Origin of the sequence: Yinghuangia aomiensis (assembly GCF_039542225.1) — a bacterium.
GTDB classification, from domain to species: domain Bacteria; phylum Actinomycetota; class Actinomycetes; order Streptomycetales; family Streptomycetaceae; genus Yinghuangia; species Yinghuangia aomiensis.
The window spans coordinates 1-114,915 of the sequence record NZ_BAABHS010000013.1 but is presented as its reverse complement, the minus strand read 5'-3'; the positions used below and the strand labels follow the sequence as shown (position 1 = coordinate 114,915).

Below are 114,915 nucleotides of genomic sequence, written 5' to 3'. Positions count from 1 at the left end.
TTCGTGCACATAGCCGTCGGGCGCGCAGCCGGGCGAGCGGAACTCGCGGACCAGGACGAGTTGTGTATCGCGCACCGTCGCGCCGCGCCGGTACAGCACGACGGCGCTGATGTCCGGTCGTCCGACGACGACTTCGTTGTCCTTGATCCGCCCGCCTTCGGCGGCGATCGCCACCGAGACCCGGGCCGCCCAGTACACGAGCGCGCCGGAGACCCGCAGCGTCCACACGACGCCCGCGTCGCGCAGGGTGTTGCCGGCCGCGCGCTGGGCGGCGTACCAGTGCCGGAACTCCGGTGCCGACCAGACGAGCAGCGGCACATGCCGTTCGCCGTCGGCGCGCGGCGCGCCCGTGCCGATGCGGCCGAGGGCGGCGCGGACCGCGGCGTCGAGGGTGTCGGCGAGCGGGATGCCGTGGTTGCGGGCGTACTCGCGCTGGTAGCGGACCTTGGCGGCGTCGGGCGGCGAACCGAACACCGCGCGGCCGCTGTCCTTGAGCCAGCCCCACTCGTCGTTCGTGGTCAGGCCCGGCAGCGTGGCGAGGTCGCGCGGCACCCAGAAGAGGACCTGGTCGGCGGCGGACAGCCAGCGCAGCTCCCAGCCGATCTGGTCGTCGTAGTCGGCGGTGAACGCGCCGGTCGACGACTCGGGCACAAACACCACCAGGTCGCCCGGCCCCGCCCAGTGCCTGCGGATCAGGTCGACCGCGGCCGGCCGCCACGACGGCACATCCGCGCTGCGCGGGGTCGGTCCGGCGAGGAACAGGCTCGCATCCCAGCGCGGCGGCGGTGCGTCGGTGGCGTGGACGACGGTGACGGTTCCCGGCACTCCCGCCACCCCCGCCATTCCAGGCAGTCCCGGCATGCAGCTCCCCCGGTGTGCGGCGTCGCGTGTGGTCGATCGGCGCAAGCGAGCCTACGCGGCGCGGCGTTCGCGGGACGGCGCCGGGCCGCGGATGGCAGTCTGACCGCGTGAGCGTTCCCCGCCGCCGGCACCGCCGGACACGCCGCCTGGCCGCGGCCGTGCTGGCCGCGGTGCTGGCCGGCGGGTCCGCGGCGGGCTGTACGCACAGCCGTCCCGAGCGCGACGACCCGCCGCCGCGCGGGCTGGACATCGCGGATGTCGTGTTCAGCCCGAAGTCCGCATTGTCGCACCGGCAGTTGGCGAAGGCCGCGCAGACCATCCGGGACCGGGCCGAGGCGTACGGGATCCGGGTCCAGCGCACCCGCATCCGCAACGGCGCGGTCGTCGTCCGCCTGTCCGTGCGCGGACTCGGCGCCGCGGCGGAGGAACGCGTCGCCCGCCTCGGCGCACCCGACTCGGTCGTCATCCGCCCGGTGCTCGCGACCGCCGGGCTGCCCGCGGGCTCCGTCCCCGCGGGTGCGGTTCCTCCGGGCGCCGCCGCGCGGTTCGCCGCGATGGACTGCGGCAGCGACGACGCCCCACCCCCGGACGTCGTCCCGCCGCCCGGTCCGCTCCTGGCCTGCGACCCGGACGGCAACGAGAAGTTCGCGCTCGGCCCGCCCGCGCTCGACGGCCGCCAGGTGTCCGGTGCCGCCGCGCATTACCGCGAACACGGCACCGGCGGTTGGCAGATCCTCGTCGCGCTGACCCCGGACGGCGCCGAGCGGTTCGCGGACCTCACCGGGCGGCTCGCGGACGGCGGCCTTCCGACCGCGCGACTCGCCGTGGTGTGGCGGGGCGCCGTGGTCAGCGCGCCGGTGATCCGGACCCGCATCGCCTCCGGCGAGGCCGTGGTCAGCGGCAACTTCACCGAACGCACCGCGCAGGAGCTGGCCGGGCTCATCACCGCGGGCGCGCTGCCGTGCCGGTTCGCGGTGACGTCGTACGTGCACACCTACTGAGCCCGCGCCGGGACCCGGCTCACCGCGCCCGCTCGACCTCCAGCGCGTCGCGGTGCAGCGCGCACGCCGTCGAGACCTCCAGCATGACGCCGTTGAGCACCGGGGCTTCGGTGTCCGACGGTGTTCCGCCGTCCGGCGCGGCCGCGGGTTCGCCGCGGCGGATCGCGGTGCCCAGGGCGTCCATCCGGTCGGCGCACGCGGTGACGATCCGCGCGGTCGGGGCGTGGTCGATGCCGCTGTCGACGTAGACGGACGCCGCCGCGATGGCGTCGGTGAGGTGCTCGATCGACACCAGCACCGGCCAGAACGCCGCGGCACGGCGGGAGACCGGCGGCGGTTCGGCGAGCGCCTGCTGGAAGGCGGTGCGTGCCGTGGTGAGCGTGTTGTACGACCGCCGCCGGGCCCGTGAGCGGGCCGCTTTCCCGCCGGAGCCTTCCGCGTTGAGCAGCCGGATGTAGGCGGCGTCGGCGTCGACCGCGTTCGCGACGAGTTGCCGGAGCCGGGTGTGCCGGCCTTCCGGCCACAGCAAGTAGCCGAACACCAGCACGATCGCGCAGCCCAGCACGGTGTCGAGCAGTCGCGCGGGCACCAGCCCGGACACCCCGGCGTGTCCCAACTGGTCGGTGAACAGCAGCAGGAGCGGTGTCATGGCGGCGGTCATCATCGCGTAGCTGCGGACCATCACGATCGGCACGAGGAAGCCGAGTGCCGCGACGACGGCGACGTCGCCCCAGCCGCGCGGCACGTAGGTGAGCAGCACTGCGGCCACCAGCACGCCGACCAGCGTGCCGAGCGCGCGGAGAAGGCCGCGGACGAAGACCGAGCCGAAGTCGGGCTTGAGCACGAAGGTGATGGTGAGCACCACCCAGTAAGAGCGCGGCAGATCGGTGACCTGCACGATCGCCGCGCCGATGCCGATGCAGAGGGCGAGTCGGAGTGCGTACAGCCACGGTGCCGGACCGGCCAGCACGGTGCCGATGTGGGTGAGTCCGGCGCGCGGTCCCCAGGAGCGCTGCCCGACGCCGAGCGCGTCGGGGTCGCGGGCGAAGACGCCGGTGGCGTCGGCCGGCGGCGGGGCCAGGCGGCCGGCGGCATAGCGCAGCGCGGCGCGCAGGGCCTGTTCGGCGGGGGTGTGCGGGACGAACCCGGTTTCGTCGACGACGTCGTGGCCGGAGGCGATGGCGTCGCCGAGCCGGGTGACCGCGTCGGGCAGCGCGGGGTCGACGGGGGTGGCGTCCCGGCCGATCGCGGAGATCGCTTCGAGGATCGGGTTGACCGCGTTGAGCTGGATCATGAGCCGCCGCACGGCGGGGTCGCGGCCGGGCGAGGTGGCGCGGTGCCGGACCAGGACGTCGTACGCGGCGTCGATGGCGGCGCCGATGCCGCGGGCCGCCTCCACCCCGCCGACGCCGGTGCCGGCCCGCAGGCGGGCCGCGGCGGCGTAGTAGACCTCGGCGACCGCGGCGCGTTCCTCGATGCCGCGGCGCAGCGGCCAGGCCAGCAGGGTGAGCACGATCACCAGGGCGGCGCCGGACAGCATGAGCACGGGTGGCAGCCACCACGGGTCGGGCAACGGGACGCCGGTGCCGACGCCGGCCAGCAGGAGCAGCATGAGCCCGCACGACGAAGCGATGCCGCCGACCGGGCTGATCACGCCGGAGACCAAGGCGACCGCGACCAGGGTGAGCACGGTCGTCCAGCCCCGTCCGGCGGCCGCGTGGCCGACGACGATGCCGACGGCACCCGCGAGTTGCGGCGGGATCATGCGGATGAGCCGGGTGCGGTAGGCGGTGTGCCGGTCTTCCATGACGCCGTTGAGGGCGCCGAGCGAGACGAGGACGCCGTACGGCACCTTGCCGACCGCGACGCCGACCGCGAGCGGCCCGGCGATCGCGAGCGCGGCGCGGGCCGCGGCGGCCCACGGGACGGGTGCGGGCCGGGGGCGCAGCGCGCGGAGGAACCAGTGCTCCTCCGCGGTCGGCGGTGGAGACAAGCAGATCCTCCGCGGGGGAACGACGGTGGGGAATCCTCCTCAAGAGGACGGACAACACCCTATCCTCGGGCAAAGACGGCAGATGCCGCGGGAGGCCGGGTCTCCTCCGCCTGCGCCTCCCGGCAGACCGCGGGCTGGGGAAGAATCGGGTTTCCGGTACGACGGGTGCCGGGCGGCGGACCCGGGCGGCACGCCGGGGGGACACGACGGGGAGGCGCGCGGCGCGTGGGCGATTGGTGGCTCGCCGGCCGGTACCGGCTGATCGAGCGGCTCGGGTCGGGCGGCATGGCCGTGGTCTGGCGGGCCCGCGACACGCACATGCACCGGCACGTGGCGGTCAAGCTGCTGCGCGACGAGTACACCGTGCCGGGCGCCGCCGAGCGCTTGGCCCGCGAGGCGCGCGTCGCGGGCGAGTTGGCCAGTCCGCACATCGTCACGGTGTACGACTTCGGCACCGGCCCGCTCCAGCAGGCCGCGCCCGGCGACCCGCACACGCCGCCGGTGCCGGACGCGGCGGGGCACGAGTCCGTGTACGTGACCATGGAGCTGGTGCCCGGCCGCTCGCTCGCGAAGGTGGTGTCCGACGAGGCGCCGCTGCCGCTGGGGCGGGTCCTCGACTGGGCGGCGCAGTTGTGCGACGCGTTGGAGGTCGCGCACGAGGCGGGTGTGCTGCACCGCGACATCAAGCCGGCGAACGTGATGACGACCGACCGCGGCGTGCTGAAGGTCCTGGACTTCGGGATCGCGCGGTCGATGAAGACGCTGGCCGCCGGGTCGACGCTGACCCGGCCGGGCGGGGTGCTCGGCACCGCCGCGTACATGTCCCCCGAGCAGGCCAACGGCAGCGAGCTGGACGCCCGGTCGGACCTGTACTCGGCGGGCTGTCTGCTCTACGAACTGCTGGTGGGAGAGCCACCGTTCGGGTTCGGCGAGGTCCCGAGCCTGCTGTTCCGGCATGTGCACGTCGAGGCCGAGATCCCCGAACGCGTCCGCGCCGGGCTGCCCGACGCGATGGCGGAGCTGATCCTGGCGCTGCTCGCCAAGCATCCGTCGGACCGGCCGCAGGACGCCGCCGCCGTGCGGCGTCGGTTGGCCGTGGTGCCGCTGCCGCCGTCCACGCCGCAGCCGTCCCGGTCCGAGCAGGCCGAGGAACTGGCCCGGCGTATGGACGAGCTGTCCGGCCTGCCGCCCGACGAGGCCGTCGACCGGCTGCGCGACCTGCTGCGCGCGCACCTCGCGGTGTTCGGGCCGGACCACGAGCGCACCTTGAACGTGCGCGACGACCTGGCGTACTACCTGGGCCTGCGCGGCGAACGCCCGCTCGCGGTGCGGGTCTTGCGGCAGCTCGTGGTGGACTGCGGGCGGGTGCTGGGCGCCGAGCACCAGGTGACGTTGGCGGCGCGCCGGAACCTGGCGTACTGGACGGCGAAGGCCGGCGAACCGGGCGAGGCCGCGCGGCTGCTCGGCGACCTCCTGCCGGACTACGCGCACGTGCACGGGCCGAGCGACGTGGAGACGCTCAAGGTGCGGCGCGAACTCGCGCTGTGCACGGGCCGATCCGGCGATGTCGACGAGGCCGTCCGGCTGCTGCGAGTGCTGATCGCGGACATGGCCCGCGTCCTCGGCGGCGAGCACCGGCAGGTGATCACCGCACGCGAGGAACTCGCCTACTGGGACCACCGGTCGGCCAAGACCGGGACCGTGCTGCCGGAGCCGACGGCGTCACCGGATTCGTCGCCGTCGGCCCGGCGCACGGGCTGAGCCGGACCTTTTCGAACCGGCGCCGCCGGTCAGAGCGCCAGCATGTCGCGCAGTTCCCGCTTGAGCACCTTGCCGACCGCGTTGCGCGGCAGCGGCCGGTCGATGAAGCGCACCGTGGTCGGCACCTTGAACGCGGCCAGCCGCCGCGCCACATGGCCGCGCAGCTCGGCCGCGGACACCGCCGTGCCGGGCCGGACTTCGACCACCGCGGCGACCTCCTCGCCGAGTTCGCGGTGCGGCACGCCGACCACCGCGACGTCGGCGACCGCGGGATGCTCGAACAGCACGGCCTCGACTTCCGCGGAGTAGACGTTCTCGCCGCCGCGGATGATGACGTCCTTGAGCCGGTCGACGACGTACACGAAGCCGTCGGCGTCGACGTGCCCGAGGTCGCCGGTGCGGAACCAGCCGTCCGGGAAGCACTCCGCGGTCGCCTCGGGCAGGTTCCAGTAGCCGCGCACGACGTGCGGGCCGCGGAACCGGATCTCCCCGGTCTCCCCCGGCGCCGCGTCCTTGCCGGTGACCGGATCGACCACGGCGACGTCCACAACCGGGACCGGTCGGCCCACGCTGTCCGGGCGGTCGTAGTACTCCTCGCCGGAGTTCGAGACGACCACGCACGTCGTCTCGGTCATGCCGTAGCCGTTGAGCGGGGACACCGCACGGCCGGACATCCGGCCGACTTCGTCCACCAGGTCGGGCGGCACGGGGGCGCCGCCCGCGCCGAGCGTGAGCAGCGAGGACAGGTCGTACTTGCCGCGCAGCGGGGACTCCAGGAGGCGGCGCAGCAGGGTCGGCACCATCGTCGCGCTGGTGATCTTCTCGGTTTCGATGAGCCGCAGGGCGCGTTCGGTGTCCCAGCGGCGCATCAGCGACACCTTGGCGCCTTGCCCGGCGGCGATGTAGAGGCCGACCAGGCCGGCGATGTGGAAGAACGGATAGGTCTGCAGCGCGCTCGGCACGGGGATGTCCGGCACGAGCTGCTGGAAGCGCACCGGCCCGGCGGTGAGCAGGTCGGCGGGGACACCCGCGCGTGCGAGCTGGACGGCTTGCGCGAGCTGCATGGTGTGCAGGTTGGTGGTGTGGTTGCGGTGCGTGCCGACGGCGCCTTTGGGGCGGCCGGTGGTGCCGGAGGTGTAGAGGATCGTCGCGTCGTCGTCCGGCGCGGGTCCGCCGTCCGGCAGGTCGCACGGGCCGGTCCAGCCGCGCAGCCGCGCGGACAGGTCGTCGGCGCCGGGCGGCAGCGGGCCTTGGGCGCGCACCACGAGCATCGCGGCGACGCCGGGCGGGACTTCGCCGAGGACGGCGGCGCGTTCGCCGTCGGCGGCCAGCACCGTGGTGCCGGAGTCGGCCAGGGCGTACCGGAGTTCGTCGGCCGTCCACCAGGCGTTGAGCGGGACGGCGATGGCGCCGATCACTTGGGTGGCCCAGAAGAGCAGCGGCCATTCGGGGTGGTTGCGCATCGCGATGGCGACGCGGTCGCCGCGCCGGACGCCGAGCGGTCCGGCGAGATGACGCGCGAGGTGGGCGACGAGGCGGAGTTGGTCGCCGTACGTGATGCGGCCGTCTTCGTGCACGAACGCGTCGCGGCCGGCGAAGGCCGCGGTCGCCGTGAAGACGTCCCGGAGCGTGCCGGGCGCGCCGGGGAACTCCCGGGTCGGGGGCCCGCCGTCGCGGACGGCCGGCTGGATGGCGTAGACGGATTCGGGCGCGGTGAGCGCCGCCAGAGCCCGTGCGCGATCGGTCATGCGAAGCCTGCACCTCCTGGCCGTTCCGCGAAACGGGGATGAACCGGGGGTGGAACGCGGGTCACTCGAGAGTCTGGTCCCGGACGGGCGGACAGGGCAAGGTTGAACGAGCGTTCGCCAGGGCCGCAGCCGAAGGAGCCGCGTAATGGAGTACGAGCAGATCGCCGTCGAGGCCAAGGACGGGATCATGACGGTCCGGCTGGACCGGCCCGACCGGATGAACGCCTACACGTTCCGGATGCGCGAGGAGATCTCCGACGCGCTGGACCGGGCGGACGCCGACGACGACGTGCGCGTGGTGGTGTTCACCGGGAGCGGCCGCGCTTTCTGCGCGGGGGCGGACCTGGAGCAGGGCGCGGCGACGTTCGACCCCGCCGGGCATTCCGTGGTGACCGGTGAGCCGGAGCCTGCCGCGGAGGACTTCCGGGACGACGGCGGGAAGCTGGTGATGCGGCTCTTCCGCTCGACGAAGCCGCTGATCGCGGCGGTCAACGGGCCCGCGGTCGGGGTGGGCGCCACGATGACGCTGCCGATGGACATCCGGATCGCCTCCGAGGACGCCCGGTTCGGCTTCGTGTTCGCCCGCCGCGGCATCACCCCGGACGGCTGTTCGACCTGGTTCCTGCCGAAGGTCGTCGGGATCGACCGGGCGCTCGAATGGTGCTTCACCGGGCGCGTGTTCGGCGCGGCGGAGGCGCACGAGGCGCGGCTGGTGCGCGAGGTCGTACCGGCCGACGAGCTGCTCGACCGGGCATACGCGGTCGCGCGGAGTATCGCCGAGCGCACTCCGGCCGTGGCGGTCGCGGTCACCCGGGCGCTGCTGTGGGGCATGCAGGCGGAGCCGGACCCGTGGACGGCGCACCGGCTGGAATCGCGCGCTCTGCATTGGGCGGGCGGGTCGGCGGATGCGCGCGAGGGCGTGGTGGCGTTCCTGGAGAAGCGTTCGCCGAATTTCGGGCTGCGGGTCAGTAGCGATTTGCCGGAGTATCTGCGGAGCTGGCCGACCGAATAGCGGGCGCGTTCGCCGGGCGTTCGCATGGCCGACGGCAAACGGTCGGCGTTTGTCACAAGCAGAGCAGTTGTGTTCAGCAACTGTTGTGCGGCACCCTGTCTACGTCAGGGTTTCCCGGTCAGAGGGTGTCGGCGTGGGCGAGCAACTACAGGCCGTTGATGAGTTTGCGGGGCGGCGCGTCGTCCGCGAGCTGGGGGCCGCGTCGCGGCTGTTGCGCGGCCTGATGACGCCGCCGCTCCAGGCCGCGGGCGTCACGCAGGCCGAGTACCACTTGCTGGTGTATTTGGAGGAGCGCGGCACCTCCACCGGCAAGGAGCTTTCCTGCCGGCTCAGCCTGGACAAGACCACGGTGAGCCGGCAGCTGGCCGCGCTGGAGGAGTCCGGGTCGATCGCCCGGACGACCGATCCGTCGAACCGGCGCTCGCACCTGATCAACCTCACCGATGCGGGCCGGGAGCGGCTCGCGGACGCCCGGCGGCGCACCCTCGCCGCACTGGAGGACCGTTTCTCCAGCTGGCCCGCCCAAGGCCTGGAGGAACTCGCCGACCGGCTCGCCGCCTTCAACGACCAGCTGCGCGGCGAACAGTCGGAGCCGGCCGAGGGCGACCCGGACGCGCCGGGGCTGCGCCCCGCGCAGCCCGCCTGACCTGCTGGTTTCCGGTCGGTCGGGCCGGACACACGGGCTAGCCCTCGGGGGTCTCCGCGACGCGCGGGTGGATCCGCGGCCGGGCCCGGTACACGTCGTACACGCCCTGCACCCGGCGCAGCGCACGCAGCAGCCGGGGCAGGCTGGCCAGGTCGGCGAGCCGGATGGTGTAGGTCTGCCGCACCCGCATCTGCTGCGGCGGCGCGATCGACGCGGACGTGATGTCCGCCCCGGCCGCGTCGATGGCCGCGGTGACGTCGGCGAGCAGCCGCGGCCTGTCGAGGGCCTCCAGTTGCACGGTCACCCGGTAGCCGCGCTCGGCCTGGTGCGGCAGCCATGCCGCGGTCACGATGTCGCGCCCGGCCCGGATCATCTGCTGCACGTTGGCGCACTCGCGCTGATGCACCGCGACCGTGCCGCCGCGGATCACGAATCCGGCCAGCTCGTCCGGCGGCACCGGGGTGCAGCAGCGCGCCAGGCGCACCGGGGCGCCCGGCGAGCCGGGTACGGACACCATGCTCTCGGCCGCGTCCGGGTCGCCCTGGGCCGCCGCCACGGCGCCCGCGGCCTCGCCGGCCGCGGCGAGGTTGCCGAGCGACGCCTCCGCGGACGCGGCGTGCACGTCCGCCGTGGCGAGCCGGGCGTTCTCGATGCCTTCGCTGCCCTCGGGGTGGGCCACGAACCACGCCTCGATGGCGACCCGGGCGAGCGGGCTGCGGACGAAGGACAGCCATTCACGAGAAGGGCCCGCGCCGGAAGGCGGGGCCGTGATGATGGAGACCGTCTCGCCGTCCGCGAGCACCGAGGAGAGTGCCACGAGGCGGCCGTTGACCTGGGCGCCGATACAGCGGTGCCCGGTCTGCTCGCCGATCGCGTAGGCCGCGTCGACGCACGTCGACCCGGCCGGGAGCGTCAGCGGCCGCCCGCCGGGGGTGAAGACCAGGAGCTCGCGGTCCTGCGACAGGTCGGCGGTGAGCTGCGACCAGAACGCGGTGGCGTCCGGGATGCCGCCCTGCCACGCCAACAGCCGGTGCAGCCATTCGAGTTGGCCGCGCTCGCCGTCGTCGTCGACGGTGGCGACCACACCGAATTCGGCGAGCCGGTGCATGCGCCGGGTGCGGATGAGCACCTCGACGACCTCGCCGCCGGGCAGCGTGATCGCGGTGTGCAGCGATTGGTACAGGTTGAACTTCGGCGTCGCGATGAAGTCCTTGAACTCGCCCGCGAGCGGCGTCCAGCAGGTGTGCAGCACACCGAGCGCGCCATAGCAGTCGGTGTCCGCGGCGACGACCACCATCAGCCGGGACAGGTCGAACGGGCCGAGTTGCGCGTCGCCGCGCCGGACCTGCACGCGCCGCGCCGAGACGTGGTGCCGGGGCCGCGGATTGACCTGCGCGTCGATGCCCGCCTCGCGCAGCGCGCGGCGCACCGCGCCGGCCAGCTCGGCGGCGGCCTCGTCGCGGGCGGCGGCCTTGGTGTCGAGCACGCCGACGATCGCGGCGTGCTCGTCGGGTTTGAGCGTCGCGAAGACGATGTCTTCCAGCTCGGTCTTGAGGACGTGGATGCCGAGGCGTTCGGCCAGCGGGATGAAGACGTCCCGGGTGACCTCGGCGATGCGGATCTGGCTGGCCCGGCGCATGTGCCGGATGGTCCGCATGTTGTGCAGCCGGTCGGCCAGTTTGATGACCGTCACGCGCAGGTCGCGGCCGGTGGCCACGAGGATCTTGCGCATGGTCTCGGCTTCGGCTTCCTGCCGGTTGTTGAAGTCGACCTTCTCCAGCTTGGTGACGCCGTCGACGAGGTGGGCGACGTCTTCGCCGAAGGACTCGCGGACGGTGTCGAGCGTGAGGTCGGTGTCTTCGACGGTGTCGTGCAGGAGGGCGGCGACCAGCGTGGTGGTGTCGGCGCCCAGCTCGGCAAGGATGGTGGCGACGGCGAGCGGGTGGGTGATGTACGCCTCGCCGCTCTTGCGCATCTGACCGCGGTGGGACATCTCCGCCACCACGAACGCCCGCTGCAGCAGGGCGATATCGGCCTTGGGGTGGTGCGTGCGGTGCACCTGGACGAGCGGGATCAGGGTTTCCAGCGCTTCCGGGCTCCGGCGCCGGTTGCCGCCGATCAGGAAGGTCGCGGCGGCGAGGCTCAGGCGTTGCACCGGGCGGCGGGCGGCGCGGCTCGCGCGCTCCGCGCCCGCGGCATCCGCTCGGGGGTCCGAGCGCGCATCGGCCGGGCGTCCCGCCACATCTCGCGCGCCCGCACCTACGGGCGGGTCGATCCCCCCGATCGTCATGAGGCACCTCCGGCAGCAGAACACCGGCGCTTCGCCCCGGTGGTTCATGCTACCGACATCTGACGGGGGCGTGTCCGGCGGATGTCACCGACGGCACACCTCCACTCGTGCGGGTGAACTGGTCGCGGGCATACGCGCGAAGGCGGCCCGGCGCGCCCGAACCGGTGCCGGTCCGGGGCGCGGGGCCGCCTCGCGGGAGTTGCTGCCACCGGGTAACGCGCACGTGAACGGCGGTTCCCGGGTGCCGCGGGGGCTACATGAAGGACGATTCCGCGGTCAAGCCGAGCGCCTCGTCGGCGCCCGTGACGATCGGCTGACAGTTGCCCCAGCCGACCCCGCCGCCGACCGGGTCGGTGACGCGGATCACGGTGTCGCGGATCTGGTGCAGGCGGCGCGCCTGCTCCGCCGTCGAGCAGTCCGCGATGCGTTCGCCTTCGACGTGCAGCTCGCCGCGCCACTCGCCGTGGTGGTGTCCGTCGAGCCCGAAGTACAGCCCGGCCCCCAGGTGGAAGCCGGTGTCGGACAGCACCTCGATCTGCAGCGGCCGGGCCGAGCCGTCCGCCATGGTGGCGTGCAGCTTGCCGCCGCGCAGGCGGCGGTTGACCGGGTCGAACGACAGGTCGGGCACCAAATCGGCCCACCGGTCCATGCGGCCGTCGGGGTGCTCGACGCCGCCCATGACGTGCTTCTGGCTGAAGCCGGGGGCGGTGATGATCTGGTAGTGCAGGAACAGCGCGTAGCGGCTGCCGTCCGGACGCTCCATGAGCACCGGGCTCCAGATCATCCGGAAGGACGCACCCGGCGGCATGCCGGACGGCTCCAGGTCGGACGCCGGCGTCCCCACGTCGTAGCGGGTGCCCCACGAGTGGTCCCGGGTGGAGACCCAGGTGTCCGGGGTGATCTCGGTGCGGACGCCGTCGACCTCGACCCAGCCGTGCGCGACGCCGGTCTGGTGGTAGCGGACCAGGTCGGCGGTCGTCCGGTAGCCGCGCCGGTTGTGCGTGCGGTCTTCGCAGACCGGCTGCACGGCGGCCTCGAAGGTCCAGTCGAACGCGATCGGCTGCGCGTCGTTGGGCTCCAGGACGAAGCGCACGGTCTTGAAGGGTTCGAGGACCTCGTACCGGACCGGCCCGATCCCGGTGCGGTTCGGTTCCGGGGCCAGGCGGCGGGAGGCCCGCACGGTGAGCTGCTCGACACCGCGCGAGACGCCCGCGTAGCCGTCCATGACGTTGCGGTTCGTGTACTTGCCGAGGCCGAAGCCGAGCTGGAGGCTGCCGTCGCGGGCCGCGGCCATCGCGCAGACCTTCTCGGTCCACGACGGGTCGGTGGTCGCGACCGACGCGAAGGTCTCGGTGACCTGGTGGCAGAAGCCCTCGTCGGCGGGGACGAGGTCGCCTATCGGGTTCATGCGCCGGCGTCCTCGGAACCTTCGGGGGCCTCGGACGCCTCAGGAGCCGCGGAGGCCGAGCCGACCGGGAGGCTGTCCCAGAAGGTGCCGTCGAGCATCGCCTCGATGAGGGCGCGGTGCAGCACGGTCTCGTCGAGGTTCTCCGGCATCTCGCGCTCGCCGAAGTGCTCCTGGCGGTGGGCGATGCGGGCCATGACGACGCCGTGCCGGACGGCGGAGTAGACCTCGAAGTAGTTCGTGTTGCGCGGGGTGTGGCCGGTGAGTTCGGCGTAGCGCGCGTACACGTCCTCGCGGCGCAGCAGGTCCGGGATGCCCGGGAGGCCGCCGTAGCGGGAGGCGATGTCCTGGAAGAAGTCGTGTATGAACACGAGCCAGGCGAGGTCGAGTTCGCGCGGACCGACGGCGGCCATCTCCCAGTCGAGGACGGCGGTCGGGGCGAAGTCGACGTAGAGGATGTTGCCGATGCGGGCGTCGCCCCAGCTGATCACGTCCGGGCCGGCGTCGGCCGGGAAGTTGTCCTCGAGCCAGGTGAAGGCGCGGTCGAGCAGCGGGACGGGGTGCCCTTCCATGCCCCAGTCGTAGTACGCCTTGAGGTCGTTGAGGTGGCGGCGCAGGGCGGTGTCGCCGGGCTGGTCGAGCTGGAGGAAGGCGATGTCCTCGGCGGTGTGCTCGATCTGGTGGATGGCGGCGATGATCGCGACGGAGGCCTCTTGGAGGCGGGCGCGGTCGGCGGGGTCGGCCTTCTGGAGCCAGCTGTCGATCGTGTACGGCATGACGTCCGGCGGGGCGGAGCCGTCCGCCCGGCGCATCACGAAGAACGGGGCGCCGAGGGCTTCTTCGCCGGGCTCGTTCCACAGCAGCTTGGGGACGGGGATGCCGCAGCGCTCCGCGACGAGGCTCATGACGCGGTACTGCTTGTCGAGGTCGTAGGTCGGGAAGACCGGCTTGGCGTCGAGCGCCGGGCGCATGCGCACGACGCAGCGCTCGGTGCGGGTCTCGCCCTCTTCGGTCCACGCGGCGTCGAACAGCAGGGTTTCGCTGGACATGCCGTTGGTGGAGGGGATGCTCAGCTCCGAGACCTGCGGGTCGGCGCCGTCCGGGAGGCGGGTGGCAAGCCAGTCGACCAGCCGGTCGTGCACCTCGGCCAGATCGCGCGTGCTGACTTGCGGGCGGGCGGGTGCATCGGAGTCGGCCACGACAACCTCCGGTATCCGTGCCGCGATTGCGACAAGTTCCCAAGGGCTCGCCCCGCTGCCGGGTCCGCGGGGGCCCGGGAACGAGCCCCAAAAAGTGAAACCGGTTCTATCACGCGCGACACGTGTCAGCAATGGTTGCGGGGCGTGCGTGCGGGTTGACGCGGGGGCGGGGGGCGGACGGGCTCGGGCCGCGAGGGGGCGGAAGCGGGTCGAGGGGCGCAAGGCGGGCGCGAAAGGCGCGCAAGGTCGGCACGGTCCGCCGCGCCGTCGCGTCCGCCCTCGTCGGCCGGAGCCCTCGCTCCGCCGGTTCGGGGTGCAACGGTGCCGGGCGGTTCCGGCGTCCTGTCGGTGGTGAGGCATGGCGCGGGGTGGCGTGGTGTGGCGGTCCCGTCGAAAGGGTTGCCTGCGAGGCACGGTTTCGCGGATCGTCGAGGGAGCAGGCGGGCTTGGGGTGGCGTGGCAGTCGTCCCGTGGCGCGCTCGCGGTCGCGTGCGCGGGGTTCGCTCGGGCGGGCTCCGCGGCTTCCGCGTGCCCGGGTGCGGGAATGTTCCTTCATCCGAGGCCCGGGCGCACCGTCCCGCGCCGGGCGTGCGCCCGGGCGGCCGGTCGCGCCCCGGCGTGCGGCTCCGGGGGCCCGGGCGCCGCGCGGGCGCGCGGCGCCGGCGGTCCGCCCCGGCACCACCCTCGCGGGTCGTGGTTTGCCCGCTGGGCAAGGCTGTACCGCGATACGGTTCGGGTGGTCCCGGCCGGCCGGGCGGCCCGCGTGCCGCGCAGCACATCTTCTTCCGTGGACCGAATCTTGGGAGCAGGAGCAGTGGCATGAACATCAACGCGGTCGTGTTCGACGTGGGCGAGACCCTGGTCGACGAGAGCCGGGAGTACGGCACCTGGGCCGACTGGCTCGGCGTCCCCCGCCACACGTTCTCCGCCGCGTTCGGCATGGTGCTCGCACAGGGCCTGGACTACCGCGAGACCTTCCAGCGCTTTCGGCCCGGCTTCGACCTGGACGCCGAACGCGCGGCGCGCACCGCCGCCGGCGCCCCCGAGTGGTTCGGGGAGGACGACCTGTACGAGGACGTCCGCCCCTGCCTGAAGACGCTCGCCGGCATGGGCCTGTGGATCGGCGTGGCCGGCAACCAGACGGTCAACGCCGGATCGATTTTGCGTGGCCTGGAGCTGGGCGTCGACCTCGTCGCGACCTCCGACGACTGGGGCGTGTCCAAGCCCGAGCCGGACTTCTTCGCCCGGCTTGTCGACGCGTGCCCCTGCCCCGCCGACGAGATCCTCTACGTCGGCGACCGGCTCGACAACGACGTCCGCCCCGCCCACCACGCGGGCCTGCGCACCGCGCACATCAAGCGCGGCCCGTGGGGCACCATGGTCGCCGCCGACACCGAACTACGGGAAGTGGCGGACGTGTTGCTCGCCTCGCTGGACGAGCTGCCGGGCGAGGTCGCCCGCCTGGACCCGCGCCGCGCGCTGCGGAGCGAGCAGGCCTGACCCGGTCAGGACGGCACCGCCTGGCTCGCCGCCAGCCGGTCGTCCAGTTCGGCCACGAAACGCTCTCCGGACCACGGGGCCAGTGCCGCACGCACCGTGCGGACCCGGTCCACCGCGGTCGCGTAGCCCTGTCTCTCCACCAGGTCGAGCACTTGGTGCAGCAATGCGCACGCGTCCTCCGGATCCCGCGCCGCCACCGCCGCGGCCGCCAAGTCGGCCAGGGTGACCGCACGTTGCTTGTCCGAGTCGGGGTCGAGTCCGGCCAGGGTGCGGCGCAGCGTCGCCTTCGCGTGGTCGGGACGGCCCGCGGCCAGTTCCGCGGCACCGCGGAAGCCGTCCAGCCGCGGTCCGGAGAACCAGTCGAGCCATACGGGCGGCCCGGCCGCGGACCACGATCCGACCCCGGCGTCCGCGGGGTGCAGCGCACCCGCGGCCCGGTCCAGATACGGGAACGCGGCGCGCGGATTGCCCAGCCGCACTTCGGCTTCGGACGCCACCGCGTCCAGCCAGGCCCGCATCACGGGCCCGCCTTCGCCGCGGGACGCACGGGCCCGGGCCGCCGCCAAGCGGCCGCGGGCCTCCCCCGCCCGTCCTGACCAGGCCGGGGCGAACGCCATGTGCCCGAGCACCGCGGCGCCGAGCGCGCCGTCCTTCGCGGTGTCCGCGGCGGCGAGCGCGAGGTCTTGCCAGGCTCCGACCCGCTGCTCGCCGAGCTGCAGGTCGAAGAAGGCTATGCGGGAGACGAGCAGCGCCGATTCGGCGACGGAAGCGGCCACCCGGGCGTCCGCCCGGCGGGCCAGCAAAGCGGTGCCGGTGCGCACATGGCGCACGGCGTCGGGAAGCAGATGGGCGGGTTCGTTCGTCCAATACCGGGCGCGCAGCCGGGCAGTCGTGCCGGCGTACGCCACGGGATCGGCGTCCTCCTCCGCGCGGGCGTCGGCACGGCCGGGTGCGGCCGCGGACATCCCCGCGGCCACGCCGGCGGCACCGGCCAGGAAGCTACGTCGTTGCACCGCGTCCTCCACGCGCGTCGTGATGGTGGGCATGGTCCGGCCGCCCGGACGGCGCTGCCGTCCGTGAGGGATGCGGAGGGATGGATGCCGGTTCACGATGGTGGACGCCTACTTGCCGCTGCCGCTACGGATTCGGGGGCGGAAGGACCCAAGAGTCCTCCACGCGTCCTCCAGGAGTCCCCGCCCGCGACCTCGTCACCCTGGGTGCCTACCTGATTGCATCGTTGTCGGGACGGAAGACCGGACCGGAGCAGGACGGCCGAGGGACACCGAGGCGCCCGCCAGGTCCGCCACCGGACGTCGCCAGGACGACAGCACCACCGCACGGCAGAACGGAAACGCACCGCCGACGCCCGGACCGGATCCAGAGAGGACGCCTCCGTTGAACGCCGACGTGAATCGCACCCGGACGGCCGTGGTGCCGCAGGACATGATCCGCAACCCGCACGCACCGCGGCTGGTCGCGGCCGGCGAGACGTTCGACGTGATCGAGGTCGAGGACCGGCTCGGTTTCGAGGCGCTCGGCGCCCTCTACGCCCACCGGGTCGCGGTGGGCCCCGTGATCTCCGACCGCCGCTACCGGCGCATCGGGTTCCTGGTGCCTCCGGCATCGGCCGCCCCGGTGAGTCGGCAGCGGGCGGTCGGCCCGCGGCATCACGGGCGCGGCGCGTGGATCACCGTGCCGCCGTCGGACAGCGAGGACGGGCCGCTGGTGTGGCTGGTCCCGCCGAGTCCGGAAGGCCGGTTGACCGCGCTGCACCACGTGCGCGCCGCCATAGCCGAAGCCGCCCGCACGCTGGCGGATTCGCGGCCGCGGGCGTCCTGAACCGCTTTCCGCATCACCATTCCGGGCCGGCCTGATGGGCCGAAGCCCCCCATATACGTACCGGCCGGGGTTCCTGACTGAGCGGCTCCCCCTTGTCCGACTCGCCTCGGCCGGTACTGCTCTTATGTGCACCACCGTGCGAAATCCGGTGCCCCGATTGCGGGTGCCGGATTTCGCATGTCCGGCATCCGCAGCACCGGTCCGTTGTTGCTTTGTCCGGCACGCGTACGTGACCATGCCATTGGGCATGCCCACATCGTCACCACGGGGGTGAGACCGCGTCGGGAGGAATCCGTCATGCCGCCAGAACCGTCCAAGCCGCGCGTCCGGCCGGCCCGCCTGCTGTTCGAACCGGCCGTACTGGAACGCGAGAACGAGCGGTTCTTCGACCTCGACGACCTCACCGACCCGCAGGACATGCTGGACCGTGCGACGCAGCTCGCCGAGGCGTTCCGCGCGGCCGCCGACAAGGCCGTGGACTACCAGGCGATAGCGGTCGCCCGGCTCGCCGACCGGCGCCGGTTCGACCGGCTCGAAGCCGCGGAGATCGCGGAACGCACCGGCTGGAGCGAGGCGTACACGGTCAAGATGATCGAGTACGGCGACCGGCTGATCGCCAAGCGCGGCGAATAGCCCGCGGGCCCGTCCGGTTCACACCCGCACCCGGTTGCCTTCGAGCGTCGCGAGCACCGCGTGGTTCGCCTCCCAGCCGTCCGGGAACGACACCGGCAGCCCGAGGTGCACGGGTTCGGCGGACGGGTGGGCGTCCAGCAGTTCGGGGATTCCGGCACGCGCGACCACCAGGCACGCGTGCCGGTGCCGGGACGCGAGCACGCACAGCCGTCCGGTCTCCAGGTGGAACGCGGTGGCGTCGCGCCGCCCGGACAGCGGGTGCAGGAACACCGTGACGTCGAACTCCCGGCCCTGGAGCCGGTTCGCGGTGTCCACGACGATGTCCCCCGCACCGGGCACGTCCGCGGCGATGCGGCGCAGTGCCGCCTCCACCCGGGACCGCTGTTCGCGGTGGCTGACGCCGACCGCGATGCGGCCCGCGTCCAGCGGGTTCGTGCCACGTTCGGAGCGTGCGGTGCCGCGGCGGACCAGGACCCGGGCGGCGAGTTCGGCGACCGTGCGGACGGTTTCGTCGTCGGACGGCAGCGTGTAGCCGGACGGGAGTTCGAGCAGGCCCCAGCCCGAGCCGGCCGCGACGTCCACCACGTCGTCGTACGGGTCCCCGTGCCGGGCCGCGGCGAACTCCAGGGACCGCTCGTGCTTTTCCGTCCCGGACCGGAACGGCGTGAACGGGTAGAACGCCTCGGACACCAGCGGCGCCGCGGTCGCGGGCAGCCGCCACGACACGGGCAGGCGGTGCACCGGCAAGTCCGGGTTGTGCCGCCGGAGTACCGCGACCGCGCTCTGCGACGGGTCGTAGGTGAGGCCGTGCCACTGGGCGGCGTCGACCGTCGCGAACGGGTCGAGCTGGCCCGGGTCGCCCACGAACAGCGCCCGGTCGAACAGGCGCGCGACGAGCAGCAGCGCGTCCGAACGCATCTGGTACGCCTCGTCGACGATCGCCCACGCCCACCGCCGGTCGTCGACCAGCGCCCACTTCGCGGCGGTCGAGACGACGACCTCGCAGCCGTCGAGGTCGGCCGCCTTGCCCGCGATCCGCACGGGCAGCGCGGCGAGTTCCTCCCCCGGCCGGTAGTCCGCGGCGGACAGCCGGCCGAGCTGCAGTTCGGGATGGTCGGCGGCGAGGCGCAGCAGCAGGTCGTCGACCTGGTTGTTGGTCTGCGCGACGATCATCAGCGCGTCGCCGCGTCCGGCGATCTCCGCGGCGGCCTTGACGACCAGCGTGGATTTCCCGGCGCCGGGCGGCGAGTCGACGACGACGCCGCGGTGCCGGCCCGAGCCGAGGTCGGCGAGGACGGCGTCGGTGACGGCGGCGGCGGCCTTGGCGGGGGTCATGCCGGGCCTGATCCCGTCGGCCGGGCCGGGAGTCGGGGCGGGTGTGGTCAGCTCCACGGTTCCTCCGCGCCCGGGTCGTCGTCGTCCTCGGCGGCACCCTCGGGACGGCCGCCGTCCGGGTCGGGCGGGCCGCCGTGCGTCCACGGGGTCTCTTCGGGTTCCGGCCATTTCGGGCCGCCGCGGAAGCCGGGTGCGGCGGTCGTCCAGGTCAGAAGTTCACCCGTTTCGGGGACACTGCCTTCTTCCGGCGTCTTGCCGCGGCCCATGCCGCCGGTGAGTTCGAGGCGGACGTCGAGCGTGCCGCCCTGCGCGCTCTCCGCGACGGCGACGAGTTTGGCCTTGGCCTTCGGGCGCTCCACACACTCCAGTTCGGTGTCGAGCGTCATGAGCGGCTCGTCACTCGTACGGAGGACCAGCAGCGGCCGCGGTCGGGCCTGCTTCTTGCCGGGTTCGGTGACCATGCGGTCCGCTTCGACGGCGACGATGTCGCCGCGGAACGCCTGGCCGGCGAGCCGGGCTTCGGCCATCAGCAGCGGGTCGTCGCGCAGTTGTTCGGCTTCCAGGCGGGCCTGCGCGGTTTCCCGGCGGACCAGCTGCTGCGCGGCGGCGACCGCGCCCGGGGTGCGCGGCTGGGGGCGCGAGTCGGGCTTGGCGAGATCGGCGGAGAACAGGCTGTAGGACATGCGGTCGATCTCCCAGCGGCCGGCCACCGAGGCGCCGACCGGGAGTTCGCGCAGCAGTTCGAGGCCGCGCCACATGCGGTGCCAGGTCGGCATGAGTTCGCCGCCGAGCGCGTCGCGGATGCGTTCCTCGGCGCGGGCCCCGGCCCGCGGGTCGTCGGCGCGCTGCGCGTGGTCGTAGGCGGCGATCATCGGGGCGAGCCGCTCGTCGAACTTCGGGTCGGTCGCGGGCCCGGCAGGCGCGGCGCCTTCCGCCTCGCGGGCGGTCTCCGCGCCGGTGCGGCCCGGGTCCGGGTCGATCCAGCCCAGGAGCGCGGCGAGTTCGCCGTTCTCCAGGTCGCTCTGGCCGGTCGCCCAGGTGCGGGCGAGCAGGTCGGTCATGGCGAGGAGCAGCGACGAGCCGGGTGTGCGGGCGCGTTCGGCGAGGTAGGTGCACCAGCGGCCGAGGAGCGGGACGTCGGGGTCGACGGCGTATTCGCCGTCGGTGCGGCGGAACCGGGTGGAGCGGCCGAGGAGGCGCACGTACTCGATGCCGGCCGGGGACGGGACGACGATCTGCGGGGCGTCGACGGCGCGTTCGTACGGGTCGTCGTTCTTGCGTTCGATCGTCTCGGTCTTGGCGAGCCACTCGGTGAGGTACGGCAGCAGCACCGCGGCGAGGTCGGCCACGTGCCCGAACCGGCGGTCGCGGTCCCGCGGTTGGGGCACGATCAGCAGGTGCGGCGCGGCCGGATCGTCGCCGACCAGCGCGGCGAGCGGGGCGAACGCTTCGCCGGACATCGCGTACGGCACGAACACCACGGGCCGGTCGGACAGATGCCGGTGGCGGACGGTCGCGGCGGGCTGGGCGTATCCGGTGGCCGCGGCGCGCAGCCGGCCGAGGGCGGCGACGGCGCTCACCGGGCGGCCTCGAGGACTTCGCGCCGGAGTGCGGCCGCGCGCCGGAGCACGCGGGCGATTTCCTCTTCGCCGTGCGCCGGGGCGCACGCGCCGTCGGCCAGGTCGAGGGCGCGGCCGATGTCGTCGATGCCGCCGAGGACGCCGCGGATGCCCGTGCCGAGGGTGCCGACCAGGCCGCCGGAGCCGTGGCCGCCTTCGCAGGCGCGGGCTTCGGACCGGCAGAAGTAGGCGAGTTCGCAGGCGGAGAGGCAGTCGGGGACGTACGCGGCGGGCACCGAGCCGACGGCCTGCCGCACGGCCGCGGGTCCGGCGTCGCCCTGGTCCTCGGCGTCGACCGGGTCGAACGTCAGTCCGGCCGGCAGGTCGGCGAGCAGGTCGTCGATGCGGGCGAGGCGGGTGAGGCGCCGCCGGGTGACCGCGAGTTCCTTGCGGATGTCGAGGAGCGCGGCGGTCGGCTGGTTCGAGAAGTCCCGGGCGCAGACCAGGACGACGTCGGTGGACACCACGTCCCGGCCGAAGCCCAGGTCGGCGGCGAGGTCCTGCAGCGCCAGGACGTAGACCGCGGCCTGGCGGGCGGCGGAGGCCAGCTTGCCGGGGTCCGCGCCGCCGTCGAGCACCGAGAACGACTTGATCTCCACGACGTGCAGGCGGCCCGCGACGAGGCAGGCCATGGCGTCCGGCTCCAGGTAGGCGCGGGTGCCGGCGACGTCGAGCGGGAGGAGGGGGTGGTCGAGGATCGCACAGGTGTCCGAGCGCGCCTCGTCGAGGACGCGATGGAGGGCGCGGCGGGTGAGGGTGACGCGTTGTTCGCGGCCGAGGCGTTTGGGTTCGCGGGCGGCGGCGGTCGGCTCGGTCTCCGGGTCGGCTCCGGGCTCGGCTTCGGCTCCGGGTTCCGTTTCGGCTCCGGGTTCCGTTTCCGGTTCGGGGATTTCGCCGCCGAGTTCCTCGTACGCCCCCTCGGCGACCGCGGATTCCGGGACGCCGAGCGCCTCGTGCAGCAGGGCCCGGAGCTGGGCGCCGCCATCTGCTTTGACCTGGGCTTCGAACGCGTGTCCGCGGACGATCGCGAACGGCGACTGGCCGTACTGCACGGGATGGCCGAGCCGGGTCGCCAGCGCGGTCTTGTCTATTCCGGCCGCGTCCATGACGCCGCGCCGCGCACAGCCCGGGTTCGCGGCGAGCGCCGCGACCGTCCGCGCATTGTGGTTGCGCGCGGGCAGCGACCCGCGCAGCTGTCCCAGTCGAGAGTCGGTGGTGCCCATGGCGTGGTGTGCGGCTCCGTACCGTCGTCGTGGTTGCGCCGGCGTATCGGCTTAAATGCGATCGCCACAGTGTGGCCCATGCGTACGACAGGACGGGCCATCCGGGGTACGGCGCGTCCCGTGTGCCGCGCCGTATCCCGTTCGTCCGTCATTTTTCGCGCCGGGATTCCCGGAGTCGGACGTCGTGGACGTCGTGGACGTCGTGGATGGCATGGGTGCCGTGGATGCCGTGGCGTGCGGGTCCGGCGGTCATTCGAGGGCGCCCGGCTCGTCGCCGCCGAGGGCCGCGCTGCCGTTCTCACCCCGCCAGGCCTCCAGCTCCTGGTCCAGGCGCCGGATGCAGTGCGCGTTCTTGAACGGTTCCAACTGGGTGCGCACGTCCCACACCCGCGTCATGGCGGTGCGGTACCACTGGCGGGTGAGCGCGTCGAGCGCCCGGGACAGCATGCCGCTGGCTTCGTCGATGTCGCCGCTCATCGCGGCCACCCGGGCGAGGTCGGCGCAGGTCACCGCCTGCTGCTTGGCGGCGCTCGGCGGCAGGTCGCCGAGCGCGTCGGTCAGCGCGTCCCGGGCCGCGTCGAACCGGCCCGCCTCCAGCTCGGCGGCGCCGCGGAAGCCCCACAGCCGTGCCGAGTCGAAGAAGTCGAGCCAGGCCGGGACTTCGAGATCGTCTGGGTGGCACAGGATGTCTTCCGCGCGGTCGATGTAGTGCAGCGCGAGGTCCTTGTCGCCGATCAGCGACTCGATCTCCGCGTTGACCGCGCACAGCCAGGCACGCATCAGCGCGGGCGCCCCGGCGGCGTGCAGCGCGGCCGGGTTGTTGGCGCGCGCGATCATGGCGCGGGCGTCGCCGGCCCGGCCCGCCCACGCGGGCACGAAGGCCACATGGCCGAGCACCGCGTGCCGCAGCAGCGGCTCGCCGGCTTCCGTGGCCGCCTGCTCGGCGAGGCTGTAGTACTGCAGGGCGCGCTTCTTGTCACCGAGGTCGAAGAACGCTATCCGGCCCGCCAGCATCGCCGTCTCGGCGACCGACGCCGCCAGCACGCGGCGCGGCCGGGACGGACCGGGCGCGTCGAGCAGCGTGGTGCCCAGGTGCACGTGGCTTTCCACGGGCTGGAGGGTCATCTGCGCGGGGGCTACCCAGTACATCTGGCGGTAGGAGGCGGTGAGGCGCGCGTACTGGTCGGCCATCGGCGACCCGAGCCGGCCGCTGTGCGCGGGGCCCGGCACGACGGCCTCGATGTCGCGCGGATCGGCTACTTCGATGCGGCTGACGACACTGAGGAGGTCCGGAATACCGGACAGGCGTTCGACGGAGTGGGCGCCCGGGGCACTGGCGGCGGGGCGGCCGGGGAGGATCAGGCCGGAGGGGGTGGCGGGGATGGCAGGGGTGGCGGGGGTCGCGCCTGGCACACCTGCCGCGCCGGTCGTCCCGGCGAGGGGGGCGAGGGGGCCGCCGAGGCGCTGCGGCCTCTCCACGGGCTGCCGGGCGGCGCGCCGGGAACCGGGCACGAATCTTCCGCCGGACAACCGCGGCGTGGGCATCCCGGGCGTGGACTCGTCGAACCGGGGCTGCACTTGCCGCACCGGCTCGGGCATCAGCCCGGCGGCCAGGGACGCGGCGGTATCCGCGGGCCCGGGGGGAGGGACGGCGCGGGGTAAGACGAGGCCGTCGGGGGCGCGTGCGTCGGGCGTCCGCCCGTCGGGCATGCGGCCCTCGGGGATCCGCCGCTCGGTGCCGTCCCGGTGCCTGCCGACCCGGAAACCGCCGGGCCGAGGCGGCCCGAGCCGCGGCGTGTCGACGGCCCCGCCCAAGGGGGCGGAGCCGGAGGCGGAGGCAGGGGCCGGGCCCGGGGGCTGGGCGTAGCGGGGGTCGGGGGATCTGGGGTCGGCGTAGGGGTGGGGGTGGGGATAAGGATGCTGGTCGTGGCCGAGGGCGGGAGGCGCCTGGTCGTACCCGGCAGGACCGTAGGCGTCGTAACCACCGGGCAGGGTTTGGCCGTTGCCGCCGTTCGCGCCGCCATGCACGCCGCCGCCGGGGCCGCCGAAGCCGTGCAAGTCGTCCGTCGCGGCGTCCAGATCGGCCTGCCACGGCGGGATGAATCCCAGGTCGGTCAGCGGGCAGCCGAACAGCTCCTGGAGAACCTTCTGGTAATCGGGCGTGGGCCAGGGCGGATCGGCGCTTTCCCAGCGCCTTACCTGCCGTACCGAAACGGCCAGTCGCAGGCCGCACTCCAACGCCTTCTTCTCGAACGCGTCGGCCAGTTGCTGCTGCGACACCCAGCCATTGGCATGCCGCAACGCTTTCAGCCGCACGTTCCCCGACGACGAGGAGCCGCCACTCTGCCGTATGGCCATCGGCGTCCTCCCCAGAGATGCGCGGCCCCACGGTGTCGGACCGTCAAACTACCGTGATGTGAGAATGGCGGGCCGTGATCCTGACGGTACCCGTCGTGAGCTGCACGCGGGGACCACTTGACAGATGTCTTGAATCCGGCGTCCTCCCCGCGTCCTCGGAAACGTCCTCCCCCCGACCGCCCCTGGCCCCACCCCTCTCTCCGCCCCCACCGGACCACCTTTCTCCCGTTTACCCCGGAAGTGGGGCCAACCACCTTGATCGGGGTGAGGTGGGGGTGACTGATTGATGGGGATGAGGCGGGCGGCGCCGGCTACCGGATCGGGGCTCGGTGGGGTGGCAGCCCGATCGGAGGCGGGACAGGGCTCGGTGCCGGGGTCGGGCGGGCACGGAGACCGACGGCTTGCACGTCACGAAGCGCCCGATGTCGCAGGTCAGGAACCACGGCAAGCCCCGCTTCCCACCCTCCCCGGACGCCAAACCGTCGATTTCTTGATCGCCGCGAAGTCCTGCTACTGTCTACCCATCGCAGCAAGCGCCGCTAGCTCAGTTGGTTAGAGCAGCTGACTCTTAATCAGCGGGTCCGGGGTTCGAGTCCCTGGCGGCGCACTTCGCAGAGCGGTATCTGACCTGGGCGTTCTCGGTTCACCCGAGAGCGCCCTTGTCGTTTTGGATCTTGTGGTGGGAGCGCGTGTCCGATCATGACCGTCGGGCTTCATCGAATGTCCCGGGTCGTGGACGTCGGCACGGTCAGGGCGTATCCGGGTTGGCGCGGCAGCCGCTCTACGGCTCCCGCGACCTCGCCGCAGCCGCGATCATCCACCTGGAGACCGCGCCGCCGGACAACGTACGCACCGTGTATCCCGCGTGACCAGGAACAACGCTGCGAGCCCAGGTTCAGCAGCGCTCGTCGCCGTGGCGCCTGGTCGGGCGGGTAGTTGTGGCGTGCGAGGAGGCGCTTGATCGCGCCGCGGAGGCGGGCGCGTACGGGTTCACGAGCGATCCAGTCAGGCTTGAGCTTGCTGAGGACCTCGGCGCCCGGCTCCCGGGCGATCTCGGCCAAGACCTCGTCGCCCATCAGGGATCGCGCGGTGCCGTGGTCGGCGACGGCTTCGTGGAAGGCCGGCTCGCGCCAGTCGAGCGGTGGTTCGAACTTGCCTCCCGGCGGGCGTCGTCCATGACTTCCTTCGCCATCTCCACGAGATTGGCGATGAGTTCGGCGCTGGTGCAATGCTGGCCCATGTAGCGCACCATCCGGACCCTGGAGCCGCTCGCAGGCCCTGGAGCCGCTCGGAGAACGTCGTATGGCGGACGATGTTGTGACGCGTGACCTCGCGCACGTGTCAGCCGTCGCGTTGTCCATCACGCCGTGCACAGTCACAAAGTCCGCGTGCAGCTCGTCCACACCGTCGACGCGGACCTCGACTGTCCCGGGTGGTTGAAGGCCGGCGGCCGGACCCCACTGAAGAACCACGGCGTGACGGGCCCACGGGATTAGCGGCGACATATTGTACCGAATTCCGCACCTATAGCGTACACTTTTACGTACATGCACGCAGGGGTGGCTGGAACTCAGGGAGGCGCCGACGATGACGATCACCGGAAGCGAAGCGCGGCGAGACTTGTTCCCGCTGCTGAAGAAGGTGAATGACGATCACGCGCCGGTGCGGATCGCATCCAAGCAGGGGAACGCCGTCCTCATGGCCGAGTCCGACTACGAGGCGTGGATCGAGACCATGTACCTGCTCAGTAATCCGCGTACCGCTGCCGAGCTGATGGAGTCCGTCGGCGAACTGGAAGGCGGACGAGGCGCCGTTCATGACCTGATCGACCCCGATCCGGCGGAATGATGAAGGTCATGTTCGCCACCCGCGCGTGGGAGCAGTACGCGCAGTGGGCCTTGACCGACCGGCGGACCCTCAGGCGCATCAACAGCCTGATCGCGGACATCCAGCGCAACCCCGACGACGCCAACGGCATCGGAAAACCCGAGATGCTGAAAGGCGCACTCAAAGGCTGGTGCTCGCGGCGGATCACGGAAGAGCACCGCCTCGTGTACCGAGTGAACGGTGACGTGCTGGAGATCGCACGCGTCTATGGCCATTACACCGACCGCTGACCGATGCACCTCCCGTCAGCGGCCTTCTCAGCGGGTTGAAGTCCCCACGTCAGAGCATTGGGTGGATACGGCCCGGTCAGTGCCGGGTCTGCTGTTGTAGGTCGGTCGCGCACGGGCCAGTGGCCCGTCGGTCTCGGCAGAGTTGGGTACAGCAACGGGTGGCCTACGCTCGTTGGGTGGAATCGCGTACTTCGTTGAAGCAATGGCTGGCGCGGCTGTCCTCGGAGCGGTTGACGGCTCTGCTGGAGGAGCGGGCGCTGCCGCAGGCTGCCGGATACACGCGGCTCGCAACCTACGCCGAGTTGGCCGGCTTTCTGCTGACGGACCAGTCCGTGATGCTGGGTTTGTCTCGGGTGACGGCGGGCGACGTGGGGCTGCTGGCGGCGGTGGCGCTGCGGGCGTTGGAGGAGCACGGTCCGGTGCCGGGCGTGCGTCAGGCTGTACCCGCGTGGTCGACGGTGGCGCCCCGGTCGGTCGAGCCGTCCGAGCGATTGTTGTCCGAGCCGGAGTTGCTGGACCGCCTGGCTGGTGCCGGGCTGCCGCGGGGGCGGGTTGCCGAAGCCCTGAACGGGTTGCGCGAGCGGGCGCTGCTGCTGCCCGCGCCGAGTGGGCGGCTGGCGGTGCCGGGGCTGTTGCACGCGCACGCGGCGGAACTGGCGGGCTACGGCGCGCCCGTCGATGAGCTGCTGACTTCGGCGTTCAACGCGCCGGAGGTAAAGCGTGTCGCTGCGGGGCTCGGGTTGGGCGAGGTGCGGACCCGCGCGGATGCACAGCGCGGGATCGTGGCTGTGCTCTCCGACCAGCAGCATGTGCGCGGCATGGTGGCCGACGCGCCGCAGGACGCCTTGGACTTGTTGGAGCACTTGGTGCCGGGTCCACCGCTGTTGCGCACGCACTGCTTCGAGGTGATCGGCGGCCGGTACTACGGCCCGGGAGCGAAGTACACGTTCCGCGAGGGCGGTTCCGGCGACATGGGAACCGACTGGCTGGCCGCGCGGGGCATGGTCGTGCCCGTCGACCACGATCTGGTCGAGCTGCCGTACGAAGTGGCGCGCGCCTTGCGCGGCGACGACCCAGTCCTGCCGGTCGCCCTGGACCCTGAACCGCCGGGGCGCACGGCGACGTTGCCGCACGACGCCGACGAACACGGCGCCGCGGCGGCGGCTGCCGCTGCGTGGCGGGCGGAGTTGGTCCTGCGGGAGCTGGCCGCCCACCCGGTCGCGGTGCGCAAGGCGGGCGGCATCGCGGTGCGTGACACTCGTCGGTTGGCCAAGGCTGCCGGAGCTGGCGAGGAACACACCAGGTTGTGGCTGGACCTGGCGGTGAACGCCGGATTGGCCGCACTGCATGCGGACGCCCCGGAGTCGCCGTCGCGAACGCGGCGCGGCACCCGGGAGCCCGCGAAGCCCACGTCGGTGCGGCTCCTGCCCACCGAACGCTATGACGCCTGGGCAGCCGCGCCCCCTGCGGGCAAGTTGCTTGCACTGGTGGCCACGTGGGCGGTGGTCCCGGAGGTGTTCACGTATTGGCCGGACGACGCGGGCGAGACGCCGGTGGCGCTGATCAGCCCGCAGGACGGCTTCGCGGTTCCGCTCCGGCGCGGCATGCTGCGCGCCCTTGCGACCCTCCCCGAGGGGCGCGGTCTCGTGCCGGGGCCCGAGGCGCGGGCCGAACTTCTGGAGCATGCCGCGTGGTTCCAGCCGCTGCTGGGCACGTCGCTCCTGGGTGGCACGTCTGACGAATCCGGGGAGGAGTCGGAGTTCGTCGGGCGGCTTGCGGCGACGGTGGCGGAGGCGGAGCTCTTGGGGCTGGTGTCATACGGTGCCCTGACCGCGGCCGGCCGAGCGGTCTCCGCCTTGCTGGAGGCCGGAGCCGCCGACCACTTCCCCGCCGTCCCGGGCGCCGCCGCCGACCCGGAAGCGTCTGGCCTCGACGGGCTCGGTGTCGACGTTGCCCGCAGGCCCGCGCTAGCGCGCTCGGTCGCCGGGCTTCGTGACGCGTTGCGCATGTCGCTGCCCGCGCCGAGCACGACCGCTCGGTTCCAGTCCGACCTGACCGCCACCGTGACCGGCGCCCCCGCCCCAGAGCTTGCCGAACTGCTGTCTGCTGTCGGCGACATCGAGTCCGAAGGGCACGCCGTCGTCTGGCGGATCAGCCCGGCCTCGCTGCGTCGGGCCTACGATGCGGGCCACAGCGCGGACGAAGTCGGCGAACGCCTCGCCGCCGCGTCCGCGAACGGGCTCCCGCTGCCCCAACCGCTGACGTACACGATCAACGACACCGCCCGAACCCACGGGCAGCTGCGGGTGGTTCGCTCGGCCTGCTGCATCCGCTGCGACGACCCCACGCTGATCGCCGAGGTCACCGGCACCCGGGGACTGGCGAAGCTGGGCCTGCGGCGCATCGCCCCGACCGTGCTGATCTCGACCGCGCCGCCGGAGGAAACGCTCGCCGCGCTACGGGCGGTCGGCTACGCACCCACCCTGGAGGCCGAGACCGGCACGACCGTCCTGGAGCGCGTACCCGCGCAACGCGCCCCGCACCGCCTCCCGACGGTGGACCAGGCGCACCCACGGTACGGCGCGCCGACCAGGGGCGTTCCGTCCAGCGCCCGCGAACTCGCGGAGCAACTCACCGGAGGACGCTGAGACGAAAGGAGAACCGCTGACACGTCGTGCCCGCGATGGCGCGCCGGCGCGCGCAGGCGGCCGCGCCGTGGACGATCCGCTGCGCTTGGGCCCGGGCCGATTCCAGCGCGGCACCGTCCGGCCCTTACGAAGTGCGCGCCACCGGCAGATACCCCTGCTCGGCCAGCCACGCCCGGGCGCGGCCGCGGCAACGTTCCTCGGAGAACACGTGGAACCGCGCCGGCAGGTCGCCGCCCACATCGGCCGGCTCGTTGACGGTACCCGCAGGGGATCCAAATCGAGACCGTCGCCGACCGACGGAGGCCCATCCACGGCGGTGGTGGGAGCGTGGTGGGAGCCACCGTCCGGGACCGCCACGCGAGCGTACGGCGCTCCCCCACGCCGGCAGCGGACCATATCGGAACAAGACCCCCCGGACACACCCCAAACACGCGGCCAACTACACACCTGGAGCTGACTCTTAATCAGCGGGTCCGGGGTTCGAGTCCCTGGCGGCGCACTTCGCAAAGCGTTACCAGACAGGGCGTTCTCGGTCTTCCGAGGACGCCCTGGTCGTATTTGATCTTGCGGTCACGTTCCCTGGGCCGACCATCATAGGAACCGGCAACACGATCACCAGCGGACGCCGAGGCCGTTGAACTCCCGACGAGACGGGGAATCAACGCCACCAGTCCTCGCCCAGTGCGGGGCCCTTCTCTTGGCGGATCGAGCGGTCGGCCGTCGGCGGGCGCAGTGCAGGCAGGGAGCGGCCGGACTTCAGTGCCGCCGACCACCCGGCGTGCGGTGTGCGCAAGGCTTCGCCGGCGAGCCGCGGGTTGGCCAGCGCAATCATCTTCGCCTGCCGTGACGGTCCCGCGAGATGGGCCCGTGCGCGTTCCACCACGTCGCCGACAGCGAGTTCCCGCTTGCCGAGGACATGCACACGGACGTTGTTCACCGACTCGTGCAGCCGTCGGGCCAGGTCCCCGCTCCACGCCGGGGCCTCCGGCCGGGCTTGGCCGCTCCGCCTCAGCGTCTTGAGTTGGTTCAGGTGCCAAAGGTAGGCAGCGGCTTCGCGACCGAGGACGCGGCGCATACCTTCTCGTTCGTTCGCCGCCACAGCATGACGCTCGGCCCTTGGCACGGTGGCCAGGTGACCGTCCAGCAACAGCCGTACCTCGTCCGGGCGATAGACGAAATGGGCGTTCTGGATATGGGTCAGAACCGAGAATCCGAGGGGAGCGGGGATGACGCGATCCTCATCTATCGACCAGAGCCGGTCTCCGTCCCCCAGCACAAGATTGTGCGAGTGTCCGGACAACTGCGCGGGGGCCAGTCGGCCCTCGGCAAAGCCGGTCGCGCGCTCCCCCGGCGGTGGGACCAGCAACTCCAGTTCCCCCAAGCCGAACTGCCGGCACGCCTGTTGAAAGGATCCGTATTTCTCGGGCGTGTAGAGCCCGGTCCGATCCCGAACCGCCTTCGCATACTTGTCCCAGAATTCCGCAATGGACGAGGCGGCCGCCGGTCCGGGAGAGCCACCGGGATAAGCGCTGAGCGGGACAGCATCGAACTGCGCCGCAATGTGCGGGAACTGCTCGACCACCAGCGCCCGTAATCGAGGATCGGCGGCGCAGTCGAGCATGGCAAGCGTCGGAGCCAGGGCACCGTCGCGCATAACTGCCGTCTGGATGGTTGTCGGCGCGTGCGGGGTCCCCGCCCACAGGATTCCCGGCGTTCGTTCGACATTGTCCGCAATCAGGACCTGGTTGATGCGGGAGGTCCCGACGACGGGGTCCATCCTCAGGAGGCGATGAGGTGCCTGGAGCGCTTTCGCGTTGGCCAGTGGGGTCGGCTCTCGGACCACGGCAACCCCGTGGCGCCGGGTCTCGACCACCGTAACCCGGTTGTGGTTTCCGAGCCCGCCTGATCCGAGACGCCGGGCCTGCTCGAGTACTTCGGAGGCCTCGGCGGGTGTCATACGCTCGACCTGCACCCGGCTGTCCCCGTTTCCTTGGGCGGAAGTCCCTGGCGCGCGACTCGCGTGAGCGTACTACGTCCGCACCGACGGTCAGGGCATCCCGCTCGCAGTTTCGTCGACCGGCGGCAACCGGGACGACGTCACCCGACAGCTGCCGCCGCTCGACGAAGCACCCCGCGTCCGCAACGGCGGACCGGGCCGGCCACGCAGCCGACCCGGCGACCTGTCGGCCGACGCGCCTACTACCACGACAAGTACCGCCGCCTCCTCCGCAAACACGGCATCCCCCATGCGACGACATCCGCCGTTGCGTTCAGGTCAGGCGGTGGCGTACGTCCAGTCACCGCAGTTGTAGCGGGCTCCGCTCGGGCCGTTCTGGGCGCACACACTGAACCGGATCTTGCGGTCTTCGGCGAACTCGTAGTCGAAGGGCTGCGTCTTGCCGGCGCCGCCACCGAAATAGCGATTGTCGTACCGGTAGTAGCCGGTGCTGCTGTAGAAGTCGATGCGAAGCGCCACGCCATCGCCGTCGGCGACATCGTCGTGGAGCTCAAATCGTTCGCCGTAGCTGAAGAAGTACGCCATGCCCTGCGGCCAGATGTACCCGCCCGGGGCGGCATCCGCCGAGTACACATCGTGATCTGCGGCAGACGCAGACGAAGCACATATGGCAGTGCCGGCGACCAGTGCCATAGTCGTGGCGGCCGTGGCGGCAGCCCGCTTGAATGAGGTGCGCATAAGGGGACTCCCTGTCGTACATGAGGGACAGGCCGCGAATTATTGACCCGCATGCGAGGCGGAAATATCCAATCTGCGCGGAGGTGGATCAAGAAGAGTATCCGGCAGGATGTTGTATTTGTGGCCATTTGGCTGCCTTCAGCGGTATTTGGTCGACGATGCCTCCCGCTACGTGAGGGGAGGCGAGCCTCGGCCGAATACAATTCCGGACGGCAGCGTGAACGCGCCCCCGCAGGCAGCTCAGTGTTGCGGCAGCGACCTGGCTGACGGTCATGCGGAGCACACCACCACGGAGAGCGCTGTCGCGACAACAGGGGCAGACCGAAGACGCAGTGGAGATCGCATCCGGCGGCGCGGCCACTCGGGCTCGTGAATGTGCGCGAACCGCTGCCCAAAGCCTTTCGACTGCCCGGCGTCGGCGATGGCGGTCGTGTCGGGCACACGGGTGGCGGCACTCAAGTCTCTTACTGTGAAGGGGTTTTGTAGCCGAAGGGGCGGGCTCGCCAGTCTCGGAGGGTGTACTTGGCGACGCAGGTGTCCCGGAGCGCCCGTTCGTGGTGCGTCACGTCGCGTCGGCAGTGGCGGCGTGGAGAGGAGAGGCCCGGAGCGGCGGACCATGCAAGGGGGCATGCTCCGCAGCGGCGATTCTCGAACCGTCTTGCGTCGCGTGGGCGGGCATCCGCAGCTCACGACAGGAACAGAAAGCGTGATCCACCGCATCCACCGCATCCGTCGGTCCGGTGAGGCGGCGCGCCGGAAGGTCTGGTCTGCGACAAACGGCGCTCGGGCCAGGCGGAACAGATCGTCCGAGCCGTCGGGAACGGTCCCTGGCCTTCGGTATGCGGCCGCTGCCGCTAAGGGGAATCGCCGGTGTCGGTCGGCTGGGCCTGCTGGTAAAGCGCCACCAGCACCCCATGCACCGGCTGGTCCCCCGCACCCTCCTCCGCCTCGTCGACCAACTTGGTGAGGGTGTCGCCGAGTTCCTTCGCCTGGGCCGGGGTGAGGCGTAGGTGGCGCAGGGTCAGGGTTTCGGCGGGTGAGCGGTCCAGTTCGTGGGCGAATGCGGCGAGCATGGCGGTGGTGCCTGCCGCCTGGGGTTCGGCGACGAGCATGCGGCGGGCGGTGCGTTGGTAGTACTGCTCGGTGCCGCCGCGGACTTGGCGGGTCTCGGCGATGTGGACCAGCCCGGCTTCGCGCAGCACTTTGAGGTGGTGGGCGACGTTGCCCTTCTTGGCGTCGAGCTGTGCCGCGAGGCGGCTGGTGGTGGCGGGCTGTTGGCCGAGGGCGAAGAGCAGCCGCTGGCGCAACGGGTGGGCGAGCGCCGCGAACTGTTCGGGCGCACCGATCTCCAGGACGTCCTCGGGAGGCGGCGGGTAGGACGGCTGAGCAGGCATACGGAAAGTGTCTGGACTTCTTGACGCTTTCGCAAGGGCGATGCTCTACTCCCGGCCATGACAATTGCCGCGAAGGTCCTGCCTGCCTCGATCATCGACGAGACTGCCCGGCTCGTGACCGAGCACTACGTCTTCCCCGAGACCGCCGAGCAACTCGCCGAGCTTCTGCGACGACGGCTCGACGACGGTGCGTACGACGTCGACAGCGCCGAGGCACTCGCAGGCCTGGTCACCACGGACCTGCAGTCCCTCAACGGCGACCGGCACCTGCGACTGAAGCACCACGCCGAACCGGTCCCCGCAGAGCAAGGGGCGGCGACTTTGGCGTCGATACGCCGGGACTTCGACACCTCGCTGGGCGGCGCGCCCCGGGTGGAGCTGCTCGACGGCGGGGTCGCCGTCGTGGAAATGGCGCCGATGCTGTTTCCGCTGGACTGGGCCGCCGAGCCGTTGGGCGCCGCGCTCACCCTCGCCGCCCGCGCCCAAGCACTGATCGTCGACCTGCGCGCCAACCGCGGCGGCGACCCGGACACGGTGGCCTTCGTCTGCAGCCACCTCCTGGACAAGCGCACCCACCTCAACACCATGTACTGGCGCGACGGTGAGCGCAGCGAGCAGTCCTGGAGCCAGCCGCACGTCCCCGGCACCCGCTTCGGCGGCAGCAAGCCCCTGTACGTGCTGACCAGCGGCACCACCTTCTCGGCCGCCGAAGAACTGGCGTACGACCTCCAGCAACTCGGCCGCGCCGTCGTCGTCGGCGAACGCACCCGCGGCGGCGCCCACCCCTGCCAGGGCTGGACCGTCCATCCCCACCTGGAAGCCACCGTCCCGGTCGGCCGTGCCGTCAACCCCGTCTCCGGCACGAACTGGGAGGGCACGGGCGTCGAACCGGATGAGCCGTGCGCGGCGGCGGACGCTCTCGAGCGGGCGCGTCGGCTGGCGTTGGGGCGGCCGGCGGGCTGACTTGAGGATCCTGCCGTAAGCCGGACCGACCGTGTGCCGCCGACGGGGCGTCGGACTCGTGCCGCGCTCGCCCACGGGGGGCGGGCAAGCGCGGCGCACAGGGATGCATGCCGGTGGAGTCGGCGGGTTCACCGGTGAGTCGCCCCGCTGGTGGAGCGATCAGGCAGTCAGGCGCTCGGCGTTCCGGACGGCCCAGTCCTCGTACGTGACCGGCGGCCTGCCCGTCACGCGTTCGACCGTGGTGTGGACCGGGGACTCGTCGATCAGGTTGTCGACGTAGAAGCCGAAGTAGGCGTCGACGCGTTCACGGGGGAGGCGGGATTCCATTTCGGTGCGGGCTTCGTCGTTGGGGACCGGGGCGAAGCGGAGGTTGCGGTCGAGGACGCGGGCGAGGATGGCGACCTGCTCCTCGGGGAGGAGGGCGTCAGGGCCGGTGAGTTCGTGGATCGCGCCGTGGTGGAGGTCGGGGTTGCGGAGGGCTTCCGCGGCGACGGCGGCGATGTCCTGGGGGTCGATGAACGCGGTGCGGCGCCAGGAGAAGGGGACGCGGACGACGTCGCCGGCGGCGAGTTGGGGGAGCCAGCGCAGCGAGTTGGACATGAAGGCGCGGGGGCGCAGGAACGTCCAGGTCATGCCGGACTCGCGGATGGCGCGTTCGCTGAGGGTCATGTAGCGGGAAATGGCGTTGTCCATGCGCTGGATGCCCGCGGAGCCGCCGGTCATGAGGACGACGTGCTCGACGCCTTGGGCGCGCATCGTGGCCGCAAGGGCCGGCATGTCGTCGTAGCCGGCGAGGGTGAAGACCCGGGTGACGCCTTCGAACGCGCCGTCGAGGGTGTCGGGTTTGTTGAGGTCGGCCACGATGTGCCGCTCGTGGAGCGGGTGTTCGGTGCGTTCGTGGTTGCGGGTCAGAGTTCTGATGCGGTGCCCGGCTGCGGTGAGTTGATCGGCCAGGGCCGATCCGACATTGCCCGTCGCCCCGGCCACAAGTATCACGGAGGCTCCTTCGCCCTCGGAAACAGGAACGGAGTGACGCAGGTTCACCCCACATTCACTCCGCGGCCATCGTCACCCAGGGATCGCGGCAGGCATATGGCACCGCGTGATTCGGATAGTCGAACGGAGGGTGCGGAGCAAGGCGTTACGGGAGGGATGAGAGTGAGGAGAGAGGTGGGAGAGGCGCGGTTCCCTGGGGTGGAGCGGGAGGCGAGGAGGGCGGGACCGCGCCACGCAGAGTGTGGCGGCGCGCGTCCCCCAAGGAGCGTGGCGCGCCGCCCGAGGAGCATGGCGCGGCCCTCCCTGGGGCGCGGCGCGGCCCGCTCAAGGAACGTGGCACTCCGGGCAAAGCGGCGCGCAGCGCAGCAGGGGCGGGGCCACGCCATACAGGCCGGGCATCTGCCGCGCTGCCCGGCCAAACCACCCTCCGGCAAGCACCCGTTCCGCCCACCTCACCCCTCGAACCACCCCGCTCTCACGCCCGATAAGGCGGCGTAATCCCCCAGTCCCACTTCGGCATGGGTGTCTCCGGCAGCGGGGGCGGGTTGTCCCCTGCGTAGATCAGGGCCATGCGGGTGCCCCATTCCAGGTAGTAGCTGAAGACGCCGCGGAATTCGGGGTCGTTGGGGAGGCCTACCTCGTCGGCGGTGTCCTGGAGGAGGGAGACCCAGCGGCGGCGCTGGGTTTCGGTGAGGTGGCGGCCGAGGTGGCGGGAGGCCATGTGGCGGTGGCCGCCGTGTTCGGTGCTGTAGACCGCGGGGCCGCCGAAGACTTCGCCGATCCAGGCGGCGACGTGCTGGGCGTGGTGCGGGTCCATGCCGGCGAAGACAGGGGCGAGGACCTCGTCGTCGGCGACGTGTTCGTAGAAGCGGGTGAAGAGGCGGTCGAGGGCTTCGGCGCCGCCTGCCCAGGCGTACAGGGTGGGGTTGGCGCCGCCGGTGCCGGTGACTTCGGTCACGGTGTCGTAGTGCCGCATTTCCTGGATGGCGTGGAAGTAGGGCTTGATCTCGGCGAAGAAGGCCGGGAAGTGCTCGCCCTTCCGGAAGCCTTCGAGGTGGTCCGGTGTGGAGGTCCAGCGGATGCGCAGGATGTACGACGCGGAGTCCTCCTGACAGCGTGTCAGTTCGTAGTCCGCGCACTCCGGCGCGGCGCGGAGCGATGCGGCGGCGCGGGCGTAGGCGGCCTCGAAATCCGCCTGCTGTTCGGCCGGAATGGCGTAGCGGATGTACTCGACGATCATGTGTCTGCGTCCTTGGAAGTGTCGACGGACGGTGGACGAGCCATGCTGTGCGGACGTGCCGCGGCCGGGCCAACGATGCGGGGACCGGCGGAGATTCCCCGCTTCGCCGTCGGCGTACACGCGGGCCCGATCACGCGGGATCCGGCCGTGAAAGCGAGGCTCGCAGCACCGGTCGGAATCGGTCGATCCGCGAACGCATCATGTCGGGTACCTCCGGAAAACGCCCGCTTCACGTAGGGTTCCGGGACTCTGACTCCGCGTCATGCGCGTGATTAGGATGTTGGCGCTTGCTGTCCGCTCGCCATCGCTCCACCGAGCGTGGTGTATCCGAGGAAACGATGACCGATAGCGTCCCGCCCGCGGTGTTCTGGTGTCTTGCCGCGGTCACCGTCGCCCTGGCCGCCGTCCTCGTGCGCATGCTCCTCGCCGGCTCGGTCCGGCGGCACCGCATCGCGGCGCTGGAGTCCGCCGTCGAGGCGCGCGACACGACCCTGCGCGATCTCGTCGAGGCGCGGCTGCCGTTGTACGAGGCCCGCCAGACCCCGCCGCCCGCGCCGCGGCACCCGGTGCTGGAAGGCACGTCGTTCGCACTCAGCCTGCACTTGGTCGAGGAGCGCTTCGCGGGGACCGTGTCGCGCGCGCAGACACGTGCCGACCAGTCGGCCAAGTCCGCGCTCAAGGGCGCCATGCGGGCGCTCCAGGGCCTCGCCAACGAGCAGCAGCTGTCGATCAGCGAGATGCAGGAGCGGCACGACCACCCCGAAGTGCTGCACGACCTGCTGCAGATCGACCACACCAACGCCCAGTTCGGCCGCCGCGCGCAGGCCATCGCGGTGCTGTGCGGGTCGTGGCCGGGCCGGCAGCGCGCCGCGTCGCCGCTGCTGGACGTGGCGCGCGGGGCGACGTCGCGGATCCGCGACTACCGCCGGGTGCGGGTGCACGCGCAGATGGAGATCGCGGTGGTGTCCCGGGCGGTGGAGCCGGTCGTGCTGGCCGTCGCCGAACTGCTGGACAACGCGGCGCGGCACTCGCAGCCGAACACGTTCGTCGAGGTGTCCATCCAGCCCGCGCACAACGGCGCGTGCGTGGTCATCGACGACGCGGGCGTGGGCATGGACGAGCAGGAGGTCGCGCACGCGGTGCGGCTGCTCGACGGCCAGAGCGGTGTGGACGTCAACCGGCTGGGCGACCCGCCGCAGTTCGGGTTCGCGGTGGTCGGCGTGCTGGCCGAGCGGTACGGGTTCCGCGTCTCGGTCGACACGCGGTCGCCGTACGGCGGTGTCCGCGCCGTGGTGTTCCTGCCCGGCGCGCTGCTGACCTCCGTCGAGCCGGAAGCCCCGGTGGCCTACCGGCAGTCCGCCGAGCCGCCCGCGGCACCGCCGCGGCACCGGGCGCCGGCCGCTCCCGCGGCCCCCCGCGACACCCCGGAGGGCACCGACGTGATCGGCTCCACCCCGGCCGGCCTCCCCAAGCGCCGTCGTCGCGAGCCGGCCGCCGGAACCGCCGCGGCCGCCGCGCCGCAGCAGGGCGCCGCGGTTCCCGAGCAGCCGGCACCCGGCACCGAGCCCGGTACCACCCGCTCGGTCCACGAAACGGCGTCGCGCATGGGCGCGTTCGCCCGGGGCACGCGTTCCGGGCGGGCCGCCGCCGAGCAAGACGGAGAGGGGATCGGACAGCAATGAACGAGCACGGCGAGAACGACCTGGGCTGGATGCTGGACGAGTCGTTGAAGGTTCCCGGCGCACGGCACGCGATCCTGCTGTCCGCCGACGGCATGCTCCGGGCGCATTCCCGGGGCATCGACCGCGACGAGGCGGACCGCCAGGCTGCCGCGCTGTCCGGGCTCCAGTCGATCAGCCGGAGCACGGCGGAGTTCGCCGGGCGGGTCGAGACGCCGTGGCGGCAGACGCTCGTCGAGTTCGACGGCGGCTACGTCTTCCTGGTGGCCGCCGGACCGGGCGCCTACCTCGCGGTCTCGGCCTCGGAACACGTCGACATGGAGGCCGTCACGTACGCGATGCAGAAGCTCGTGGACCGGCTCGGCAAGGAACTCAGCGCGCCCTTGCGGCAGAACACGGGCACCTTCCGATGAACCCCCCGCCCGAGCCGGGCCGGCCCGGCCGCGGCAAAGGGCTGGTACGGCCGTACGTGGTCACCGGCGGCCGCGCCCACCCCACGCGCAACACCTTCGACCTGGTCACCCTGGTCTACGCGCCGCACGACCGCCCGACCGCCGGGCTCGGTCCCGAGCAGCGCCGGCTCGTCGAGCTGTGCCGTCCCGGCTCGCTGTCGGTCGCCGAAGTGGCGGGCCACCTGGGCCTGCCGGTCAGTGTCGTCAAGGTGCTGCTGGCCGACCTGGTCGACTCCGGGCACATTCTCACCCGTGCTCCCATCCCCGCGGCCGAGCTTCCCGAGGCCCAGTTGCTTCAGGAGGTGCTGGATGGACTCCGCGCTCGTCTCTGAGCCCGCGGCGTATCTGCGGCCGACGGTTCGCATATCCGTGAAGCTGCTGGTGGTCGGCCACTTCGCGGTCGGCAAGACGACCTTCGTGGGCACGCTGTCGGAGATCCGGCCGCTGCACACCGAGGAGAAGATGACGCAGGCCGGTGCGCTCGTCGACGACTTGAGCGGAGTGCCGGAAAAGACCACGACGACCGTGGCGATGGACTTCGGCCGGCTGACGCTGAACGACCAGCTCGTTCTCTACCTGTTCGGCGCGCCTGGACAGCAGCGGTTCACCCGGCTGTGGCAGGACATGACGCAAGGCGCCCTCGGCGCCCTCGTGTTGGCCGACACCCGGCGGCTCGACCAGTCGTTCGAGGTCATGGGCCTGCTGGAAGAGCACGGGCTCCCCTACGCCGTCGCGGTCAACCACTTCCCCGACGCGCCGTTCTACTCGGACGCGGACATCCGCGAAGCGCTCGACCTGCTGCCCGAGACACCGCTGGTGACCTGCGACGCGCGCGACGCCCGGTCGTCCACCCAGGCGCTCATCGCGCTCGTCGAGTACTTGCAGCGCCGCCCCCGCTGACCGTCCCCGTCGGCACCCGCACTTCCCCAGCACCTCCCGGACCTCCCCGGATCTCCCCCGCCCGTCGTCCCGCCGGCCGGACCCGCGCGGCCCGGCCGGCTCGTGCCAGGAGCTTTGACGTGACGAGCAGTTCCCCGTCCCCGACCCCGCCGCCGGAGTGCCCGGCACACGGGTACCCGCTGTACGGCCAGGAGTTCGCCGACTCGCCGGCCGCCGCCTACGCGCATCTGCGCCAATACGGCCCGCTGGCCCCGGTGACGCTGCACGAGACCGTGACCGCGTCGCTGGTGACGTCCTACGAGGCCGCGCTGCACATCCTGCGCTCCCCCGAGACGTTCTCGAAGGACCCGCGCCGCTGGGCCGGCCTGCAGGACGGCCGGATCGGGCCGGACAACCCGCTGCTGCCGATGATGGGCTACCGCCCGAACGCGCTGTTCACCGACGGCGCCGAGCACGCCCGCTTCCGCTCCGCGATCACCGACAGCCTGGACCGCATCGACCCGATCGAGCTGCGCGAGTACGTCGAACGCAGCGCCGACAAGCTGATCGACGCGTTCGAGACGGATGGCAAGGCCGACCTGCGCCGCGAATACGCGCTCGTCGTGCCGCTGCTGGTCTTCATGGAGATGTTCGGCTGCCCGCCGCAAATTGCCGAGAAGCTGGTGCGGGGCATGTCGGGCATCTTCGAACTCGTCGACGCCGAGAAGGCGAACGCGCTCCTCTTCGAAGGCATGGTCGAACTCGTCGCGCTCAAGCGCGCGAAGCCCGGTGCGGACGTCACGTCGTGGCTGATGGCGCACCCCGCGGAGCTGTCCGACGAGGAGATGATCCACCAGCTGACCCTGCTGATGGGCGCGGGCACCGAGCCGCAGCAGAACCTCATCTGCAACGCGCTGCGGCTGCTGCTGTCCGACGACCGGTTCGCGGGCAGCCTGTCCGGCGGCACCATGCCGATCGACGACGCGCTCGACGAAGTCCTCTGGACCGACCCGCCCATGGCCAACTACGGCGTTCATTTCCCGGTTCACGACGTGGATTTCGCGGGTACACGTCTGAAAGCGGGGGAGCCGATCATGGTCAGCTTCGCGGCGGCCAACACCGATCCGGCGCTGGCCGCCGAGCACCGTGCGGGCAACCGCGCGCATCTCGCGTGGAGTGCGGGACCGCACACGTGTCCGGCGAAGGACGGCGCGCGCCTCATCGCGTCGGTGGCGATCGAGCGGCTGCTCGACCGCCTGCCGGATGTCGAACTCGCCATTCCCGCGGAGCGGTTGCGCTGGCGTCCCGGACCGTTCCACCGGGCGCTGGCGGAACTCCCGGTGGTGTTTCCGCCGGTGGATCCGGCCTCGGCCGCGCCGCCCCGCCGTCCCCCGCTGCCCGAATCGACCGCACCCCAGCTTGGAGACAGCACGTGGCCGAACAGCCCAGCGCGTACGTCATCGACCCGTCCGGAAGCGACCTCCACGGCGAGCACGCCCGGCTCCGCGCCCGCGGACCGGCCACGCTGGTGGCACTCCCTGGCGGTGTGGAGGCGTGGTCGGTCAACGACCAGGCCCTGATCAAGGACCTGCTGACCGACCCGCGCGTTTCCAAGGACACCCGCCGCCACTGGCCGGCCTGGATCGGCGGCGAGATCCCGGCGGAGTGGCCGCTGCAGATATGGGTGGCGGTGCAGAACATGTTCACCGCGTACGGCGGCGAGCACAAACGGCTCCGCACGCTGGTCTCCAAGGCGTTCACCGCGCGCCGCACCGCCGCGCTCCAGCCGCGCATCGAGGAGATCACCGCGTCGCTGCTCGACCGCATGGCCGAGGGCGACACCGCCGACGCGCGGCGGGACTTCGCGTACCCGCTGCCGATCAGCGTGATCTGCGAGCTGTTCGGCGTGGCGGCGGAGGTGCAGGAAGAACTCCATGTGGCGGTCGACACCATCTTCCGCACGACCGCGACGCAGCAGGAGCGGGAGGCCGGGCAAGCCAGTCTGTACGGCATCCTCACCGCGCTGGTGGCGGAACGGCGCGCGAACCCGGCGGACGACATGACGTCCGGCCTGATCGCGGCCCGCGACGAGGGCGACGGTGCGCTCAGCGAGAGCGAACTCATCGACACGCTCATCCTCATGCTGTCCGCCGGGCACGAGACCACGGTCAACCTGCTCGACAACGCGATCCACGCGCTGCTGACCCGGCCCGACCAGCTCGAACTGGTGCGCGCCGGCAAGGCGAGCTGGGACGACGTGATCGACGAGACGCTGCGCGCCGAATCGCCGATCTCCAACCTGCCGCTGCGCTACGCGGTGGAGGACATCGAGATCGGCGGCGGCGTGACCATCGCGAAGGGCGACCCGATCCTCGTCGCCTACGGCGCCGTGGGCCGCGACCCGAAGGTGCACGGCGACGACGCGGACACCTTCGACGTGACCCGGCCGAACAAGGACCACCTGGCGTTCGGACACGGCGTGCACTTCTGCCTCGGCGCCCCGCTGGCCAGGCTGGAGGCGCAGATCGCGCTGCCCGCGCTGTTCGCCCGCTTCCCGGACCTCGCGCTGGCGGTGCCGGCGGAGGAACTGGAGCCGATGGAGTCGTTCATCTCGAACGGGCACAAGACGCTGCCGGTGCGGCTGCGCTGACCAACCGGCGACGCCGATGGACGGGCCTCGGCGTCCGGTCCGACACCACGAGGGCCGGGTCCCGTTCCGGGGCCCGGCCCGGTGCCGTAGCTTGTCGGCAACGGCCTCGGAATCGCGGCCGCGCCGCTTCCGCCTTCCGGTGTCAACCAGGACTATTCTGCAGGTCAGAGCGGCTTTCGATCTACACCGAAGACCCTCGGATTCCCGCGCCGCGCGCGGCCACCATGGTCGGCATGCCTTCCTCCCCGGATTCCTTGCTCTCCCCTGCCCGGAACGCCGCCCCGGACACGGTCCGGACCCCTACGAACGCCGCCGCCCGGAAAGCCCCCGAATCCGCGCTCGCCCTCGTTCCCGAAGCCCGCGGCTGGCTGCGCGGCCTGGCCGCCAACCCGGCCGCGCCGGAGTCCGTCCGGGACCGGTTGCGTGCGGCCGGTCGCGCCGCGGACGCCCCGCCGGCCCTGACGCTCGCCGGGCTGGCCGACGCCGTGCGCGCCACGCCCGACGCGGCAGCGCTGCGGGTCCGGCTCGGCACCTCCGAACTCCCCGACGACCTGGCCGAGGTCGCGTTGCGGAGCGCACCGACCGACGAGGAGACCGTCTCGCGGGCCGCCGGGGCACCGTGGCGGGAAACCGTCCTCTGGGCCAAGGAGACCAAGGAGACCAAGGAGGCCAAGGGAACCAAGGGTTTCGCGATGCACGACAACGTCGCGGTCTCCGCGCGGTCGCCGCTGGAGCGGCGGCGCAGTGCCGCAACGGCGATATGGATGCCGGATTTCGACACCGCGGCGCTTGCCGCGGACCCGGATTTCACGGTGCGGATGCTGCTCGCCTGGCATCACACGTACGCGCCTTTGGCGGTCCGGCAGGAGGCCTACGCGACGTGGGCCGACCCGGCGTGGCAACAACTCGGCATGCGGCCCGGGTTCCGGGCCGACGGGCTCGTGCGCTTCGCCGCGCATCCGCGGCCGTACGCACGGATGGCGGCCCTGGACGACCCGGCCGCGGACTTCGCGGCCCTGTCGGCCGATCCGAGCCCGACCGTGCGGTGGTGGGCGCGCCGCAACCGCCACCTGCCGTGGCAGCAACTGCGCGCCCTGCTCGTCGCCCACCCGGAAGACGCCGCCGCCAATCCGGGATTGCCTCCGGAGGTGATGCACCGGTTGCTGGACATCGCCGCCATTGCCGATGTCCCACCGGTGGACACCCGTGGGCCGAGCCGCCGTCCGGGCGCCGGAAGCTCAGCCGGGAGCTGAGTCGGGCACCCGGACGGACCGGGGGCGTCCGCCGCTGTCCGGGCGCGGTCGCCCCCGGGGTTCGGGGGAGCCGTCAGGCGGTCCGGCGTGTGCCGGGCCGCCTTTCCCGCCCCGGCGCAGGGGACGTGGCAGCGCCGGGGCGGGCGATCGTGGCCCGGCCGCCGCGGTGCGGCGTCCCGGGCGGGCGGGGGGTGCCGGCCGGCGGCCGGGTGCCCGGACGCGGCGGCGGTCCGGGAACGTGGCCGCCGCCCAGGACGGCGGGGGATGGTGCGGGCTGTGCCGGGCGGAACATTCGACTCCTCGACGCCGAACGCGTGCGGACGCGGACATGTCCAGTCTCACCGGCGGGGAACGGTACGCACACCCACCACAACGGGGTTGCATCAGCGCAGCAATCCCCCACCATCACCGCAACAAGGGTGTTGGCGGCGCCGGTTCACCAAGTCTCACCCGGCAAACCACCGGTATAGCCGCGCAAGGACGGAATACGCCGCCGCACGACACGTTGCGAAGATCATCGGTCGAGCGTTGGACACGTGTAGACAAAGGCGGGCAGGATCGCCCACGTGGGCAGCAGAGGCAACGCGGATGCGGCACGGGACCGGTTCCTCGGCGGTGGAAGCGAACGCGGCAACGGAGTCGCCGCGGCGATCCACGCGTCGTGGGTGCGGGCCCGCGCGACCGGCATCCGGCCCGACCGGGCGCTGCCGCCCGTGCCGTTGGTCGACGAAGCGGTGCTGCGCCGCCGGCGCGGGCATCCGCTCGCGCCCGTGTGGCCCGTTCTCCGCGAATCGCTGCGCTGGGCGACGTGCGACACGGGGCAGTTGCTGATCGTCAGCGACGCCGAGGGGCATCTGCTCTGGTGTCAGGGCGATCCCGGTCCGCTGCGGCAGGCCGAGCGCGTCCACATGCTGCCGGGCGCGCTGTGGAGCGAGGACACCGTCGGCACCACCGCGGTGAGCACCGCGATCGCTTTGCGGCGCCCGTTCCAGGTGTTCGGCCCGGAGCACTACGCGTCGTTCGCGCGCCCGTTCGCGTGTTCCGCCGCACCGATCCACGACCCGGTGACCGGACGGCTGCTGGGCACCGTCGACCTCACCAGCGCCACCGACGCCGACCGCGCGCTCAAACTGTCCCTGGTCACCACCGCCGCCCGCCTCGCCGAGGCGCAGTTGCTCGCCGAACGGCTGCGCCACCAGGCGCGGCTGCGCGAGAAGTACGCGGACCGTCTGGCGCTGCGCCTGGGCGGCTGCGGCGCTCTCCTCGACACGGACGGCGTGGTCGCGCACGCGTCCCCGCCCGGGTCGCTGCCCGCGCACCTGCCCGGCATCCGCGGGGAAGGCCCGATCGTGCTGCCGGACGGCCGGCACGCGGTCGTCGAACGCCTGGACGCGGAGACGTTCTTCCTCGTCGTGGCCCCCACGGACGACGGCGCCGAGCCCACCGTGCGCTACGAAGGCCTCGGCCGGGCCCGGGGCCGCCTCGCCACCGGCGGTCCGTGGCACGAACTCACCGGCCGGCACAGCGAACTCGTCGCGCTCCTCTTGGCCCACGACGAGGGGCTGACCGCCGAGGAGCTGGCGTTCGAGCTGTACGGCGACAGCGGCCGCGCGGGTACGGTGCGCGCCGAACTCAGCCGTCTGCGGCCGGTTCTCGGCCACCGGCTGGGCTCCGAGCCGTACCGGATCCTCGGCCCGCGCGACGCCGACTTCCTGGCTCCGGAAGCCGACCGCGCACGCCTGCTGCCCAGGTCGAAGGCACCGGGGATCGCCGCCCTGCGCGAGGCCGCGCCGGGCGGATAGCGCCGTCGGACGCCGTCCGGGTAAACCCAGATGTGGCGAAAAGCAAGCACCTCACCGGATACGCCTGGCGGGAGAGCCCGGAGCGCCTGGCCTGGGAGACCAAGGTCATGGCGCGGCGTTACCACCGTTACCGGGCCACCCTCGCGGTCGCGCGGACGGTCAACCGGCTGACGCCCCGGAAGAACCGGCCCTCGTTCGAGGTCACCTACTGGGAGCGGGTGCGACCGGGCCGGACGACGTACCTGATGCCCAAGTCCGAGACGATGACCGCCGACGGGCGGACCAACTGGCTGACCCGGGCCGCCCGGACCCTGTCGGTGGACGAGTACCTCCAGACGATCGAGGAGTACGAGCGCCGCAAAGCCTCCAAGGCGATGGCGGCCGCCGGTACCGCGAGCGAACGCGAGCGGCTCCTCGACGCCTACGAGCGGCGCAGGCACCGGCGGGTCCTGAAGAGCGCCGCGCCCGGTGCGCGCCGCCGGGAGCTGGCACGGGCCTACCTTGCCGGTGAGGCTCGCTACCGGATGGGGCCCGAGGAGCGCCGCAGGGTCCTCGACGACTTCGCCCGCGGCAAGGACGGCCTGCCGCCGCAGTTCCACCTCACCGGCGTCCGCGACAACGACGTCCGCTCGTACCTGATGATGGACCTCGCCTGGGTGAAGGGCGAGATTTCGAGCGCGATGCACCGCCGGTTCGGCGCGGCTCGCGGCCAGGGCCCCGGCGCCTTCTTCGGCCCGCACTACACCGTGTTCAAGTCCCGCGACTTCCCCGGCGGCGAACTGAATCCCGGCTTCCGGCGCGGCCGGGTGCAGGGCGACCTCCACTGGCAGGAGCACGCCTCCAAGAAGTTGGAGAAGAAGGTCATCCGCGGCTCGCGGGTCCTGCGCCTCCGGCATTTCGGCCGCTACCTCAAAGCGGAGGCCAACGGTGCCGCGAAGAACCCGCCCGATGCGGGGTATTCGGAGTTCACCGATCCGAAGGTGCTGGCGGTCGCCGGGGCATTCGGCAACACGCTTCGGCATGGCCTGGCGCTGCAGGTGCCCGCCCCCCGCGACGAGCCGACGCCGCGGCGGACCCTGCCGCCGCGCGTCGACATCGTCGCGGCGGTCGTCGGCTTCACGCCCCTGGTCCCCACCGCCGTCACTCCGCGGCCGGGCCCGTTGGCCACCGTGCCGCTCCACGACGGTGCCGTGCCGCAGCGCGGCCGACCTGTGGCTGCCCCGGCACCGCCGTGCCGCGGCTGCGCCGCCCCGCCCACCCCGTACGGTCCGTTCGGTCCGTTCGGGCAGGTCCACGGTGCCGGCCTGGTCATGGGCCAGGATGCGTGAACGGGCCCGCCGCGGGACCGCAAGGCGCGCCTTCCGGCCTAGCGCCCGGCCGGTAGGGGTTCCTAGGCTGCGATCATGCGTTCTCGGGTGGCGGTCGGGCCGGTGGTGGCGGGGTGTGTGCTGCTCGCGTGGGCGGGGACCGCGCCCGCCGGGGCGGCGCCCCAGCACCGCGCGGTCCAGCCGTACGCGGCCTCCGGCGCCCCTGTCCAAGGCTCCACGACGGGCTGCGACAACGCCCCGGTGCTCGCGCCGGGCCGCTACCTCGACGGGCTCCTCCAGGGCAAGGACCTCTGGTACCGCGTCGAGAAGCGCCCCGACCAGGTGCTGGACGTGTCCGCGACGGCCGCGCCGCCGGACCTGATGTACGGCACCTCGAACATGAAGATCGGCGTGGGCTGGGCCGAAGGCGACGACCCGAACGCGTGGCTGTCCGACCTCGGGACGGTGCACGGCGGCCGGGTGAGCGTCGGCGGCCGGTCCAACCAGAAGGCCGACGGCCAGCGCTCGGGCTGCATCCACATCACGAACACGCTGTCGCCGATGGGCTCGCAGGCCAAGAGCATCCCGATCGAGATCGCCCTCCGGTTCACCGACTCGCCGCAGCCGAGCACGACCACGGACGGCTTCTCGTTCGCGGGCGCCCGGGAAGTCCCCGCGGACGGCGTCGTCAAGGGCGACCTGGCCCTCGGCGAGTTCCCGTTCTGGCGGGTGCAGCTGAAGGACGGCCAGACCCTGACGGTCCGCACCGTCATGCAGCACCCGGCCAGCCTGTCCGCGGGCCGGCTCGCGCGGTGGACCGTGGACATCTACAACCCGCTGCGCTCCGCCACCCGCTGCCCGGCCAAAGCCGGCGACCGCAGCGAGGTCTTCGTCGAGCAGGGCAGCGGGAACACCCAGCTGACGTGCGGCCCGTGGAAGGTCGACACCGACCTCAAGGACTACGAGTCCGAGTACACGATTCCCGGCACGTACTACATCGTCCCCGGGGTGCTCGGCGAGAACGACGCGGGGCACGGGCAGGTCGTGCCGTACGAGATGACGGTCACGGTGGAAGGCGCGGGCACCGACCACGACCCGTCGGCCGCGTTCACCGGCAGCTCCGTCCGCCCCGGCACCGGCAAGGAGTCCCCCACGACGGCCGGCAAGGACGGCGGCAGTGCGGCCGACAGCACCGGGGGCGGCACCGGCGGGAAGTCCGACGCGCAACCCGGCGGCGACCCGGCGATGGCCGGGGCGGCCGACGCCGAGGACGACGGGGGCAGCGGCACCACCGCGTTGACCGCGGCGGCCGCGGCCGCGGCGCTGGTGTCGGTCGGGGCGTTCGGGATGCACATGCGGAGGCGGCGGGCGGGGGCCGCGTCTGCCTCGGGCGCCGCGGTGCCGTCCGGAGAGCCGTTCTCGGGGTCCTTCGCGGCTCCGGCCGCGCCGCCTGCTTTTCCGGCTCCCCCGGCTCCGATGACTCCCCCGGCCCCGTCGATTCCGCCGCCGGTCGCCGCGTTCGAGCAGGTGCCCGGGCCCTCCGCGGAGCCGGACCACAACGCGATGGACTCGGACTGGTCGATGAGCGCCATCCCGGCAGGGAGCGGCGAGCCCGGTGCGGACGACCCGGACACCCGGGACAGGCATGACGAACCGAAGGAGCCCGCCGCGGTGGAAGCCGCTCCGGTGCCGCCGACGTTCGCGGACGGGATCGTGTTCACGCCGCCGCCGGGCCTGCTGGATGTCGGCACGGACGACGGGGGCCACACGTCCGACGCATCGGACGACTCGCCCGATGCGTCTCCCGCGCCCTCCTGGCGGCCGCCCGCCGGACCCGGAGAACCGCCGGCCCGGCCCTGAGCCGCCTGCCCTGAACTCCCGTCCGCCCGGCCGCGCAGCACCCCCGCGCCTCAGCCCTGGCGCAGTTCCACGATCCGCCACGGCTGGTCCGCGGCGTCCCGGCGCAGGAACACGAAGACCACCACGGTCTGCGGCTCGCCGCGCCAGCCGTCCCGGCCCTGCGTGGTGACGTCGACGATCCAGCCGCGGTAGGCCTCGAGGGCGTTGTCCGGCGGCTGCCCCAACTCCGGGCTCACGTGGGCGGTGGCCGTCGTGTAGGCGTGGTGCCCGGCCATCTCCGCCCAGTCCCCGCCCTGCACCGGACGCGGTTGCTCCGCGCGGAGCTTGGCGAGGTAGTCGCGGTCCAGCAGCGGTGCGGTGCGCAGCATCGCGTCGTAGTCGGAGATGTCGGTGTCGGTGTCGACGAGGCACATCGTCAAGGCGGCGGCCTCGGACACCGCGTCGGCGTTCTTGCCGTCGACCTGGGCGGCGGCCGGGTTCCCGCCGGCCGGGGGACCCGGCTTGCGGGTCGGGACGGCCGAGTCGGCCGGGGATTGCGCCGCGGTCGACGGCACCGCAGTCCCGGCAGGCTGTGAACTCGCGGCGGCCGGGGCGGCGTCACCGTCCGACGAGCCGCCGCTGCAGGCGCCCGCGAGGACGGTCAAGCCGACGGCGATCGCGACCGCGCGACCGGTCTTCCCCGCCTTGTTCACGAGTACCTCACGATCTTGAACTGCTCTTTCCCGTACTGGCTGAGGAGCGTCTGGTCGCGCACGGGCCGCCCGGGCCGGGGCGCCTCGACGATGCCGTAGTCCTTCCCGACCTTGCCGGTGAAGATGGCGACGTGGTGCCAGTACTGCGATCCTGGCTTGGTCCCTGGGATGTGCATGTAGATGGCGTCGCCGGGCACCATGGCGTCCAGGCTCGGGACGATGTGCGCCTGCGGCGGCTTGACGGCGTCGAGCTGGGCACCGGTGTTGTGCGGCAGGCCGTTGTTCGGCTTGATCTTGAACGTCACCCGTGCCTGGTAGACCGCGAAGATCACCAGACCCGAGCAGTCGAATCCGCCGTTCGTGGGACCGCGGGTGTTTCCGGCGGCCCAGACATACGGCTTGCCGAGCTGGGTGCGGGCTTGGCGCACGATCTCCAGTCCGAACGACGACGCGCGGGCGTCGACTTCGGGTCCCGACACGTCGAGCGCCCAGTCGTCCCGCTTCGCCAGCACGTTGTCGACGTACTTCTTCACGCCGGAGATGTTGTCGACGCCTCCGGCCTTCTTCACGTTGGGGACCCCGGTGTTGTAGGCGCCGACCGTGTTCCGCAGCAAGTCGCCGGGGATGTTGGCCCTCTTCACCTCGTCCCGCAGCGTGCACAGGTACTTGGCGGTCGCGGCGATGGCGTCGAACGGGTCTTTGATATCCATGTCGCCGTCGCCGTCGCCGTCGACTTTCGCCGGCTGCTGTCCGACACCGTTCCACGTGTCGGGCATGAACTGGGCCACGCCCTTGGCGCCTACCGGGCTGTCCTTCGTGTTCACGTTGCCGCCGGACTCGATCCAGACGATGCCCGCGAGCAGGGGTTCGCTGACGATGCCCTCACAGGGGAAACGCCGGGCGGCGTTGCTGATCGCCGCAAGCACGTCGGGGTTCGTCAGCTGCTTCTTCGCCTTGTCGTTCAAGCCCAGGTAGTCGAGCGCCAAGTCGAGGCCGAGCGAGGCGAGGTCGCGTGCCTGCCACGCCGAACAGCCCGAGACAACCGTCATGCTCATGGCCATCGTCAGGCATGCCACGGCGATGCGTGCTCTCCCGCGTATTCGCCGGGTGCGCCGCGGCACACGTGCGGCGGCGGTCACGCCCCCTTCCCCGCGTCCAGCCACTTCTGCCGCCTGTTCTCCTGCCGCGGGCTCAGCGGCTGCCCCACGACCGGCGTATGACGGGGTGCCGGGGGCGGCTGCGACGCCGCGGCGGGCGTCGTCTGCTGTTCCTGCTGGGCGGTCCTGGTCGACGACTTGCTCAGCTGCGGCGTATTGGCGGCCGGAGCCGCGGGACCCGTCGCGGCCGGAGCGGTCCTGACTTGCTTGGACAGCTGCCGAACGGTGCCGACGCCTTGCGCTGCCGTCTTGAGATGCTTGACGACACCCGCGAGGACAGACTTCCGCAGCCCGGCCGAGACACCGTGGGCCGCCCCGATGACGTCACCCAGCAACCCGTTGTGGATCTCTTCGGACATTCCTCTTCCGTCCTTCCGCGGCCTTGCTCACGTCAACTTCGGGGCAAGGCCGACGTCACAACACGAACCACCCGGCGATCGACGTCGCCGAACCGGCCAGCACGGCCGCGAAGACCACCCATCCCAGACGGTTGAACTGCAGCAGCCCCGGTTCACCCGTGTACCAGGACCACGCCATTCCGACGCCGACGCCGACCACCCCGACCCACAGGGCGCACGAGGCGGCGAGCAGCGCCCAGCCCAGGAAGTCGCTCAGCTCGGCGCGCACCTTGTCCGAGGTCGGCGCCCCCTTGGCGTTCTCCTTGACCATGACGTCGCAGTCCTTCTTGGCGTCGCCGCTGAGGAACTGGCATCCCCCGTCGCCGGCCAAGGTGGAGCCGGGCACCTGCTGTTTGAAGTCCTTGTGGTCCGACAGGCACGACTTCTGCATGGCCTTGGCCTGCGGGCCCTTGAACTGGCCGGTGCCGATCAGCAGGCACGGATTCTGGCCGACCGGGCTCCGGCACACGTTGAGGTTCTTGTCCGAACGCTGGTCGGAGTCGTAGATCGAGTTGCAGGGGTTCTCTTTGACGTCCGCCTTGATCGACTGCCCCAGGTTGTTGCTCTTCTGGTGGTCCTGCAGGAACTTGTACATGCGCTTCTTCATGCAGTCGCCGATCGTGCCGTTCTCCTCCACGAACAGGCCGCCGAAGACGTCGTGGTTCGCGTCGGTGAAGAACGTGCCGATACCGCCGTCTTCGAGGCCGTCACAATTCTTCAGGCCTTCGTTCACATAGCCCTCGCGGTGGCTCGACCAGGTCGACTTCCCGTGGAGGTTCTTGGTGACGCCCTTCTCGTCCTTGTCGGCGCAGTAGTAGGTGAACCAGAATCCCCAGACGTCCTCGGGGATGTACATGCACGCCTTGCGTTCCGGCCCCTTCATGTACTCCTGATCGTCGGCCGCCGCCGCCGACGGTGCGGTGCCCACTTGGGCAACGAAGCCCAGGAAACAGACGGCCAGCACGGCCATGACGGCCCGGGTGATGCGTCCGCCGCGCCGTACGCCGGCCTCGCCGCCCTCGGCACGCCGCCGGAGCCGGGTCATCGGGCCCACCTCCGGTTGGTGTCGTTGATGTCGCGTTCGGCTTCGGTGAGTTCGACGCGGACGGGGATGCCGGGGCGGCCGCCGACTTTGACCATGAACTTGCCGAGTCCGGGGGGTGGTGATTTGCGTCCGCTGCCGGTGTCCCAGGCGGGCGGGGTGGACCAGTCGGTGATCATGCGTTGTTCGGCGCCGGTCATGTTGACGACCTGGGTGAGTTCCGGCATCTCGGCGGCGGGGAGTCCGCCGCAGATGACCATGCCGGCACGTTCGACGAAGCCTTTGGCCTTCATGCGGTCTTCCTCATGGGCGAGGGCCATGAGGTCGGACATGGTGTGGGTGATCATGGCCATGCCGACGCCGCGTTGGCGGTTGAGGCGGGTGAGGGCGTCGACGCGGTCGACGAGGCCGCGTCCGGCGCGCAGGACGCGCCACAGTTCGTCGAGGATGACGAAGTAGTGGCGCTGCGGTTCGAGTCCGGCATCCGCGAGGGCCTGCGCGACGGAGACGGCGCCGAATCCGTAGCTCCAGCAGGCCAGGAGGGCGGCGGCCTGGAGGTTCATCTCGGAGTCGTCGATGCTGGAGACGTCGAAGCAGACGGGCCGGTCGCGGTGCATGGGTTCGGAGGTGGGGCGGGCGAACATGTCGCCGAGGCGGCCTTCGCCGAGGAGGCCGACGAGGGAGGCTTCCAAATCCTCCACGGTGTCGCGGTACTTGGCGAGGTCGCCGCGGTCCAGGACCGCGGCCCGCACCGGGTCCGGCGCGTCGCGGATCACCGCGAGGAGGTCGGCCATCACCGGGACACCGGGGTGGCGTTCGTCGAGCACCTTCAGGGCGACGTTGAGGACGGTTTCCTCGCGGTCGGTGATCGGTGCGCCGCGGACGATGGTCAGGAGTGATCCGACGGCGTTGATGCGTCGGCCGTGGGCGTCGGCGATCAGTGCGCGGCGGGCGTCGCCGGTGAGTCGTTTGGCGGCTTCGGTGACTTCGCCGGGGTCGAGGACGTTGAGGAAGCCGCGGCCGCGGCCGAGGGTGATGACCTGGCCGCCGAGTGCGCGCACCAGGTCGACGTAGTCGGGTTTGAGGTCGCCGAACACGAGCGGGTTCACGCCGTATCCGGCCAGGCCGAGGGCTTGGCGGCGGACCACGGTCGACTTGCCGAGGCCGGGTTTGCCGAGGACGAACTCGCTCGGGTTGAGGATGAGGTTGGCGCGCTGGAACCAGCTGATGGGGTCGCAGCACAAAGCGGCGCCGCTGGTCATCGACCGGCCCAGCGGCACACCGATGACCGGCGTGCCCGAACCCGCCCCGAACGGCCACAGACCGCACACCTGCACGGTCGTTCCGCGCCACTCCGTGGGCGTCTCGATGTGCGAGGCACGGCCCCGCGCCCACCCCGTCAGGCCGCGGGGGCCGGGACGGTCGGCCGTCGTCCGGCCGCGCCTGGGCCGGGACGGCGCTCCCGGCGCGCCGACCGTGCGGTCGGCGACCGACGGTGCGCCTTCGGCGGCTTCGTGAGCCGCGGGCCTCTTCCCGAACATCGTGCTTCCTCTCTCCTGCTACATCGAGTTGCGGACGCTCTGCGGCACCCGCAGGTGGTCGCCGAGGTTCACGCCCAACGGCAGTGCCGCGGCGAACGCCGCGGACTGGGACCCGTACATCCGCCGCAGCCGGACCCGCGCGGTCGCGGCGAGGTTGTCCACGGCGGCCCCCGCCAGCGGCACCGCCGCCTCGTCCAGCACCGTCGCCGTCAGCAGCAGCCCGAAGCGGACGAGACCGGCACCGGTCGCCTCCTCACGTGCGGACTGGTCCGCCGCACGCAGGTCCACCGAGTCGCGGGCCTGGGCGATACGGGCCTGCTGGGCCCGGAACAGCGCGTCCTTGCGGTCGCGTTCGACCAGGCGTGCGGAGTCGGAGGGGCTGTGCGGGCGATACAGCAGCGTCACACGCTTGCGGACGATGTCGGGGTGCGGCGCGACCATCCGCGACAGCACCGTGGAGAACACCTCACCGCGCGGGGCATCGGTCATCGACCACGTGATCGAGAACGCACCGTCGTGCCGGTAGTGGTCCCAGCCCTCCTGCGCGGCAATCGGACCGGCTTCGTCCCAACGCAGCGCGAAGTCCGCGCCGTCGTGCGCCTGGTCGACGAGGACACCGACCTCGGGGTCGAAGGCCACCCGGACCATCTCGGCGAGTTCCCCGGCGGTCATGGGCTCCGCGGGACCGGCGCCGGTCATGCCGAGTCCGCCGGCGAGGCCGGGGAGGCGGGTGCCGATCTCGGCCGCCATGTCGGCGACTCCGCCGCGCGCGCCGTACTCCCGCTCGGCGTAGGTGAGCACCACGCGGGAGGTGATCTCGGCGGAGCCCAGGGGGTAGTCGTACATGACCTGGTTGAGGACGGCACGGGCGAGGTCGGGCGCGGACGGGTCGATGTTCCCGAGGACTTCCCTGCGGAGCCGCTCGCCGGTGTCCGGTGCGGACTCGATGCTCACCGACGCCGACACCAGGCCGGGCTCGTAGGCGAGACCCGCCAGCCACTGCCCCCAGTACGCGACCCAGGTGTCCACCTGGACCGGGTCCACCAGGGACGCCCCGTCGGCGGAGCAGGACAGCACCACGGAGTGCTGGGCCGTGGTGGGGTTGCTGATGAGCGCGAAGGGGGCGCCGTACGCGTCGGTGAAGTCGCGCACGGTCAACCCTGCCAGGATGCCGGGAAGCCGGCACGTGCGACCCGGCACCTGCCCGATCGGGCCGGACCGGTACAGGTGCTGACCCAGCGTCAGGCCGCGGAACCACGCCGTGCGGGAGCCCACCCACTGAAAGCCGTTGCGGCCGTGCGGATCACGGATCAGCAGCGGCGCCACCACAATCGCCACCACGATCGCCACCATCAGCGCGAACGTGAGCGACACCATCATGCTGACGACGATGCCGACCAAGCCGCCGAGCACCACGAGCGATCCGCCCATGCCCAGCTTGCCGAAGCCCGGCGACGTCGGCTTACGCCAGTTCCCGTATGTACGAACGTCGGATTCGGACATGTGCGTCTCCTACGCCGTCGGAGGGGCCGGAGGGCGCGCGCTGCCCGCACCGCCGGGACCCGGCGGCATCCCGCCGCCGCCCCCGGTGCCGCCGGAACCGCTCGTGCTGCCCGAACCACTCAGCCCCATACGGGCGTTCAGCAGCGACGGCAGCGTTCCGTTGCGCGACGCGCGCTCCGCCTCCGCAGGCGTGATCGGGTTCTCGATGCGGCCCATGCTGCGCTCCTGGACGTATTGGCCGACCTGCGCAAGCTGCGCCTGGCCCGCGCCGGAAGCGCTGGAGACCACGTCGGCCGCACGTTGCTGCGCGGCGTTGTGCCCCGATTCGACGGCGTCGTAGTCGGCGCTGCTCATGTTCGTGTCTCCTTGCGCGTGCAGCCACTGGATCCGCTTCTCGCCCGCATCGACGAGGACCGCGGCATCGCTGGAGCCGGGCGGCAACGGGTCGGTGCCGACCTCACCGCGGGGCAGCGGGTCCGGCAGGCCGACGCGCGGGTCGCTCTGCCCCAGGTTCTTGGCCGCGAGATCCGCGGGGGTACCCGCGTCGCCGACCGCACCGGCCGGGTGCGCGAGTACTCCCCCGCCGCCGGCCTGGTTGCCGGGACCGCCGCCCGCTCCGGCACGCGCCCGGACTCCCGGGTTGGCGGGACCGGGCGGTTGCCCGGCCCGCGCACGGACTCCGGGGTTGGCCGGGCCGGGGGGTTGACCGGCCCGGGCCCGTCCCGCACCGGGACCTCCCGGGGCGCCACCGCCGGCTCCGCGTACCAAGGCCGCTCCCCCACCGCCTCCGCCTCCACCGCCGCCGCCGGCCGCCGCAGCGACCGCGCCGCCGGCGCCGCCTCCACCGCCCGCGGCACCCGCCGCCGCACCTGCGGCGCCCCGCGCTCCCAAGGCCGCGAGGCCGCGCGTCGCACCCCACGCGACGCCGCCGATCGCCAGCGCGCCGACCGCGAGACCGGCCCGGGCGGCGCCCGCGGTCTGCTGGGTCGACCCGGCGGCGTGCGACATGAACGGCGCCGCCGCCCGCATCGTCGCGGGCAGCACCATGGTGATGAGACACAGGACGATAAGCCCGCGCCACGTCGCCGCGGCCCCGGTCAGCGCCGTGTTGCTGGTGCCGATGAGGATCTCGCGATAGCCGATGACCAGCATCAGCCCCATCAGGTCCAGGATGAAGATCCACACCATCAGCCGGATGCACTGGTCCTTGAGCGCCTGCTTGCCGCTCTCCCCGACCGCGGCCGCGGCCGCCATGAGGGGCATGGTGCCGACGTAGTAGATGATGAGGAAGTACCGGATCACCATGTGCACGTAGAGCACCAGCGACACGCAGATGATGATGATCCCGCCGACGACGTCGAGGAGATGGAAGTCGTCGCCGCTGTTGATCCCGGCGAGCATCTCCCAGATCCCGGTGGTCAGCGCGGTGCTCGCGGTTTCACTGGGCCGGCCCATGCCGGTGCGGATGGTGTAGTCGAAGAACGCCCGGGACGTCTTGATCAGCATGTCCGCGAAGAGCAGCAGGAGTCCCGAGACGAGCGTGAACGTCACCAGGGACTTGAAAAGCTCCTTCGCGGGCTTGCCGTCGCGTGCGAAGGCAAGCCGGATCACCGCGATCAGGACCGACAGGATCAGGAAGAAGTACACGACGATGTTGGTGTACTGCGTGATGTAGCCGACGGTGCCGTTGGCGCCGCCGTCGCTCTTCCGAAGCTGCGGATCCCCGAGCGTGGCCCACCAGGTGAAGACGCTGCGCGCCATGTCGAAGACCTGGTACTTCACCCAGCCCGGGAAGTCCTTGATCCAGCTCGGGCTCCCCATCTCCGCGGCCTTGCTCTGGCAGAAGCCGGTCGGCTCACCCCAGCCGTCGCAGCCGTTCTCCTTGTTGTCGCCGTACTCGTCGAACTTGTCCGCGTAGCACTGGTTGTCGTCCTCGGTGACGAATGCTCCGGTCTGGTCTTGGCAATCGTCAGCGGGCAGCATCAACGCCTGCGGCGCCATCGGCACAGCCCGCGCTCCCGCGGCCTGCGCCTGTCCGCCCACGGTTCCGGTGAGCGCCAGCAGCGCGACGGCCAACGCCAGCACCACGAGGACACCGCGGGCGAGCCGGCCGTGCCGGACGGATCGGCCGGTCATCAGGAACCACCGGCCTGCCACGGCACGAAGCCGCTCAAACTCGACTCCTCCTGGACCATGGCGGCAGGCTTGCCGCCGGACTGGAGCTGCAACCGCCAGTCCCCCTCGACCCACTTGATCGTGTAGAGCGCACTGGACATGTGCAGTCCGCCGTCGGTGGCGCGCATCATCTGGATGACGGCGGTGTCGTCCGTGTAGCTGACGAACTTGAAGCCGGCCAGCTGCATGACCGTGCCGCCGGTGCCGGTGTCGGCCCGCGGGGAAGCGGAGGCCGCGGCTTCGGCGGCGGATCGTGCGGTGCGTGCCGCGTCGCGCTCGGGCCCGGGGGCCAGCGAACGGTCCATCACCAGCTGCCAGTCGGCCGAGAACGAATAGCGCGTGGTGACCTGCGCGGCGGCGAGCAAGGCACCCACCGGTGTGTGGGCGAAGCAGCGCACGGCGTCGCCGTCGGCACGTGCCGGGCCCGCGGTCGCGGACATCGGCAGAAGCGAGTCGTGGTAAAGGGACCACGTCACCCCGTCCGGTGCGAGCGTCGGCACCGCCCGGTCCTTCGCGTCGAGCGCCGGGCACGGTGCCGCGGGAGCGGCCGACGGCAGCGGTGACGCCGACGTCGGAGTCGCCGCGGGCAACGCGGCGGAGTCGGCCTCCTGCTCGTCTCCGGTATCGGCGGCGGCCGACGACACACCGTCGTCGGCGGTGCCGCCGTCGTCCGCGCCGGGGACTCCCCCGTTGACCACGGCGATCACACCGAACAGGACCATGGCGACGATGAATCCGACGGCGGCTACGAACCCGCGTGCCTGGAACGGATTTTCGTTCTGAGGGCGACGGTCACGGGCCGTCCGCCGGAACACAGCCATGCGCTACTCCGCGGAGACCGGGGCTAATTGAAAGCGTCGATGATCGACGTCGCGCTGCCGATGATCACCGCGCCGCCGATGACCCAGCCGACCCTGCCGAGCGCCTGGAAGCCCTTGCCGCTGATCCAGGACCACGCCATCATCCCGCCGCAGCCGATGAGGCCCAGCATGACGACCGTCCAGGCTCCCAACTGGACCCAGCCGAGCATGTCTTGCAGCTTCTTCATGAAGTTGCTGCCGTTGATGGACACGTTGCCACTCGGATCCAGTGGTGTCGTCGTGTCGCTGCCGCCGCCCTTGCCTCCGGACGGTTTCGGCGTCGGCGCCATGGGCAGCGCGAGATAAATCCGGATGCCGAGATCCAGCATCGATGCGGCCATGACATCCTCCGAATATCTTCACTCATCGGCGGGTGACCCGACGATGCCCCCGGGCCCGAATTCCGACGGGCCACTCTGTCGAAACTATTGCCTGGTGCAGGGTTTCCGGACAAGCCGGATCACGCGGAATGCAGCGCCCTCGGCGCGGACCCGCCGCGCCGTCTCAAGAACCGCCGCGACGACGGCGCTTCGCGGTGGCGGGCCGATTCACCTGAGGCAGCGTCAAACGGTCCGGCGCCACTACTCCGAGTGGCAGCGCGGCCACGAAAGCGGATGCCTGGGAACCGTAGACGCGACGCAGCAAAACTCTTTCCCGAGGCCCGAGTTCGTCGACGACGTAGCGGGTCGCAGGCAGCGATTCGAGGCTGCCGACGGTCGCGGTGGCCAGGATTCCGTAGCGGGTGATCCGCGGTTCGTCGGACAGCCACGGGTTCGGGCCGGTGGCCGGGCGCCGGACGCGGCGCAGTCCGCGGCCGGCGCCGCCGTCGTCGTCCGGCTCGGGGGCCGGTTCGGGCGCGGGCGGGCCGTAAAGCAGCGTGGCGCGCTTTTCGATGATTTCCTCGTCGGGAATCAGCCAGCGGGACAGGACCGACGGGAAGAAGTCGCCTCCGGAAACGCGGGACATCGCCCAGGTGACGGAATAGGCGCCGTCGTGCCGGTAATGGTCCCATTCGCTCGACGAGTCCACCGGGCCGGCCTGCTCCCAGCGTATTCCGGAGCCGCCTTCGCGGCGTGCCTGCGCGAGCAGTCCGGCGATACTCGGGTCGTAGGCGACGCGGACCGCTTCGGCGAGTTCCTCGGCGTTGAGCGGCCGCGCCGGGCCGTTCTCGGTGAGCTGGAGGCCCGCGGAAAGTCCGGGCAGCCGCCGGCCGATCTCGGTGGCCATTTCCTCGGCGTTGCCGCGGCCGCGTGCGCGGCCGCCGGGCGCGGAGAACGTCAGGGCGATCCGGGCGCGCAGGCGCAGCGGGATCCGTCCGGTTTCCTCGGGCTCCCGGCCGGCGAACAGCCAGTCGAACGCGCCGGTCTCCGCGGCCCAGCGCGGGATTGCCTCCACGGCCTCCCCGCCGTCGATCACGACGGCGTCCAACGTGACGGCCGCGGCGCCGAGTTCGACCTTGGCGGAGAGCGCGCCGATCGACTGGTCCCACATCCCCAGCCACGCGTCGAACTGCTCGGGGCCGACGCCCCGGTGCTCGTCGGAGACGGATTCGAGGACGACGGTGTACTGGTTCGAGGCCGCGAAGCCGAGCAGTGCGAACGGGCGCAGGTAGGCGTCGTAGGACTCGTACAGCTTGGACGTGCCCGCCAAGCCGGGGAGCTTGCAGGATCCGACGAGCGTCACTCCGGGCGGCCCGGCGGTGCCGGGCGCGACGCCGTTCACCCGGAGGTGGGCCGCGGCGGGGCGCTTCTTCTGGGTCACCGCCATGCCCGCACCTCCGACCCGGGCGCGGCGGGCTGCTGGGAAGTCACCGGGCATCCCCTTCGACGTGTTCGGCAGCGGATTGCAGGTCGCGGGCGATCTTGGCGACGTGGCGCGGTGTGGATTCCGGCGACGGCGGTTCGCCGAGGCGCCACGGCTCGTGCCACGGAACCGTCCACACGTGCGGCAGTCCGCCGGCCACCAGCTTCAGCCACTGCTGGAGTTGGCGGGGCAGCTTGCCGGGTGCGTCGGCCACCGCGACGAGTCCGAACAACCGGACGTCGCCGACGGCGCCGGACGCCCATTGGCGTGCCGCGCGTTGGGCCGATTGCAGCCCCGCGGCGTGCGTGCGGGCGACCAGGACGACGCCGGGCCGGATGCCTTGCGGGTAGCGTGGCCATCCGCGGGGACCCGCGTCGGCGCCGCCGAGCGCGGCGGCCAGCGTGGTCGCCCCCGAACCGCCGTGGCACGGCACCCACCACCACGGCGGTGCGTCCTGGGACAGGTCGGGCTCCCACATCGGCAGGCCGCCGGCCGGGATCGGAGCGACGAGCCCGCGCACCGGCACGGAGGCGGAACGCTGCACCGGACGGGCCTCCACGGGGGTGTCCGCCGGAGCGGACGCTTCCTCCGCCGGTACCACCCAGGGGTTCCCCGGAGTTGGCGGTTTCCTAGCCACGAGGCCCCACCCGCACACTCATGAGGACTCCCGGACGCTTTGACAGTCGTGCGATTGCGAGGCTACGGACGGCTTGTCCGGGGCGCCATCCGGAACGCGCGGCCCTGCACGCGCCACCGGGATATCCCGGTCAAACCTCGGAGTTGATCCTGATTTGGGACGCTGGACCAGGCCGTCCCGACCGGCTTCCGACGCCGGTCCCGCGGACGCCGGCGGCGGGCAGGCGCCCCGCCCGATCCGGCCTCGCACCCCTCCGATGGGAAGAGCGCGCACATTGGTGGACGGGCCCATGACCACGACTTCGAAGCAGCCGGGCCGACGGCGGACCCGCGGGGTGCGGAACGGCGTCCGGCTGGCGTCGCTGCCCGTCGCCGCGCTGCTGTTGAGCGGCTGCCTGGGCGGTGGTTCCGGCGACGGCGGCGGGGCGGGCGCGGTGAACCCGACGGAAGCGCCGGAAGCCGCGGACGCCTCGAAACTGCATGTGCCCGCCGGCTTCGACACCGCCCGCGCCTGGCAGTCCGACCAGCGCGGCCGGGTCTACGCGATGGCTCCGGTGGCCGGCGTCTTCGTCGACCTGTCCGCGCAGGAGAACCCGCCCGAAGGAGCGTCTTCGGGCGCGGAATCGCCGTCCCCGGACGCGGCCGCCGATCCCTCGGCGCCTTCCACGGACGAGTCGGCGGACCCGAGCGCGCAACTTCCGGCGGTCATCGCCCGCAAGGCGGGCGACGGCGCGGTGCTGTGGTCGTCCCAGCCGCTGAGTCCGCTGAGTCAGCAGCGCACGCCCGAACTCCACGTCGTCTCGACCGCGCGCGGCGAGTACGTGGTCGTCGTGCGCCGCGGCGTCGTCCCGGCGTCCGGCATCGCCCGGGCCCGCGACCTGGTGGTGGTCGACTCGTTCCCGGTGAACGCGGGCGGCCGGGACGTCGCGGCCACCGCCCACCTGGAACGCGAGGTCGCGAACGGGCTGGACAACGCGCAGGCCGTGGTCGGCGACGGCGGGGTGCTGTTCCCCGGCACCGAGGACGACACCAAGCGGGTCCGTGAAGGGGCCCTGTGGAATCCGCTCACCGGCGCGGTGTCGCCCGTCCCGGTGTCCGCACCGGAGAACCGCCCCTGCGCCACCGACCGGGACGGCTGCGATGTGCAGGACGTCCCGTCGCTCCCGACTTCGGCGGGCATCCTGACGACCGAGCAACCTGCCAGCGACGAGATGCGGTTCGGCCTCCAGGGGAGCTGGAAGTCGGCTGCCGTGGCACCGGAGGGCGCGAGCCGCGGGAGGGTGGTCCAGGTCGTCGGCAGCGTCGTCTTCATCGAGTGGTATCGCGACGACAACAGCGGCAGCATCTACGCGCTGCACGATCTGGCCACCGGCGCCCTCGTGCTGTCCGCCGCATGCGACCTCGGCCTGCAGTCGGAGAACACGAACACGGACCCGGAACTCACCGTGCTCATGTCTCCGCAGGGACGCTACGTCGCCGTCGGTTCGCTGCTCTTCGACCTGTCCGCCGGCACATCGCGCTGCTACAGCGGCGACAGTGCCAACCGGGGCATCCTCTTCAACGCACTCACCGACGGCGGTACGGCCTACGGCACCCTGCGCGACGACCAGGACGACTCGCCGGACCCGGTGGCCGTCAGAATCGCCACGAAGGCCATCGAACCGCTGCCCGAAGGCACGCAGTTGCCCGATCTCGTGACGCACGACGGCGTGGCGCTGTTCAGCATGGTCGAGGACCAGGGCAAGGACGAGGAGAAGGCCACCGCTTTCCTCGTCCCGCCCGCCGTGCCCGGCGCACCGCAGCAGTCCCCCGCCGCTCCGGCTTCAGCGGCTCGGTAGACCGCGGGGGCTCAGTAGTCGGCGGCCATTCCCATGTCCTTGGTGTAGCCGGCGGGCGCGGACGGCGGCTGACCGGATTCGCTGCCCGCGTCGCCGCCGGCCACGTCGCTCGCATCGAGCCGGTAAGCCGGGTGGTCCCAGATCTCCGGCGGCGACGGTGCCATGGGCAGCGGCTCCAACTCGCGGACGGCGTGGCCTTCCCGCGGGTCGCACAGCGCGAACGGCCCGAACTCCGGGTCCATGAGCACGCGCATGTGCGGGTCGGCGTGGTGCAGCCAGAACGTGGACATGCCCAAAGCCGCGTCGACGCGCAGGTATTCGAACGCCCGCCACATCGCGCTGAGCCGCACCAGGGCCTCGGGGTGCCGCCACCATTCGGGGCACCAGATCGCGGTGGCGCGGTTGAGCCGGCGGCAGAGGATCTGCCCGATGTAGTCGGTGACGAAGCTGTCCAGCGACGTGAAGACGAGCCCGCCGTCGTCCTCGACCTGGTCGGGCTCGGGCTCGGGCTCGGGCAGCTCGTCGGCCGGCAGCCCGGTCGGGTCCTCGGGTGGCAGTTCGGGGAGTTCGGATACGTCCGGGCCGCCGTCCGGCCCGTTGTCGAAGATGCTCATGCCGTCTTCCGCAGTTCTTCCGGCATCTCCGACTGGGGGCTCAGCGGGCCCCCGGTTCCGCCGGGTTCGAAGTAGGCGAGGGAGGTGCGGATCTCGTCCGCGTACGGGCCTTCCCACCACGGCACGGGCTTCACGAGCGTCGGCCGCGTGCCGCTGTACTGCACCAGCGCCCGACCGCGCGGCATCGACGCCAAGTCGGGGACGTCCAGGATCGGTTCGGAACGCGAGCCGGTCGAGACGCTCTTGTCGAACAAGTCGTGCACCTTACCGCTTGTCGACTTCGTCAACGGTTCGAAGATGCCGGCGGACGAGGACAGGTCGCCGAGGAACTTGGTGTCCGAGACGCCGCCGCCGTAGACGCGGACGTTCGCCGCGCCCCACAGCTTCGCCATCCCCGTGTCCCCCCACGCCGCCGCGCCCTGGGCCCACGACTGCAGGATCGTCATCATCACGATCCCACGCGAACCAAAGTGCGAGTACTTGTCCGGAAGGCCCTTCCACGGGCAGACGTTCGCCGCCTCGTCCAGCACGAACAAGATCGGCATGTCCACACGCCCGCCGGGCGACGCGATCCCCTCGTTCTCCGCCGCCTCCGCCAACGCCGCGGTGAGCGCCAAGACCAAGGGCGCGGCCATCTTGTTCGTCTCCTCGGACAGGAGGTAGATCGTGTCGGCGCCCTCCTTCACGAACGACAGGTAGTCGAAGTGCGGACGGCTCGGATCCGAACCGCCCGTCACCCACTCCGCAATACCCGGGGCGATCAGGAACGACATGATCTGCGCCGCCGTCCCGTACACACCCGCACGCTGCCGGTCCGGCGCCGTGATCACGTTCTCCACCGCATCCGCCGACATGTCGTGCCCGAACGCCCGCAGGATCCGCTCCGGAGTGTCGTCCGTCGGCCGCGTCAGCCACGTGTAGACCCGCGTGATCGGAAGATTGTCCAACGACGCCGCCAGCAGCATGTTGCTGATCAAGTCCTCCGCCGCCGGCTCGAAGTACGCGTCGCTGCGCGCATGGTCGGGCCGGTTGATCGAAGAGAACCGGCTCGTCATCTTCACCGCACGCACGATGCTGTCGCCGACATACGACAACGGGTTCCAGTACCAGCTCGGCGGCTCCCCCGCCTGCGCCTGCGGGTCGAACACCCACACCCGGCCCCGCCGCATCCGCGAGTACCGCGTCGCGTCCACCACATCGCGCTTGTTGGACGTCACCACCGTCGGCCCCGGAGCCGCCACGATGTTCGGAATGGCCCGGGTCGCCGTCTTGCCGGTACGCGGACCCCAGATGTCCACGTGCATGTCCTCCCACGTGCCCCACAAGTCGGCACTGCCGCGGACCATCCGACCGATCTGCACACCCGGCGGATCCAGACCCGGCAGACCCAGCCGCCGCGCCGTATTCGACGCACCCTTCGTCGTGATCGCCGCCAGCTCCCGCTTCTGCGCCAGATACGGCGCAGCCCGGTCCACCAGGACTTCGCGGCGGCGGTTGAGGGCGACCGCCACACCGATACCCACGCCGGCCGCGGCCACCACCGCGCACATCACGAACACCGCGGCGGTCGCGGTCGCACCGGGCCACTGGTACTTGTCCATAGCCAGCAGCACGACCATCACCGGGGGGAATCCCGGCGGGTTCTCCTGACCCTCACCCGTGCCGATCCACGCCCCGGCCCACGCCACCACACAACCGAGGAACAACACCCCGATCAGCGCGCCCAGCGCCTGCATCTCCGCGTGCGGATTGGGCCCCCGCCGCTTGGTCGTCGCGCTCAACGGCGTCCTCCCCTCACTACCGCGCCCCACCCTGGGACAGCGTCCGCGCGGCCGTCAATGGAGTCGGCTCGGGTCGGCGCTCCGTGTCCTTTCCGGTTTCACTTCGCATCCCGGTCATCCCAAAGCCGCGCCCGGCGCGCGTGCGCGGGATAGCCCCGCGGCCGGGCGTCCCACCAAGCTGGAGGGCATCACCGGAACCAGGTGACCGGGCCTCTACGCCTCTGCCCGCCTGGCCCGCACTCCAAGGAGGACGCAGTCTGATGCCGCGTATTCTCCCCCGCCGCCTGCGCAGTTCGCTTCGGCTGGGCAGCGGCCGGACGACCACGGCCGTCGCGCTCAGCGCCGCCGGCGCACTGGTGGCCGGCATGGTCGTGGCCGGCATGGGCGCGGCCGGCGCGGACCCGAACCTGTCCGACATCGGTGCCTGGCTGGCCAGCGACGGCAAGTCCAGCATTTCGCACGTCAACGGGCTGACCGGCCAGGTCGACGGGCGCGTGCAGCTGCCGAAGAACAGCAAGTCGCAGCTCCAGGTGAGCGAGGACGGCAAGAGCGTCCTCGTCATGGACACCACGACCGGCCAGGTCAGCCGCATCGACCCGGCCCAGCTGACGGTGCCGCAGACGGCGGACTTCCAGGCCGGCACCCAGGTGTTCAGCGGCGGCGGCAAGGCCTGGCTGGTGGACGCCGCCAAGGGCGAGGTCCAGGCGATCGACCCGGTGGCGCTGGCGCCGCTCGGCCCGCCGGTCCCGGTCGGCGCCCGTCCGCTCGGCACCGCGCAGGCGGACCCGAGCGGGACGCTGTGGATCCCGGTGCCCGCCACCGGCCAGCTCGTGCCGTTCACCACGCAGCCGGGCGCGCCCATCAAGGTGGCCGAGCCGGGCGGGGCCATGATGCTCACGCTCGCCTCGGGCCGCCCGGTGGTCACCGACGTGGTCGGCGGCCGGCTGCTCGTGGTGTCCGGTACCGGCATCGAGCGCACCGTCACCTTGCCGAGCGAACTCACCAAGGGCAAGGCGGACAAGCTCCAGGCGCCCGGTCGCAGTGAAGGCCCGCTGGTACCGATCCTGGCGGCCGACACGGGTGTTCTGACGCTGGTCGACATCGACTCCGGTTCGGTGTCCGCGGTGCCGCTCAAGCTCGGCGACCACGACTTCGGTCCGCCGCAGGTGCTCGGCGCCAAGGTCTACATCCCGGACCGGACCACGGGTTCACTGGCGGTCTACAACACCGTCCGCAACGAGTTCGAGCCGCAGCTGAAGGTCACCGGCGTGCCGGGACCGCTGGAGGCGTACGTCCGCGACGGGCTTCTGTGGGTCAACGCCCCGAACAGCGCGACCGCCGCGGTGGTCAACGTGCAGGGCCAGATCCACCTCATCGGCAAGTTCGACACCAACGGCCCCAAGCCCGGCTCGACCGCCTCGGGTTCGGCCGCGCCGACGCCCGGCAAGAGCGTCCCGGAAGGCGGCGTCACCGCCACCGGGAGCCCGTCGGACGACGCGCCGACGGGCGGCGACCCGACCGCCGGGAAGGAATCGCCCTCGGGCGAAGCGCCGTCCGGCAGCGCGAGCGGCCCGCCCGACGCCACGGCTCCGGGAGCGGACCCGCCGGCCGGCGGGGACCTCCCGGGCGATACCGGGAACACCGGCAATACGGGGAACACCGGCGGCACCGGAAACAACGGGAACGACAACACCCCGTCCGACCCCGGTCCGTCCCGGCCCACCGAGCGGCCCACGTTCTCGGTGCCGGAGATCCCGCTGCCGACCCGGCAGCCGACCGATCCGGGACCGGGCACACCGAACACGACGCCGCCCGCGGCAACGTCGGCGCCCACCCAGCCGAACCCCCCGACGACGCCGCCGGCGCAGACGGCCCAGCCGACGCAGCAGCCGACTTCGGCCAAGCCGACCACGACGTCGCCCAAGCCCACGACCACGTCGCCGAAGCCGCCACCGATGAAGGCTCCGGGCACTCCGAAGGCGCAGTCGCAGCCCGGGAAGATCTACATCACCGTTTCACCGGCATCCGGTGCCACACCGACCCGGTACCGGCTCGGCGGTCTCGGCGCCGGCATGGGCGTCAGCCCGGCGTCGATCCCGGCGAAGGGTCCGTTCACCTTCACGGTGACCGGCGGGTCGTGCGAGAAGGAGTACAGCTTCTACGTCATCGCCGACTACCCGAACGGCACGATGAACTCGCCGCGTTCGACGGCCGTCCGGCCGTGTGTCGCGGCCGGGAAGCCGCAGAACCTGGCGGCGAGCGCGGTGTCGGGCGGCAAGGTCAAGGTGACGTGGAAGCCGCCGACGAACACCGCCGGCGAGAAGGTCACGTACACCGCGTCCTGGACGGCGAAGCGCTCGACGTCCGGCGCCGCGCTGGCCGGTGACGGCTCGGGTCTCCTGACCCCGGTCGACTTCGCCGGCGGGGAGGCGCCGCGGCTGGTCGCCGACCCGCCCGCGGTGAACTTCCCGGAGGTCGCCGACGGCATGGACGTGCTGGCCGCGGCGGCGCCGACGAAGGGCAGTGCGACGACCACGTCGACGTCGATCACGTTCAGCGTGGGCGGCGGCGCCGGTTCGTACACCTTCAAGGTGAAGGCGAAGAACGCGGCCGGCACCACGAGTTCGTCGACCGCGACGCTCACCGTGTCGCTGTCCTGGGGCGGCAAGGTCACCGCTTCGCTGACCGTCCCGCCGGAGACGCCCGGGACCGCGCCCTATCCTCCGACCCCGTCCCCCGGCGAGCCCGGGGGCGGCGGCGGCCCGGTGGCGAACGCCGCCGCCATCGTGCCGCCACGCCGCAACGGCTCCGTCCCGACGATGTGACGGCCTGCGGCGCACCGCGGGGCGGTGGCTCCTGCCTGACACCGGCCCGCGGGGACGGCGCGGGCGGCGTGCGGCCGGGGGACCGGAGCACGCTGCCCGCGGCCTGACCCGCCGCGCGCTCCCGAGTGCGGCACGGCGCGCCTCGCTCGCCGAATCCCTCCGAACTTTCCGCCGGCCTCGCCGGCCGGCCATCCCGGTGGGCTGCCGACGCGGCGGCCCGACGACCACCGTAGGAGCACCGTGAGCACGAACCCGCACCCCGCGCCCGTCGGCGGCCCGGTCCCCGGCCCCCCGGCCGACGCGGGCACCCCAGCCGGCCCGAGCGTCGCCTACCACGCGCCCGACGCGCTGCGGCTGTTCCGCGAGTGCTTCCACGCCCTCGCGGACAACGTCGAACGCGTCCTCACCGGCAAGCGCGAGGTCGTCGAGCTGGCACTGACCGCGCTGTTCGCCGAAGGCCACCTGCTGGTGGAGGACGTGCCCGGCACCGGCAAGACGACCCTGGCCCGCGCGATCTCCGCGTCGCTCGACGCGACCTGCCAGCGCGTGCAGTTCACGCCCGACCTGCTGCCGTCGGACATCACCGGTGTGTCGATGTTCCGGCAGACCACCAACGCCTTCGAGTTCCTGCCCGGCCCGGTGTTCGCGAACATCGTGATCGGCGACGAGATCAACCGGGCGTCGCCCAAGACGCAGTCCGCGCTGCTGGAGGTCATGGAGGAGGGCCGGGTCACCGTCGACGGCGTCGCGCACCCGGTGCCGCGGCCGTTCATGGTGGTGGCGACGCAGAACCCGGTCGACATGTCCGGCACCTACCCGCTGCCGGAAGCCCAGCTCGACCGGTTCCTCATGCGCATCACCGTCGGCTACCCGGACACCCGCTCGGAGGTCCGGGTGGCGGCCGGGGCGGTCGGCACACCGGTCGTCGAGACCCTCCCGGCGATCGCCGCGGCCCACCACATCGGCGAGTTCATCGAGGTCGCGCGCAACCGCGTGCAGGCCGCGGAACCGGTCGTCGACTACGCGGTCCGCATCGCGCAGGCCACCCGCACCTCCCCGCACGTCCGCCTCGGCGCCGGACCGCGCGGCAGCGTCGCGCTGATCCGTGCCGCGAAGGTCCGGGCCGCGTCCCAGGAACGCGGCCACGTGCTGCCCGAGGACATCAAGGCGCTCGCGGAGCCCGTGCTGACGCACCGTCTGCTCCTGTCCCCGGACGCCGAGCTGTCCGGCTGGACCGCGGAAGCGGTGCTGGCCGACATCCTGTCCGTCGTGCCGACCCCCGTCGTCGGCGGCCTCGCGGGGGCCCGCAGGTGAAGCCCTTGCGGCGGCCGACCGATCCGGCGCGGCCCGCCCCGCCGCCGGCCGGGCCGCGGCTCACCCCAGCCGGGTACGCGGTGCTCGGCACCGGCGTGCTCGGCTGCGGATTCGGCTGGGGCCTGGGCTACACCGAGGCGGTCGTCCTCGGGCTGGCCGCGCTCGCCGCGGTGGCCGCCGCGCTGCTGTGGACGCTGAAGGTGCCGGACGTCGAGACCCGGCGCGAGGTGGTCCCGGGACGCGTCGCCCGTACCGATCCGGCCTACGGCGTCGTGGTGTTGGCGAACACCGGCTCCCGCACCCTGCGCGGCCTTCGCGCGGAGGACCGGGTCGCCGGACGGCCGATGCTCCCGGTGGACCTGCCCCCGGTGCCGCCCGGCTGCGAGGTCCGGGCCCGCTACCGGCTGCCCACCGACCGCCGCGGCACCGTCGACGTGGGGCCGATGCTGCTGGTCCGCGGCGACCCGCTGGGGCTGGCCCGCCGGGTGCGGGAGTGCGGCGACGTGGAGAGCCTGCTGGTGCGCCCGCGCACGGTGGCCCTGCCGGTGCTGCCCGCCGGACGCACGCACCACCTCGAGGGCCCGACCTCGGACACCGCCGAAGACGGCACCTTGACCTTCCACTCGCTGCGCGAGTACGTGCTCGGCGACGACCTGCGCCGGGTGCACTGGCGTTCGTCGGCGCGCACCGGAACGCTGATGGTGCGCCGGATGATCGACGTCAGCCTGCCCACCACGGTGGTCGTGCTGGACTCCGGCCGCGCCGGATACACCGACCGCGAGTCGTTCGAGACCGCGGTGGACGCGGTCGGCTCGGTCGTCGAGGCGGTGGCCCGCAGCCGCTTCCCCATGCGGGTGATCACCTCCGCCGGGCTGCTGCCGCTCGGCGACAACCACCAGGACGCCGACCACATCCTGGACCGCCTGGCCTTGGTGGACCCCGAGGAGAAGCGCGGCCTCGCGGACGCGCTCGACGCGCTCGAGCGGATCCGCGGCGGCGACACCCTCGTCGTCGTCACCGGCACCGTGCTGCCGCTGCCCGCCGACCGGCTCGCCCGGCTGCGCGGCCGGTTCGACCGGCTGATCGTGGTCCGCTCCGGCGACGGCCGGGACAGCGTGTCCGGGGTCCGCACGGTGCTGCTGGACCGGCTCGACGATCTGGTCCCGGCCTGGCGGCGGGAGGCCATGGCATGAGCGGAGGCAGTGCGGCGCGTGCACCGCGGCGCCGCTTCCGCAACGGACGCGGTGAGGTGCGCACATGAGTTTCGACGGAGCCGCGGACACCGTCGTCGTCCCGACCCAAACGGGCGCGGCCAAGAGCCCGGTCGACTGGGACCGCGCGCCCAAGCCGCGGCAGCGCGGCGCGGCCGCGACGCTGTGGCGGCGGCGGCTGTGGTCACTGCCCGCGGTGGCGGCGCTCGCTGCGGCGGGCGGGATCGCTTACCACCCGATCTTCGGGCTGTCCGCGATCGTCCCGGCCGTCGCCGTCTCGGCGATCGTGCCGGTGCTCGTGGCCGCCCTGTGGAACGCCGCGGGCCGCCCCGCCAACCGGCCGCGCCCGCTGCTCGGTTCGCTGGTGCTGACGCTGGCGGCCTGGGTGCTCGCGGTGTCCGCGTCGACGTACCGGAGCCGGGCGTACGCGCATGTGCTGCCCACTCCCGGGCTGCTGCGCCGGATCGGCGCCGACCTGCTGGACGCGCCGCGCGGCGTGCTGACGACCGTCCTGCCCGCCCCGGACCATCCCGAGCTGCTCGTCCTGGTGTCCGCGACGGTGTGGATGGCGGCCTTCGCCGGTGCCGAGACCGCGCTGCGCTCCGGCAGCACGGTGCTGCCCGCGTTGCCCGGCGTGCTGATGCTCGCCGTCCCGGTCGCGCTGTCGACGGATGCGCCGGGCCACGGCGTCACCGCGGCCGCCGCCGCCATCGGCGCGGCCGGCCTGCTGCTCGTCTGCCGTGCGCCGGGCCGCCGTTCGCCGTGGCGGACACTGCTGGTCGGTGTCCCCTGGGTCGCCCTCCTCGCGGTCGCGGCGGGCTTCGCCGCCCCGCACGCACCCGGCGTCGGCACGCCGCCGGACCTGCGGGACAACGTCGCCGCGCCGCCGCCGGTACGGCTTTCGGGGGTCAACCCGCTCGACCGCATCTCGGCCTGGCTGCTCACCCCCGACCAGCCGCTGTTCACCGTCGCCGGCCCCGCCGACCCCGACCGCTACTGGCGGTTGACGGTGCTCGACCGGTACGACGGCACCACCTGGTACCCGGTCGGCGGGCTGCGGCCCACCGGCGGACGGGTGCCCGACGACGGGCAGAGCCCCGTCACCAAGCGCACCAAGCAGCGCGTCACCCTCGACCAGCTGGACGGCGTGTGGCTGCCGGCCGCGGATCGCCCGGCGAGCGTCACGGCGCAGGGCCTGAAGCTCGCGGTCGATCCGACCAGCGGTGCGGTCGCCACCGGGTCGGGGCTGCACCCGGGGCTCACCTACCAGGTGGAGTCGCAGGTCCCGACGTACGACCCGGACCGCCTGCAGTACCTGGCCACCGCGTCCGACCCGGCCTACGCCCAACTGCCGGACCTGGACGCCGCGTCGGAGCCGATCCCGATGGTCGAGGAGTTCCGCAAGATCGCGGAGAAGGCGACGCAGGGCAGCCAGTTCCCCTACCAGCAGGCGCTGAAGCTCGCGGACTGGCTGCGCGCCAACAACCGCTACGACATCACCGCGGTGCCCGGCCACTCGTACCGCAACCTGCGCTTCTTCCTGGAGTCCAGCAAGGAGGGCACCTCGGAGCAGTTCGCCTCCGCGTTCGCCGTCCTCGGCCGGTCCCTCGGCCTGCCGACCCGCGTCGTGGTCGGCTTCTCCCGGGGCACCCAGCTGCCGGACGGATCGTGGCGCGTGGACAGCGGCAACGTGATCGCTTGGCCGGAAGTGGAGTTCGAGCAGGTCGGCTGGGTGCCGTTCTACCCGACGCCCGGCGAGGCGGGCCGGTCCGGCAGCCCGAAGAACGACCAGACCACGGTGGTCCCGCCGACCGCCGCGCCGCCGTCCGCCCCGCCGCCGCCGTCGCGCGCCGACAAGGACCGCGACATCGCCCAGGAGCAGCGCCCCGAGGGCGTGGTGAGCCCGATCGCCGACGCGCCCGAGGACGGATCCACTCCCCTGTGGTGGTGGGCCGCTCCGATCGCCGCGCTGGCCGCGTTGGCGGTGTCCCATGTGGGTGTGGCCGCGGCGGCACCGGGCACGTTGCGGCGCCGACGGCGCCGCGGGCCGCCCGGCGCCCGGGTGTTCGGTGCGTGGCGGCAGATCGGCGACCGGTTCGGCGACCTGGGCATGCCGCACGCGGAGGCCCGGACGGTCCGCGAGGTGGCCGACTTCGGCGCCGAGCGCCTGCCCGCCGAGCTGGCCGAACGGGTCTCCGGCCTGGGCACGTTGGTCAACGAGGCGAGCTATGCCGACCGCGACGTGACGGGCAAGGAGGCCGACGACGCATGGCGCGTCTGCACCGACGTCGAGCACGCGGTGCGCCGCGCCGACGGCCGGGAGAAGCGCCGCACGCGGATGGTGCGCGCGCTGTCCCCGCGCACGGTCGTGGCGACGCTGCGGCGGCGGTGAGCGGAACAGGCGGGCACGACGCCGGGAACGGCGCTGCGGTGGACGGCGGTACTGCGGGCGCGGTGCTGCGGGCGGAGAACGCGAGGGGACAGGCGATATGGAGACCCGCACGATGACCGAACCGTCCTACACCGACCCGGCGTACCCCGAACCGCCCTCGGGCCCGCCGGGCTACGCGGAACCGGTGTTGAGTCCCCCGCTGTGGTTCGAGGCGTTGGACGAGGCGCGTGCGGAAGCGGCGCCCCGGTTCGGATCGGCACCACCGGCCGCCACGGCGGCCCCGAACCTGCTGAAGCCGCCGCCCGTGCCGGTCAACCGGATGCCCATGGCACCGCCGCCGGTCGGGCTTCCCGACCCGCCGGTGGCCGCCCCGCGCCCGGCACCGGGGGCGCCCCCGATCCCGGCCGATCCGGATGCCGAGGACCTCTTCGGCTGGGACTTCGACCAGTCCGCCGCCGCCGAGCCGCTGTGGCCCGACGAGCAGCTGCCGCCGTGGCGCAAGCTGTGGTTCAAGGTCACGGTCGTGGTGACGGTGCTGCTCGTGGCCGGGGTCGCCGCGGTGTTCGTCCTGGCCGACGACCCGAAGGAGGCGCCCCCGCCGCCCGCGCCGAGCCAGGCTCCGGCGGTGGCCGTCGACCCGCAGAACCTGGCGGCGCTCCAGCCGCGCGACGTCGCCGCCGCCGCGTACGAGGGACGGCTCCAGGTGACCTGGTCGGCTCCCGAGCGCACGGACGGCGTGGTCGGGTACTTCGCCGCGTCGCAGACCCCGGCGGGCGACCTGCTGGACCGCGTGCTGGTGGACAACGGCGAGCTGGTGGCGGTCTTCTCGGGTCCGGCGGCGGCCGCCGACGCGTGTGTCGTGGTGACCACGGTGGTGCGCGGCGAGCCCGCGCTGATGCTGGCCAAGAGCGAGCCGGTGTGCCCGGGGAAGCCGGCGAGCCCGGCACCGTCGGGCGGGGCGAGCCCGGCACCGGGTGCCTCGGCGCCTGCCGGATCGGCTCCGGCGTCCGCTCCGCCGGCGTCCGCTCCGCCGGCTTCGGCACCGGCCGGTGCGGCGCCGGGCGAGGGCTCGTCCGACGACCAGATGATGCCGGGCACCGTCCCGGGCGAGTAGGACGCGCCGCGCTCCGCGGCCTGCCGGAGGCGGGGAGCGCGGGGCGGGAGCCAGATCACGCGGCGCCCCGGATGGCCGCCGCGACCCGGCGTATAAACGAATGAGGAAGCCCGTTTCGGTCCTGGGCACTTCGCCGTCGGCGCGGGTGCTTTGCGGATGCCGCGGCCCACCCCCCGTCCTCTCACTCGCGGAGCATGCGATGCCAGAGTCCCCTGTCGTTCCCGGCTGGCCGGTGTTGACCATCGAGGTCACCGGGGACGGTTTCACGGTCGCCGGGGAGCCCGTCGAGGTCGCGCCCGGCGAGTCGCCGCGCGAGGCCGCGATCGCCATGGTGGCGCGCACCGCGCAGTCCCTCGGGCGGCCGGTGCGTGCCGAGGCGATCGAGGCGGACGGCACGGTCTTCCCGCTCGTGGTCAGCCCGGACGGGGAGGTCGGCGAAGCGGCTCCGCCCATTCCGCCGGCCAAGTCGCGGCGCGTCCTGAAGCGGCGCAAGCCGGCCGAGCCCGCGCACGATCCCCGGCCGCTTCCCCTACCGGCACCCGCGCCGGCTCAGGCACCTGCACCCGCACCGACGGCCGAGCCTTACGCCGCGTCCGAGCCCTACCCCGCGTCCGAGCCCTACCCCGCGCCCGAGGCCTACGACCCCGAACTCCCGGTCGCCGGAGTCGCGGCACACGATGTGGACGGCCTAGCCGTCGGGGGACCCGAAGCCGACATCCCCGAAGCCAACATCCCCGAAGCCGAGACTCCTGAAGTCGAAAGCCCCGCGGTGGAAAGCCCCGCAGTCGAAAACCCGCCAGTCGAGCGCCCGGCCGCGGCAACGCCGTCCGTCCCGAGCCCGAGGGACGCGTCGACGCCGACGCCGACCCGCGACCAGCAGGCGAGCCTGCGCACCATCCGCGCCGCGCTCGATGTCAACAATCCCGCCCTCGCCATGGAGTTGGCCGACGTGTTTGCCCGAGAGACCGCCACGCAAGGCGACCCGTCCGCGACCCTGGCCGCCCGCGAGGTGCATGCCTACGCCGCTCTCCGGGCCGGCTCGACGGAGCAGGCAGTGACCCTGTTCGCGCAAGCCGCCATGGCCCGCGTCGAGCAGGAGTCCGAGGTCGCCCGGGCCGACACCCCCGACCGGTGGGCGTGGCGTCTCGTGCAGAACGCGCACTACTGCTGGCTGCAGGTCCAGGACACCGAGGAGGCCTACGGGCTCAGCCCGTTCGTCCTGGGCGCCTACTCCGCCGTGGGGGCGCCCGACGCGGAGGCGGCGCTGGCGGCGCGCGCCCACCAGGAGCAGTTGCGCCGACGGCTGCTGGCGAGCTGACCCCGCGGCTCCGGCCGGGCCGGTCAGGAGGCGGCGGAACGGTCCGCGAACTCCGCCCGCCACACCCGGCATTCGGCGACGTACGCGGGCAGGTGCCGTCCGGCGAACTCCTCGGCCGACCACGGCTCCGCAGGGGTGTCCGCGCCGTCGGGGGCGACATACGTCCATGCGTGGCCGCCACCGTCCAGCGGCAGGCGGAGCAGGTCGTACAGGTCTTCCTCGTAGGCGTCGAGGACGTCCCACTCGGCCGCGGTGACTCCGGTCAGCAGGATGCCCGGCACGTCGGCGGACGGGTCGCGGACCAGCACCGGGTACACCCGGTCCGGCAGCGCCGCGGCCCGCCAGCCGGGCACCCGCGCGGGGCTGCGGTCAGGTATCCGCCCCAGCAGCACGGCCAGCACCTCGGGGAACATCAGGCTCCCGTAGACGAACAGCCGGTCCGGGTCCGCCGATCGGCGGTCCGCCCGGGTGGAGCCGGCCGAGTCCCCCGGGTGTGAGGGGGTCCCGATAAGCGGCATGCAGCACCTCCGTGATCACCGCGGTGTCCGCGTCGGCGAGGCGGACGAACCAGTCGAAGCCGGCCGGATAGGCCCACAGGTAGGAGCGGAGCCGGGGATCGCTGCCCCGGTCGGCGAGGACGTCGGCGATGTGCCGGTCCGTCCAGAACGGCACCCGGGCCCGCGCGTGCGCCGCGCAGGCCCGCACCGAAGCACCGGAGTTCACCGCGATGTGCAGCTCCGCCCGGACCAGTTGGAGGTAGTGATCGAGCCGGACCCGGGTGCCGAGGACCGTGTCGTCGGGCACCACGAACAGCGGCAGCGCCTGCGCGAGGCCTTCCAGCAGGACCTGGGTGGGCCCGTGCACGGAGATCATCCGCACCCATGGCACGTCCTCGCGCCCGCAGCGGTCGGCGAAGGCGGCGCACTGCAGGCCGTGGCCGAGGACCTCGTGCAGCGCGAACTGGCGGGCGCCGACCTTGGTGAAGCGGGCGTTGCGCGGGTTGATGCGCAGGCGGACGTGCTGTCCTGCGCCGTCGAGCCAGTACGCCCAGTACTCGTCGACGTCGACGCACTCGACGGACAGCCGGTAAGGCGCTTCGGAGCCGACGGCTTTGCGCACCGCGGGCTCGTGGTCGGCCACGGCCGCGAGGATCGCCTTGACGGCTTCGTCGGCGGGGAGGGGTTCTTCGAGGCCGCGCAGGGCGTCCTCGGTGCCTTCGTCCCAGGCGATGCCGTGGGCGGCGAGACGGGTGCGGACGGCGTCGCCGCGTTCCGCGACGTAGTCCTCGGGCCAGCCCGCCGCCCCGCAGCCTTGCGTGGCGCGGACGTAGGCGTCCAGGTCGGGGCGTTCGCCGAGACGGGAGCCGAGGTAGGCGAGGTCGGCGCCCAGGCGGGCGGCGACGGCCGGGTGGCCGTCGGCGGCGATCGGGGCGGCGAGGGCGGTCAGCCGCTCGTACACCTCCATGCGGTCGGCGGCTGCGGGCACCGGCGGCGTGCCGGGTGCGGGCGGAACGCAGTCGAATTCGACGATTCCGGGGCCGCCACGTTCCACTTCCATGCGGTGCCACGCACGTATGACGCCCTCCAGCGCGTCCCGCAGCTCGCGGGCACGCGCGGCACCGGTTTCCCCCCTACCCGCCACCACGGGCAACCTCCCAATGCAGGGTGACGAATTGGTTGGGCTTCAGGTCCTCACGCCCCAACGTGATGTCCACCTCGTCACCGTCGACCGACCAGCGTACGTGTTCGTCGATCGACTGGGTGGCCCCGTCCGGATGCTCTTCCAGCGCGGCGACGTCCCGCAGTGCGGCGAGACCGCGTTGGTGGACGTCGATGGTGAGGCGGAGCGTGGCCCGGGTGATGGCCTGGCGCCAGTAGTGCGCGTCGACGAAACGGCCGCCGGTGCAGCGGTAGGCGATGGTCGCGCTGCCCATGGGAGGGACGGGCGGCGAGACGCGGCAGGCGAACTTGGCGAGGGTGCCCGCGTCGTGGATGCGCTCCACGGCTATCTGGTGGCGGGCGGTGGGCAGTGCGGCGATTTCCAGGGGGCCTTCGCCGTGCTCGAACCACAACTCGCGGGCGAACCTGGTGAGTGGACGGTCCGTCAGATTCAGCACGGTATGCCGGTAGGTGAGGTTGACCCAGCCGTCCTTGTCCACGTCGATGGCGATGAACAGCTCGAGTTCGACGACGCTGTCGGCGAGTTTGGGGCGCAGCGCCGGGGGAACGGATTCGGGGTCGAAGGATTCGCCGTCCTCCCACGGGCGGGGGGCGAGGCCGAGGAGTTCGCCGGGGATGCGCAGGGCGTCGGCGACCCGTTCGACGACGTGCTGCTGGCGGACCCGGGCGCGGCCGCGGATGTAGTCGCCGACCCGGCTCGGGGTCATTTCGCACAGTCGCGCGAGACGGCTCTGGGTGAGGCCGGCGTGGTCGCGGGCGAGCGTGAAGATCGCCCCGATGTCGCGGTCGGCGCACGCCCGGCGCATGGCAGGCGTGTTGAGCAGGCTGTGCGGCAACGGGCTCTCGCGGTCAGCCGCGCTCATGTCCCCAACTCCCTGTGCGCCGTGCTCATCGGATTGGCCGACCACGAAGTTACCGGCAAGTTTACCGGGAACGGGTACCCGGCTCGGCCTTTTTTGGTCACCACCGGACTACCGATACTCGGTCCTCGTGCGGGATTCCGGCTGCTTCCGGGCCCCAACGGCCGGGGACCCTCGCACATTCCATCAGGAGGCCCTCGGCGCCCCCTCGGGATTTTGCGGATCTTCCCGGTAGGCACGGGCCCGGGACAGGAGCGACGGTGATACCCGGCAAGACCGGAAGCGACAACGGCGGATCCGGTGCGGCCCGGCCCGACCGGATCGCATCGCCGCCCCGGCCCGAGGGAGATGGCATGCGCGTGGCGCCTGAGCCGACTCGGACACCTGTTGCCGCCTCGTCCGAACTCCGGGCGGCCATAAGGCGCGACGTGCCCGGCGACGCCCGGGAGTACGCCCGGTGGGCGTCGCGCAAGCTGGCCGAGGCGGTCCGCATCATCGACGACACCGAACGGCGCCAGCGCCGCGCGGTGTGGGACCTGCTGTGCGGCGGCCAAGCGGTCGCGGCACGCACGATGGCCGAGGCGATGGGCGCTCCGCTGCCCTCCGCGGCCCGGGTGGCGGTCGTCGCGTGCGGCGACGCCGACCCGGACGCGATCGCCGACCTGCTCGACCGCGGCGATCCGCCGGCGTGGGTGGTACGGAGTCCGGGTGACGCGGCGTCGCTCGTGGCCCTCCTGCCCGCCGTCGGCTCGTCCGTGGCCGGAATCCGCCCGGGTGCCCCCTCGCCCGGCGGAGCCGACCCGGCGCTTCCGGGGGTGGTCCGGGAACTGACCCGGCGCCACCCGCGGACCCGGATCGGTGTCTCCCCGGTGGTGGACATGACGCGTGCCGCGGTGGGCTACGCCCAAGCACGACACGCGCTTTCCGCCGCCGGACTGGCACCGGAGGGCTACGCGCGGTTCTGCGCATGGCTCGACCCCGAGTTGCTGATGGCCCGTCAGGCCGCGGTCTGGGCGGACGGGGTCCTCTCCCCGCTCGCCCGGCACGAGGCCCGGCGGCGCAGCGACCCGGACGGCGCCGACCTGCTCGACACCCTGGACGTCTGGCTTGCGACCCGGCGCGGCGCCGGGGAACGGCTGGGCATCCACCGCAACACCCTCAGCGGGCGGCTGCGGCTCGTCGAACGGCTGGCGGGCCGCGACCTGGCCCGCGTCGACGACCGCGCGGAACTGTCGCTCGCGCTGCGCGTCCACGCGCTGGTCCGGCACGGAGCCTCGGACGCCTTCGGCGCCGTGGACCCGGCCGGCCGGGATCGTCCGCTCGGCTCCGCGGGGGGACGCAACGACGCGTCCCGCACGGCGGTTCCGGGCGACGAGCCGCACCGGCTGCCGCTCGGTCTGCCCGCACTGCAGGAGTGGGCGCACGCCGGGCTGCGTCCGCTCGCGGGCGGCATCGGCGGGCCGGACGCGCGCACGCTGCGCGTCTGGCTGGACCACGACGCGCGCCTCGCGGCGGCCGCGTCGGCCCTGTCGTTGAGCGTGCCCGGCGCACGCAAACGGCTCGTCCGCATCGGCGGCGTGCTCGGCCTGGACCTCCTCCACGCGGCGAACGCGGAGGCGGACCTGTGGCTGGCGTTCCGTGTCGCCGACCGGCGGCTCTCCACGGTCCTCGCCGACGAGGAGAACCGCCGGGCTTCCTGATTCCGCCGGCGGGCGCAATGCCACGGTCGAGGCTCGCCCGCCCGGCACGTTCCGGCACGGATGCGGCATGCCCGCGGCCGAGGGCTGTCGCCGTACCGGAACGCTCACGTCCTCATCCATGCGTGCCCCGCACGCAGTTGTTCCAGGCAGGAGTTCCCCCATGGCCGCCACGGCTTTCCCTCGCCCTGTCCTCGTTTCCCCGCAGTCCCCGTACATCGCCTCTCCCGCGGCCGCGGACCGTCCGCGGGGCGTGCCCGCGCCGCGGATGCAGCCCGGTCAAGCGCCGCGACCCCAGCCCGCCGCCGCGGTCCGCGGGCCCGGCGGGGTCCGTCCCGCGGCGGGCGCGGCCCCGGTGCGCGCGGCGGCGGCACCGCGGGGACGTGTGCTGTACCAGGGCACCGAGGCGCGGCTGATGCACCACGCGGTCGGCTCGCACGTCGTGCCGCACCGCCTGCGGGTGCCCGGCACCGGCGCGGTGCGGGCCCGGCTGCGGGTGCTGCACCGCGGCGAGATCGCGCTGTACCAGATCTCCTACGGCGCCCACGCCGAACTGCGGCTGGACGCGCAAGCCCCCGTCTACCTCGTGCACTTGCTGCACAACGGCGGCGGCCGGCTGACCGTCGACGGGCGGGACATGCCGCTGTCGCCGGTGGTGACCGGGCCCGGCCAGGACACCGTGCTGCGGTTCACGCCCGAGACCACCGCGCTGGTGCTGCGGATTCCGCGACGCGTCGTCGACGCGGCGATCCGGCCGTACGCGGGCGCCCTCGACACCGACACCCCGCTGCGTTTCGAGCCGGTCCTCGACCCGGCGAACGACGAGGTGCGGCAGTGGCTTTCGCTCGCGCACAGCTTCGCGTCGATGGTCGACTCGGGCCTGCTGACCCGTTCCCCCGACACCGCCGCGCACTTCGAACAGATGCTGGTGCACGGCCTGTTGGCGTGCCAGTCGCACAGCCTGAGCGGCGGCGCGGCGCCGCGCGGCGGACCGGTCGGGGCGCCGGTGGCGCTGCGCCGGGCGCTGGCGTTCTGCGAGGAGCACGCGTCGGAGCCGATCTCGGTCGCGGACATCGCCGCCGCGTCGCACATGAGCGTGCGCACGCTCCAGGAGAAGTTCCGCACCCACCTGGGCGTCACCCCGCTCGCGCACCTGCGGCACGTGCGCCTGGCCGGGGCGCACGCCGACCTGCTCGCGGTGGCCGAGGGCCGCAGCGACGACACGGTGACCGGGATCGCGCTGCGCTGGGGCTTCAGCCACCTCGGCCGGTTCGGGTCGCTGTACCGCGCGGCCTACGGGCGGCTGCCGTCGCAGACCACCCGCATGGGCGACGTGGAACTGTACGCCGCCGCCGGGCGCCGCCAGGCCGGCTGACCCCGGTCCGGCACCGCCGGAATCGCATCCGGACAACCGGGCCGGGAGGGCTTCGCGGCACTCCCGGCCCGGTGCTGTCCAGGTCACCATCGAAGACCCGTCTCTGTCGGCGCCGATCGGGCTTGCCCCGGCACGGCGTCCGCGCGGGGTGGGCCCCACGCTAGTGAGGCGCCCGGGGAGCGGGCTATCCGGCCGCGTGTTCTGACCAACACGTCCGCGCGGCACGGGAAAACGGTGCGGTCGGCGGACTCGCGCCCATTCGGGTGCCGTTCCCTGGCCATCGGCATGTCGGTCTTCCGCGGGCACCCGAGCGTCCGTCAGCGTGGAAACCATGCGCACCGACCGACGGTTCCCGCGTTCCTTGCCCGCATTGGCCGCCACCGCCGCGCTGCTGCTCGCCCTCCCCGCCCCTGCCGGGGCCGCGCGGGACGGCGGCACGCCGGGAGCACCCGGCATCGGCGACCCGCTGTTCCCGAATGCGGGGAACGGCGGCTACAACCTGGAGCACATCTCCCTCGACCTGGCGTGGCAGGCCCCCAAGACCGCGTTCCCCGCGGTGGCGACCCTGCACGCGGTGGCCACGCAGCGGCTCTCCCGCTTCGACCTCGACTTCGCCGGGAACACCCTCGGCCGGGTCTTCGTCGACGGCAAGCCCGCCGCGGCGGTCCGGGACGGCGACGAACTCGTCGTCACACCGCGCAAGCCCATCGGCAAACACGACGCGTTCGACATCCGCGTCGAGTACACCGCCGACCCCACGCAGATGCGGCACCGCGACGACGCCATCGAGGACTACGGGTGGATCCCCACCCCGGACGGCACCGTGGTGTACCCGCAGCCGAACGGCACCCAGATGCTGTTCCCGACCGGCGACCACCCGAGCGTCCGCGTGCCGATGACGATCTCGATCAGCGCGCCGCAGGACGTCCAGGCCGTCGCCAACGGCGACTTCCGCGGACGGCGGCCGGACGGCCCCGGGCGGCTGCGGTGGACGTACGACTCCGCCACCCCGGTCGCCGGACAGCTCGTGCAGTTCGCGGTCGGCCACTACGAGTTCGTGACCAGCCAAGGCCCCGACGGGGTGCGGATCCGGGACGCGGTGCCGCCGGACCTGGTCGCCTCCACGGCCGCCTACCGGGCCCTCACGGCCGACCATCTGCGGTGGCTGAGCGCCAAATTGGGCCGTTACCCGTTCGGCACCTACGGCCTGCTGGTCGCCCACACCGACCTCGGCGTCGCCCTCGAAACGCAGACGCTGTCGCTCATCCCGGAAGGCGACCTGGCCGGCGACCAGGTCACCGCCGAACGCAACATGGTGCACGAGCTGACCCACCAGTGGTTCGGCGACAGCGTCGCGCTGGCGTCCTGGTCGGACCTGTGGCTGAGCGAAGGCCACGCGCGGTTCTACGAGCGGCTCTACTCCGAAGAGCACGGCGGCGACGCGATGGAAGCCCGCATGTACGACGCCTACCGCGCCCACGACCTGTGGCGCCGCGACTACGGCCCGCCCGCCGCGCCCACCGAGCCGAACCTGTTCAAGCGGATGCGCTACGACGGCTCCGCGCTCGTCCTCTACGCCCTTCGCGCGGAGGTCGGCGACAGCACCTTCAACGCCATCGAACGCGCCTGGGTCAGCCGCTACCGCGGCCGCACGGCGAGCACCGGGGACTTCGTCGACCTCGCCTCGCAGGTCGCGCACCGCGACCTGCGCCCGTTCCTCGACACCTGGCTCTACGCCCCGACGACCCCGCCGATGCCCGGGCACCCCGACTGGAAGGTCGACCCGCTACCGCCGGCGGGCAGCTGACCCCTTGGCCGCGCCCGCGGGCTTGAAGACCGACAGGAATGTCGCCACCGCGAGCGCGGCCAACTGCACGGCCGCACCGGCGAACTGGTACCACTGCACGGCCGCGAGCCCGCCCGCGTCGGCCCCCGGCGCGGTCATGTGCTCCAGATCGCGCAGCCAGCGCGACATCAGGCCCGCACCGATCGCGATGACCAGGAACAGCAGCACGATCTTCACCTTGATCCACAGGTAGCGCCAGAGCCCCCACGGCGTCCGCAGGCACAACAGGACGCCCGACACCAGCGCGATCACCGCCAGCGGCATCCCGGTCGTGTACACGAGATACCGCATGACGGGGTACAGCGTGTGCCGCAGCTCCGCGTCCCCGGTGAGCCGCGCCACGATCCCGAGCGCGATCAACCCCCACTCGACCCCGACGAGCCCGACGGACGCGACGACGTGCAGCGAGTTGACGCTCTTCCGGGCCCGGCGGGAGAAGCCGCGGCGGGTGGAGCCAGGACCGGGTCGGCCGACGTCGGGTCTGGTGCGGCCCGTCTGCCCTGCGACCGTCCCGGCTCCGCGCGAAGCGCCGACCGGTGCACCGGCCGCGCCTGTGGTGGCCCCGCCGAGTTCACGCGGTGCGCCGATCGGCTCGCCTCCGGCCTCCGGCAACGCCCCCGACCGTGCCCGGGACACCTCCCGGCCGCCGTCCTCCGGCCGAGCCGTCTTTCCGCTTGCCGCCCGCACTGCCTCGCCCGCAGCCACGATGCCCTCCTGAGGACGCTGGTCTCTCGCCTTCCAACGCCCTCCAGCCTGCTCGGCAGGGCCCCGCGAAACGTCCCGCCCACGAAGTGACCTCCGGTGCTCTCCCCGCAGGTCGGCCCTGGTCCGGACGGCGAGGAATCTGCTGCGCGGAGAGACCGCCCGCCCGGGGGACCTACTCCCGCGGGAGTAGGGGCGGGCTGCAAGGTGGCGCGGCCCTCGCACCCGCGCTATCCGGCCGAAGCCGCCCGCCACTGCGGGTCGCGGCCCGACAACGCGAGAGCCCGTTCGAACGTCGACGCATCGGCCGGGATCTCGACCGGGTCGGCGAATCCGTCGTACTGCCGGTAGACCTCCGCGTGTTCCTCGACAACCGTGAGGACGAGCTTGGCGGTGTCCTCGGGCAGCTCGACGGTCTGCCCGGTCGCCGCGGCGACGTCCCAGCCGTGCACGGTGAGTTCCTTGACGATCAGCCCGACGATCGCGGCGGGCGGGAAGGTCATACCGGGCCCGACCTCGACGTCGCCTTCCCACGCGGCTGGTTCCGCCCACGCCGCGACGGCGCGGTCGAGCTGCGCGGCGTACGTCTCGGCCCAGTCCGGGTCGGCGGCGAAGTCGCGGTTGAGCAGTTCCTCGGGCAGCGGTTCGCGGCGGGCCCGCTTCTCCAGGCCGAAGGCGCTGTAGAGGATCCAGTGGTTGAGCAGCGCGCCGAGGTTCATGTCGGTGCAGGGGGTCGGAGCGTCCGGCGCGGCGGTGCCGGCGCCCCGGGCGATGCGGGCGGCTTCGGCGGCGGCGACGGCGAGGTGCGGGTGCAGTTCCATGTCCGGAACGCTACGGAGACCCCGCATCCCGGTCTTGAACAAAAGCGACAGCGGCCGCGGCCGTGCACGACCTAGGCTGTCCCCATGACCGAACACGGGGCGAACCCGGTGAATCTCGGCCGCGGCGTCCTCTATCCCGGGCTGACCGCGACCAAGATCCGCTTGGCCCGGCCGGAGCCCGATCCGCGGCTCGCCCCGTTCGTCGAGAACCACTGGATCGTCGCGTGGGACCTGCGCGGCGGGAAGCCGTACGAGTCGCGCACGCTGCCGCATCCGAGCGTGCACTTGGTCTTCGAGGAGCCGCACCCGTCGGTGTACGGCATCATCCGCGGCCCGTTCATCCGCGAGATCGCCGAGCTGGGGCACGTCTTCGGTGTGAAGTTCCACCCGGGCGGCTTCCGCCCGTTCCTCGGCGCCCCCGTCGCGGACCTCACCGACCGCGTCGTGCCTGCGCAGGACGTCTTCGGCGCCGGCGTGTTCGACGTCCAGGAAGCCGTGCTGGCCACCCGCGACGACACGGAGATGACCCGGCACGTCGAGGACTTCCTGCTCGGCATGCTCCCCGCACGCGACCCGGTCGCCGACGAGGTCGCCGCGATGGTGCGCACCATCACCGAGACCCCCGCGTTCGTCCGCGTCGACGACTTCGCCGCCCACGCCGGCGTCTCGGTGCGCCGCCTGCAGCGCCTGTTCGCCGAATACGTCGGTGCCTCCCCCAAGTGGGTCCTCCGCCGTGCCCGCCTCCACGAAGCCGCCGAACGCGCCGACCAGGGCGGCACCCTGGACTGGTCCGCGCTCGCCGCCGAACTCGGCTACGCCGACCAGGCCCACCTGACCCGCGACTTCACCGCCGCGATCGGCGCCCCGCCGGGGGCGTACACCCGTACCTGACCGGGGACTTGCTACGCCCCCGAGCCGGCCGCGGCCGCCGTCGGCCCGCTTCCGGCGCCGCCCTGCTCAGCCGCCCACGCCGACACCGCGGCCGCCAAGTCCAGGTCGCCGTGCGTGCCGCGGGCCCAGGTGTCGAGTTCGGCGGCGAACTCGGCGTCCATGTGCGCGCGGGCTTCCAGGACCTGGGTGAGGGACCGTGCGCGGTGCGGGTCGGCGGGGCTGCGCTCCAGCGCGCTGAGCGCCGCTTCGCCGCAGGTGCCCGAGCGGCGGAACTCGCGCCGCACCAGTCGGGCGAGCGCGGTCCAGGCCCCCTGCCCGGCCTCGCCGCCCGCGCCTCCGGCGAGTCCCGCGAGTAGCACGGTCGAGATCGGTTCCACTGGTCTGCCCCCTGTCCGTCGCGGCCGGTCGACGGGGACCACGCTACGACGCGAGGGTGAACGGCGAACGAAGTTCCGGGAGGCCGCACCCGAACCCCGGTGCCGGGCGCGCCGTCCGGCCGGCTCACGTCGGCGCCGATACCAGCAGACGCTCGAGGGCCGCTTCCACGACACCGCGCGCGGGCCTCGCGCCACCGCTCACCGCGGTCGTGCGTACCAGGGCGTGGTAGAACAACGCCGGCGCGCACGCCGTCCACGAGTCTTGCCGTGCGGTGTCCAGGAGGAAGCCGAGAACGCCCGCCGGGTCCGCCGGGACGAACGCGAACTCGCTGTGCTCCCAGGGGTCGTGCATGCCCCGCGTCCAACGCTGCCGCAGCAGTTCCTCAGTGCACGTCAGTCGGGCGCAGAACAGCGCCCCCCACTGGAGCCGCCGCTGGTCGACGACCACGGAAAGCAGGTCCAGTCCGGCGAGGTCGGCGTCGAAGACGGTGAGCTCCTCGGCAAGCGCCCGCCGCGCCGCGCCGAAGAGGTCGACGGTGCCGTCGCCGGCGACGTCGTGCGCCCGGGACAGTCCCTCGTTGGCCGACGAGTTCCACAGCCCGGGATTGACCGCCACCTGGGCACTGCGGCGGGAGAAGACCATGCGGCCGTCCCCGGTGACGGCCGCCACGTTCACCCCGAACGACACCCCGGGGAGCAGGTCCGCGCCGGGCCGGGCACCGGCCGCCCGGGCTGCGCCCGCCGCGCAGTCGACGCCCTGCGCGGCCAGTGACGTGTAGTAGTCGCTCGGGGAGAACCCCAAGTCGAGGACGAGTTCCTCGTCCGCATCGCGGCCGGCGGTGAACGCGGCGAGGCGGAACGTCGGGCTGTTCCAATGGCGCCGACAGGCGCCCGATTCGTGGACGTGCCGTACGCGCTCCCGGGCGGCGGCGAGGTCCGCGGGCAGGTTCGCCGGAAACGGCTCCCCCGGCACCACCCGGGCCCGGACGTTCCGCTCCGGTATCGCCGCGGCGCCGTCGCCGGCCCGGATCAGGCACGTGGTGGTCAGGGGGCCGAGACGAAAAGGCCGATGCACGCCGGGAGTCTCCGATGCCGGGTCGACGCCTGCCGGGCCGACGCCGGCCCGTGGTTCGCAGCAACGTACTTCGCCGTGCGGCCCCGCGGAGCACGCTCGCGCGGGGCGGACACGCGCCGTGCGCCGAACGGCTGCCGGGTCGGGCGGACCGGTCGCGTCGCCCGCGCCGTCGCAGGGTCGTCGTACCCGGTCGCGTGCGCCGTTCCCCGGGCGTGGCCGCCGGCGACCCGGGCCGCCGTACCGTCCCCGACCGTCGGCCGGTAGCGTGCCTGCCACCGCCGCGTTGTCCCGAAATATCCCGCGTACCCTCGCGCCCCCATGGAGGACCCTGTGACCCAGGACGCCACCCCGAACGCGTTCCACACCGGCAGCCACGACCTGCCCGTGTCCGAGGCGCTCGGGGCGTTCATGAGCGACCGCTGGACGCCGAGCCCGCTGCCCGACCTCGCCCTGGCCGACATCGCCCCGTGGGCGGCCAAGCGCCGCGCGCGGCTGTCGGCGCGGTTCCCGGGCGAGCGGCTGATCGTGCCGTCCGGCGTGCTCAAGGTGCGCAGCAACGACTGCGACTACCAGTTCCGCCCGCAGACCGAGTTCTCCTACCTGACCGGCGGCACCGAACCGGACAGCGTGCTGGTCCTCGAACCGGTCGGCGGCACCCACGAGGCGCGGCTTTATGTGCGGCCGCGTTCGACCCGCGACACCGGCGAGTTCTTCCGCGACCGCCGCTACGGCGAGTTCTGGGTGGGCCGCCGGAACACCCTCGACGAGACGGCGACGCAGCTCGGGATCGACTGCGTGCACCTGGACCGGTTGCCGGACCTGTTCCGGGGCGCGAATGTCGCGACGCGGGTGCTCGCCGGGGTGGACCCGGCCGTGGACGCGTGGGTGCCGGTCCGCGGGACGACCGACCACAACCGCGAATTCGCCGGGTACCTGTCGGAGATGCGGCTGGTCAAGGACGAGTGGGAGGTCGCGCAGCTGCAGCTCGCCGTCGACCACACGGCCGCGGGCTTCTCGGACGTGGTCCGCGCCCTGCCGCAGGCGCTGCGGCACCCGCGCGGCGAGCGCTGGATCGAGGGCGTGTTCAACCTGCGCGCGCGGGCGGAGGGCAACGGGCTCGGCTACGAGACGATCGCCGCGTCGGGCGCGCACGCGTGCGTGCTGCACTGGATCCGCAACGACGGTGCGCTGGACGCGGACAAGCTCCTGCTGCTGGACGCGGGCGTGGAGACGGACACGCTCTACACGGCGGACATCACGCGGACGCTGCCGTTGTCGGGCCGCTTCTCGAGCGCCCAACGCGACGTCTACCAGCTGGTGTTGGACGCGCAGCAGGCCGGGATCGACGCGCTGCGGCCGGGGGCGAGCTTCCGGGACTTCCACCTGGCGGCGATGCGGGTCATCGCGACGGGGCTGCACGAGTGGGGCGTGCTCCCGGTGAGCGCGGAGGAGTCGCTGCGCCCCGAAAGCGGGCTGCACCGGCGCTACACGCTGTGCAGCAGCGGCCACATGCTCGGCATGGACGTCCACGACTGCGCGAAGGCGCGGGCGGAGACGTACTTGGACGGGAAGCTGGAGGTGGGCCATGTGCTGACCGTCGAACCCGGTCTGTACCTGCAGCCTGACGACGAGACGCTGCCGCCGGAGCTGCGGGGCATCGGCGTGCGCATCGAGGACGACCTGGTGGTCACGGAGGACGGCGCCCGGCTGATGTCGTCGGCACTGCCGCGCGAGGTCGACGCGATCGAGACGTGGATGGGCGAGCTGTTGGGCTGACCATCCGCAAAGCGGTGAGGGTGCGCCGGACCGCGGTCCGGCGCACCCTCGGCATAGGCATAGGCATAGGCATAGGCGAGACGATCTCGCATGTTTTAGCGCTCCTCAACGATGGTTCGTCTCACTTGCCTCGACTTGAATGAAGTCACGCAAGCGAGACACCCACCACGAAGGAGCCCCACATGACCGCCGCCGCCAACACCGCCGCCCCCGTCCTCATCCTCGGTGCCACCGGCAAGACCGGCCGCCGCGTCGCCGAGCGGCTGACCGCGTTGGGTGTCCCCACCCGCCTCGGCTCCCGTACCGCCCCCATCCCCTTCGACTGGAACGACCGGGCCACCTGGGCCCCGGTCCTCGAAGGCGTCCGCGCCGCCTACCTCACCTACTACCCGGACCTCGCCGTCCCGGGCGCCGCCGACATCGTCGGTGACTTCGCCGAGCAGGCCGCCAAGGCGGGCGTCGAACGCCTCGTGCTCCTCTCCGGCCGCGGCGAGCCCGAGGCCCAGCGGGCCGAAGAGCGCGTCCAGTCCGCCGGCACCGCGTGGACCGTCGTGCGCGCCGCCTGGTTCCACCAGAACTTCAGCGAGAACTTCCTCGTCGAGCCGGTGCTCCAGGGCGAGGTCGCGCTCCCCGTCACCGACGTCCGCGAACCCTTCGTCGACGCCGACGACATCGCCGACGTCGCGGTCGCCGCGCTCACCGAGGACGGCCACGCGGGCGAGGTCTACGAGGTCACCGGCCCGCGCCTCATGACCTTCGCCGAAGCCGTCGCCGAGGTCGCCGGCGCCATCGGCCGTAAGATCGACTTCGTGCCGGTGCCGATGGACGCCTACGCCGCCGTCCTGACCGAACTCGGCGAGCCCGAGGAGGTCGTCTGGCTCATCCGCTACCTCTTCACCGAGGTCCTCGACGGCCGCAACGCCCACCTCACCGACGGTGTGCGGCGCGCCCTCGGCCGCGAGCCGCGCGACTTCGCCGACTACGCCCGCGAGGTCGCCGCGACCGGCGTCTGGACCGTCTGAGAAACTCCCCGCAGTCCGCGGGAGTTTCGGCCACACCACCCCGTTCGACTTCCGGAGGGCAGTCCCATGCACGGTTTCCTGTTCGCTCTCACCCTGGCCACCGCTCTCGGCGCAGCAGTGATGGGCGGCGTGTTCTACGGATTCTCCGTGCTGGTCATGAAAGGACTCGCGAAAGTCCCCGCCCCGGAAGCAATACGGGTGATGCAATCCATCAACAGATCCGCCCTCACCCCCGCCTTCATGAGCGTCTTCATGGGCACCACTCTCGCCTCCGCCGCCCTCCTGGTCTGGTCCCTCGTCTCGTGGGACGGCGCCTATTCCGGCTATGTCGTCGCCGGTTCCGCCCTCTACCTCGTCGGCTCGTTCATTCTCACGGCCGGCTACCACGTCCCCCGCAACGAAGCCCTCGACAAGGCCGACGACGCCCAGGCCCAGGTCCTGTGGCAGAGCTACCTCCCCGACTGGACCCGCATGAACCACGTCCGCGGCCTCGCCTCGGCCGCCGCGGGCGGCCTCCTCATCGCCGCGCTTGCCGTCGCCTGACACCCCACGGAATCCCCGGAAGCGGAACCCCCGCCTCCGGGGATTCCCGCATTCCCGGGAAACGCAGGCAACCCCGCCGGCCGACCCCGTACTCAAGGCTCACGAGGAGGTGCTCATTGAGAGCCGATGAGGCGGCGCAGTTCCGCGAATTCGTCCAGGCACGCTGGGCGAAGCTCGTGCGGACGGCGTACTTGTTGACCGGCGACCACGGCGACGCCGAGGACTTGGTGCAGACCGCGCTGACCAAGGCGTACGTCGCGTGGCACCGGGTGCAGGGCAGCGACAGCCCGGACGCGTACGTGCGCCGCATCCTGGTCAACACCAACGCGGCCCGGTTCCGGCGCAAACGGATCACCCAGCTCTTCGGGGTGAGCGCTCCGGAGCCGCGGACCGCCGCGGACTCGACCACCCGGCAGGTGGAGCAGCGCGACGCGCTCATGCGCGCGCTCGCGCAACTCCCGGCCCGGCAGCGCACGGTCGTCGTGCTGCGGTACTGGGACGACCTGCCCGAAGCCGAAGTCGCCCGCTCGCTGGGCATTTCGGTGGGGACGGTCAAGAGCCAGGCATCGAAGGGACTGGCGAAGCTCCGCGCCGATCCCGCCCTCCACGGCGCCCGCTGGGGCGCCGACGACTCCGCGGAGGTGATCGCCGTATGACCGGCGACGAGGAAGGACAGTGGATGCGCGACAGATTCGACCAGGGTATGCGGGACGTGCCCGAGACGCTCGCGCCGCACGAGGCGATCGAGACCGGCGGCCGGGCCCGGCGCCGGCGCCGCCGCCGCGCGGCGGTCGGCGGCACCATCGCCGCGGTATTGGTGGCGGCCGGCACCGCGACGGCGATCGGCCTGACGTCGGGCGGCGGCACGGACCACGTGGCGACCGGCTCCGGCCCGACGGCGTCGGCCGCCACTCCCGCGGGCGCGCCCAGCGCGGTCCCGTACGCCGAAGACCTCGGCAGGGTGTCCCTCGCCAAGGGCGAAGCCTCCGGCCACACGTGGGAATTGGTGCGCATCCGCAGCTACGGCCCGTACGAGGCCATGAAAATGCCGAACGGCGCCCCCACGGGCAAGTCGACCGGGGTGGCCGCCGCGGAGACCCGCACCGGCTACTGCGAAATCGTCGAGCTGAACATGGACGGCAAGCTCACGAACCGGGGCGGCGGCCGCGGCTGCGCCGACAATCCGTTGTGGCGGCTCGACAAGTCGGCGAGCGGCGACGACTTCACCGCCATCGGGCTCGGCGACACCCAGCTCAACCAGGCGGGCGTCGGCAAGCTCGGCACCGTGTCGTTCGGCATCGTCCCGCAGAACGCCACCAAGGTCGTCGCCACGTTCGACAAGGACAAGGCCACGGTCGACGCCCAGCCCCAGAAGGTCGCGAACGACACGTACTACGTCATGTTCGTACCGGCCAACGCCGGCCACGGCGACAGCGCCACGATCCGCTTCTACGACGCCAACGGCAAGCAGATCGGCAACGACCACCCGTACATGGGCGTCGGCAACGGCAAATAGCCCCGAAGCACCGCACCAAAGATCGCCGCACCACCCCCGAACGGAGCCCGGGCAACCGCAACTTGCCCGGGCTCCCCGGTCACCGTAACCCGGAACCGAATCCCGCGCCGCCGCGTCGGACCGGCATGCCGCCCTCCGTACGCAGCGCCCGCACCGCACGGCTCGTCCCGCTGGCCGCCGCACTTGCCTTCGCCGTCGCCTGCTCCGAGAGCCCCGGCGACCGTCAATGCACGCTCATCGCCGCCATCCCCGGAATCGGCATCGACCTCGACGCCGCCACCGCGGCCCGCACCGAAACGGTCCAGGCGCTCGCCTGCTGGGGCGGCACCTGCCAGGACGCCACCGCAAAGCTCTTCCCGTCGACCGGTGTCGGCGCGACGTCCTGCACCGGGGAGGTGTGCGCCGCCCAAGCCGCCCCGCTTCCCGGCAAGCACGGGAACGCGACCCTTCCCGATATCGTCCCCGGCCCGGTCGACCTGACCCTCACCCTGCTCGACGCCTCCGGCACGACCGTCGGCACCCGCCGCATCACCGTCACGGCGAACTCCAGTTACCCCAACGGCCCGGACTGCGGAGCGGACGCCGCCCAAGCCGCCGTCCTGATCACCGAATCGGGCATCACCGCGAAGTAGCCGCACACCCGTACGACTTCATCCAACCAACAAGCCCCTGCCGCACGAATCAAGACGGAAGTCCACATGATTCGGCCGCCGTCCCCGGCATACGGTCCCGCCATGGCGCAAAGCATGACGATCCGCACCGCGACCGGTCCCGCGCGCACCCGGAAGGCGGGAGCCGCACTCCTCGCGATCCTCCTTGCCACCGCCGCCTGTTCGTCCTCCGACGGAGACACATCGACGACCTCCGTCGACGCGGTCTCCGCCGCCGCCGGGCGCCTCGACCGGCCGGGCCCCTGCCCGTTCGCGTTCGACATGGCGGCGGCACTGCGCAAGGCCGGAGCCGCCGGGAAGGCCGTGCCGGACGACCCCGCCGCGGTCGGCGAAATCCACGCGCCGCCGCCCGGCGGCCCGAGCGCCCCGGTCCCCGCCTCGCAGCTGTTCCCCGACATCCCGGCCACCGAGGCGTACAGCGCCATCGAGTGCGACTACCGGGTGGACGGCCTGCCGCTGCGCGTCACCGTCGTCGCCACCCGCACCGACAACGGCGCCTTCGCCCTCCTTCTCCCGTCGCTCGCGCACACCCGCGGCGTCGACGACAGCACCGACGCCTTCCGCACCTGGGCCCGGACCGTCCCCCGGCCCGGCAAGGTCACGGCTCCCCCGGACGCCCGCGCCGCCGCTTTCGTGCGGATCCCGGTGCGCGACGGCGGCGACGTCGCCCTCGTGGTGAAGACCGCCGGCAACTTCGCCGCCACCCCGGGCGAACTCTCATCCGCGCAGGTCAGCACCATCGCCGACACCCTGAAGTCCGGCCCGCACACCTGATCGGGACCGGCCCGCGCACCCGGTCTCGCCCACCGGACCGCTCCCCGAATACGTGCCGTCTGCAGTTATCGTCGACGGGAAGATCCCCACGCCCGGGAGGTACCGTGGCCGCCGACCAGCCGATCCCCGTCGTCACCGACCTCGCCGGTGTGAGCGTGCGCAAATACACGACCGACCAGGTGATCCTCGACGGCATCGACTGGACCGTGCGCGCGGGCGAACACTGGGCCCTGCTCGGTGCCAACGGGGCGGGCAAGACCACGATCCTGCGCCTCGTCGGCGCCACGATGCACCCCACCGAAGGCACCGTCGAGGTGCTCGGCCACCGCCTCGGCCGCGTCGACATGCGCGAACTCCGGTCCCGGATCGGCTTCGTGTCCAGCGCCCAGAAGGTGCCCGTCGACCAGACCGCGCACACCGTCGTGCTGACCGGCGCGACCGGCACCGTGCAGCCTCTGTGGCGCAAGTACGACGACGACACCAAGGCCCGCGCCCACGAACTCCTCGCCGAACTCGACCTCAAGGACCTCGCCGACCGCCCCTACGGGGTGTGCTCGGGCGGCCAGCGCGCCCGTATCCTCATCGCCCGCGCGCTCATCGCCGACCCGGGGCTGCTGCTCCTCGACGAGCCGTTCAACGCGCTCGACCTGCCGTCCCGCGAGGACCTCATCGACGCGATGCACCGCCTCGCCGCGACCCGGCCCCGGCTGACCACCGTCACCGTCACCCACCACCTCGAGGAACTCGCCCCCAACATCGGCCACGCGCTGCTGCTGCGCGACGGCCGGGTGCTGGCGCGCGGCCCCGTCGACGAGGTGCTGACCGGCGCCCGCATGACGGAGTGCTTCGGCCGCCCCATCGAGGTCGGCCGGCTCGACGGCCGCTGGCTGGCCCGCTCCGCGCGGCCCCGCGCCCAGGCCTGACCCCGGGCGCGGCCCGACCCCGGCGGAGCCGTCCCCGCACGGGTTGTGAATTCGGTGCGAACGATCCCGTCCGAATCCCGCACACCCTTGACCTCAACCGGACTTCAACCTGCATCGTGGCCGGAGGCATCCACGCACCACTCGCCCCGACCGGACGGATCTTCCATGCACGCCATCGTCTTCCGTGAGTACGGCTCCCCCGACGTCCTCGAACTCGCCGAGACCCCGCTGCCCGCCCCCGGCCCGGGGGAGGTCCGCGTCCGGATCCGGGCCGCGGGCGTGCAGCCGGTCGACACGTCCGTGCGGCGGGGGCTCGCACCGCCGGCCATGGCGCCGACGCTGCCCGCCACCCCGGGCAACGAGTTCTCCGGCGTGGTCGACGCGCTCGGCCCGGGCGTCACCGCGTGGGAGGCCGGGGACGAGGTCCTCGGCTGGACGATGCTCGGCGCCTACGCGGAGGCCGTCGCGGTCCCCGCCGACCAGCTCGTCCGCAAGCCCGCGGCGATGCCGTGGGAGGAGGCCGCGGTGCTGTCCGCGTCCGGCCAGACCGCGCACCGGGTGCTGCGCGAACTGCGGGTCGGCGCGGGCGACACGGTGCTGGTGCACGCGGCCGCGGGCGGCGTCGGCACGTTCGCGGTGCAACTGGCAACGGCATGGGGCGCGACGGTGGTCGGCACCGCGAGCCCCGCCAACCACGACTACGTCCGCGGCCTCGGCGCGATCCCGGTGGCCTACGGCGACGGCCTGGCCGACCGCGTCCGGGCGGCCGCTCCCCAGGGTGTGGACGCCGCGTTCGACGCCGCCGGCCGCGGCTCCCTCGACGTGTCCGTCGAGCTGGTCGCCGACCGGTCGCGGATCGCCACCATCGTCGACTTCGACGGCGCCGCGCGCCTCGGCGTGGTCGGCGCGCGCGGCGGCCCCGGCGCCCGCTCGCAGGAACGCCTCGGCGAACTCGTCAACCTGTACGAGAAGGGCGCGCTGACCGTGCACATCGGCCACCGCGTCGCCCTCGCCGACGCCGCCGAAGCGCACCGCATCGTCGAAACCGGCCACGGCCGCGGCAAGGTCGTGCTCGTCACCGACTGACACCCGCTCCGGCCCACGACCGGCTCGACCCCGGCCGGACCCGGTTGCACCCCCGATCCATCGGCCGTGCGCGGCGACCCTCATTCCCGTCTTCCCGCGGGCTCCGCGCACGGCCGATGCACCGTGCCGCGCGGCGTGACCGGGCTCACTCCCGCCGCCGGCACATGCCGGGTTCCGGGCTCCTCCCCGGTGCAAAGCGCCCACCTGCGCGTTTGCCCGCACGGGGCTGCGGAGCCTCCTCCTCAAGGCGCATTTCGCCGCCGGGATGTCCGACCTGCGTCGGAAATGCAGGCAACCGTTTCGGCGACTCGTTCGTACGCTGTATGTGCAAGAGTGGCGAATCGGAAAGCGCAGGCCGCGCGGCGTAACGCATCGGTTGAGAGTCGGAGTGTAGGTCAGGCCGTGTTCCGAGTACTCGACGTCGTCGATCGTCTCGACGGACTTCAGAAAAGCGGGGGCGGAACTGCCACCTACCCCCATCCCTACGACGCTGCCTACCCCACCGGCGAGAGTGCGGGGCGGCAATACATCTGGCCGATCCGCATAGTCCTCTTCGTGTGGCACATGCTGCGCAACGAGTTCAAGTCGATCATCATCGCGCCGTTCAAGGAAGTGTTCCTGAACCGCCGCTGGGGCGGCATGAATCTGGCGATCACGGCGTGCCTTGGCATCATCGTGCTGCACGCCGTGCACTTGACCAAGTGGGGCCACGACTTCGTCCGCATCATCGGCGGCGTGCAGGCGAGCCTGCCGCTGCCGATATCGCTGCTGCGCACGCCGATCTCGCTGTACGTCCCGGCGATCAACCTGCCCGTGTGGGCGGGCCTGACGCAGTTGTTCATCGCGTTCGCGCTGGCCCAGCTCACGCTCGGGTGGAAGCGCACGCTGATGATCGCGTACATCGCCACGCTGGCCGGCACGATGACCGCGCGTGTCATGGTCTGGCTCGGCCCGCACCACGTGCTCGGCCTGCCGCACTCGGCCGCCTATGTGCTGGACACCGGCCCGTCCGCGGCGGTCGTCGGCTTGTTCTCCTACATCGCCGTGGTCAAGCGCGCGCCCGTGCTGTTCTCGCTGACCAGCCTGTCGATGATCGTCGAGTCGGTCGCGGTGCCGAACCTGGCCGGCCGCGAACACCTCATCGCGATCGGCGCGGCGATGCTCCTCGGCTTCGTCCGGCTGTTCCGCGAGTCGAGGGGCATCCCCGAAGGCGCGCTCGCGCGCGGCGTCCGGCGGTACTGCTCGGCGGCGTTCGGACGGCTGCGCACCGCGGGCGGCCACAGCCCCGCCTGACCGGAAATCCCGGCGGACCCCCGCACCGACGCGATGCCCCGGACGGATGAGGATCCGTCCGGGGCATCCCGCTTCCGGGGCCGCGGGGATAGCGTGGGGGTCCGTGGACGACAGCCCTCCGGAGACCCCGGAACTTCCGCCGGTACCGCCGCCGGGTTTCCCGCCGGAGATGACGGTGCTCTGCCAGGCATGCGACGGCGACGGCTGGCGTTATGCCGCGCACGGCGCACTGGTCGACGGCCGCCCCGCGCCGGTCGGCAAGCAGGAGGCCTGCCTGGTCTGCGATGCGAGCGGCCGGATCCGCTGGACGACCGGGCCGGGGGCCTGCGTCAAACGGCACGAGCGCAAGCCGCTCCCCGGCTACTGACCCGGGGTCCGCCTAGACGGCTTCCGGAGCGGTGCTCGTGGCCGGGTTCGCCGGGGCGTTCGCGGGTGCGGTCGCGCCTTGTTCCGGTACCGGCCCGAGGGCCGACAGGCGCCCGGCCGCGAGCGCCGCCGCACGGCGCTTCTTGCCGAGGCTGATCGTCCAGTAGAGCAGTCCGCCGAGGACCACGTACGGCACGATGTTGTTCATCGTCACGGCGGCCCCGCGCGACAGCACGAACGTCAGCGCGACCCGCACCGCGGCCTCGACGAGGTACACGACGCCCCACACCGTGGTGAGCATCCGCTGCGTGCCGCGGAACCCCTCGTACTGCCACATGGAGTTCCAGTACGCGACGCCCGCTTCGGTGCCGTCGGTGGCGAACTTGCGGCCGAAGTAGAACATCAGCGGCCGCGGCGCGGCGAGCGTCGCCAGGCAGATCAGCCCGAAGACCGCGGTGATCGCGGACTCCTTGAGGAGCAGCATGCGTTCGCTGTGGAACAGGGCCGCGGCGACCACGCTCAGGGCGAGGAACATCAAGGTGAGCATGCCGAAGTCGTCGATCCGGCGGCGTATCGCGTAGAACACCGCCACTTCGGCGGCCGGCCACAGGCCGGAGAGGAGCAGGGCGTAGACGCCGCTCATGTGGTCGACCAGGAGCTGGTACGTCAGCAGCGGCGCGACGACGTTGAACAGCAGCGTCGGGCCCCAGTTGACCAGCACGGTCCGGAATCCACCGCCGCTTTCGGAAGCGGACATGCCAGCAAACCCCCACAATCCCCGTGAATACTCAATCCCGCAGAATTCCCGCAGAACCGTTGGATCGTAGTGGCGTGCCGAACGTGCGAACCACCGGCGGACGGCGACTTTGCCGACTTTCGACCAACCGTTCCGGAGCCGGGCACTCCGCCGCCATCGCGGCAACACCCCAGGTCAACGGGGCAACACCGGCCGTCCCCGGGCCTGTTGGCACGGCGCCGTGGCCTTGACGCTCCGGCGCGCTCCCGCGAATAATCCGACAAGGCTGGGCGAAGGGGGGAAGACGATGCGCGGCACCCGCGGGACGTTCTATCCGCAGCCCCTTCCCTTGGTCTCCGGCCGTTTCCTGCGGCGGCGCCACATCGATCTGCTCCGGGTGTGCAGCGCGGCTTAACCCGCCGTTTGTTTCCGCTCCCGTGTTCCCTGCTCCTGCCCGTTCCGGCTCCCAGGGAGTTTCCGCCATGCCCGCACGCCTGCCCCGGTCCGCCGACCCCGCCGATCTCCGTGTCCACGGCCGCTACCGCAGTTTCGGAAACCCCGCTCCGCGATTCCGCGGCCGCATCGGCCGCGCGCCGGGCAGCGGGTTCCGCGCCGACCCCAACCGGTACCACTTGTACGTCTGTTTCGCGTGTCCGCGTTCGCTGCGCGCCGTCGTCACCCGCGACCTGCGCGGCCTGGAGGACGCGGTGACGGTATCGGCGGTCGACCCGGTGCGGGACGGCCGCGGCTGGGCGTTCCGGCCCGGCGACGGGCACGGGCTGGACACCGCGGGCGGGTTCGCGTTCCTGCGCGAGGCGTACGAGGCGACGGAGTACCACTACGACGGCCCGGTGTCGGTGCCCGCGCTGTGGGACCGCTGGTCGGGGCGGATCGTCAGCAACCAGCCGTCGGACATCCTGTACGACCTGGCGACCGCGTTCGACGGCCCCGGCCCTGACCTGTACCCGTCGGCCTTCGCCGCGGGGATAGCCGCCTACGGGACGCTGTGCGACGACGAGATTTGGGAGGCCTCCCAGCGGGCCGGCCGGGCCCGCGCGGGCGCCCGCTACGACGAGGCGATGGAGACCGTCCGCAACGCCTTCGGCCTTCTGGAAAGCCGTTTGGCGCAGGGCGAGTTCCTGCTCGGCGCCACCCTGACCGCGGCCGACGTCCACCTGTGGACGACCCTCCTGCACGTGGATGCGGTGCACCGTCTGCACCTGCGCGCCGAGGACGTCCGCGCCCTCGCCGAGCACACCGCGGTCTGGGACTACTTCGCGCGCCTGTCGGAGATCCCCGCGTTCCGCGACAACGTGCGCCGCGACCACATCGCCGCCCACCACCGCAGCACCTGCCGCGGCCCGGCGGCGAGCGGCAGCACGGTGTCGCTGGTCGCGGCGGCCGGGGCGGGGGTGTCGGGGAGCGCGGCGTGGGGGTCGTGCAGCTGACCCGGGGGCGGGAGCGGGCCGGCCCGGCCGCGGGGGCCGGCACTGTCGGTGACCGGGCGCTCGCGGCGACCGTGCGCACGGTGGCCTTGTGTGGGGGCCGGTTTGGGGCATGCCCGGGTGATCGCGCACCATGGCCGGGTCCCCGCACCCGATCGACCGGAAGGTCCGGCCCTGCTCCCCGCGATACTCCCGGCCGTGCTGTTGCTCGTCGTCCTCGGCGCCGCGGTACTGCGGCCCAGGAACCTGCCCGAGGCGGTCTTCGCCGTCCCCGCGGCGGGCCTCGTCGTCGCCACCGGCGCCATATCGCTGGACCACGCGCGGGCGGAGGCGGAGCGGCTGGGCCCGGTCATCGGGTTCCTCGCCGCGGTGCTGGTGCTCGCGAAGCTGTGCGACGACGAGGGCGTGTTCCGGGCGTGCGGGGCGTGGATGGCGCGGAGCGCCCGCGGCAACCCGAAGAAGCTGCTCACCCACGTCTTCGTGGCCGCGTCCACCATCACCGCGGCGCTGAGCCTCGACGCCACCGTCGTGCTGCTCACCCCGGTGGTCTTCGCCACCACGGCGTATGTCGGCGCCCGCGCCAAGCCGCACCTGTACGCCTGTGCGCACTTGTCGAACACCGCTTCGCTGCTGCTCCCGGTGTCCAACCTGACGAACCTGCTGGCGTTCTCCGCGACCGGCCTGACCTTCGGCCGCTTCGCCCTGCTGATGGCGTTGCCGTGGGCCGTCGCCATCGCCGTCGAGTACGCGGTCTTCCGGCGCTTCTTCGCCGCCGACCTGGTTCCCGCGGCGCCGCCCGAGCCCGACGGGGACGCCCCGATGCCGGTGTTCGCGCTCGCCGTGGTCGGCGCCACGCTGGCCGGCTTCGGCATCGCGTCGGCCGCCGGGATCGACCCGGCGTGGGTGGCCGCGGCGGGCGCGGCCGTCCTGGCCGTGCGGGCGTTGCTCCGCCGCGAGACGTCGCCCGCGGCGATCGTGCGGTCCGCCGCGATCCCGTTCCTCGCGTTCGTCCTCGCCCTCGGCATCGTCGTGCGGGCGGTGGTGGACCATGGCCTCGACGACCTGCTCGGCCACGTCATGCCGTCCGGCGGCGGCCTGGTCGACCTGCTCGCCGTCGCCGGCCTCGCGGCGCTGCTGGCCAACACCGTCAACAACCTGCCCGCGGTGCTCGTCCTCGCCCCGCTGGCCGCCCCGCACGGCGCGGGTCCGGTGCTGGCCGTGCTGCTCGGCGTGAACATCGGCCCCAACCTGACCTACGCGGGCTCCCTGGCCACCCTGCTCTGGCGCCGCATCGTCACCGACCGCGGCACCGCGGTGGGTCTCGGCGAGTTCACCCGCCTCGCGGCCGCCGCCGTCCCGGCCACCCTGACCGCCGCGGTCGTCGCCTTGTGGGCGGCTCTCGCGGTCGTCGGGACCTAGACGACGAGCGGCAGTCCGGCACGGTCGGACAGTACGTGCGGTTTGGAGCCGGGCTTGCCGCGGTCGACCGGGCTCGGACCGGTGCGCGGTCCCCCTTTCTCGCCCGCACGTGCGCGGTGTCCACCAGGACTCGCGCGAGGTCGACCAGGCCCGCGTCGGCAAGCAGGTCGCGCAGGTGCCGGTGCAGTCGGCCCCACCGCCCGGCATCCGACCAGATCCGGAACCGGCGGTGCACCGTTGACTTCGACACCCCGAAACACGGCGGCAGCTGCCGCCACGCACAGCCTGTCGTCAACACGTACACGACGGCTGCGAACACCACCTCGTCGTCGCAGCCCACCGAAGCGCATGCCTTGGTCGCAGCTCAACACGAGGTCCGTCGCTCACCACCGGCTCAGACGCCCGGCAAGACACCCGACGCAGCGGTAGGCATCATCGGGGGCCCGGAGCGCGGTCAGGGCGGCTGTGTCTTCGCCTTCGGGCGGAAGTAGATGTGCAGGGTGTCGGCTTTGCGGTGCCGGGACCTGGCACAACGCCTGACCAGGAGGAATCGGCTAGAGACTAGCCGAACAACGCGACCGGAAGATCATCATCCGGATATTGCGAGACGCTCTGCAACCACCACGATGACTGCCAGTCGGCTCGGTCATCGCGGGGCCGGTACCAGAGAGTGAGATGCGCATGAAGCATCGTCGGAAGCTCGTCGTCGGCCTTGGAGCCGCAGTGTTCAGCCTCGGGATGGTGGTGACCGCCGGGAGCGCCCAGGCGGGAACCAACGGCACCGATTACGTGTACGCCGGCGGCTCGCCCGTCGGGAAGGTCTGGTTCAACAGCGACGGCGACATCTTCACCGTGTACGACTGGAAGGCCGACAGCCACGGTGTCGCCGTCTGGTACCGCGTGGGCGATTCGTCCGCGAAGGTCCTTGTCAATAACAACGGCTACAACTCGTCCAAGACGTTCAATCTCGACTTCCCCGAGGGCGCCACCGTCAAGTTCATGGCCTGCACCACTGAGCAGAGCGTCGTCTGGGATTGCGACGGCACCTGGTCGACCAGCCCCTTCCCGGGAGTCACGGCAAAGGCCTGACGGGCGAAGCCCGATGGCTGATACGCGCTGCCTCGGGTCCGACATCCGGCCGATGTCACCCGGGGCAGCGCAACGCGGGACACGCGCAATCGTCCTGATGCGGGCGGGGCAGAGGGGCCAACGAACGATCACCAATCAAGACACTGTCTAAGCCGCGGCCCGACCCGCGACCGCCTCCGGCAGCTGCCCGGCGAACGCGTCGACCAGCTCCCACAGCGGCGCCGTGCCCTCGGGGTCGAGCACGTGGGTGCCCTGCTCCGGCTCGGGGCGCACGAAGCTCTCGTGCACGAACCATCCCTGGGACACATGCGACGCCCCCAGCGAGGTCAGCACCGGCCGCAGCGCGTAGTCCAGCGCCAGCACGTGCGCGGGCGAGCCGCCGGTCAGCACCGGAAGCACCGCTTTGCCGCGGAGGGCGAACTGCGGCAGGACGTCCAGGAACGCCTTGAGCACGCCGCTGTAGGCGGCCTTGTAGACGGGGCTCGCCACCACCAGCGCGTCGGCGCGCTCCACCCGGGCGATCGCGTCGCGGATCGCCGGGTCGGCGAAGTCGGCGTGCAGGAGCGCCTCGGCGGGCAGGTCGCGGACCGCGAGCCGGTCGACGCGGTGCCCGGCGGCGGCGAGCCGGTCGGCCACCTGCGCGGCGACCGCGCCGGTGCGCGACGCCTCGGACGGGGATCCCCACACCACAAGAACGGAAGACATGCGCCCAGGCTCCCGGCCCGTTGTTGCACGGCCGTGAACCGGTCTTTAAATCGCCCCGGTCGCGCCCCCGGGGCCCGGGACGAGTAGGGGCGTGCGGCACTGCCGGGGAAGAAGCGCCGCACGCCCGGTCCGGTGGCTGCCGGCGGCTACTGCCGGTTGATCAGCCCCGCGTCGTAGGCGACGATCCCCGCCTGCGTCCGGTTCGCGCAATCGAGTTTGACCAGCAGCCGCGACACGTAGCCCTTCACGGTCGCCTCGCTGAGGAACAGCCTCTCGCCGATCTGCGCGTTGGCCAGCCCTTCCCCCAGGCACGCCAGCACGTCGCGCTCCCGTGCGGTGAGTTCGCCGATGCGCTCCAGTGCCCGCTGCCGCACCGCGTCCTGCCCGGCGGACGCCGTCACCAGGCCGCGGGTCGCCGCGGGCGACAGCACGGTGTGGCCCTCGTGGGCCACGCGCACCAGGCCGATGAGGTCTTCCGGCGGGGTGTCCTTGAGCAGGAACCCGGCCGCCCCGGCATGCAGGGCGCGCAGCACGTACTGGTCGGGGTCGATGGTGGTCAGCACCACCACGCGCGGCGGGTCGGGCAGGTGCACGATGCGTTCGATCGCGGTGAGCCCGTCGACACCCGGCATGTGCAGGTCCATGAACACCACGTCGGGTGCGAGCCGCACGACGGACTCGACGGCTTCGGCACCGTCGTAGGCCTCGCCGACCACGTCGATGTCCGGCGCCGTGCCGAGGATCGTCCGCAGCAGCGTGCAGACCATGCGCTCGTCGTCGACCACCAGAACCCGGATCATCGCACCCCCGAGGCCGACTCTACCGGCGCGCCCGTCGGAAGATCGGCCCACACGGCGAACCCGCCGTCGCCGGTCGGCCCGGCGCGCAGCGACCCGTTCACCATCTCCACGCGCTGCCGCAGGCCGCGCAGTCCGGTGCCTTCGCCGGGGAACACGAGTTCGCACGGCCCGGTCGGCCGGGTGTTGCGGACTTCGAGGCGCAGCCACCCGTCCCGGTGGCGCAGCACCACGTCGACGCGGGCGCCGGGGGCGTGCTTGTGCACGTTCGTCAGCGACTCCTGGACGATCCGGTACGCGGTCCGCACCACGACCGGCGACGCCGCGGGCACCGGGTCGGCGTCCAGTTCCACGTCCACTCCGGCACCGCGCGAGTCGGCGACCAGGGTCCCGAGGTCGAGTGCGCGCGGCTGGTCGTCGACGGCCGACCCGACGCTGTCCTCGCTGCGCAGGATGGCGACGAGGTTGCGGAGCTCCTCCATGGCCTGGCAGCCGACGAGGCGGAGTTCCTCGGCCGCCTGCCGGGTGCCGGGGTCGGGGGCGAGGGCGCGCAGGGCGCCGGCTTGCAGCACCATGAGGCTCACCCGGTGGGTGACGACGTCGTGCATCTCGCCGGCCAGGCGGGCGCGTTCCTCGGAGCGGGCGTGTTCGGCGCGGAGTTCCTGTTCGCGTTCGGCGCGTTCGGCACGTTCTTCGAGGGCGGCGATGAGGCGGCGGCGGGATGCGACGTAGAGGCCGTAGAGCGCGGGGGCGAGGCCGATGAGGATGTTGCCGATCTGGTCGGTGACCGTCGGCAGGTCCCACGGCCTCGCCCACAGGATGCTGAGCGGCACGACCGCCGCCCACACCTTGCGCCGGTTGTCGGTGAACGCGCCGACCGCGTAGAGCGCCCACGGCATGGCGACGGCCTGCTCGGGGATGGACAGCAGTCCGCACGCGACGGCCACCGGGATGGGGTGGCTGCGGCGCCACAGCAGCAGGAACACGGACACCAGCTGGGTGGCCGCCTTGACGTACTCCGTGCCGGCGATGTGCTCGTCGCGGTCGACCCAGGCCGCGATGCCCAGGACGACCAGGACGAGGAGCAGGAAGCCGAGCGCGAAGACCCGGTCGAACGTCCGCGGGGGCAGCGGCCAGCGCGGACGCACCCGGCCGATGGTCGCACTCCGCACTTTCCTGCCTCCTTGCTGCCGGTCCAGGTCCCGCCGGTCGGCCGTCCCCGGCGCCAGTGCCCACACGCATGCCCATACCGCGGCACCGGAGACCACGCCGAGCATCCCCGTCACCCCGTGTCCGCCGCTCATTCCGTCACGCGCCGCGGATGGCGCCGAGCACCTCCATCTTCGCCGCCCGCCGCGCGGGCCAGGCCGCGGCCAGCATGCCGACCAGCGCGGCCAGGATCAGGAACAGCCCCATCCGGTCCCACGGCACGACCGGGGTCATCTCGGTGCCGCCCTTGGCGGCGCGGACGCCGAGCACGCCGATCAGCAGGCCGAGGCCCATGCCGAGCAGGGCGCCGAAGACCGAGATCAGCACGGCTTCCACCCGGATCATGACGCGGACCCGGCGGCGGTCCAGGCCGATCGCGCGGAGCATGCCGATCTCGCGGGTGCGTTCGAAGACGGACATGGCGAGGGTGTTCACGATGCCGATGACCGCGATGACGATGGCCATCCCGAGGAGGCCGTAGAGGAGGTTGAGCAGCAGGTCGATGATGCCGCCCAGTTCCTTGCGGTAGTCGTCCTTGGACATGATCTTGACGGCCGGGTTGTCGCCGAGGGCTTTCTTGAGCGTGCCGCGCATCGCGGCTTCCTGTCCGGGCGCGGCCTTGACGAAGATCGCGCTCGCCAGCGGCCGGTCCAGGTGCGGGGCGAGTGCCTCGGTGGTCATGAGGGCGTCGCCGAGCAGCAGGTTCTTCTTGTAGATGCCGCCGACCGGGATGCTCGCGGTCTTGCCGTCGGGGAAGGTGACGTCGGCAAGGCTCCCGACCTTCCAGCCCTTGTCCTTGGCACGCTGCTCGTCGACGATCAGGCCGGTCGCGAAGCCCTGGGGGCCGCCTTCGACGAATTCGGCGTGCAGCAGGTCCATGCCGGTTCCGGCGTCCAGCGCGGTGATGTCGGTGTCCGTGCCGCCGACCCGGGCCTGGGCGCCGAGCTGGGGGGACATCGCCCGCACGCCCGGCGCCTTGCGGACCGCGTCGACCATGGCGGCGTCCATCGGGGTGCCGGAGACCATCTCCACGCCGTAGTCGGCGGAGATGCCGCGCAGCGCGACCCGGTCGAGTTCCTGCTTGAGCGAGGACCCGAAGACGGACAGCGTGCTGACCAGGATGAGGCCGATCATCAGCGCGGACGCGGTGGCCGCGGTGCGCCGCGGGTTGCGGACCGCGTTCTCCTTGGCGAGCTTGCCGGACACCCCGAACAGGGCGGCCAGCGGCCGGCCGAGCAGCCGCAGCACCGGCGTGGACAGCAGCGGCACGAGCATGATGACGCCGATCAGCGCCAGGAACCCGCCGCCCATGATCATCATCAGGTCGCCGTTCCCCTTGTCCTCGACCCGGCTGACGCCGTAGACGACGGCGACGCCGAGCGCGACCAGCAGGCCGCCCACCGCATTGCGGACGCGCAGGTTCTTGGTGCTCGGCGGCAGGTCGCTGCGCAGTGCGGCGACCGGCGGGATGGACGACGCCCGGTGCGCGGGCAGCCAGGCGGCGACCACGGTGACCAGCACGCCGACCACGAGCGCGGCGATGACCGCGCCGGACGAGATCACCACGGGCCCCGGCGGGAGTTCCGCGTCGATCGCCGCGAACACCGCGCGCAGGCCCTGGCACAGGCCGATGCCGAGGACGTAGCCGACGATGCCGGACACCAGGCCGAGCACCGTCGCTTCGACCAGCACGGCCCGGGACACCTGGCGGCGGGTCGCGCCGATGGCGCGCAGCAGCGCGAACTCGCGGGTGCGCTGGGCGACCAGCATGGAGAACGTGTTGGCGATGATGAACGTGCCGACGAACAGCGCGATGCCGGCGAACATCAGCAGCGTCTGGGTGAGGCTCTTGGTGCTGCGCTCGATGTCGTTCCGCTGGTCGGTGCGCAGCGCATCGCCGGTCTTGGCTTCCGCGCCGCGCGGGGTGAGCGGCCGGATCTCGGCGAGCAGCGCCGCCTCGGCGGTACCGGGGGCGGCGTAGACGGCGATGGTGCTGTAGGCGCCGGGCCGGCTGAACAGGGCCTGCGCGGTGGCGCGGTCGAACAGGGTCAGGGTGCCGCCGAGCTTGTACTGCGCGTCGTCGGTGGTGAAGGTGCCGACGAGCAGCGGGGCGAGGACGGGGCCGTTCGCGACCACGCGGATGCGGTCGCCGACCTTGAACCCGGCGTCGTGCGCGGCGCGTTCGTCGACGGCGACCTCGTCGGCGCCGGCCGGGCCGCGGCCGCTGGTGAAGCGGTACTTGGGGTCCTGGCCGTCCTTGCCGGGCGAGAACGTGGTGCCGGTGGTGTTGCGGCGCCCGCCCATGCGGTCGCCGTCCTTGTCGACCACCGCGGTGAAGCCGGAGTTGGTCGCGCGGACCGCGGAAACGCCGGGCAGCGTGCGGATCTTGTCGACGAGCTTCTCGTCGAGCTGCGGCACTTGCAGGTCGCGGGTGGCGTCCGCGGTGGCGCGCATGCCGACCGCGACGTCCTTCAGGTCGGTGGCGGCGGCCTTCCGGTAGCCGTCGGACACGGTCGCGTTGAGCGTCAGCACGCCCGACACGAAGGCCACGCCGAAGACGATCGCGACCGCCGTGAGCAGCAGTCTGAGCCGGTGCGCGACCAGGTTGCGCACGGTGGTTTTCCACATGTCGGTTCCGTCCTCGGCGGGTGGTTCCGCCGGGTCCGCGGCACGGTCGCGGGCAGGCGGCACCGCCCGACCGGCCTGTTGGCGGGCCGCTACGCGAACTCCCTTATGGGGCCTGAGAGATCTGACGCCGGCGGATGATGTGCGGTGGGGTGGCGGCGGCTAGCCGGTGCGGAGCTTGTCGAACCGCTTCATGCGTTCGAGGACCCGGTCGGGCGTCGGCGCATCCATCTCGTCGACGATGTGACCGTCCGCCAGGAAGACCACCTGGTGCGCGTAGGACGCGGCTCCGGGGTCGTGCGTGACCATCACGATGGTCTGCCCGAGCACGTCGACGCTGCGCCGCAGGAAGCCGAGGACCTCGGCGCCGGACCGCGAGTCGAGGTTGCCGGTCGGCTCGTCCGCGAACACGATCTCCGGACGCGACGCCAGCGCGCGGGCACACGCCACGCGCTGCTGCTGGCCGCCGGACAGCTCGGTCGGCCGGTGCTTGAGCCGGTCCTGGAGCCCGACCGCGGAGATCACCTGCTCCAGCCACGCCGGATCCGGCTTGTGGCCGGCGATGTCCATCGGCAGCGTGATGTTCTCCAGCGCGGTCAGCGTCGGCAGCAGGTTGAACGCCTGGAACACGAACCCGATCCGGTCGCGCCGGAGCTTCGTCAGCTCCTTGTCCTTGAGCTGGGTGATCTCCGTGCCGGCGATCCACACCCGGCCGCGGGTGACCGAGTCGAGCCCGGCCAGGCAGTGCATCAGGGTCGACTTGCCGGACCCCGAGGGGCCCATGATCGCGGTGAAGCGGCCGCGCGGAATGTCGATGTCGACCGCGTCGAGGGCGCGCACCTGCGTCTCGCCCTCGCCGTATGCCTTGGTGAGCTGCGCGGCGCGCGCCGCCACCCCCGGGCGGTTCGGCGGCGCGGGCACGTCGGCCCCGTCCGGCGGCGACGGCCTGCGGTGCCGGTCCGGCTGCTGGGTCACGGGTCCTCCTCGGCTGCGGTACGGGATCCGCCCGGCGCGGACTGCGCACGGGGCGGCGAACGTGACTCCAGGCTCGCCCCCGGCACCCGGCCGCCGGTAGCCCACAACGGCTGCGCGGGCACCGACGAAAGTCGCAGCGGGTCGTCCGGAAGAAGGAGCGCGCTACGCCACCCGGGGTCCCCACCCCGAGACCCGACCCCTAGGGGAGCGCGTACGCCGGGATGGTGCCGCTCCTCCTGGGGTAGGACCACGTGATCCGTTCCTGACGACGATTCATCAGGCGAACACCGCACCTACCGTGATCGTGTCACTCGAAAAATGTCGTCGTTCTAGCCATCGCAGGAGTTCACGTGACCACGGCCACGGCTGCCACCAAAGACGCGGATCCCCGGGGCACCGGCATCGCCGCCCGCGCCCAGCAGCTCACCAAGGCGTACGGCGAGGGCGAGACCCGCGTCGTCGCGCTGAACGCCGTCGACGTCGAAATCGCACGCGGGCAGTTCACCGCCATCATGGGCCCGTCCGGTTCCGGCAAATCGACCCTGATGCACTGCCTGGCCGGGCTCGACTCGGTCTCGTCCGGGCGCAGCTGGATCGGCGACACGGAGATCACCGGCCTGAAGGACAAGGAGCTGACCAAGCTCCGCCGCGACCACATCGGCTTCATCTTCCAGGCGTTCAACCTGCTCCCGACGCTGACCGCGCTGGAGAACATCACGCTGCCGATGGACATCGCCGGCCGCAAGCCCGACCAGGCGTGGCTCGACAACGTCATCGACACGGTGGGCCTGCGCGACCGCCTGTCGCACCGCCCGACCGAGCTGTCCGGCGGCCAGCAGCAGCGCGTCGCCTGCGCCCGCGCGCTCGCGTCGCGCCCGGAGATCATCTTCGGGGACGAGCCCACCGGCAACCTGGACTCCCGGTCCGGCGCCGAGGTCCTCGGCTTCCTGCAGCGCAGTGTGCGCGAACTCGGCCAGACCATCGTCATGGTCACCCACGACCCGAGCGCCGCGTCCTACGCGGACCGCGTCCTCTTCCTCGCGGACGGCCAGATCGTCGACGAGATGCACCGTCCGACCTCCGACGCCGTGCTGGAGCGCATGAAGCGCTTCGACGCCGCGCGCACGAGCTGAGACCGGGAGAGCCGTCCCCCCATGTTGAAGGCATCCTTCCGCAGCTTCCTGTCCCACAAGGGACGCATGGTGCTCTCGGCGATCGCCGTGCTGCTCTCCGTGGCCTTCGTGTCCGGCACGCTGATCTTCACCGACACCATCACCAAGACATTCGACGACCTGTTCAGCTCCACCGCGGCCGACGTGACCGTGTCGCAGAAGTCCGACCAGAGCGACGAAGACCTGGCCATGTCCGGCCAGATCAAGTCGATCCCGGTGACCACCGTCGACAAGCTCGCGACGGTCGAAGGCGTCAAGTCCGCGCACCCGAGCGTCGACGTCGAGAGCATCACCCTGGTCAACGCGGACAACAAGGTCCTCGGCCGGGACAACGGCCCGCCGACGATCGGCATCAGCTGGTACCACACCGACCGTTCCGCGGTGAACATCACGTCGGGCACCCCGCCGACCGGCCCGAACCAGGTCGTCATCGACGCGGACACCGCCGACCGCAAGAACGTGAAGATCGGCGACCAGCTCCGCATCATCAACGCGTTCGGCCGGACCGACGTCAAGGTCGTCGGCATCGCCACGTTCACCAAGACGAACCCCGGTGCCACGCTGGCGTTCCTGGAGACCAAGTTCGCGCAGCAGACGCTGCTGGGCTCCACCGACAAGATCAGCTCGGTCGAACTCGACGCCGCCCCCGGCGTCAGCGACGACCAGCTCAAGGCCAACGTCACCAAGGCGCTCGGCCCGGGCTTCGAGGTCAAGACCGCCGACGAGGCGGCCAAGGACGCGGCCGACCAGATCGGCACGTTCATCAACTTCATCAAGTACTTCATGCTCGGCTTCGCGGGCGTCGCGGTGCTGGTCGGCATCTTCCTGATCTTCAACACCTTCTCGATGCTCGTCGCGCAGCGCACCCGTGAACTGGGCCTGCTCCGCGCGATCGGCGCGAGCCGCGGCCAGGTCACCAAGTCGGTGCTCGTCGAGTCGGTGCTGCTCGGCCTGATCGGTTCGACGATCGGCCTCGCGGCCGGGTTCGGCCTCGCGGTCGGCCTCAAGGCGCTGATGACCGCCGCGGGCATGAACCTCAAGGGCGCCGAGCTGGTCTTCAAGCCGCTCACCCCGATCGTCGCCTACCTCGTGGGCACGCTCGTCACCGTCATCGCCGCGTACATCCCGGCGCGCCGCGCCAGCCGCATCTCCCCGATGGCGGCGCTGCGCGAGGCGGGCGCCCCGCAGCAGAAGCCGCTCAAGGTCCGCACGATCATCGGCCTCGTGCTCGTCGCGGCCGGCGCGTTCGCGCTCGTCGGTGCGGCGACCGGGTCCGGCGGCGGCGCGGGCGGCCTGCTCGGCCTCGGCATCCTGCTGACCCTGGTGTCGTTCGTGGTGCTCGGCCCGGTGCTGGCCCGCACGGTCATCCCGGCGCTGTCCGCGGGCTTCCCGAAGTGGTTCGGCCCGATGGGCCGGCTCAGCCGGCAGAACTCGGTCCGCAACCCGCGCCGCACCGGCGCCACCGCGTCCGCGGTGATGATCGGCGTCGCGCTGGTGTCGGCCACGTCGGTGGTCGCCTCGTCGATGAACGCGTCGATCGCCGACCAGATCGACAAGAACTTCGGCGCGGACTTCACCGTCCAGGCGAACCAGTCCAACCCGCTGCCGGACGAGGTCGCCACGTCGGTCAAGGCGACCGAAGGCGTCGGCCAGGTGGTCCGCGCCCGCCTCATCGGCGGCGTGAACCTGACCTACCCGGACGGCCACACGACCACCAAGGACCAGATCAACGCGGTCGACCCCGGCTACACGTCGATGTGGAAGACCGACTACAAGGACGGCGACAAGGGCCGCGTCGGCGAGCCCGGCACGATCGCCGTGTCCGAAGGCGTCGCGAAGGACCACAAGGCCGTCGTCGGCAGCACCGTCAACGTGACCTTCCCGGGCGGGCAGTCCGTCCCGCTCAAGGTCGTCGCCGTGCAGAAGGACGACAAGGGCGGGTTCGGCTTCGGCAACGCGTCGACGCTGTCGATCGCCGACGTCGACAAGGCCGACCCGGGCACCCACGACTTCCTGGTCATGTTCAACGGCAAGGAAGGCGCCGACAAGGAGCAGGTCAGCGAAGCGGTCAAGAAGACGCTCGACCCGTACCCGCAGTTCAAGGTGCGCGACCAGTCCGACTACAAGGACCAGGTCAAGGGCCAGATCAACTTCCTGCTCTACCTGATCTACGCCCTGCTCGGCCTGACGATCATCATCGCCATCCTCGGCGTGGTGAACACCCTGGCCCTGTCGGTCGTCGAACGCACCCGCGAGATCGGCCTCATGCGCGCCATCGGCGCGTCCCGCCGGCAGATCAAGCGGATGATCAAGCTGGAGGCCATCGCCATCGCGGTCTTCGCGGCCCTGATCGGCTTGGCCCTGGGCCTCACCTGGGGTGTGGTCACCCAGCGGCTCCTGGCCAACTACGGCCTCGAACTGCTGTCCCTCCCCTGGGTCAGCCTGATCTCGATGGTCGTCGCCGCGGCCGTCATCGGCCTCCTCGCCGCCCTCATGCCAGGGCGCCGGGCCGCCAAGATGAACGTGCTCCGCGCGATCGCCTCGGAGTAACCCGCCAGGCACACCACCGAAGCGCCCGCTCCCCGCACCGGGGGCGGGCGCTTCGCCGTTGCCGCCCGCGGCGGTTCCGCGGCTCGGGCCGCGCACTTGCACGGCACGCAACTTCCCCTTGCACAAGCCGCGAGTATCCCGCGCCGCGCCGCCCGTCAGCCCGGCGTGCCGCTCGCCGCCCGGGCTTTCAGCGCCGCCCGGCACGCCGAATCGGCCGCGCGGGTGGTTTCCGGGAGGCGGTAGCGCGGGGTGAGCGCCAACGCGTGCCGGCAGGCGGTGTCCAGGTCCAGGCCGTGGCCGACCGAGACGAACACCGGCTTCACGTCGCGCTGGGTGCGGAGCACCCGCCCCACCACGTCGCCGTCGAGCACGAGGTCGGAAGCCGCGCCGCGTTCCGGGCCGGGCGGGTCCCACGTGCCGACGAAAGCCGTCTTGCCGATGCCGATGCTCGGGATTCCGGTGTGCACGCCGATGTGGCAGGCGAGGCCGAACCGCCGCGGGTGGGCGAGGCCCTGCCCGTCGCAGACCAGCAGGTCCGGGGGTGTCTCCAGCCCGTCGAGCGCGGCCAGCAGCGACGGCAGCTCGCGGAAGGCGAACAGCCCTGGAACGTAGGGGAATTGCGCCTCACCGAGCACGACCGAACGTTCGACGACGTCCAGCGTCCCGGCGTCCAGGACGACGACGGCCGCGGCCAGCCGGTCCGAATCCTCGGCATAGGCGACGTCCAGCCCGGCGATCCGCCGCACTTCGTCAGGCCCGGGTCCGGGTCCGGTGGCGTCGACCAGCGGCCGCAGGCGGTCCTGCGTCGCCAGCGCTTCGGCGGCGGTCGAAGGCCAACCTTCGGCCGCGGGCTTTCGTGCGCTGCCGTGCTCCGGCTCGGTTGCGGGCTCGGGTCCGGGCCCCGGCTCGAACCCGGGTTCCCGTGGGGCGTTGGTCGGCACGGGACCACCGTAGACCGGCCCCGTGCCCGCCCCCACCGGGTATCCCGCAGGTCAGCCCTCGGTCGGCTTGGCGCCGTGCGCGACCGGGCAGCCGCCGGTGAGCTGCCCGAGGAACGCGTTCGGGTCGTAGAAGTGCTCGACGTCCAGCAGCCGCAGGTCGTCGCTGACCTTGGCGACGCTGATGCCGAACATCTCGATCGTCTTCCCGTTCGGCGCGAAGCCGTGGTACTCGCCGTCGAAGGCACCCCAGTGCCGCCACTTGAACGTCACCACCGGCGGCGGGGAGAGCACCTCCAGGACCTCCCAGTAGAACCCGTTCGGGAAGGCCTCGTGGAAGATGTGGTGCGACGACTCGAAGTCCTCTTCGCCGGAGCGGTAGAAGATGCTGTCGCCGATGAGGATGTTGTAGCTGCCGATCGCGGCGATGTCCGCGGCGCTCGCCCACGGGCCGCCGTTGACACGTGTCCGGAATTTCTCGGTGACCATCGACACCCAGGTCGCGGGGTCCTTCTTGTGCGAGACCTCCATTTCGAAGACCTGCACGATGCTCTCGACGATCGCCTCGAGAGATCCGGTGTCGAACGTGTGGGTGCGCTGCGCCGGCATCACCGTGTGGGACAGGTGGTAGTCCGGGGCGCCTTCGCGCCAGTCCGCCGCGTCGGCGGCGGCCATGACGGCCTCGCGGCCCTGGAGCCACAGGGGGGTCTCGGGTACGTCGGTGCTCTCCACAGCAGTCATGGGGGCGATCGTGTACCCATGGCGCCCGCCATGGCAACCTCCCGGATGGCAACTCTCCGTATATATCCGCGAGTTCCGCAATGCTCCGGCGAATTCACTTTGCCCGCCAAGCGCCCGGGTTCCATTTCTCGCCAACAACCCTACGGTGTAAAGGAATTGGAAGCTCCACTTCCGTATTCCCACGGCTCCCACCAGCACAGGTCGGCAAGTACGGAGCGTGTCGGCGTGCCGGGCGCGGTGCGGCGGGCCACTCGGCCCCCTGCGGGCGGGTGCGACGAGGGTCACCCCCGCCAACCGCCGGTTTCCGACGGGATCGCCCGGCCCGTAACCCCTCGGTAACCCTGCGGCAACAGCGCGCCCTCAGAGTGGTTGGACACCCGGCCCGAGGAGAAGCCGCTGTGACCGACACGACCACCTTGACCGGCGCGACGCTGCCCGACGGCCGCGTCCGCGACGTCGTCCTGCGGCACGGCAGCGTCAGCCACCTGCGGCCGGCCGGCCCCGCCGTTCCCGCCTGCCACCACGTCGACCTGAGGGGCTACCTGCTGCTGCCGGCCCCCGTCGAGCCGCACCTGCACTTGGACCGCGCGCTCACCTGGGAGCCGACCGGCGCGGACCCGGGCGGCCGGGACGGCGCGACCCGGTCGTGGCGCGCGTGGCCGGCCCGGTACGGCGTCGCCGACCTGCGCCGCCGCGCGCACACCGCCCTGCTGGCGCTGTCCGCGAACGGCGTCACCGCGGTCCGCGCCCACGTCGACGTCGGCGCGGGCGCCGGGTCCCCGCTGCGCGCCGTGGAGATCCTCCGCGACCTGCGCGAGGACCTCTACCGCATCCTCGACCTCCAGGTCGTCGCGGTGCCCTCGCCCGGCCTGTCGGACCGCGCCGCGCTGGACGCGTTCGCCGCGGGCGCGAACCTGCTCGGCGGCCGCCCGCACCTCGCCCCGGACCCGCGCATCGAGACGCGCCGTCTGCTGCGGCTCGCCGACCGCGCCGAAACCGACCTCGACGTCCACCTCGACGACCAGCCGGACCGCCGGGTCCTGGCGGTCGCCGACCTCGCCCGGCTGCTGCGCGCGTCGGGCTTCGGCCGCCGGGTGACGGCGAGCCACTGCGCGGGGCTCGGCGTCCTGCGTCCGCCCGCGCTGGCCAAGGTCGTCGAGGCGATCGCGGCGTCGGGGATGGGCGTGGTGGGACTGCCGTCCGCGGCGGACAGCGGGGCGCTGCGGACGTCCCGGCACCTCGCCGCCGCCCGCGGCCTGCCGGACCGGCGCCTGCCCGCCCGGGCCCGCGCCCTCGTGCGCAACGCCCGGGCCGCCGCCGACCCGACGTGCGACCTCCGCCGGGCCGGGCACGTGCCGTTCGGCGGCACGGCTCCGCTGCACGCGCTGCTGCGGGCCGGTGTGCCGCTGGCGGCGGGCGGCGACCACCTGCGCGATGCGCTGCACCCGATGGGCCGCGCCGACGCGTTCGAGACGGCGGCGCTGCTGGCCGCCGCGGGCGGCCTCACCCCCGCGGACGCCTACGCGGCGGTGAGCACCGGCGCCCGCGCCGTGCTCGGCCTCCCGGCGGCGGGCCCGGAACCGGGCGCGCTCGCCGACTTGGTGGCGGTACGCGCCGGAAGCCTCGCGGAGGCGCTGGCGGCACCGCCGACCGACCGGATCGTCATCCGGCACGGGCGGGTGGTGGCCCGGGCGACCACGCCGCGGGTGCCCGCGCAACGGGGCCGGGCGGGTATCCGGGTGCCCGTGGGGGTGCGGTGAGAGGCTGCCCGGTCCCGGCTACCAGTCGACCGCGCCCGCGTTGTCGAAGTAGCCGCCGGTCGGCCCGTCGGCGCCGATGAGGGCGAGCCGCACGATCACGTCGGCGCCTTCCTCCACGGTCTGGGTTCCGGCGTTCCCGTTGAGGTCGGTGGCGGTGTAGCCGGGGTCGACGGTGTTGATGCGGATTCCGGGGAGGGCCTTGGCGTACTGCACCGTCACCATGTTCACGGCGGACTTGGACGAGGCGTAGACGATGCTCGGGAACGTCGACTCCAGCCGGCCGGGGGTCATGGTGACCGCGAACGACCCGAGCCCGCTGCTGACGTTGACGATCACGGGTGCGGCGCTGTCGGCCAGCAGCGGCAGGAACGCGCGGGTGGTGCGGACGATGCCGAACACGTTGGTGTCGTACACGCGCCGCATGTCGTCCGCGTCGACGTCGCCGACGTCCTGCCGGCCTCCGGCGATTCCGGCGTTGTTGACGAGTACGTCCAGATGTCCGGTTTCCTGCCCGATCAGTTCCGCGGCCCGCGCGACGCTCGCGTCGTCGGTCACGTCGAGGGACACGTACCGGGCGCCGAGCGCCGCGGCGGCTTCCTTCCCGCGTTGTTCGTCCCGGCAGCCGAGGTAGACGACGTGGCCTTCGGCGAGGAGCCGGCGGGCGGCCTCGTAGCCGAGACCCTTGTTCGCTCCGGTGATCAATGTGGTGGTCATGTCGGCGAGTCTTGTGCCGGCCCGGCGGCGCAGGTAGGGCCCGCGATTGCCTAGACGAGTCTTTCCGAATGCCTGCGGGCATGGAGCGAGGGTGTCCAGGATCCGTTTGTGACGACAGACCTCGACACCCTCGCGATCGCACTGTACGTGAAACTCGACGACGACTGGGCGGACT

General features: G+C 72.5%; 95 protein-coding genes, 2 tRNA genes and 2 pseudogenes (1 of these 99 only partly in view). 51 read left to right on the top strand and 48 right to left on the bottom strand.

Annotation, left to right across the window (positions count from 1 at the left end):
• Window positions 1-861, bottom strand: partial view of a nucleoside 2-deoxyribosyltransferase domain-containing protein gene (locus tag ABEA93_RS19385; RefSeq protein ID WP_345676874.1) — the 5' portion only. The gene continues 342 nt to the left of window position 1, outside the view; only the first 861 of its 1,203 coding nucleotides appear in the window; its start codon is at window positions 859-861; its stop codon lies off the left edge, out of view.
• A gap of 107 nt (window positions 862-968) precedes the next feature.
• Between ABEA93_RS19385 and ABEA93_RS19380 the strand changes: the two genes are divergently transcribed.
• Entirely contained in the window at window positions 969-1,862 is an 894-nt protein-coding gene (locus ABEA93_RS19380) for a SecDF P1 head subdomain-containing protein (RefSeq protein WP_345676873.1), read from the top strand.
• 19 nt (window positions 1,863-1,881) lie between these two features.
• Here the strand turns inward: ABEA93_RS19380 and ABEA93_RS19375 are convergent, their stop codons facing one another.
• A complete protein-coding gene (locus ABEA93_RS19375) occupies window positions 1,882-3,855 on the bottom strand; it encodes an FUSC family protein (RefSeq protein WP_345676872.1) in 1,974 nt (657 codons plus the stop codon).
• Window positions 3,856-4,080: 225 nt separating this feature from the next.
• On the opposite strand from ABEA93_RS19375, the gene ABEA93_RS19370 reads away from it, so the two are divergent.
• Window positions 4,081-5,616: a serine/threonine-protein kinase gene (locus ABEA93_RS19370; protein WP_345676871.1), complete on the top strand. Its 1,536-nt coding sequence runs from the start codon at window positions 4,081-4,083 to the stop codon at window positions 5,614-5,616.
• Between the two features lie 29 nt (window positions 5,617-5,645).
• Here ABEA93_RS19370 and ABEA93_RS19365 read toward each other — a convergent pair whose 3' ends face one another.
• Window positions 5,646-7,364 (bottom strand): class I adenylate-forming enzyme family protein, encoded by a 1,719-nt coding sequence (locus ABEA93_RS19365; protein ID WP_345676870.1) that lies wholly within the window; start codon window positions 7,362-7,364, stop codon window positions 5,646-5,648.
• A gap of 145 nt (window positions 7,365-7,509) precedes the next feature.
• Here ABEA93_RS19365 and ABEA93_RS19360 point away from each other — a divergent pair, with 145 nt between their 5' ends.
• Entirely contained in the window at window positions 7,510-8,376 is an 867-nt protein-coding gene (locus ABEA93_RS19360; RefSeq protein WP_345676869.1) for an enoyl-CoA hydratase-related protein, read from the top strand.
• A gap of 133 nt (window positions 8,377-8,509) precedes the next feature.
• Window positions 8,510-9,022 (top strand): MarR family winged helix-turn-helix transcriptional regulator, encoded by a 513-nt coding sequence (locus ABEA93_RS19355; protein WP_345676868.1) that lies wholly within the window; start codon window positions 8,510-8,512, stop codon window positions 9,020-9,022.
• A gap of 37 nt (window positions 9,023-9,059) precedes the next feature.
• On the opposite strand, the gene ABEA93_RS19350 is transcribed toward ABEA93_RS19355, so the two are convergent.
• The 3 genes from ABEA93_RS19350 to ABEA93_RS19340 form a co-directional block, all read right to left on the bottom strand.
• The gene (locus ABEA93_RS19350) at window positions 9,060-11,312 is read right to left on the bottom strand and encodes a RelA/SpoT family protein (RefSeq protein ID WP_345676867.1); all 2,253 of its coding nucleotides are present in this window, start codon (window positions 11,310-11,312) and stop codon (window positions 9,060-9,062) included.
• Window positions 11,313-11,565: 253 nt separating this feature from the next.
• A complete protein-coding gene (locus ABEA93_RS19345) occupies window positions 11,566-12,720 on the bottom strand; it encodes an Rv3169 family protein (RefSeq protein ID WP_345676866.1) in 1,155 nt (384 codons plus the stop codon).
• A complete protein-coding gene (locus ABEA93_RS19340) occupies window positions 12,717-13,916 on the bottom strand; it encodes a phosphotransferase family protein (RefSeq protein WP_345676865.1) in 1,200 nt (399 codons plus the stop codon). The genes ABEA93_RS19345 and ABEA93_RS19340 overlap by 4 nt, the downstream gene beginning before the upstream one ends.
• Window positions 13,917-14,735: 819 nt before the next feature.
• On the opposite strand from ABEA93_RS19340, the gene ABEA93_RS19335 reads away from it, so the two are divergent.
• On the top strand, window positions 14,736-15,416 hold the full coding sequence (locus tag ABEA93_RS19335; protein ID WP_345676864.1) for an HAD family hydrolase: 681 nt from the start codon (window positions 14,736-14,738) through the stop codon (window positions 15,414-15,416).
• A 5-nt stretch (window positions 15,417-15,421) separates the two neighbouring features.
• Here ABEA93_RS19335 and ABEA93_RS19330 read toward each other — a convergent pair whose 3' ends face one another.
• Window positions 15,422-16,525, bottom strand: coding sequence for an NsdA family TPR-like regulatory protein (locus ABEA93_RS19330; RefSeq protein WP_486394479.1), 1,104 nt, complete (start codon window positions 16,523-16,525; stop codon window positions 15,422-15,424).
• 286 nt (window positions 16,526-16,811) lie between these two features.
• On the opposite strand from ABEA93_RS19330, the gene ABEA93_RS19325 reads away from it, so the two are divergent.
• Together ABEA93_RS19325 and ABEA93_RS19320 are read left to right on the top strand one after the other, a co-directional pair.
• Window positions 16,812-17,255 carry a hypothetical protein gene (locus ABEA93_RS19325; RefSeq protein WP_345676862.1) on the top strand — a complete coding sequence of 148 codons (444 nt, stop codon included), beginning with the start codon at window positions 16,812-16,814 and terminating at the stop codon, window positions 17,253-17,255.
• 297 nt (window positions 17,256-17,552) lie between these two features.
• Window positions 17,553-17,888, top strand: a complete 336-nt coding sequence (locus tag ABEA93_RS19320) for a hypothetical protein (RefSeq protein ID WP_345676861.1) — start codon at window positions 17,553-17,555, stop codon at window positions 17,886-17,888.
• 18 nt (window positions 17,889-17,906) lie between these two features.
• Here the strand turns inward: ABEA93_RS19320 and ABEA93_RS19315 are convergent, their stop codons facing one another.
• The 4 genes from ABEA93_RS19315 to ABEA93_RS19300 all read right to left on the bottom strand — a co-directional run bounded on the left by ABEA93_RS19315 (window position 17,907) and on the right by ABEA93_RS19300 (window position 24,423).
• A complete protein-coding gene (locus tag ABEA93_RS19315; protein ID WP_345676996.1) occupies window positions 17,907-19,223 on the bottom strand; it encodes a DEAD/DEAH box helicase family protein in 1,317 nt (438 codons plus the stop codon).
• A gap of 47 nt (window positions 19,224-19,270) precedes the next feature.
• Window positions 19,271-20,803: a hypothetical protein gene (locus tag ABEA93_RS19310; protein ID WP_345676860.1), complete on the bottom strand. Its 1,533-nt coding sequence runs from the start codon at window positions 20,801-20,803 to the stop codon at window positions 19,271-19,273.
• Entirely contained in the window at window positions 20,800-22,065 is a 1,266-nt protein-coding gene (locus ABEA93_RS19305; RefSeq protein WP_345676859.1) for a hypothetical protein, read from the bottom strand. The genes ABEA93_RS19310 and ABEA93_RS19305 overlap by 4 nt, the downstream gene beginning before the upstream one ends.
• A gap of 249 nt (window positions 22,066-22,314) precedes the next feature.
• Window positions 22,315-24,423 carry an NsdA family TPR-like regulatory protein gene (locus ABEA93_RS19300; RefSeq protein WP_345676858.1) on the bottom strand — a complete coding sequence of 703 codons (2,109 nt, stop codon included), beginning with the start codon at window positions 24,421-24,423 and terminating at the stop codon, window positions 22,315-22,317.
• Between the two features lie 533 nt (window positions 24,424-24,956).
• Here ABEA93_RS19300 and ABEA93_RS19295 point away from each other — a divergent pair.
• Window positions 24,957-25,030: transfer RNA gene (locus tag ABEA93_RS19295), tRNA-Lys, on the top strand.
• Window positions 25,031-25,397: 367 nt separating this feature from the next.
• Here ABEA93_RS19295 and ABEA93_RS19290 read toward each other — a convergent pair.
• Both ABEA93_RS19290 and ABEA93_RS19285 read right to left on the bottom strand, forming a co-directional pair.
• Window positions 25,398-25,502 (bottom strand): annotated as a pseudogene (locus ABEA93_RS19290) (hypothetical protein); the annotation flags it as partial.
• Window positions 25,499-25,675 carry a hypothetical protein gene (locus tag ABEA93_RS19285; protein ID WP_345677003.1) on the bottom strand — a complete coding sequence of 59 codons (177 nt, stop codon included), beginning with the start codon at window positions 25,673-25,675 and terminating at the stop codon, window positions 25,499-25,501. The gene ABEA93_RS19285 and the pseudogene ABEA93_RS19290, both read right to left, overlap by 4 nt.
• 335 nt (window positions 25,676-26,010) lie before the next feature.
• On the opposite strand from ABEA93_RS19285, the gene ABEA93_RS19280 reads away from it, so the two are divergent.
• The 4 genes from ABEA93_RS19280 to ABEA93_RS19265 all read left to right on the top strand — a co-directional run bounded on the left by ABEA93_RS19280 (window position 26,011) and on the right by ABEA93_RS19265 (window position 29,687).
• Complete coding sequence (locus tag ABEA93_RS19280; RefSeq protein ID WP_345676857.1) at window positions 26,011-26,271, top strand: type II toxin-antitoxin system Phd/YefM family antitoxin; 261 nt, start codon at window positions 26,011-26,013, stop codon at window positions 26,269-26,271.
• The gene (locus ABEA93_RS19275) at window positions 26,271-26,540 is read left to right on the top strand and encodes a Txe/YoeB family addiction module toxin (RefSeq protein ID WP_345676995.1); all 270 of its coding nucleotides are present in this window, start codon (window positions 26,271-26,273) and stop codon (window positions 26,538-26,540) included. Before ABEA93_RS19280 ends, ABEA93_RS19275 begins: the two co-directional genes overlap by 1 nt.
• Before the next feature lie 176 nt (window positions 26,541-26,716).
• Window positions 26,717-29,188, top strand: a complete 2,472-nt coding sequence (locus ABEA93_RS19270; RefSeq protein WP_345676856.1) for a helicase-associated domain-containing protein — start codon at window positions 26,717-26,719, stop codon at window positions 29,186-29,188.
• Between the two features lie 431 nt (window positions 29,189-29,619).
• Window positions 29,620-29,687: transfer RNA gene (locus ABEA93_RS19265), tRNA-Lys, on the top strand.
• A 159-nt stretch (window positions 29,688-29,846) separates the two neighbouring features.
• Here ABEA93_RS19265 and ABEA93_RS19260 read toward each other — a convergent pair.
• From ABEA93_RS19260 to ABEA93_RS19250, 3 genes are all read right to left on the bottom strand, one after another.
• Window positions 29,847-30,965 carry a hypothetical protein gene (locus tag ABEA93_RS19260; RefSeq protein ID WP_345676855.1) on the bottom strand — a complete coding sequence of 373 codons (1,119 nt, stop codon included), beginning with the start codon at window positions 30,963-30,965 and terminating at the stop codon, window positions 29,847-29,849.
• Between the two features lie 498 nt (window positions 30,966-31,463).
• Window positions 31,464-31,883 (bottom strand): hypothetical protein, encoded by a 420-nt coding sequence (locus ABEA93_RS19255; RefSeq protein ID WP_345676854.1) that lies wholly within the window; start codon window positions 31,881-31,883, stop codon window positions 31,464-31,466.
• A gap of 854 nt (window positions 31,884-32,737) precedes the next feature.
• Window positions 32,738-33,277, bottom strand: coding sequence for an ArsR/SmtB family transcription factor (locus ABEA93_RS19250; protein WP_345676853.1), 540 nt, complete (start codon window positions 33,275-33,277; stop codon window positions 32,738-32,740).
• 57 nt (window positions 33,278-33,334) lie between these two features.
• On the opposite strand from ABEA93_RS19250, the gene ABEA93_RS19245 reads away from it, so the two are divergent.
• Window positions 33,335-34,240 carry a S41 family peptidase gene (locus ABEA93_RS19245; RefSeq protein ID WP_345676852.1) on the top strand — a complete coding sequence of 302 codons (906 nt, stop codon included), beginning with the start codon at window positions 33,335-33,337 and terminating at the stop codon, window positions 34,238-34,240.
• Window positions 34,241-34,399: 159 nt separating this feature from the next.
• Here the strand turns inward: ABEA93_RS19245 and ABEA93_RS19240 are convergent, their stop codons facing one another.
• Window positions 34,400-35,236: an SDR family oxidoreductase gene (locus ABEA93_RS19240; protein ID WP_345676851.1), complete on the bottom strand. Its 837-nt coding sequence runs from the start codon at window positions 35,234-35,236 to the stop codon at window positions 34,400-34,402.
• 475 nt (window positions 35,237-35,711) lie between these two features.
• On the bottom strand, window positions 35,712-36,476 hold the full coding sequence (locus ABEA93_RS19235; protein WP_345676850.1) for a group II truncated hemoglobin: 765 nt from the start codon (window positions 36,474-36,476) through the stop codon (window positions 35,712-35,714).
• 338 nt (window positions 36,477-36,814) lie between these two features.
• Between ABEA93_RS19235 and ABEA93_RS19230 the strand changes: the two genes are divergently transcribed.
• The 10 genes from ABEA93_RS19230 to ABEA93_RS19185 all read left to right on the top strand — a co-directional run bounded on the left by ABEA93_RS19230 (window position 36,815) and on the right by ABEA93_RS19185 (window position 48,358).
• Window positions 36,815-38,158, top strand: coding sequence for an ATP-binding protein (locus ABEA93_RS19230; RefSeq protein ID WP_345676849.1), 1,344 nt, complete (start codon window positions 36,815-36,817; stop codon window positions 38,156-38,158).
• Complete coding sequence (locus ABEA93_RS19225; protein WP_345676848.1) at window positions 38,155-38,568, top strand: roadblock/LC7 domain-containing protein; 414 nt, start codon at window positions 38,155-38,157, stop codon at window positions 38,566-38,568. Before ABEA93_RS19230 ends, ABEA93_RS19225 begins: the two co-directional genes overlap by 4 nt.
• Window positions 38,565-38,939, top strand: a complete 375-nt coding sequence (locus ABEA93_RS19220; protein ID WP_345676847.1) for a DUF742 domain-containing protein — start codon at window positions 38,565-38,567, stop codon at window positions 38,937-38,939. Before ABEA93_RS19225 ends, ABEA93_RS19220 begins: the two co-directional genes overlap by 4 nt.
• Entirely contained in the window at window positions 38,917-39,507 is a 591-nt protein-coding gene (locus ABEA93_RS19215) for a GTP-binding protein (protein WP_345676846.1), read from the top strand. Before ABEA93_RS19220 ends, ABEA93_RS19215 begins: the two co-directional genes overlap by 23 nt.
• Before the next feature lie 119 nt (window positions 39,508-39,626).
• A complete protein-coding gene (locus ABEA93_RS19210) occupies window positions 39,627-41,066 on the top strand; it encodes a cytochrome P450 (protein ID WP_345676845.1) in 1,440 nt (479 codons plus the stop codon).
• Window positions 41,033-42,136, top strand: a complete 1,104-nt coding sequence (locus tag ABEA93_RS19205) for a cytochrome P450 family protein (protein WP_345676994.1) — start codon at window positions 41,033-41,035, stop codon at window positions 42,134-42,136. The genes ABEA93_RS19210 and ABEA93_RS19205 overlap by 34 nt, the downstream gene beginning before the upstream one ends.
• A gap of 233 nt (window positions 42,137-42,369) precedes the next feature.
• Window positions 42,370-43,389, top strand: coding sequence for a hypothetical protein (locus ABEA93_RS19200; RefSeq protein ID WP_345676844.1), 1,020 nt, complete (start codon window positions 42,370-42,372; stop codon window positions 43,387-43,389).
• 566 nt (window positions 43,390-43,955) lie between these two features.
• Window positions 43,956-45,191, top strand: coding sequence for a GAF domain-containing protein (locus tag ABEA93_RS19195; RefSeq protein ID WP_345676843.1), 1,236 nt, complete (start codon window positions 43,956-43,958; stop codon window positions 45,189-45,191).
• A gap of 32 nt (window positions 45,192-45,223) precedes the next feature.
• Entirely contained in the window at window positions 45,224-46,519 is a 1,296-nt protein-coding gene (locus tag ABEA93_RS19190; protein WP_345676842.1) for a hypothetical protein, read from the top strand.
• A gap of 75 nt (window positions 46,520-46,594) precedes the next feature.
• The gene (locus ABEA93_RS19185) at window positions 46,595-48,358 is read left to right on the top strand and encodes a hypothetical protein (protein ID WP_345676841.1); all 1,764 of its coding nucleotides are present in this window, start codon (window positions 46,595-46,597) and stop codon (window positions 48,356-48,358) included.
• A 50-nt stretch (window positions 48,359-48,408) separates the two neighbouring features.
• On the opposite strand, the gene ABEA93_RS19180 is transcribed toward ABEA93_RS19185, so the two are convergent.
• From ABEA93_RS19180 to ABEA93_RS19130, 11 genes are all read right to left on the bottom strand, one after another.
• Window positions 48,409-49,050 (bottom strand): hypothetical protein, encoded by a 642-nt coding sequence (locus ABEA93_RS19180; protein WP_345676840.1) that lies wholly within the window; start codon window positions 49,048-49,050, stop codon window positions 48,409-48,411.
• Entirely contained in the window at window positions 49,047-50,099 is a 1,053-nt protein-coding gene (locus ABEA93_RS19175) for a C40 family peptidase (RefSeq protein ID WP_345676839.1), read from the bottom strand. The genes ABEA93_RS19180 and ABEA93_RS19175 overlap by 4 nt, the downstream gene beginning before the upstream one ends.
• An 86-nt stretch (window positions 50,100-50,185) precedes the next feature.
• Window positions 50,186-50,566 carry a hypothetical protein gene (locus ABEA93_RS19170; protein ID WP_345676838.1) on the bottom strand — a complete coding sequence of 127 codons (381 nt, stop codon included), beginning with the start codon at window positions 50,564-50,566 and terminating at the stop codon, window positions 50,186-50,188.
• 55 nt (window positions 50,567-50,621) lie between these two features.
• Window positions 50,622-51,650 carry a hypothetical protein gene (locus tag ABEA93_RS19165; RefSeq protein WP_345676837.1) on the bottom strand — a complete coding sequence of 343 codons (1,029 nt, stop codon included), beginning with the start codon at window positions 51,648-51,650 and terminating at the stop codon, window positions 50,622-50,624.
• Complete coding sequence (locus ABEA93_RS19160; RefSeq protein WP_345676836.1) at window positions 51,647-53,188, bottom strand: ATP/GTP-binding protein; 1,542 nt, start codon at window positions 53,186-53,188, stop codon at window positions 51,647-51,649. Before ABEA93_RS19160 ends, ABEA93_RS19165 begins: the two co-directional genes overlap by 4 nt.
• 18 nt (window positions 53,189-53,206) lie before the next feature.
• Entirely contained in the window at window positions 53,207-54,691 is a 1,485-nt protein-coding gene (locus ABEA93_RS19155) for an SCO6880 family protein (protein WP_345676835.1), read from the bottom strand.
• Window positions 54,692-54,700: 9 nt separating this feature from the next.
• Window positions 54,701-56,827: a TrbL/VirB6 family protein gene (locus ABEA93_RS19150; protein ID WP_345676834.1), complete on the bottom strand. Its 2,127-nt coding sequence runs from the start codon at window positions 56,825-56,827 to the stop codon at window positions 54,701-54,703.
• On the bottom strand, window positions 56,827-57,588 hold the full coding sequence (locus tag ABEA93_RS19145; protein WP_345676833.1) for a DUF8175 domain-containg protein: 762 nt from the start codon (window positions 57,586-57,588) through the stop codon (window positions 56,827-56,829). The genes ABEA93_RS19150 and ABEA93_RS19145 overlap by 1 nt, the downstream gene beginning before the upstream one ends.
• A 122-nt stretch (window positions 57,589-57,710) precedes the next feature.
• Complete coding sequence (locus tag ABEA93_RS19140; protein WP_345676832.1) at window positions 57,711-58,067, bottom strand: TrbC/VirB2 family protein; 357 nt, start codon at window positions 58,065-58,067, stop codon at window positions 57,711-57,713.
• Window positions 58,068-58,230: 163 nt separating this feature from the next.
• Entirely contained in the window at window positions 58,231-59,493 is a 1,263-nt protein-coding gene (locus ABEA93_RS19135) for an SCO6880 family protein (protein ID WP_345676831.1), read from the bottom strand.
• Between the two features lie 40 nt (window positions 59,494-59,533).
• On the bottom strand, window positions 59,534-60,073 hold the full coding sequence (locus ABEA93_RS19130; RefSeq protein WP_345676830.1) for a DUF6668 family protein: 540 nt from the start codon (window positions 60,071-60,073) through the stop codon (window positions 59,534-59,536).
• A 382-nt stretch (window positions 60,074-60,455) separates the two neighbouring features.
• Between ABEA93_RS19130 and ABEA93_RS19125 the strand changes: the two genes are divergently transcribed.
• Window positions 60,456-62,003 carry a hypothetical protein gene (locus ABEA93_RS19125; RefSeq protein ID WP_345676829.1) on the top strand — a complete coding sequence of 516 codons (1,548 nt, stop codon included), beginning with the start codon at window positions 60,456-60,458 and terminating at the stop codon, window positions 62,001-62,003.
• A gap of 11 nt (window positions 62,004-62,014) precedes the next feature.
• Here ABEA93_RS19125 and ABEA93_RS19120 read toward each other — a convergent pair whose 3' ends face one another.
• Both ABEA93_RS19120 and ABEA93_RS19115 read right to left on the bottom strand, forming a co-directional pair.
• A complete protein-coding gene (locus tag ABEA93_RS19120) occupies window positions 62,015-62,617 on the bottom strand; it encodes a DUF4913 domain-containing protein (protein ID WP_345676828.1) in 603 nt (200 codons plus the stop codon).
• Window positions 62,614-64,398 carry a TraM recognition domain-containing protein gene (locus ABEA93_RS19115; RefSeq protein ID WP_345676827.1) on the bottom strand — a complete coding sequence of 595 codons (1,785 nt, stop codon included), beginning with the start codon at window positions 64,396-64,398 and terminating at the stop codon, window positions 62,614-62,616. The genes ABEA93_RS19120 and ABEA93_RS19115 overlap by 4 nt, the downstream gene beginning before the upstream one ends.
• Window positions 64,399-64,658: 260 nt before the next feature.
• Between ABEA93_RS19115 and ABEA93_RS19110 the strand changes: the two genes are divergently transcribed.
• From ABEA93_RS19110 to ABEA93_RS19085, 6 genes are all read left to right on the top strand, one after another.
• Window positions 64,659-67,223, top strand: a complete 2,565-nt coding sequence (locus tag ABEA93_RS19110) for a YncE family protein (RefSeq protein WP_345676826.1) — start codon at window positions 64,659-64,661, stop codon at window positions 67,221-67,223.
• Between the two features lie 240 nt (window positions 67,224-67,463).
• Window positions 67,464-68,537: an AAA family ATPase gene (locus ABEA93_RS19105; protein WP_345676825.1), complete on the top strand. Its 1,074-nt coding sequence runs from the start codon at window positions 67,464-67,466 to the stop codon at window positions 68,535-68,537.
• A 5-nt stretch (window positions 68,538-68,542) separates the two neighbouring features.
• Complete coding sequence (locus ABEA93_RS19100; RefSeq protein ID WP_345676824.1) at window positions 68,543-69,730, top strand: DUF58 domain-containing protein; 1,188 nt, start codon at window positions 68,543-68,545, stop codon at window positions 69,728-69,730.
• Between the two features lie 64 nt (window positions 69,731-69,794).
• Window positions 69,795-72,140 (top strand): transglutaminase TgpA family protein, encoded by a 2,346-nt coding sequence (locus tag ABEA93_RS19095; protein WP_345676823.1) that lies wholly within the window; start codon window positions 69,795-69,797, stop codon window positions 72,138-72,140.
• Window positions 72,141-72,252: 112 nt separating this feature from the next.
• A complete protein-coding gene (locus ABEA93_RS19090; RefSeq protein ID WP_345676822.1) occupies window positions 72,253-73,254 on the top strand; it encodes a hypothetical protein in 1,002 nt (333 codons plus the stop codon).
• Between the two features lie 199 nt (window positions 73,255-73,453).
• Window positions 73,454-74,572, top strand: a complete 1,119-nt coding sequence (locus tag ABEA93_RS19085) for a hypothetical protein (RefSeq protein WP_345676821.1) — start codon at window positions 73,454-73,456, stop codon at window positions 74,570-74,572.
• Window positions 74,573-74,595: 23 nt separating this feature from the next.
• Here the strand turns inward: ABEA93_RS19085 and ABEA93_RS19080 are convergent, their stop codons facing one another.
• From ABEA93_RS19080 to ABEA93_RS19070, 3 genes are read right to left on the bottom strand one after another with little or no spacing between them, the layout of a single operon-like run.
• Window positions 74,596-74,985 carry a gamma-glutamylcyclotransferase family protein gene (locus tag ABEA93_RS19080; protein ID WP_345676820.1) on the bottom strand — a complete coding sequence of 130 codons (390 nt, stop codon included), beginning with the start codon at window positions 74,983-74,985 and terminating at the stop codon, window positions 74,596-74,598.
• Complete coding sequence (locus tag ABEA93_RS19075; RefSeq protein WP_345676819.1) at window positions 74,942-76,216, bottom strand: hypothetical protein; 1,275 nt, start codon at window positions 76,214-76,216, stop codon at window positions 74,942-74,944. The genes ABEA93_RS19080 and ABEA93_RS19075 overlap by 44 nt, the downstream gene beginning before the upstream one ends.
• On the bottom strand, window positions 76,203-77,114 hold the full coding sequence (locus tag ABEA93_RS19070) for a helix-turn-helix domain-containing protein (RefSeq protein WP_345676818.1): 912 nt from the start codon (window positions 77,112-77,114) through the stop codon (window positions 76,203-76,205). The genes ABEA93_RS19075 and ABEA93_RS19070 overlap by 14 nt, the downstream gene beginning before the upstream one ends.
• Before the next feature lie 350 nt (window positions 77,115-77,464).
• Between ABEA93_RS19070 and ABEA93_RS19065 the strand changes: the two genes are divergently transcribed.
• The 3 genes from ABEA93_RS19065 (at window position 77,465) to ABEA93_RS19055 (ending at window position 81,990) form a co-directional block, all read left to right on the top strand.
• Window positions 77,465-78,811, top strand: coding sequence for a PucR family transcriptional regulator (locus tag ABEA93_RS19065; protein WP_345676817.1), 1,347 nt, complete (start codon window positions 77,465-77,467; stop codon window positions 78,809-78,811).
• A 160-nt stretch (window positions 78,812-78,971) separates the two neighbouring features.
• Window positions 78,972-80,183: an AraC family transcriptional regulator gene (locus tag ABEA93_RS19060; RefSeq protein WP_345676816.1), complete on the top strand. Its 1,212-nt coding sequence runs from the start codon at window positions 78,972-78,974 to the stop codon at window positions 80,181-80,183.
• Between the two features lie 331 nt (window positions 80,184-80,514).
• A complete protein-coding gene (locus ABEA93_RS19055) occupies window positions 80,515-81,990 on the top strand; it encodes a M1 family metallopeptidase (RefSeq protein WP_345676815.1) in 1,476 nt (491 codons plus the stop codon).
• Here ABEA93_RS19055 and ABEA93_RS19050 read toward each other — a convergent pair.
• Both ABEA93_RS19050 and ABEA93_RS19045 read right to left on the bottom strand, forming a co-directional pair.
• Window positions 81,970-82,734, bottom strand: coding sequence for a hypothetical protein (locus tag ABEA93_RS19050; RefSeq protein WP_345676814.1), 765 nt, complete (start codon window positions 82,732-82,734; stop codon window positions 81,970-81,972). The genes ABEA93_RS19055 and ABEA93_RS19050 overlap by 21 nt on opposite strands.
• Window positions 82,735-82,961: 227 nt before the next feature.
• Complete coding sequence (locus ABEA93_RS19045) at window positions 82,962-83,552, bottom strand: TIGR03086 family metal-binding protein (protein ID WP_345676813.1); 591 nt, start codon at window positions 83,550-83,552, stop codon at window positions 82,962-82,964.
• Between the two features lie 84 nt (window positions 83,553-83,636).
• On the opposite strand from ABEA93_RS19045, the gene ABEA93_RS19040 reads away from it, so the two are divergent.
• On the top strand, window positions 83,637-84,443 hold the full coding sequence (locus ABEA93_RS19040; protein ID WP_345676812.1) for a DUF6597 domain-containing transcriptional factor: 807 nt from the start codon (window positions 83,637-83,639) through the stop codon (window positions 84,441-84,443).
• Between the two features lie 11 nt (window positions 84,444-84,454).
• Here the strand turns inward: ABEA93_RS19040 and ABEA93_RS19035 are convergent, their stop codons facing one another.
• On the bottom strand, window positions 84,455-84,820 hold the full coding sequence (locus tag ABEA93_RS19035; protein WP_345676811.1) for a hypothetical protein: 366 nt from the start codon (window positions 84,818-84,820) through the stop codon (window positions 84,455-84,457).
• A 124-nt stretch (window positions 84,821-84,944) separates the two neighbouring features.
• The gene (locus ABEA93_RS19030; protein WP_345676810.1) at window positions 84,945-85,895 is read right to left on the bottom strand and encodes an NUDIX hydrolase; all 951 of its coding nucleotides are present in this window, start codon (window positions 85,893-85,895) and stop codon (window positions 84,945-84,947) included.
• A gap of 318 nt (window positions 85,896-86,213) precedes the next feature.
• On the opposite strand from ABEA93_RS19030, the gene ABEA93_RS19025 reads away from it, so the two are divergent.
• The 11 genes from ABEA93_RS19025 (at window position 86,214) to ABEA93_RS18975 (ending at window position 95,866) form a co-directional block, all read left to right on the top strand.
• Window positions 86,214-87,671 (top strand): aminopeptidase P family protein, encoded by a 1,458-nt coding sequence (locus tag ABEA93_RS19025; protein ID WP_345676809.1) that lies wholly within the window; start codon window positions 86,214-86,216, stop codon window positions 87,669-87,671.
• A gap of 182 nt (window positions 87,672-87,853) precedes the next feature.
• Window positions 87,854-88,693: a Rossmann-fold NAD(P)-binding domain-containing protein gene (locus ABEA93_RS19020; protein ID WP_345676808.1), complete on the top strand. Its 840-nt coding sequence runs from the start codon at window positions 87,854-87,856 to the stop codon at window positions 88,691-88,693.
• Window positions 88,694-88,759: 66 nt separating this feature from the next.
• Window positions 88,760-89,236 (top strand): anthrone oxygenase family protein, encoded by a 477-nt coding sequence (locus ABEA93_RS19015; RefSeq protein ID WP_345676807.1) that lies wholly within the window; start codon window positions 88,760-88,762, stop codon window positions 89,234-89,236.
• 116 nt (window positions 89,237-89,352) lie between these two features.
• Window positions 89,353-89,892 (top strand): SigE family RNA polymerase sigma factor, encoded by a 540-nt coding sequence (locus tag ABEA93_RS19010; RefSeq protein ID WP_345676806.1) that lies wholly within the window; start codon window positions 89,353-89,355, stop codon window positions 89,890-89,892.
• Entirely contained in the window at window positions 89,889-90,752 is an 864-nt protein-coding gene (locus ABEA93_RS19005) for a hypothetical protein (protein ID WP_345676805.1), read from the top strand. The genes ABEA93_RS19010 and ABEA93_RS19005 overlap by 4 nt, the downstream gene beginning before the upstream one ends.
• Before the next feature lie 125 nt (window positions 90,753-90,877).
• A complete protein-coding gene (locus ABEA93_RS19000) occupies window positions 90,878-91,384 on the top strand; it encodes a hypothetical protein (protein WP_345676804.1) in 507 nt (168 codons plus the stop codon).
• 102 nt (window positions 91,385-91,486) lie between these two features.
• Window positions 91,487-92,197: a hypothetical protein gene (locus ABEA93_RS18995; protein ID WP_345676803.1), complete on the top strand. Its 711-nt coding sequence runs from the start codon at window positions 91,487-91,489 to the stop codon at window positions 92,195-92,197.
• Between the two features lie 104 nt (window positions 92,198-92,301).
• The gene (locus ABEA93_RS18990; RefSeq protein ID WP_345676802.1) at window positions 92,302-93,120 is read left to right on the top strand and encodes an ABC transporter ATP-binding protein; all 819 of its coding nucleotides are present in this window, start codon (window positions 92,302-92,304) and stop codon (window positions 93,118-93,120) included.
• A gap of 165 nt (window positions 93,121-93,285) precedes the next feature.
• Window positions 93,286-94,206 carry an NADP-dependent oxidoreductase gene (locus ABEA93_RS18985; protein WP_345676801.1) on the top strand — a complete coding sequence of 307 codons (921 nt, stop codon included), beginning with the start codon at window positions 93,286-93,288 and terminating at the stop codon, window positions 94,204-94,206.
• Between the two features lie 402 nt (window positions 94,207-94,608).
• Window positions 94,609-95,499, top strand: coding sequence for a hypothetical protein (locus ABEA93_RS18980; RefSeq protein WP_345676800.1), 891 nt, complete (start codon window positions 94,609-94,611; stop codon window positions 95,497-95,499).
• Window positions 95,500-95,602: 103 nt separating this feature from the next.
• Window positions 95,603-95,866, top strand: a complete 264-nt coding sequence (locus ABEA93_RS18975; protein WP_345676799.1) for a hypothetical protein — start codon at window positions 95,603-95,605, stop codon at window positions 95,864-95,866.
• 12 nt (window positions 95,867-95,878) lie between these two features.
• Here the strand turns inward: ABEA93_RS18975 and ABEA93_RS18970 are convergent, their stop codons facing one another.
• Window positions 95,879-96,622 (bottom strand): VC0807 family protein, encoded by a 744-nt coding sequence (locus ABEA93_RS18970; protein WP_345676798.1) that lies wholly within the window; start codon window positions 96,620-96,622, stop codon window positions 95,879-95,881.
• A 461-nt stretch (window positions 96,623-97,083) separates the two neighbouring features.
• On the opposite strand from ABEA93_RS18970, the gene ABEA93_RS18965 reads away from it, so the two are divergent.
• Both ABEA93_RS18965 and ABEA93_RS18960 read left to right on the top strand, forming a co-directional pair.
• Window positions 97,084-98,049, top strand: a complete 966-nt coding sequence (locus ABEA93_RS18965; RefSeq protein WP_345676797.1) for a glutathione S-transferase C-terminal domain-containing protein — start codon at window positions 97,084-97,086, stop codon at window positions 98,047-98,049.
• A gap of 195 nt (window positions 98,050-98,244) precedes the next feature.
• Entirely contained in the window at window positions 98,245-99,465 is a 1,221-nt protein-coding gene (locus ABEA93_RS18960) for an SLC13 family permease (RefSeq protein WP_345676796.1), read from the top strand.
• Here the strand turns inward: ABEA93_RS18960 and ABEA93_RS18955 are convergent.
• Window positions 99,465-99,793 (bottom strand): annotated as a pseudogene (locus tag ABEA93_RS18955) (transposase); the annotation flags it as partial. The gene ABEA93_RS18960 and the pseudogene ABEA93_RS18955 sit on opposite strands and share 1 nt — an antisense overlap.
• A 347-nt stretch (window positions 99,794-100,140) precedes the next feature.
• Between ABEA93_RS18955 and ABEA93_RS18950 the strand changes: the two are divergent.
• Entirely contained in the window at window positions 100,141-100,554 is a 414-nt protein-coding gene (locus tag ABEA93_RS18950) for a hypothetical protein (RefSeq protein ID WP_345676794.1), read from the top strand.
• A 147-nt stretch (window positions 100,555-100,701) separates the two neighbouring features.
• On the opposite strand, the gene ssuE is transcribed toward ABEA93_RS18950, so the two are convergent.
• The 5 genes from ssuE to ABEA93_RS18925 form a co-directional block, all read right to left on the bottom strand.
• The gene (gene ssuE / locus ABEA93_RS18945) at window positions 100,702-101,259 is read right to left on the bottom strand and encodes an NADPH-dependent FMN reductase (protein WP_345676793.1); all 558 of its coding nucleotides are present in this window, start codon (window positions 101,257-101,259) and stop codon (window positions 100,702-100,704) included.
• A 146-nt stretch (window positions 101,260-101,405) separates the two neighbouring features.
• Window positions 101,406-102,059 carry a response regulator gene (locus tag ABEA93_RS18940; protein ID WP_345676792.1) on the bottom strand — a complete coding sequence of 218 codons (654 nt, stop codon included), beginning with the start codon at window positions 102,057-102,059 and terminating at the stop codon, window positions 101,406-101,408.
• Window positions 102,056-103,228 carry a sensor histidine kinase gene (locus tag ABEA93_RS18935; RefSeq protein ID WP_345676791.1) on the bottom strand — a complete coding sequence of 391 codons (1,173 nt, stop codon included), beginning with the start codon at window positions 103,226-103,228 and terminating at the stop codon, window positions 102,056-102,058. Before ABEA93_RS18935 ends, ABEA93_RS18940 begins: the two co-directional genes overlap by 4 nt.
• A 136-nt stretch (window positions 103,229-103,364) precedes the next feature.
• Window positions 103,365-105,893: an ABC transporter permease gene (locus ABEA93_RS18930; protein WP_345676790.1), complete on the bottom strand. Its 2,529-nt coding sequence runs from the start codon at window positions 105,891-105,893 to the stop codon at window positions 103,365-103,367.
• 159 nt (window positions 105,894-106,052) lie between these two features.
• Window positions 106,053-106,811 carry an ABC transporter ATP-binding protein gene (locus tag ABEA93_RS18925; protein ID WP_345676993.1) on the bottom strand — a complete coding sequence of 253 codons (759 nt, stop codon included), beginning with the start codon at window positions 106,809-106,811 and terminating at the stop codon, window positions 106,053-106,055.
• A gap of 404 nt (window positions 106,812-107,215) precedes the next feature.
• On the opposite strand from ABEA93_RS18925, the gene ABEA93_RS18920 reads away from it, so the two are divergent.
• Entirely contained in the window at window positions 107,216-107,998 is a 783-nt protein-coding gene (locus ABEA93_RS18920) for an ABC transporter ATP-binding protein (protein WP_345676789.1), read from the top strand.
• A 21-nt stretch (window positions 107,999-108,019) separates the two neighbouring features.
• A complete protein-coding gene (locus ABEA93_RS18915; protein WP_345676788.1) occupies window positions 108,020-110,587 on the top strand; it encodes an ABC transporter permease in 2,568 nt (855 codons plus the stop codon).
• A 155-nt stretch (window positions 110,588-110,742) separates the two neighbouring features.
• Here the strand turns inward: ABEA93_RS18915 and ABEA93_RS18910 are convergent, their stop codons facing one another.
• Window positions 110,743-111,399: an endonuclease V gene (locus ABEA93_RS18910; RefSeq protein WP_345676992.1), complete on the bottom strand. Its 657-nt coding sequence runs from the start codon at window positions 111,397-111,399 to the stop codon at window positions 110,743-110,745.
• Window positions 111,400-111,579: 180 nt separating this feature from the next.
• Window positions 111,580-112,266, bottom strand: a complete 687-nt coding sequence (locus ABEA93_RS18905) for a SnoaL-like polyketide cyclase (protein ID WP_345676787.1) — start codon at window positions 112,264-112,266, stop codon at window positions 111,580-111,582.
• Window positions 112,267-112,664: 398 nt separating this feature from the next.
• Here ABEA93_RS18905 and ABEA93_RS18900 point away from each other — a divergent pair, with 398 nt between their 5' ends.
• Entirely contained in the window at window positions 112,665-114,026 is a 1,362-nt protein-coding gene (locus tag ABEA93_RS18900; RefSeq protein ID WP_345676786.1) for an amidohydrolase family protein, read from the top strand.
• Between the two features lie 18 nt (window positions 114,027-114,044).
• Here the strand turns inward: ABEA93_RS18900 and ABEA93_RS18895 are convergent, their stop codons facing one another.
• On the bottom strand, window positions 114,045-114,740 hold the full coding sequence (locus ABEA93_RS18895; protein WP_345676785.1) for an SDR family NAD(P)-dependent oxidoreductase: 696 nt from the start codon (window positions 114,738-114,740) through the stop codon (window positions 114,045-114,047).
• Between the last annotated feature and the right edge of the window lie 175 nt (window positions 114,741-114,915).

Bases quoted from the DNA above. Each gene is read 5' to 3' on its own strand.
- ABEA93_RS19365 (WP_345676870.1), bottom strand. From the start codon at position 7,364: ATGACCGATCGCGCACGGGCTCTGGCGGCGCTCACCGCGCCCGAATCC.
- ABEA93_RS19360 (WP_345676869.1), top strand. From the start codon at position 7,510: ATGGAGTACGAGCAGATCGCCGTCGAGGCCAAGGACGGGATCATGACG.
- ABEA93_RS19350 (WP_345676867.1), bottom strand. From the start codon at position 11,312: ATGACGATCGGGGGGATCGACCCGCCCGTAGGTGCGGGCGCGCGAGAT.
- ABEA93_RS19345 (WP_345676866.1), bottom strand. From the start codon at position 12,720: ATGAACCCGATAGGCGACCTCGTCCCCGCCGACGAGGGCTTCTGCCAC.
- ABEA93_RS19335 (WP_345676864.1), top strand. From the start codon at position 14,736: ATGAACATCAACGCGGTCGTGTTCGACGTGGGCGAGACCCTGGTCGAC.
- ABEA93_RS19320 (WP_345676861.1), top strand. From the start codon at position 17,553: ATGCCGCCAGAACCGTCCAAGCCGCGCGTCCGGCCGGCCCGCCTGCTG.
- ABEA93_RS19315 (WP_345676996.1), bottom strand. From the start codon at position 19,223: ATGACCCCCGCCAAGGCCGCCGCCGCCGTCACCGACGCCGTCCTCGCC.
- ABEA93_RS19305 (WP_345676859.1), bottom strand. From the start codon at position 22,065: ATGGGCACCACCGACTCTCGACTGGGACAGCTGCGCGGGTCGCTGCCC.
- ABEA93_RS19300 (WP_345676858.1), bottom strand. From the start codon at position 24,423: ATGGCCATACGGCAGAGTGGCGGCTCCTCGTCGTCGGGGAACGTGCGG.
- ABEA93_RS19285 (WP_345677003.1), bottom strand. From the start codon at position 25,675: ATGGTGCGCTACATGGGCCAGCATTGCACCAGCGCCGAACTCATCGCC.
- ABEA93_RS19280 (WP_345676857.1), top strand. From the start codon at position 26,011: ATGACGATCACCGGAAGCGAAGCGCGGCGAGACTTGTTCCCGCTGCTG.
- ABEA93_RS19275 (WP_345676995.1), top strand. From the start codon at position 26,271: ATGAAGGTCATGTTCGCCACCCGCGCGTGGGAGCAGTACGCGCAGTGG.
- ABEA93_RS19260 (WP_345676855.1), bottom strand. From the start codon at position 30,965: ATGGACCCCGTCGTCGGGACCTCCCGCATCAACCAGGTCCTGATTGCG.
- ABEA93_RS19255 (WP_345676854.1), bottom strand. From the start codon at position 31,883: ATGCGCACCTCATTCAAGCGGGCTGCCGCCACGGCCGCCACGACTATG.
- ABEA93_RS19250 (WP_345676853.1), bottom strand. From the start codon at position 33,277: ATGCCTGCTCAGCCGTCCTACCCGCCGCCTCCCGAGGACGTCCTGGAG.
- ABEA93_RS19245 (WP_345676852.1), top strand. From the start codon at position 33,335: ATGACAATTGCCGCGAAGGTCCTGCCTGCCTCGATCATCGACGAGACT.
- ABEA93_RS19235 (WP_345676850.1), bottom strand. From the start codon at position 36,476: ATGATCGTCGAGTACATCCGCTACGCCATTCCGGCCGAACAGCAGGCG.
- ABEA93_RS19230 (WP_345676849.1), top strand. From the start codon at position 36,815: ATGACCGATAGCGTCCCGCCCGCGGTGTTCTGGTGTCTTGCCGCGGTC.
- ABEA93_RS19225 (WP_345676848.1), top strand. From the start codon at position 38,155: ATGAACGAGCACGGCGAGAACGACCTGGGCTGGATGCTGGACGAGTCG.
- ABEA93_RS19220 (WP_345676847.1), top strand. From the start codon at position 38,565: ATGAACCCCCCGCCCGAGCCGGGCCGGCCCGGCCGCGGCAAAGGGCTG.
- ABEA93_RS19215 (WP_345676846.1), top strand. From the start codon at position 38,917: ATGGACTCCGCGCTCGTCTCTGAGCCCGCGGCGTATCTGCGGCCGACG.
- ABEA93_RS19200 (WP_345676844.1), top strand. From the start codon at position 42,370: ATGCCTTCCTCCCCGGATTCCTTGCTCTCCCCTGCCCGGAACGCCGCC.
- ABEA93_RS19185 (WP_345676841.1), top strand. From the start codon at position 46,595: ATGCGTTCTCGGGTGGCGGTCGGGCCGGTGGTGGCGGGGTGTGTGCTG.
- ABEA93_RS19175 (WP_345676839.1), bottom strand. From the start codon at position 50,099: ATGACGGTTGTCTCGGGCTGTTCGGCGTGGCAGGCACGCGACCTCGCC.
- ABEA93_RS19170 (WP_345676838.1), bottom strand. From the start codon at position 50,566: ATGTCCGAAGAGATCCACAACGGGTTGCTGGGTGACGTCATCGGGGCG.
- ABEA93_RS19165 (WP_345676837.1), bottom strand. From the start codon at position 51,650: ATGACCCGGCTCCGGCGGCGTGCCGAGGGCGGCGAGGCCGGCGTACGG.
- ABEA93_RS19160 (WP_345676836.1), bottom strand. From the start codon at position 53,188: ATGTTCGGGAAGAGGCCCGCGGCTCACGAAGCCGCCGAAGGCGCACCG.
- ABEA93_RS19155 (WP_345676835.1), bottom strand. From the start codon at position 54,691: ATGTCCGAATCCGACGTTCGTACATACGGGAACTGGCGTAAGCCGACG.
- ABEA93_RS19150 (WP_345676834.1), bottom strand. From the start codon at position 56,827: ATGACCGGCCGATCCGTCCGGCACGGCCGGCTCGCCCGCGGTGTCCTC.
- ABEA93_RS19145 (WP_345676833.1), bottom strand. From the start codon at position 57,588: ATGGTCCTGTTCGGTGTGATCGCCGTGGTCAACGGGGGAGTCCCCGGC.
- ABEA93_RS19140 (WP_345676832.1), bottom strand. From the start codon at position 58,067: ATGGCCGCATCGATGCTGGATCTCGGCATCCGGATTTATCTCGCGCTG.
- ABEA93_RS19135 (WP_345676831.1), bottom strand. From the start codon at position 59,493: ATGGCGGTGACCCAGAAGAAGCGCCCCGCCGCGGCCCACCTCCGGGTG.
- ABEA93_RS19125 (WP_345676829.1), top strand. From the start codon at position 60,456: ATGACCACGACTTCGAAGCAGCCGGGCCGACGGCGGACCCGCGGGGTG.
- ABEA93_RS19120 (WP_345676828.1), bottom strand. From the start codon at position 62,617: ATGAGCATCTTCGACAACGGGCCGGACGGCGGCCCGGACGTATCCGAA.
- ABEA93_RS19110 (WP_345676826.1), top strand. From the start codon at position 64,659: ATGCCGCGTATTCTCCCCCGCCGCCTGCGCAGTTCGCTTCGGCTGGGC.
- ABEA93_RS19095 (WP_345676823.1), top strand. From the start codon at position 69,795: ATGAGTTTCGACGGAGCCGCGGACACCGTCGTCGTCCCGACCCAAACG.
- ABEA93_RS19090 (WP_345676822.1), top strand. From the start codon at position 72,253: ATGACCGAACCGTCCTACACCGACCCGGCGTACCCCGAACCGCCCTCG.
- ABEA93_RS19085 (WP_345676821.1), top strand. From the start codon at position 73,454: ATGCCAGAGTCCCCTGTCGTTCCCGGCTGGCCGGTGTTGACCATCGAG.
- ABEA93_RS19080 (WP_345676820.1), bottom strand. From the start codon at position 74,985: ATGTTCCCCGAGGTGCTGGCCGTGCTGCTGGGGCGGATACCTGACCGC.
- ABEA93_RS19070 (WP_345676818.1), bottom strand. From the start codon at position 77,114: ATGAGCGCGGCTGACCGCGAGAGCCCGTTGCCGCACAGCCTGCTCAAC.
- ABEA93_RS19065 (WP_345676817.1), top strand. From the start codon at position 77,465: ATGCGCGTGGCGCCTGAGCCGACTCGGACACCTGTTGCCGCCTCGTCC.
- ABEA93_RS19060 (WP_345676816.1), top strand. From the start codon at position 78,972: ATGGCCGCCACGGCTTTCCCTCGCCCTGTCCTCGTTTCCCCGCAGTCC.
- ABEA93_RS19055 (WP_345676815.1), top strand. From the start codon at position 80,515: ATGCGCACCGACCGACGGTTCCCGCGTTCCTTGCCCGCATTGGCCGCC.
- ABEA93_RS19045 (WP_345676813.1), bottom strand. From the start codon at position 83,552: ATGGAACTGCACCCGCACCTCGCCGTCGCCGCCGCCGAAGCCGCCCGC.
- ABEA93_RS19040 (WP_345676812.1), top strand. From the start codon at position 83,637: ATGACCGAACACGGGGCGAACCCGGTGAATCTCGGCCGCGGCGTCCTC.
- ABEA93_RS19025 (WP_345676809.1), top strand. From the start codon at position 86,214: ATGGAGGACCCTGTGACCCAGGACGCCACCCCGAACGCGTTCCACACC.
- ABEA93_RS19020 (WP_345676808.1), top strand. From the start codon at position 87,854: ATGACCGCCGCCGCCAACACCGCCGCCCCCGTCCTCATCCTCGGTGCC.
- ABEA93_RS19015 (WP_345676807.1), top strand. From the start codon at position 88,760: ATGCACGGTTTCCTGTTCGCTCTCACCCTGGCCACCGCTCTCGGCGCA.
- ABEA93_RS19005 (WP_345676805.1), top strand. From the start codon at position 89,889: ATGACCGGCGACGAGGAAGGACAGTGGATGCGCGACAGATTCGACCAG.
- ABEA93_RS19000 (WP_345676804.1), top strand. From the start codon at position 90,878: ATGCCGCCCTCCGTACGCAGCGCCCGCACCGCACGGCTCGTCCCGCTG.
- ABEA93_RS18995 (WP_345676803.1), top strand. From the start codon at position 91,487: ATGGCGCAAAGCATGACGATCCGCACCGCGACCGGTCCCGCGCGCACC.
- ABEA93_RS18985 (WP_345676801.1), top strand. From the start codon at position 93,286: ATGCACGCCATCGTCTTCCGTGAGTACGGCTCCCCCGACGTCCTCGAA.
- ABEA93_RS18970 (WP_345676798.1), bottom strand. From the start codon at position 96,622: ATGTCCGCTTCCGAAAGCGGCGGTGGATTCCGGACCGTGCTGGTCAAC.
- ABEA93_RS18965 (WP_345676797.1), top strand. From the start codon at position 97,084: ATGCCCGCACGCCTGCCCCGGTCCGCCGACCCCGCCGATCTCCGTGTC.
- ABEA93_RS18950 (WP_345676794.1), top strand. From the start codon at position 100,141: ATGCGCATGAAGCATCGTCGGAAGCTCGTCGTCGGCCTTGGAGCCGCA.
- ssuE (WP_345676793.1), bottom strand. From the start codon at position 101,259: ATGTCTTCCGTTCTTGTGGTGTGGGGATCCCCGTCCGAGGCGTCGCGC.
- ABEA93_RS18940 (WP_345676792.1), bottom strand. From the start codon at position 102,059: ATGATCCGGGTTCTGGTGGTCGACGACGAGCGCATGGTCTGCACGCTG.
- ABEA93_RS18930 (WP_345676790.1), bottom strand. From the start codon at position 105,893: ATGTGGAAAACCACCGTGCGCAACCTGGTCGCGCACCGGCTCAGACTG.
- ABEA93_RS18915 (WP_345676788.1), top strand. From the start codon at position 108,020: ATGTTGAAGGCATCCTTCCGCAGCTTCCTGTCCCACAAGGGACGCATG.
- ABEA93_RS18905 (WP_345676787.1), bottom strand. From the start codon at position 112,266: ATGACTGCTGTGGAGAGCACCGACGTACCCGAGACCCCCCTGTGGCTC.
- ABEA93_RS18895 (WP_345676785.1), bottom strand. From the start codon at position 114,740: ATGACCACCACATTGATCACCGGAGCGAACAAGGGTCTCGGCTACGAG.